The sequence below is a fragment of the Sphingobacterium sp. ML3W genome, from assembly GCF_029542085.1.
Classification (GTDB): Bacteria; Bacteroidota; Bacteroidia; order Sphingobacteriales; family Sphingobacteriaceae; genus Sphingobacterium.
On the sequence record NZ_CP107036.1, the window covers coordinates 5,074,009 to 5,189,351 of the forward strand.

The following is a 115,343-nucleotide window of genomic DNA, read 5'->3' on the forward strand; positions in this document are numbered from 1 at the left end:
GTCAGTCGCCATCTTTTGCCTAGTAAAAGAAGGGGATATTTTTTATATCATGATCATAATGATGCAAAATTAAATAATTTTGATTTTATATACAAATGAATTGATCACTGGATTTTTGTATAAGTGATTTATGACGATCTGTTTACCTTACTTTTGGTCACCATTTCTCAGGGGAATGAAACCTCACTCGAAAAGGTTTATGCTGACTTGGGCATTTCTGAGGAAAGCCGTTGGTAGACTATTTGGATTTATTGGGCGCTGAATCGCGTCAAATAGTTTATTGAATGCTCAGCTTATGGAGCATTCTCGTGGGCACTGAAGGTGTCATCATCTGGTTTGTGCCGAATATATAGCGTTTCTTTTTTTGAATTTAAGTGCGCCAGTGCTGATTGGCTGATGATCAGGATATTTTGTCCCAGGCAATACCATCTGATTTCCGTGCCAAAAAGCTTCGAAGTAACTGATTTTTCTCGCTCTGAAGCGTAGGATCTTCTTTGAATATGGCAATCACGGTGTTTCTACACTCGGTCAATAAGGCCTGGTCTGTCGCTAGATTGGCCATCTTAAGGTCAAGGACGCCAGATTGTTGTGTGCCGGAGATGTCACCGGGGCCGCGTAATTCCAAGTCAACTTCGGCGATCTCAAAGCCGTCATTGGTGCGCACCATGGTGTCCAGCCGGAGACGGCCTTCCTTGCTGAGCTTATTTCCCGACATCAGGATACAAAAGGACTGTTCGGCTCCACGGCCTACACGCCCCCGCAATTGATGGAGTTGGGAGAGGCCAAACCGTTCGGAGTTTTCAATGACCATGACAGAGGCATTAGGCACATTGACACCGACTTCAATTACGGTTGTTGCCACCATGATCTGAGTTTCATGCTTCACAAAACGCTGCATCTCAAAATCCTTATCTTTTACGGGCATCTTGCCGTGAACAATACTGATTTTATATTGCGGAAGGGGAAATTCGCGCTGTAAATTCTCCAGCCCTGCTTCTAAATAAATCAAGTCCAGTTTTTCACTTTCTTTGATCAGGGGATAGACCAGATAGACCTGTCTGCCTTTGGCGATTTCCTCGCGCATAAAACCAAACATCCGCAGACGGGAGCTTTCAAAGAAATGCACGGTTTTAATCGGTTTACGTCCGGCGGGAAGTTCGTCGATCACCGAAATATCAAGGTCACCATACATGGTCATCGCCAGCGTCCTTGGAATAGGAGTCGCTGTCATGACCAGCATATGCGGTGGAATGACATTTTTGCGCCAGAGTTTAGCCCGCTGTTCCACACCAAAACGGTGCTGTTCATCAATGACAACAAAACCAAGATTTTTAAATTGCACTTTATCCTCAATGAGTGCATGGGTGCCGATCAGGATGTCGAGTGTTCCCTCTTCAAGCGCCTGATGTATCAGCCGACGTTCTTTGGTGCCGGTTGACCCTGTGAGCAGTTTGATGCTGACGAGATCATCACCGACAAGCTGTTTGAGTCCATGATAATGCTGTGTGGCCAAGATCTCGGTAGGTGCCATCATACAGGCTTGGAAGCCGTTGTCAACTGCGAGCAGCATACTCATCAGGGCAACGACCGTTTTACCGGAACCCACATCACCTTGCACGAGACGGTTCATCTGCGCGCCAGTATTGGTGTCGATACGGATTTCTTTAACAACGCGTTTCTGTGCACCCGTCAACGGGAATGGAAGTCGTTCATTGAAAAAAGTGTTGAACTTTTCGCCTACTTTATTGAAGCGCTGGCCTCTGAATTTCTGCGTGTTCAGTTGTTTGTTGTTGAGCAGTTTGAGCTGGATGAAAAACAGCTCTTCAAATTTGATCCTTTTGATGGCCTGGTTCAATTCCTTTTGGTTGCTTGGGAAGTGAATGGACGCTAGCGCCTGCTGGTGAGAAACCAGTTGGTGTTTTGCCATTATTTCCTGGGGGATCGTTTCACCGATACTCCGAAATACCGTCTCTAATGCTGCCTGCTGCAAACGTTGGATGCCTTTGGTGTCCAAATTGAATTTTTTGAGTTTCTCCGTGGAGGAATAGACTGGCTGTAAGCTCATGTTACCCGCCTGTTTGACCTGCGGATTGTACAGGTCCATTTCAGGATGGGTGATAGAGAGCTGCCCATTAAATTCGCTGGGCTTGCCATAAATGATATAAGCCGAACCTACTTTCAGGGACTTTTGGAGCCAGGGAATGGACTGGAACCAGACAAGTTCCATGGAGCCGGTTTCGTCCTTGAATGAGCCGACGAGGCGTTTGGTTCTTTTCTCACCCACGAGCTGTAGTGAAACCAGCCGCCCCAAAACCTGTGCCGCCATCATATCGGGGTGCAGCTTCCGTATCTTGTGGAATTCTGTGCGGTCGATATAACGGAAAGGATATTGGGTCAACAGGTCCCCAATGGTAAATACCTGTAACTCTTTCTTGAGTACATCTGCCTTTTGGGGACCTACACCTTTGAGGTATTCTATTGGGGTAATTAAACTTAATTCAGCCATTCTTCTCGAATGGCTAAAATACGAAAAATTTAATTTTTACGATTTAAATACTTCTACAAATGGCTTGCCATCCCTGCATTGAACTGGCCTTGCCATATTTGGACATCCCCCCTGACAGGTTGTTTTTTCTAGGCTGAGTTTTCTTTCGGTGAGACGATTGTATAGTTGAATTTTTTCTATCATCTCATTGGACCGAATGGTTTTATGTACGGCAATTCCCTCCATGCAGCAGCCTGTTCGTAAAAAATGACTTTGCCAATCGTTTGGATTGCTGCAGACAACGTCTTTATAGAATTCTTGAAGCTCTTTATATCTTTTAGGCAATTCCACGTTGACTTCTTCGAGGGAAAGGTTATGTGCAAAGCGGAGCATTGCTTTCCCGTTGTCACAGACTTTCCCCAGGGGTGGGTCGGGGACCGGCATCGACATCAGTTGTGTTTCATAGAAAATTTTACCTTCGCGTTCAGCCGCTTTATTCCGTTCATCTTGCAAATAATCCAGTTCTTGCTGCAATTTTTCGAATTGGCTTTTCAGTGACGAATGTACTAGGTAATAGGTATAGTAGGGGCGTTGTATAATTTCAAATTCCTCAATATTTTTGCAGGGAACAGATTGGATGAGGGTGCTTATCTCCTCCGCTTTTTTACTAGCTAGCTCAGACCAATAATCATATGATTTAGAACTGTCTTTCGAACAAGCTAGAAATAGTAGAAACCCAATAATTGGGATTGTAAATATTATTTTTTTCATCAGTTTATAATTTGGTTTTTTAAAAGTTATTGAACCATCAGATTTACTTCGTGCGCTCGTATGCTCGGTTGTCTCGACTATATATTTTAAACGGTATTCAAGATGCTAATGCTTTTTGTTTGATCGATTGTGCGTTTGAATACATCTTGATGGTTTCATTTTAAGGGTTACATTGGGCTTTTGGTACTTTTAAGTTTTTAATCTGTTTAATGCTTATGTTTGGAATCAGTTTATTCGTACTTAATTGTAGCTTTCTCTTCTTTACAGATGACATCTAGTGGTTTTCGATAGGGAATGCAATTGATTCTTGGCGCCATCATGGGCTGGTATATTTCCATCAACTTATTATAATCATTGATCATGTTTTGTAAGATGGTCTTATCAACGGAACGGTGGTAGGGGATATGACTGGTGCCACATACGGTCTGGATATCTATTATTTTCCAGTCATCGGCATTGGAACATTCTTTTGGGCTGGCTAGCGCTATAATTTTACTGTATTTTTCATTTGAAAGTGTTTCCAATTCCTTTTCGGTTTTTTCTTTATAGGGGTTGTCAAGATGGGATTCGGATTTACAAACAACAAATAGCATAGTACAAGCGAGCAGGGAGGTAATACCTAGGACGGACAGATTTTTCATAATAGCGTATTTGGTTTTTTGACTGAACGGACAATTTTGTGTAGGTGCTACAGTGAGAATCGAAAATTTCTCATGGCCGTGATTTTTTAGAAACTGTGGCTTGTGCCGGACCGTAGGACGGAACGATGGGCTAGGTGCAAATAGGATCAGCGCAATATTAAAAAAGCGGCTTAATCACAAGATTAAGCCGCTTTTTTAATATTGAAGGGAATTCTTTTTAGAAATTTCCTTTCGCAACATCCCACCAAAGGCGAGTGCCGCCATTATCGGGGCCACCCAAAAGTGATATTGCGTTTTGTACTTCAGCTTTGTTGGTATTGTATTCGTTCTGTGGGAACGGCAAACGACGTATCTGTATTTTTGTGTCGATCAGTCCGCCGCTGTTATTGACAACTACTGGAAATAAACGTGGATATCCGGTACGACGGAATTCACTCCATGCCTCTTGTCCTTCCGGGAAGATTGCCAACCATTTTTGGGTAATGATACGTTCTAGTTTTTCCTCATTTGTAGCCGCATCGTTCCACTTTATGGTTAGTGCACTAGGTGAAACTGCGTTGTTTTCCGCATTGAATGGATCCTTATAGGCCGCCGCTTTGCTTGTATTGTCATTTAAGTATGCACTCAAACCGGAGCTGACACCCCACTGTGCGAATGAAGTCTCCACGCCCTTCTCATAAAGCGACTGTGCTGTTCCACCGACATTGTTCCAGCCTCTTAAAGCTGCTTCGGCCCGTAAGAAGTAAACTTCTGCAGCTGTCATTAGAATGGGGGCCGTACTGGCGGTGAAGGTTGGTGTGGTACCTTCTGTATTCAGTGCTGAAAGTTTTTGATATTTGTCTTTTTCAATACCCTCTGCACCCGTACGAATACCAATGTACTGACCTGCAACTGCTGTCAGTGTAGGATCATTTGAAACGGGGGACATGTATTTTGAGATCCGGGGATCTTTCAATCCGACCATGTAAGACGAAAGTGTTGCATTGATACGCGTATCGGCCCAGTTTTTGGCAATAAACCAAAGTGGATTGCTATAGGTTCCGTCAGTAGGTACGGTAACCTTGAAATTATCGGAATTGCTTTCCAAAACACCACCATTTGCTGGATCCAATGCTTTTTCTGCTTGTGTTTTTGCTAACTGCGGGTCAACTTTAACCAAACGCATCGCAAGACGTAAGCGCAGGGAATTGGCAATTTTCAACCAATTTTTAAATCTTACCTGATTATCTGTATTTGGAAAAACCAAATCAATCTGGTCGATTTTTGCCGCCATTGGACTATCTGCTTTATAGGCCTTCAATACCGTTACAGCTTCATCAAGTTCTTTAAAAAAGCTATCGTACACGTCCGACTGTTTGTCATAAGGGATTGTATTGGATGTACCTACCTGACTGTAGGGGATGGGACCATAGATATCCGTAACCCGGCTTGCTGCTTCCACTTTGATGACTAGCGCGGACCCCCATAATGCTGGGTATGTTTCCGCAAGACCATTTTTTTTCAATTTATCGATCGCCTTGATGACATTGAGGTATAATACTTGGAAAGGTTCGCCATTCCAGCCATTTACCATAGCATAATTGAGGTTGTTCTGTCCACTATTGAACGGTGTTGGCGACATGAAGAAGCCTGAATAAACATCCGCATTCAAATTCTGTTGTACCTGGTATGAGTTTGGATCGCCGGCACCTGAAAAATTATAAATGGACATTTGAGCGTTCCGAAGGAAAATGACAAGATCTTGTCCGTCTCCTTTTAAGTCCTCATCTGTAACGCCAATATTGTTTTTGTTGTACTCTTCAAAATTTTTGGTGCAGCTAGTCATAGAGCCTCCTAAAATTAAAAGAGCAAGAGAGAACTTGGATATATTTTTTATTGTAAATTTCATTGTATTTCTGTTAGAACGTTGCGTTTAATGTTAGACCATAGTTACGTGTTGCTGGCATCATAAAGATATCAACACCACTTAGTGCGTTGCCCGTAGACATGGTCACTTCAGGATCGAAAGGTGCCTTTTTCGAGATATAGAATAGGTTTCTTCCGACAGCATTGACACGAAGTTTTTTGAAGAAGCTATCTTTAATGTTAAAATCATAGCCAAAGGTTAGCTCGCGCAATCTCACTACAGTTCCGTCATAGATATATTGACTACTCACAGGCCCCATACCGGCAGTTGATGTGTACCATTGCTCTGCATCCACTTTTGTGACTGCTTTACCATCTGGTGTTACACCATTGACGATCACACCACCATTCGCACGCGCATCGCCAGTTACTTTCGATACACCATAACCGTCAAGTAAAGATTGTGTGACCGACATGACGTCATAGTTGAACTTGCCATCGATAAGGAAGCTTAAATTGAAGTTCTTATAGTTAAAGCTGTTGTTCCAGCCCATCTGCCAAATTGGATTGGAATTTCCAAGTTTAGTATAGACGTTGTTTTTTTGCGGAATTCCGTCCGCAGAAATTAGGATACGGCCTTGGTTATCGCGGACAAAATCCTGTCCATAGATATCACCAAAAGATCCCCCAACTTCCAATTTGGAAGCAAAGTTATTTCTACCTTCTCCGGTCAGGTTAAATTCAGGTACAGCATCCGCAAGTTCGATAATCTTGTTTTTGTTGTAGGTGAAGTTTACACTTGTGGTCCAAGTAAAATTATCATTCTTGATGGCATCCAATGAAACCAATGCTTCTACACCCTGATTTTGGATATTTCCGGCATTGATCGCATATTGTTTGTTCAGTGAAGCGTGACTTGCTGCTACCTTAAAGAACTGATTTGTTGTATTGGTTTTGTAGTAGGTCACATCGACATTCAGACGATTATTCCACATACGCCATTCTGTACCGATTTCCAATGACTTCGTCTTTTCCGGTTTTAAAGTTTTCAAAAAAGCGATATCATTAACGGTTAGTACGGCATAAGGATTTACCGTATTTGTCAATAGGGCTGTATAAGGAGGCAAGTCATTACCCACGACTGCATAAGAACCGCGGATCTTGGCCATATTGACAAATTCAGGTAGGTTCAACTTGTCATTCAGTACGATACCCAGACCTGCTGAAGGGTAGAAAAAGGATTTTGTACCAGTGAAAGCCAGTGTACTCGACCAGTCATTACGAGCCGTCAGATCCAAATAGATCCAATTATCATAGGCTAAATTTGCCGAGGCAAACACCGACTGTAATTGTCTGCGGTTGGCAGATAATGTGGAAGTGACAGGTGTAGTTGTATTTTGGATAAAGAATTGATTAGGAACCTTCAAGCCGTCTTTTCCTGTTGTGAAATCTGTTCCTTCTGTTTTCCAATCAGTGATACTTGTACCGACCAATCCTGTGATCTGCAATTTGTCGCTAACATTAAAGTTCATATTAGCAACGACATCACCATACTGCTGTGTAATGGTGGTATTTGTGTAGCTATATGCACCATTTTCGCGGGCAAGAATTTTTTGGGTTCCTGCATACGCTTTTCTATCCCAAACTTCACTCGTCCGGTCTACACTACCACGTGCCTGCACGCTGATCCATGGTGCAATTTTGTATTTTGCACTTCCGTTCAACAATAAGCGATTTCTGGTAGATCTTGTCGAATTCCGGTTTGCAATCCACCAGGGATTTTGTTGTGTAGTTTCATCATCCGAAAGTGTAAACCAATTCTGCTCATTGAGACTACGACTTGGATTAAATTTTTCGTAATTTTTATAATCTGCAATATTCAAACTGCGAGGTAAAAGATAAAGGCCGACTAAAGGACTGTAGTAGAAGCCCGAAGTAGGTGCATTATCCAATTTTTGTGTAATGTAGTTTGCACTCGCTTCAACCGTTAATTTATCATCAAAGAATGTTGCACTCTCTTTGAGGTTGAAGTTGTGGCGCATCAGGTCATTTTCTGGTAGTATTCCCTTTGCAAGGGTATTGGCATAAGAAAAGTAGGTTTGATTTTTCTCATTACCACCAGATAGCGTTAGTGAATTTGTGAAATTACTCCCCGTACGGAAGAATTCGCCAACATTATCGTAGTTAGCACCATTCGTTTTATCACCCCAACTAAATACACTCGTACCACTGTTTTTGCCTTTAGAACCTTGGCCATATTGGCTCTGGAACTTCGGTGTTGATACAGCTTGTTCGATTTGGGCACTTGATGAAAAGTTAATGGTCGTACGTCCTTGCTTTCCAGATTTGGTTGTAATCAAAATCACACCATTGGCGGCCTGACTACCATATAATGCTGCAGCTGAAGCCCCTTTTAATACGGAGATATTTTCTACATCTTCTGGATTGATAAGTGATATTGGATCTCCGCCATCGCGCTGACCACCGAAAACATTATCTGGTTGGTTGGCTAAGGTTTGGTTATTGATCGGTACACCATCGACAACATAAAGTACTTGGTTATTGCCGGAGGCAGATTTGTTACCACGTAAAACGACTTTTGCGGAACCACCTGGGCCTGAGGAGCTGGATGCTATATTAACCCCCGCTACTTTACCATTCAGGTTATTGGCCAAGTTGGTGCTTTTTACCTTGTTCAGTTCATCTCCACTAACCTGTTGTGTAGAGTAGGTCAGTGATTTCTGTGCGCGGCTGATACCCAGCGCCGTGACTACAACACTTTCAAGCTGTTGCGTCTGCTCATCTAGGCTTATTGTAACTGTTGTTTCTCCTGGACCAAGTGTAATCGTCTTATTTTCGTAGCCAATCGTGCTGATATTCAGGACACGATTTTTATCGTCTACATTGATCTGAAATGTTCCCTTACTGTCTGTGGAACTTGCTGTTGACGTTCCCAATACTTTAATGGTGGCGCCCACGAGTGGAGTTTTTGATTTTGCATCGACAACCGTTCCTTTCACTTGGCTGCTTTGCGCATGTAGTAAAGATGCTGAAAAAAGCATTGTCGGAACAATACTCAACATCTTCAGTGTAGTGTATAATTTGTTATTCATGTAGTATATGTGTTATATTCAGTTTTTTATATACATATTTTCACAACAGAAGTTATTTTCCACGGTAATGGGCTAATTCCATTTAGCATGTTGGTTAGGGGAATGGTATTGAATAGAGCTGGAGAGCAAAATAAGTGATTATTGTATGTTATTCAATATCCCAATTGATAGGAATGGGGGAAAGTGTGATTTCCTTTAATTAATACTAATTTACTACTGTTGATTAAAAATCAAAAATTTTAAGAAACAAAATTGATACAAATGTAGAGTGGATCGCGTTAACTAGTTGATTTTTAGTTTCGTGTTGTTTTGTAATTTTTTGTGCTTTGCCAAAAATGTATCTTTGTGGGGACATGTTAAATACTGAAAGGCTCCCAAATTTTATAGTTGAAGCCTTTCGTCAGTAAATGAAGTATAGTTCTAGGAAGCCTAGCCTAATTTTTTCCGATCTGCCGGAAATTGCTGCTATTGAAAAGCACTATCGCTATTAGTATAATGCCATAAGCGACATACTTGACAAAAGGGACTGGTTCCTGAAAATACGTCGCTGCCAACGTGAAGGCAATGATTGGGTTGATGTATAATAACACGCCTGTCGTTGTTGAGGAAATGCCAATTAGTGCATACATACTCAAGAAAAGTGGGATAATCGTGAATACAACAGCAATCAGTATTATGGTGCCCCAAAAGATAGGTTCGGTAGGGATGTCATGGTGATTATAGATCAGCTTGGGGATAACGAATAGTGCACATATACTCAATTGGAGGACCAATTGGTTGAGTTTGTTGAAGCCTGTCGATATACGCTGTACGATAAGGTAGAAGGCATAACAGGTCGCGATGGTCGCGGCCCATATAACATCATTCAATGAACCCTTGGCCAGTAGACAAACACTACCAAATGCAATGAGCAAAGCCAGTTTCTGCAAGGGACGCAGTTCTTCTTTTAAGATAAAATAAGCTGCTGCTGCGGTGATCAATGGGCAGGTCAGATAGGCCAATGCTGCGGATTGGATGCTGATGTGGTTGACGGCATAGATATAGGTAAACCAATTCCCGAAGATCAATAGGGACGCGAGAATAGTGAGACCGATCTGTTGAATTTTACGGTTTCGCGGGAGGTCTTTGAATTTTTGAATATCTGTACGCAGTGTCTTTCTTTGGAATAATAGGAGATAGAGCCAGAGCACTGCTAAGGCTGTTACGATCCTAAAATATAGAATGTCCTCTGCAGGATATTCCCGTATCCACCGAACGGGAATGGACATAAAGCCCCAAATAAAGGGAGCCAAAAAAGCCGCGAAAAGATATTTTCCGCGGCTTACAGTTTCGTTGTTATTTTCCACGGATTAATCTTTCCAGGCGATTACCGAAATCTCGACATTGACATTCTTCGGTAATGTCTTCACTGCCACGCACTCACGTGCAGGTTGGGCTTCCTTGAAATATTCTGCATAAACGTCATTAACAAGGCTAAAGTTGCCCATGTCGCTTAAAAAGATGGAGGCCTTGACGACATCCTGAAATGTATAACCAGCATGTGTTAAAATGGCTTCGACATTTTTCAATACCTGGTGCGCTTCATCTTTTACGCCCGATGAGATCAGCTCCATTGTTTCAGGAACAAGTGGAATCTGTCCGGAAACATAAAGGGTATTACCGGCTTTAATCGCTTGGTTGTAGGGGCCTATTGCCGCAGGAGCTTTGTCTGTATTGAAGATCTCTTTTTTTGACATGGTCGCTTGTTTAGGATGAAAAAAATATTTTATAGATCAACCCCAATAAAAAGACAATAACAGCCGTTGCATTAATGATATGCATGGCTTTAATGCTGCCATTTGTGGGGCGATCGGCGTTGCGCTTTCTGAAAAAGTACATGGAACTAAGTTACGACAGTAAATTAAAAAGTTAAAATTAAAAAGTAAAAACTTTGGGATAGCGTGAAGACAAATACTAACTTTAGTAATAGAAGCATGCTGTGTAAAATTTGCTGTTGATCATACGAGGACAGGAAAGACTGAAAGGGATATACAGATGTTACAGTGCGAATTGTTACAGCGAATTTCATATCGGAAGCTTTTCGGGAGGATTTTAAGTCAATATATTCAGCGTGAAATGTATCCCATTTGAAGTGTCGGAAAGGAAAAATATAAAAATTATTTTGATGAAGAAAACAGCATTAGTAGGCGGTAGGATCTATACCGGCAATGAAATTTTAGAGAAGAAGGCATTGCTCTTGGGTGGTGGGGTAATAGTCGGGACGGTCGATGATAAGGATATCCCAGCAGGATATCAGTCTCTTGACGTCAAAGGCGCCAATATCTGTGCTGGATTGGTCGATCTGCAGTTATATGGCGATGGTTCGGATCTTTATTCTGCTGAACTCAGCCTCGCGTCATTGGAACGGATCTCCAATGGATTGATTGATAAGGGGACAACTTCTTATATGATGACTTTGGCGACGAATACTATTCCGGTATTTAAAGAGGCCATTCGTATTGCTGAGGACTACCATCATGATGCTTTTTTGGGGCTGCATCTGGAAGGTCCGTTTTTGAATGCAAAAAAAAGAGGTGCTCATCCTGAAGAACTGATTATAACACCGACGAAAGAACGGATCGAAGATCTGCTCCAGGGAACTCACGTTGTCAAGATGATGACGATTGCTCCTGAATGTATTTCGGATGAAGTGCTGAGGTATTTGCAAACGTATCAGTTGTTGTTGAGCGCAGGGCATAGTAATGCTACTTTTGCCGAAGGGATACATGGCTACGATGCGGGAATTCCGACAAGCACACATCTGTTCAACGCCATGTCACCATTACACCATCGCGAGGTGGGTTTGGTCGGTGCTATTTTTAACCATCACAAAGCCTATGCGAGTATTATTGTAGATGGACATCACGTCAGCTTCGAAGCTGTGAAAATTGCTAAAAAGCAAATGGGCGATCGTTTATTTATGATTACTGACGCTGTTGCAGCATGCAATAAGGGGATCTATCAGCACGTGTTGAATGACGGTTATTACGCCTTGCCGGATGGTACAATTTCGGGGGCAGCAATTTCCCTATTTGAAGGAATCAGAAACTGTGTACAGCAAGTTGGGATTCCGTTGGACGAAGCGATCCGGATGTCGACAACCTATCCGGCGAATCTGCTAGGAAGAAGCGATATCGGAAACCTAAATGCGGAAAGTATGGCCAATGTCATCGTGTTTACGGATGATTTCAAGTTGGAACATGTGATCTTTAAGGGGGAACTGCGCTATTGATGATCCTATTCGAGAAGATTACGTTGTAATCTGAAATTGACTTATATGATGTGTATTTTCATCTGATAGAAATATATTTTTAAGAAGGATGAAAGAACGCTAAATTTCTTTTCTATTGAAATTTAGCTTAGTTTTGGGGGTTATTTTGAAAAAAAACACTATACTTTATCGCTTAATGAAACGTTCCTTATTATTTTTAGCTACGGCAGCCTTTCTTTTGTCTTCTTGTTCATCCAAGAAAAATAAGAAGGAAGAACCTGTTAATACGAATACCAATGTTGAAATTGTAAAAAAAGATCCACCTTCGGTTCCAAAAAGAGAGCGGATGAAAAATACAATCGAGACTAAAGAGACTAAAGAACAGCCTGCTGTTGAAAAGAAGAAGGATATCGTTGTTGAACTTCCAGCTGTGCCACGCGAGTTTCGCGCTGCCTGGGTTGCTTCTGTTGCGAATATCAACTGGCCGAGCAAAAATTACCTCAGTACTGCTGAGCAACAGCAGGAAGCGATTGGTATTTTAGATTTTTTAAAGAACAATAATTTTAATGCGGTTGTTTTTCAGGTACGCCCTTCGGCGGATGCTTTTTATAAAAGTGATCTTGAACCTTGGTCTTATTTTTTGACAGGAACTGAAGGTCAGGCGCCATCACCCTATTATGATCCACTTGAATTTTGGGTTGAACAGGCACACAAACGGGGAATCGAACTTCATGTTTGGTTAAACCCTTATCGTGCGCACCATACCGCCGGTGGTGCGGTGACTTCGGCTTCAATGGCACGCAAGATGCCTGAATCTGTTGTGAAATTAAAACAGGGCTATTACTGGTTTGATCCATCAAAACAGTCAACACAGGATCATGCTGCGCGTGTGGTCATGGATATTGTTAAGCGCTATGATATTGATGGGGTTCATTTTGATGACTATTTCTATCCTTATGCTGAATACAATGGTGGACAGGACTTTCCAGATTCGGATAGCTATAACGAGTTTAAACGTAATGGTGGTACGCTGTCGCGTGGTGATTTTAGAAGAAACAGTGTGAATACCTTTATCGAACGCATCTATAAGGATATTAAAAAGGAAAAAAACTTTGTGAAATTTGGGATCAGTCCTTTTGGGATCTGGAAGCCGGGTTATCCTGCGGGAATACAAGGGTCAAGTCAATACGATATGTTATATGCTGATGCTAAACTGTGGTTGAACAAAGGCTGGATCGATTATTTTGCACCACAGCTTTATTGGCCTATCCAGCCGGCAAAACAAAGCTATACGGCTTTGTTGAAATGGTGGGAAAGTGAAAATACAATGGGCCGTCACCTTTGGCCGGGTATCAATACTGTTGGGAGACGTGGCCCGGAATATGTACAGGAGATTGTCAATCAGGTTGTTGCGGCACGGAATATTTTGCCAGATAATCGCGATGGTGTTATCCATTGGAGCTTGGCTGGTCTAACAAAAAATCCGGCAATGACGCAGGCGCTTGTAGATGGACCTTATCAAACTAAAGCTTTGGTGCCAACAACACCATGGCTCAATGCGAACCCGTTGTTGAAACCGAGCTTATTGCTGACACCACAGGGAAATAATATTTTCTTGAAATGGCAGCATCAACAAGTTGACCAGGTGGCAAAATGGGTGTTATACCTAAACTATGGTGGTCAATGGACGTATGAGATCCTAGAACCAGGCGTAACAACGAAAGATGTGCCGACGACATTGAATAATAAAAAATTGCAATATGTTGCGGTTAAGGCGATTGACCGTTTGAGCAATGAAAGTCCTTATATTGCTGAAAAAGTAAAATAGCGACATTTTTATATGATTTCAAAGGGGGCTATCTGAAATGATTCAGATAGCCCCCTTTTCTGTTTGTGCATGGTGAAGACTTCATATTCGGATATTCATTCCATTGCATTTCGGTTGATCGGGGATGATTTGTCTTTTTTTGATCAGAAATAGTGGGATTTGCTGGAACACAGTGATTTTGTTTTGAATTTCAATCTGTCTGGGGTAAATTTAGGGATATGGAAGAGATATATAAAACCGTTAGTGATTCGGTGATCCGAATTTCACAGTTGATGTTACCATCCAATGCCAATTTTGGAGGAAAGATCCATGGAGGCTATATTTTGTCCTTGATGGATCAAATAGCCTTTGCGGTGGCCTCTAAGTTTTCAGCACATTATTGTGTGACGGCTTCTGTTGGTAAGGTTGATTTTTTGAAACCAATAGAGGTGGGAGAACTTGTGACCTTAATAGCGTCTGTTAATTACGTGGGCAATTCGTCTATGGAGGTGGGCATTCGAGTGGAGGCTATGAATATCCAAACGGGTGAAACAAAACATTGCAACTCCTCTTACTTTACCATGGTCGCTAAAGATGAAACGGGTAAACCAGCACGGGTACCTCGATTGATTTTGGAGAATGAGAAGGATGTGTTTCGATTTTATCGCTGTGTGGTAAAGATGGAGGTGGATAAAGAACGTGATCGTGCGATTCATGATCTGGAGCGGGACTCCCTAGAGCAACAGGCTTATATCAGTGCGCATTATGATGTCAAGATTGCATTAAAAAAATAGTGGGCCATCGTTGTGATAGCCCATTATTTTTTTAGATTTCTGGATCTGCAGGTGTATTCGGATTACCGATTCGTTCCTGATCCGGGTAAGGATAGAAATTCCGGTTGCGTTCTGTTGTATTTTGTGGTGGTGCAGGACGACCAAACCGTCTGCTATCTTCCAGTCGTAAGCCTGACATAAATAATTCTGCGCAACGTTGTTTATAGACTTCGAGCAGTAGATCATTTTTGTTGATGGCTCCAGTATAAGCTGGCAGCCCTGCATTGACATTGAATAGATCGCTAGCCGTTTGAGTACGAACTTCATTGATTAGATCGCGTGCCTCGGTCAACGAACCGTTGTTGCGTAATAAGGCTTCGGCTTTGATCAGTTTCATTTCGTCGGGTAAGTAAACGGGAACTTCTCCATTCTGTGTCTCGGAAAAACCTTTAAGCTGGAGTGTTGTGCCATTAAGTTTAGTGTAGAAGTCAAGACGTTTATCGCCAGTTTCAAATAGACTTGTCGGGAGGCCTAAGTTTTCCCTAACGACGTAATATTTCAAAATACTGGTTTGATTCCAAAGCGGGTTAACACTTATTGCTGTGTAGGTGAACGTACTTTTCTTCGTTAAATCAACAAGGTTAGCTTCGTTGTAGGCCTGTTGGTAATTTCCGGCCATGAGATTGAAGCGGGCATTGAAAGCGTGTAGGCAATTCAGCAAGTTAATGGTTGAGCCGGTTACCGTCGATGTAAATTCCGATGATATGGGCGTTTGTTGCACCAGGGCAATTGCCGTGTTCAAGGATTTGATTGCTTCCGCAAGAACAGCTTGTCTATCAACGAAGGTCACTTTGCCATCCTTTTGAGTCTGTGTATTAGCTTTCTCAAAACTTGTTGCCAGTGCGCCAAGTGCTATTGCTCTGTATAAGTGGGCATTTGCCAATGTGCCAGATAGTGTTCCGCCAGTTAAGGTGCTGATGGATGAAGCATTGTTCAGTACACTTTCACTCATACCAAGTAGTTTTTGCATACTGGACCATAATGTGAGAATATTTCCGTTTGCAGTGGGTAATTCGGTGCCACCGGCTTCAAGTTCTAACGTGTTGGTAAATGTGGCAACGCCTTTGAGCTCACGTGCTGTGACCGCGGGGTAAAAATAAGTTGCGGCTATCCCATTTGTCGAATAGTACATCTGTAAACCCGCGCTAATGGCAATGATCCCTTCCCGAGTTGTTGGGACAGCACTTCCACTTGGTTGATTTATATTTGGGACATCCATTTTACAGCTGTTAAGACTCATGGCCAGTGCTGCAAATAGGAATAATTTATAGTTGAAAATCTTTTTCATTGAAATATTTTTTAAGGATGATATGATACCTGCGAATAGTTTTATTCATTCAACGATCCGAGGGTATCTAAACATCCTGGTTTTCCTATATTGTTAAATTAAAATGTCAGATTAACTCCTGCAATAACCTGTCTTGGCAGTGGGACTTCGACGAAGTCAAAACCGCGAACAGCGCTGTTTTGTCCGGCTGCATTTACTTCAGGATCCCAACCGCTATAATTGTCGAAAGAGAATAAATTGCGGCCAGCTAGAGAAAAACGGATATTTTTAATCTTTGAGTTTGGACGTGCCCAATTGTAAGATGCTGACACTTCTCTTACTTTGACAAAGGATCCTTTTTCAATCCAGTTTTCCATAATGGAGAATAATGCTGCTGAAGTACCTTTAGGAACCTCACCTCTCAGTTCTGGTTCATAGCCTGCAAGGCCACCATATAGGTCACGGTCACCGACGCGTCTGGTGAAATTAAAGACATCCTGTCCGACGACGGCATCCAATTGAGCTCTAAAAGTCCATTTTGACCCAACATTGATTTCATTGATCAAGGATCCAGTCCAGTCCGGATTAGGGTCGCCAATGACCTTTTTAAGTGTGGCGCCTGTAGGGACACCATTGTTGTCTTTTCCGACTTTGGCTGTTGTCGGAAGGCCAGCCGCATTGTGATAAATGGATCCATCCGTATTGCGAGCGAAGTAAGTCGCGTAGAAGGCTCCCAAGGGGGATCCGTTGACTGCTGCAACTTGCCCGAATCCTGCAGAATACATCAATATTCCCCCTGGGACATTATTGACCACGTTTTTGTTATGGGAGTAAACAGCCGTAATATTCCATTTGAAGTTTTCTTTTAGGACAGGGACACCTCGTAATAAGAGTTCCATTCCCCGATTGGTCATTGTTCCAATGTTGGCGTATTGGGACATATAACCTGTGGAAGGTGTCAGGTTGATGTTCATAAGGAGGTCTTTGACATTTTTTCGATAATAGGAAAATTCTAGTCCTAAACGATCATGGAACATGCTGAGGTCTGTACCTACTTCGAACTCTTCCTGGCGTTCGGGTTTTACACCCTCATTGCCCATGAGGTCTGTGGGAATAATCCCATTAATACCGCCAGTGTTCAGCGGCGAATAGTTGGTGTATCTACTGAAGGGACTCAATGCGGTAAGGTTTCCAGATTGTCCATAAGAAGCCCGGATCTTGAAGCTTGAGAGAACATTATTGATGGCCGAATTCTTCCAGAATTGTTCATTGGATAAGACATAGCTTCCGCTTACCTTTGGATAGAATTGGCTACGATTCTCGCTTCCGAAAACAGAGGACATATCATAGCGAATAGCACCAGTCAAATAAAGTTTTTCCTTAATCCCAAAAGTCTGTTGGAAGAATGCACCGAAAATATTCATATCGGAGCGGAGTTCTGTCGGTACAACGACGCCATTATTCACTGTTTCACCGCCGTATCCCATTTGTGTAGCCTTCATGTTGGTCGACATATTTTTTTCAGTTTGAAAAGTTAGACCAGCACCGGAAGTCGATTCCAGCCATTCACCGATCTTTGTCTGGTAAGAGACGTTAAAATCGTTGTTCAGCATGAAGGTGCTGATGTCTGCACGCTGTGCGTAGCCCTGCTCGTAGGATGGTGTTGTGTTCCCTGGTGGGATGTAGGCTGTGCCAAGGGAATTGGCATTATCAAATCCCAAGATATAATTCAATGTTAGGCCCTCTAGCGGTTTGGCCTGTAGCGATAAATTTCCAATAAAGCGGCTTGTGCGTTGCGCAAATTTAAAGTTATTGATTGCATCCAGTGGGTTTGTCCGTTTAACAACATTGACCGGTGTTGTGGAAGGGTATTTTCCGTTTTGGTCTCTTTCGGGATTAATAAAATTATTGCTGAAGATAAACCCGGTTAATGCACCATAGGCCTCGGTCATGCCACCATTGGGCATTTCATTGGAATGACTATACACATAATTCATCCCCGCACCAAGTTTTAGCCAAGAATTGAGATCTTGATCCAGACGAGCGCGGAGTCCACCACGGGTAAAATCCGTATTCTTAATAATTCCCTGGTTATTGAGGTAAGTACCACTGATATAGTATTTTGTGCCTGCTGTACCTCCAGACATAGAGATATTATTGTCTGTACCAATGCCGGTCTGGAAGATTTTGTCCTGATAGTCGTATCTTGTAACATCAGTTTGCGTCAGATCAGTGGCCGTTGTATTGACAAATGTTTTGCCGTAGGTATTGTAAGGTAGCTTCTTTCGTAAAGAAGAAGTTTTGAGGCTTGTGCTGAAGGTAAAAGTGGGTTTTCCTTCTTTCCCCTTTTTTGTTGTAATCTGCACTACACCATTGCTGGCCCGAGATCCATAGATCGCGGCGGCAGCTGCCCCCTTAATAATCTCGATGTTTTCAATGTCAGCGGGATTGATATCGACCAATCTATTCTGACTATAGCCACCTAAATCTAGCAATTCTGCAGAGGAATTATTAACAATGACTCCATCTACGATATACAGTGGACTGCCACTCCCAACGATGGAACTAGGCCCGCGCAACTGTACGCTAATACCGCCAGCTGGGTTTCCGGAGTTTTGAGAGATTTGCGCTCCAGCTACTTTTCCCGTTAAAGCCTGGTCAATGGATGTCGCATTACTATTGGCGATATCTTTGGCATTGACGGTCGATACCGCGTTGCCTAGGACTTTACGGCTTGTTCCAACAGCGTTACCAATAACAATTACTTCATTCATCCGTACTAAATCTTCCTGAAGACTCGGAGCAAGGGTAAGGGTTGTCTGGTTTCCCAGTTCGATACTGGTCGTGGTCGGAGCATACCCTACATTGGATAACACGAGATCATACTTTCCAGGATTGATGGATGTGGTTAATGTAAACTCTCCATTGGCATTGGTGCTCACGGATTGGTTAGTCCCTTTGAGTTTGATAGTTGTTCCGGGAACGGATTGCCCGGTACGGGAATCGGTGACTTTGCCTTTGATCGTGTAATTTTTTTGCTGCGCAAATGCCATGGAGCTTGTTCCGAGCATCATTAAAAGCGCATAATAACGATAAGGCACTTTGCGGTTTAGTAAGTGTTTTATCATAAAGTCAGATTTTAAATACAATAGCTTATCTATTGTGGTTTTATTTCATATAAATATAGAGTTTTAAATAGGTTATTAGGGTTGTTTTGTATTTTTTTTTGCTATATTTTGCGTTTTTGTGTGTTTTTGATGCTTCTAAATTAGTTTTATGCGTGTCGATGTGTGCGATAGTTCGTTTATTTTTATTTCTTTTTCAAATACTTGCGCATAAACTTGCATAACTAAACTCCTTTTTATAGTATTGTATTATAATTGGTGTAAACCTCGGGCTGGAACCTCCCGTTATGATCAGTTATTAACAACTAACTAAATACCATGAATAAAAAATTGCTCTTATTCTGTTCAGGAGTGATGCTATCTACCAGTTTATGGGCTCAAACCAAAACGGTAACAGGTAAGGTAACAAATGCCTCAGATGGTGGGTCTATGGCAAATGTTACAGTAAGCATCAAAGGTAAACCTATCAATACGCAAACCAATCCAGATGGAAGTTTCACAATTAAAGCCGAGCCCGGAGATATTTTGATTTTTAGGGCTGTGGGTTCGAAAGAACGGCAGCAGCTTGTGGGATCAGATGCTACCATTAACATCGCTCTTTCGGGGAGCGAAGAAGCCTTAGAAGAGGTTGTTGTCACGGCAATGGGGATAAAAAAGGAGAAGAGAGCCTTAGGTTATGCTGTTCAGGATATCAAGTCAGATGAATTGATGAAGAATAAGACCGCCAACGTTGTTAATTCTTTAGCAGGAAAGATTGCTGGGGTTAATGTAACGCAAGCTTCTGGTTCGGCGGGTGCGGGTGCACAAATTATTTTAAGGGGTGGTACTTCATTGGAGCGAGACAATCAACCTTTATTTGTCGTAGATGGTGTAATATATGATAACTCTACAGTAATCGGTGGGAATAGTGCTTTCGATGGAGCTCAGGCTACATCTACTTCTAATAGTAATCGTGTTATGGATATTAATCCTGAAGATATCGATAATGTATCCGTATTAAAGGGTCCGGCAGCAGCGGCACTATATGGATCGAGAGCAGCAGCAGGGGCTATTATCATTACTACAAAAAAAGGGCAGGAAGGTCGCACTGAAATCGGTTTTTCAAGTAGATTTTCAAATAATTGGGTTAATCGGTTGCCGGAGCAACAAGGGAAATATAAACGTGGCTATTACAATAGTGCAGGCGTATTGGATGATTATACAACTCAATCTTGGGGTGAAAAATTTGGAAATAATGATGTCGTGTATAACAACGTGAAAGATTTTTTTCAGCATTCAACGGTATTTGATAATACGGTTAATTTATCGGGGGGAAGTAAAAATGGATCCTTCTATTTGTCTGGTTCTCGCTTTGACCAAAAAGGGATCGTTCCAAATACAAGCTTTGATAAAACCACATTCCGCTTTAATGGTGATCAAAAATTTGGTAAGTTGACTGTGGGTGCTAATGTCGGGTATTCGCTTGCGAATACAGACAAGACTTTAACCTCTGCTGGTCTATGGGGCTCTGGTGGAGCCGGTGCAATGGAATCCCTATACAGTTGGTCCCGTAGTGATAATATGAAGAAATACCTCAATGATGATGGTACAAAATATCGTATGTTCGAAGGGCGTCAACAGCTAGAAGATGACATAGAAAATCCGTATTGGACAATTAACCGAAATATTTTGGGGGATAATACGGAGCGTATTACAGGTAGTATCAATGCAATGATGCCTATTTTCGATTGGTGGAGCCTGACCTATCGTGTAGGTATGGACAGTTATCTTACAAAGAACTCAACTATTATTGGCGAAAATGGCGCTATCAAAAAACCATGGCAAAAGGGCATGATGTCAGAAAGTGATTTCAAATACAACTATTGGTCTTCCAATATCATGTCCAATTTCAATAAAAAGGTGGGTGATTTTGATCTAGGGGCTTTAGTAGGTTTTTTCTCTGAGCAAACCAAGACCACAACAAACCGCCGGATGGGCTATCATTTTGAGGTAGACAATTTTTATAGTTTCGAAAATATTGCTGCGGCGAATAAACAGTTTGCGGTGAACAATACAAAAAAACGGCTGTTTGGTCTGTATGGTGAGTTAAGGGCCTCCTATAAAAATATGTTGTTTTTGAATGTCACTGGAAGAAATGACTGGACTTCAACACTGCCAGTGGATAATAGATCTTATTTTTATCCATCTATCGGGGGTAGCTTCGTGTTTACCGAACTCATGAAAGACAGTCGTCCAGATTGGTTGGATTTTGGGAAACTGAGAGCTTCCTGGGCTCGCGTGGGTAAAGATGCAAATCCGTATGTGACCAATACCTATCTCTGGAAGCCTGTTGAATATTTAGGCGGAATTGTAGGTGCGGGAAATAACTGGCAGAAAGGTAATCCGTTTTTGAAACCTGAAACAACAGGTTCGTTTGAGGTCGGTGCTGAATTGCGTTTCTTTAAAGGGCGATTGGGTGTGGATTATGCCTACTATACTAATAATTCCTATAACCAGATTCTGTCTCCACGTTTGGGACAGTCTACAGGTTATATTTTCATCTCGGTCAACGGTGGAGATATCTACAATAAAGGAATGGAGTTGTCCTTAACTGGTAAACCGATTGTGAAGAACGACTTTGTTTGGGAGTCGACATTGAATATGTCCAAAAATAAAGGGACAGTAGATAATTTACTTGCGGGTGTCAATATTCTGTATGTCACCGATGTGCAGGTCGGAAATGCAAAAGCTGCATCCTTTAACGGAGGGAATTTTATGGGGATTTCAGGTTCGCAATGGACGCGCACAGCGGATGGAAAAGTTGTTCTGGATGCCAATACCGGTATGCCGACTAGTGATAACCAGGTAACCTATAATATTGGAAATCGTGAGCCTAAATTGACCGGTGGATTCAATAACAGTTTGACTTATAAGAATTTTAATCTGTCCTTTCTGTTTGATTTTCGTATAGGTGGCGATATCTATAACGGTACAGATTATGCGATGACGGTCGGGGGGATGAGTAAACGAACTGAGGATCGTGATCAGTTGGTGTTAAATGGTGCGATCCGTAATGGTGGAACAAATGATGCACCGGTGTACGAAGATAAAACATTTACATTTTTAGCAGATCAAATGTATGATATTAAAGGGGTGTCAACAAGTGGACGGAAGATTATTCAAGATTATTGGAGTGATTTCTATGCGCGTGAAAGTGCGAACTTTATGGTGAAGACCAACTGGTTACGCTTGCGGAATATCTCGATGTCCTATAACTTTTCGGATGGTGTCCTGAAGAATGCCGGTGTTTCCAAAGTGGTTAAAGGTCTTACAGCGACCTTGACTGGCACTAACCTCTGGTTGCTGACTAATTATAAAGGTCTCGACCCGGAAGCTTCTGCTGCGGGATCTGGCGTAACGGGATCCAGTTCGGTCGGTATTGATTACAATGGCGTACCGAGTACCGCGGGTGTTATGTTTGGTTTAAATTTTAGATTTTAAGATAGAAAAGTCATGAATAAATATAAGAGAATAGTCTCATTTCTGTTGGTTCTAACTTTATTTTCGTCCTGTAGTAAAAATTGGTTGGATATCAATATAGATCCCAATACGCCTTCAAGTACCGTTGCTTCGGTTCAAAGTCGTTTGGCTTGGATACAGCATTATTATATGTATGCACAAGGGACAGCGGGAACACGCGCGGGTTTTGTGACACAGCAACTGACATTTGTCAACAGTACTGCATCAAACAGTATGATTGCTGGCTGGAATCCTGCGGCAGGTATGTCGACCACGCCCTATCAGTTTTTCTTTGTCGGAGCAGGGGCCAATTTTAAAGATATGGAAGATAAGGCTACGGCAGACAAGGCTTATCATTATCTTGGTGCATTGCACGCTATCCGCGCAATGGGTTTTATGCTGATGACGGATTGGTATGGAGAGATGCCATATACGGAGGCCTTGGGTACCATTATAACACCAAAGTTTGATGGTGGAAAAGTAATCTTCGAAGGTTGTCTTGCTGATATTGATAAAGCCATTGAATTTTTTAATATGGCTCAGCCGGGTACTGCGGCACCTTTGTCAGCTGGTGATAGCTGGAATGGTGGTGATGTCGGTAAATGGTTGAAAATGTGTTATGGGCTAAAAGCAAGGTGGTTAAATAACTTGTCGAAAAAGAGCGCTTTATACAAGCCAGATGATGTGTTGGCAGCGTTAAGTAAGGCTGCTACTTCGGTTGGAGAAAGCACCGTAATTGCCCATATGGATGATGCTACTGATAATATCGGGGATATCCTATTTGCAGATCCTGTAAAAACATCTATCGTTTTTAATAATGCGGGTATGAATACCAATATCTTGGTTACTAAGTGGTATGAAAATTTATTGACCAATTTTGACAATAAAGGTGTGGAGGATCCGCGGGCGGACAAATTATTGCCTTGGGCAGAGTACGGTTATCCAAAAAAGATGATCCGGTCTAAGGGTGTTGATGTGCAATCGAAAATCCGAATGGAATCAGGCCCTATAGCATCATCTTTTAACGTAAAAGATGTCGAAATAGAAAGTAACGGACGTAAAGTGGCGCCGCATTCTTGGTATATAAATTCAGCAAATACAGCAAGATGGGGTGATACAGTTTATGTTTCAATTAAAAGTAGTTCTAAGGGGTACGATAAAGATAAGTCTGATATTTATAGATGGAAGGATTCTCCAGATGAAAATAGTGGAACGATAGCTGCTTCAGGTACTTTTTATTCACGTCCGGATGCGCCTACCCATCTGGTTGCCTATCCTGAAATGTGCTTTATAAAGGCAGAAGTGCTATTTAACAAAGGCGACAGAGCAGGAGCTTTTAATGCCTATAAAGATGGAATTAAAGCACATATAGATTTAATGAATATGAAGCTTAATTCTTATGGAAATATTAACGTGAGTAAATCGCCAATGGCGCAGGTCAAGATTGATAATTTCCTAAACAATGGCATTGGTACGGCTGGAAATATTACACTGGCTAAAATTATGACGCAAAAATTTATCGCACTTTCGTTCTCGCAGCAAAACTGGAATGATATGCGTCGCTACGATTTCAGCAATTCGGTATATCCGGGCTGGGCTGTTCCTTATGAGTATACAGTGACTGCTGCCGCACAGCTAAAAATACCGCAAGGAAAGCAGTTCAGAAGAGTGCGTCAAGTTTCGCATGAGATCAACTATAATTCCGATAATTTAAAAGCATCTCATCCAAATGCGTTGAATGACGATATATGGTCATTTCCGGTTTGGTGGGATACTAAAGAATAGTTTAAATTTGAAAGCCGCAATTGCGGCTTTCTTTATCTAATACTTTTTTCGATGAAATACTTTATTAAATTTTTCTTCACAGCATTTCCATTTTTTCTTTTTGCCCAATCACCCAAGATTGTTCAAAAGCCTATTACCTGGAATCAAGAGCGTGTACAGCTGTCTTTGGATTATCTGAAAAATAGACATGGGCTAAGTCAAGCTGCACCGACAATACAGCCTAAAATGGTTGTCGTGCATTGGACAGCTAACAATAGTGTAAAAGCAACATTCAACACCTTTAATCCTGTGAAATTGCCAGGCAGACCTGAGCTGACCAAGGCGAGTCCTTTGAATGTATCTTCTCAATTTGTAATCGACCGTGACGGAACAATCTATCAATTTCTGCCAGATACTATCTTTGCTAGGCATACCATTGGTCTCAATTATTGTGCAATCGGTATCGAAAATATAGGTAGCCGCCAGAATCCTTTGACTGACGCACAGTTGAACGCAAATGAAGAACTGATCCGTTATCTTAGCAAAAAATATGCTATTGAATACGTGATCGGGCATCATGAATATCAACGCTTTAAAAAGACTTCGTGGTGGAAGGAAACCGATCCTAAATACATCACTGGTAAAGATGATCCGGGGGATAAATTTATGCATGCGCTGAGAGGGCGTTTAGTTGATCTGAAGCTAAATAAAATGCCTTAGGTTATTTTTTACGTTATTAAGCCGAATAAATCCTGTTTATTCGGCTTTTTTCGTTATTGTGCGTTTTAAAACTATTTTTTGTTTTAATATATGCGTTTTTATGCTATATTTGATTAAAGAAATATATAAACCAATATTTTGCCTGATATTCATTTTGTAAATAATTGAGGATTTGAGAAATTTCGCCTTCGTTGCTACTTGCTATGTAGGGAAGTTTTAAAGTTATAAAACCTAGTTAACGAATTAAATTGTTTAAGTATGAAAAGAAGTCTGCTCTTGCTAATGAGCTTACTATGTATGTACTGTACTGCTTTTTCCCAAAAAGTCATTACAGGTAAAGTAACTGATACAAAAGGTGAAGCGTTAAAAGGCGTTACTGTTCTAGAAAAAGGAAAGAACACGCAAACTGCAACCAGTTCTATCGGTGCTTACAAAATTACGGTAAGTGACGGTGCGACATTGATTTTTCGATCTGTAGGCTATACGTCTGCTGAAGAAAATATCCAGGGTCGATCAGTAATTAATGTTGTTCTCTCTGATAACAGCGCGGCAATAGACGAGGTCATCGTGACTGCCTATGGTATCAAGAGGGATAGAAAGTCCTTAGGGTATTCAACGCCAATCGTTTCTGGTGACGATGTGTCGGATACACAGCGGGAATCCTTTTTTCAAGGCCTCCAAGGTCGTGTCCCAGGTTTATCTATTAATAGTACAAGTGGTTTGCCTGGTGCTTCCGCGCAAATTGTACTTAGAGGATTTGCATCTATATCAGGGGATAATAATGCGCTCATTGTTGTAGATGGGATACCGATAAATAATTCTACTATAAATGAGAATGATCTTGCAAGTAATGGAGCTAACCAGAGTTTGGATTATTCCAATAGAGCTATGGATATCAATCCAGATGATATCGAGACCTATACAGTTTTGAAGGGGCCTGAAGCTACAGCTCAGTTTGGTAGTCAAGGTGCTGGTGGCGCAATTTTAATTACCACAAAAAAAGGAAAAGCAGGCAAGTTCACTACGAACTATACCTTCTCGGGGCGTGTTGAAAGCGTTAATAAATTTCCTGAAAGGCAGTATGTGTATGCGCAAGGGTTGAATGGTTCCTATGATGGAACAGCGTTGACTGCACTTGGTCCGCGCTATCCTGAAGGTGTTCATATTTATGAAGATAATGTAAAAAATTTCTTTACCACTGGTTATAATCAAAAACATAGTTTGGCTTTTGAGGGTGGAACTGAAAAAGTAACTTATCGCTGGTCAAATGAATATAATAACAATACTGGTGTAGTACCCAATACCTTGTATAGACGTTTTTCAACGCGGTTAAATAGTACGGCTAAGTTTGGAGATAAATTAGAATTCAATACCTCATTGAATTATGTTTATTCAAAAAATGATAAGGTTAGAAGGGGGGCTTCTGGCTATCTAATGACATTGATGAGCTTTAATCCGATTTTTGACGTACGCGACTGGATAGATGATAAGGGCAATCGGGTGCTTCATAATTCCGATATTTTTAATGAAAGAGATAATCCTTTTTGGGATGTTTATCGGAATACAGCGTATGACCTCGTTAATCGTGTGCTCGCGACCTCCAATATCTCCTATCGTGCAAACAGCTGGTTGAGTCTGAATGGGATTATTGGTGTCGATTTTTCAAATACATTAGGACAGAGTGTGTATCATCCACAATCTTTTTCGGGTTCTGGTTCTAGTACTGCTATGAGAAATGGTTCTATCAATGAATACACTGTAAACGGACGTATTCTTTCGGGGTCGTTCATGGCAAATGTAAAAAAGAATTTATCAAAGGATTTTTCTTTTCGTGCAAATCTAGGTGCTGAATTTAAAGACTATGATTTCTTGACAAATTCACAATATGGCGAGGATTTCTATGATCCGGATTTTTATAGTATTAATAATACATTTCCAAGTTCAAGGCTCGTAAGGAGTGCTGCAGCAAATTTTCGAACAGTAGGATTTATGGCGCAGACCGGATTTGGATATTTAAACGATATGGTCTACCTGAATTTGACGGGCCGTTTGGATGCGGCCTCGCGTATGATGCCTAATAATCCATATTTTGCCTATCCTTCTGCTTCATTGGCTTTTAATTTTACTGATCTGGATTTTTTCAAGGACAAGGTTTCTTGGATGACCAATGGAAAGTATCGGATTTCAGTAGGTACTACAGGAAAAGCACCATATAAGAGTTACTATACACTCTCAAATTTTGAACCAAAGAATACGACAGGGGGTGGGTTTGCTTATGGAGTTAATGGTGGGAACCCTAATTTGAAGGCAGAAAAAACGAGGGATTTTGAAACAGGTTTAGAGCTGGCGTTGTTGGATAGGAGGTTAACCTTTGATTTTAGCTATTTTAATCGCTTAAGTACCGGCCAGATTATTATGCCTAGATTGAGTTATGGTTCTGGATTTGTACTGCGAATGATGAATGGAGGTGAGGTGAAAACTTATGGTGCGGAATTGCAGACAACGATTAATCCGATCAGAAGGGATAATCTTAATTGGGATCTAACCTTCAACTTTACACAATATAAAGGTAAGGTGCTGTCGCTTGCGGAGGATCTTCCAGAGCTTTACGAATCAGATACACAAGTATTGGGTGGCGTTCGGTCTGGAGTGGTTCCTGGATATAGTATTGGTACGTTGACGGGTACCCGATTCAAAAGAAATGATCGTGGAGATGTTTTGATCAATGCGCAGACAGGATTGCCAATAGCAGGTACGGACCGTTATTATCCTATTGGAGATCGAATCCCTGATTTTACGCTTGGAATAGTCAATAAATTGACCTATAAAGATTTTTACCTTACATTTTTGTGGGACTGGCGGAAAGGTGGAGATGTACTGAATGGTTTGGATTATAGATTGTATATCAATGGGATGTCTTCTAAAACACTAAATAGGGAGGAACCAAGGGTGATTGCGGGGGTACTGGAGGATGGTTTGCAGAATACCGAAAATCCGACTATAAATAGGATTGCTGTGACTCCTTATTCTTCTTCTGGGTATTATACGGTTAATACAGAGCCTCAGATGTTTATAGAAAAGGATATCTATACATTGCGTTTACGTGATGTTACGTTGAGGTATAATTTGCCGAAACATCTGACCCGAAAAATTGGGGCGCAAGCTGGTCTGAGTGTGTTTTTTACAGCTACTGATGTTTTTTTGTTTACAAATTATACAGGATTAGATCCTGAAAGTAATATGAATACCCCTGGCTTAGGCGGTATTGGTGGTTATGGTATCGACTTTGGGAACATGGCGAAACCTAGGGGTTTTAACTTTGGTCTTACTTTAAAATTATAGGAGGAAAAAGAGATGCGGAAACGTTTCTATATAATCGTTGTTGCAGTACTCATGGTGATGAGTGGTTGCAGAAAATACTTGGATATAAATGAAAATCCGTCTAATCCACAGTTGGTGAAAGCTGAGTTGTTATTAGCGCCTATTATAGCGCAGATGGCTAGTGGATATTCGCAAGATCAGCGTCAGATGAATAAGTTTAATCAGACTATTCTTGGCGGGAGTAGTGATGTTTCTTCCAAAATTTGGGAAAAACATGGTTTTCCGGAAAGAAGCGATGTTGGGGGTGTCATGTGGCGTATGGTATATTTTGATCTGGGTTTGAATCTGGAACGCATGATAAAAGATGCGCTGGAAAATGAAAAATATGAGTATGCGGCGATTGGTTATGCGATAAAAGCTTGGGGGTACCAATCTCTAACAGATTATCATGGGCCGGTTATCCTAGATGAGGCATTTCGCTCAAACCAACTTTCGTTCAAGTACAATGATCAGCCGGAGGTTTATGCGAAAGTAAGGCAATGGTGTGATTCAGCATTGTTATACCTCGATAAAAAGAGCCCGATAGATTATAGTGCTTCATTGAATTCTATAAAAGGAGATAATTTATATCGGGGTAATATGGAGCAGTGGCGGCGTTTTGTTTATGGTTTGAAAGCGATACAATATATTCATTTGGTCAATAAGCAGGATTTTAAAAGTAAGTATGCTGATTCTGTGGCAAAATTTGTTGACCTGTCCTTTCAATCTATCTCTGATGATGCAGGGATCAAATTTACTGGAGATAAGTCCGCGAATGCGAATGTTGTAAGTGCTTTGTTTGGGATCTATACAACTTCCTATTATAACCGTGCAGGAAAACCTATTGTCAGTTATCTTACAGGGGGGCTTCGTGGTACGCCAATTGAAAATCCAAAATCATCTACTGATCCTCGTTTGTCCCGCATGCTGATGATAAATAATGTGAGGGATAGTATTTATATCGGAGGGGAGCCAAATGTTACGAATAGTACCGTGCCAAATATTCTTGGAGAATTTGTGAACAATACCTATCAGGGGAAATTTATCTTTAGAAATACGGTCGATTTTCCCTTAATGACACATGCGCAATTGCAATTAGTGAAAGCCGAAGCCTTGTTTGTTAAAGGAGATAAATCTGGTGCATATGATGCTTATCAAAAAGGAATTGTGGCACATATGAACTTTGTGAATAAGTATATAGATAATAAAGAAGTTGCGATTTCGCTGAATGATATGAAGGCTTATCTGGAAGGAGGGGAAGTTGCAAAATCTGCCGCGGACTTGACTTTGGCTGATATTATGGGACAGAAATATATTGTTCAATGGGGGTGGGGTGGCCTGGAGCAATGGTGTGACCTTAGGAAATATCGTTACAGTCCAGACGTATTTAGACAGTATATTCCATTAAGTGGCAGTCAGCTTACTTATAATGATTATTGTTACAGGGTGAGGCCGCGTTATAATTCAGAGTATGTCTGGAATGAAAAAGAATTGGATCGTTGGGGCGCATTGGAACCTGAATATATTACTAAACCAACCTGGTTTGTTACTGCTGAGAATTGATGAAAATAGATTGAATATTATGAGATTTTTATATAAAACTATATTTTTTGGACTAGCGGCATTTGGAATGGTTGCTTGTAAAAAATCTATTCAAGACTTTGGTCAAGTAGAGTTCTTGGATAGTAGTGATGTTATCGTTAAAATAAATATGGCTTCAATTTATCCTGATGATCGCTATATGTATGTTAAATTTGATGGACAACGGGTTACTTCACTAATCAGGGGTCGAGAGCCATTTCCGGGTGGTGGTTATAATACAAGAGGGGATTCTCGGCCTGATTTTTTGAAATATAAGGCTGGTAATATTAAGGTTCAGGTGGGACTTCCCTATCGTGTGGATGATGGTAGGGACTCAATAGTTCTGTATGAAACCCAGGTGAATTTCGAAGCAGGGAAAAGGTATACATTGCATGTGACCGATACAGCTAGTAATACCAAAATGATTTTGAATGAAGAAGATTTATCCCGGCCTGACTCTACGCAGGCTCGTTATCGATTCACGAATCTGATGCCTAATGTTCCTGCGGTAGATTTGTATTATGGGGCGGCGGCAACTGCTACTGAGCCAACCCAAGATTCTTTGGTTGCAAAAAATATCAAATATCTCGAGAGTAGTCCTTATTTTGAATTGAATCGTATTGCGACGAGGACCTGGAAGATCCGACCTGCTGGTGCTCCGGTTACAAATGCCTCGGTTATTGCGTTTTATTCGAATGCTGGTGCTGTTCTTGATAGAAGGTCCTATACTGTGTATGCGTTAGGGTATAATGGATTTACGACAGCGATTATGAAGCCTTATCTGTCATTTTTCTTAGTCCGATAATTATGAAAAAGAACATATTATATTGCCGAATTAAGATGAGCTTGATGTTTGTCTTGTTTTTGATCTCTTTTGTTTCCTGTAAGAAACGGGATGATTATCCTAAATTTGATGACAAAAAAGAAGAGCTTGTGCCAGAAGATGTTATCCCTCCGGATAATAAAATTGAACAAATTACACAGCGGATTATTGATCAGGCTGATGTTGTTAAGGTCTTTCAAATGGATTCTACGATTCAATTAGCGGATGGGTTAACGCGGACTCACATTCGATTTCTCAATAAGCTCAATCAACCAACGAGCATTCAAATACTTGAAATAGATCTCAACAAAAAGATTGTGCCCTATGTGATGAGTTCGTTCGATGATCATCTGTATGTAGCACAGCCGATTTCTGATATGGCTAAATATAACGAAGTGTCGTCGGGTGGAGAGGTTCTTGCTGCAATCAATGGGGCTTCTGCTACGACCTTTTCTTATATAAAAAATGGTAGGAAAATCAATATCTCGACCACCTCAGGAAAACAAAAGACGCAACCTTTCTTTGCTGTTCAGTTCGATGGTAAACCCTATATTGGGAATTGCTTTGATACAGTTCAGTTTGAATTTGAACCTTATGATGTTAATAGATTCAAAGGTTTGATCTCAGGAACGGAGTGGTTGCAGTATAGAGGGGCTGTTATAAAATCGACATCAGCTGTAGTGCAAGCTAATACTGCTCTTGGGCTCTCGTCCAATAAATCTACCTTGTATGCTGTTGTTGTGGATGGAATAAATAGCAGTTTTTCGGTCGGTATTACTTTTAATGATTTAGCATGGGTGATGAAAGCGATTGGTGCTTATGATGCCTTTGTCGTGAATAGTGGTGGAACGAGTGTAATGACTCAGCGAAAGCTTTCGCAGGATCCAAATGGACAAACTGTATGGGATGTTGTAAATAAGCCTCCGCTAAATATGGTTAATACAATAAACGGTATTGGTTTCGTGAAAACGAAATAACGGATTTTGAAATATGTTGATATGACTAAAGTCGGAAAGGTTCCTTTCCGACTTTTTTATTGCATTAAAAATTTAATAGTGTCTAGTTTTGTGTTGCATTATTATGCTTTATTGTGAGTGTTTTTAAATTTATTTTGATTTATGGTGAGTTGTTTTAATAGATGGTATTTAAAAGTCTTTATATGTGTCTTTAGTGTATTTTTATTTGTTTTTTGTAAAAGAAATGCCTATTATTAAAATGCTTGAGGTGAACTAAATACTTAGTGGGCACTTACTTTATTTTGCGTTTTTTAACACTTTTCATTTATAAAACGAAAAAAACTACTTACTTTTATTCTGATTTTCAATTATTCATGCATAAAACTGCATTTTATGCATGGTCTAATAGTCTATTTATGATGAAATATACCTTGTTAAAATTAACCGTTGCGGTGTCTATTTTCTCCTTTATCTCTTGTGGTCATCCCTTAAGGTCGGTACAGGTGAACAAAAAGAGTGATGTGGGGTCAGTAGGAGAAATGGCCAGTGCTGTTATTACTCCGGGGGCTGACCAGTTGCCGCTGTATCTGCCGCAGTTAAAAGGTAAGAAGGTTGGGATTATGGGAAATCAGACTTCAATTGTGGGGGGTGACAAAAGACATTTAGTGGATGTTTTGCTTGAAAATAAGGTCGATCTGAAATTTGCCTTTGCTCCGGAACATGGTTTTCGAGGTAACGTCGAGCGTGGCGAGAAGTTCGGTAACGATGTCGATCAGAAAACGGGCTTACCGCTATTTACTTTATATGGTGGTAATAAAAAACAAGATTCTATTGTCAATTCCATTGATGTTATGATTTTTGACCTGCAGGATGTTGGTGCGCGTTTCTATACGTATATTACTTCTTTGCACCGTGTCATGGAATTATGTGCAAAGCATAATAAAAAACTGATTGTGTTGGATCGACCTAATCCAAATGGTGATCAAGTAGATGGGCCTGTTCGCCATGATGATAAATTTAAGTCAGATGTTTCGTGGCATAAAATTGCCATGATTCATGGATTAACCATTGGTGAACTCGCACAGATGATCAATGGAGAAAAATGGCTGGAGAACGGGCGTCAGGCTGATGTGCAGGTTGTGAAAGTGCAAAATTGGGATCATAAGAAGATGTATGATCTGCCTGTTATTCCATCGCCAAGCATACCTAATCAGCTTTCTGTGCGCTTATATCTCTCATTGTGTTTGTTTGAGGGAACAGATATTTCGGTAGGTCGCGGTACGGACTGGCCTTTTCAGGTATTGGGATATACAAATCCTGTTTATGGATCTTTTACATTTACTCCGGGTGAACGTCATGGTATGTCGAAGCATGTGGAGGGGAAAGGCGCTATGAATTATGGTGTCGACCTACGTAACCTGAATCCTGATAAACAAAAATTTACACTAAAATACTTGCTGGATTTTTATAACAAGACACCGGATAAGACTACGTTTTTTGCTAGACCAGAATTTTTTGATAAGCTAGCCGGGACAGATCAATTGCGCAAACAAATTATAGCAGGAGAGTCCGAGGGACAGATTCGGGCATCTTGGGCTGCAGACTTGAAGGTTTACAAGCAAATGCGCAAAAAGTACCTGTTGTACAGCGATTTTGAATAGCTTATTGCGAACAATACTAACGAATAAACAATACTAACTAGAATCATTTATTTTTAAAACTCTATAATCAATGAGAAAATTTGTACTATTTTCTGTTGCTCTTGGATTGAGTTTTCCTTCTGAATCCTATTCTTTCGTAAAGAAGGAAGGCGTTTTGAGCAGTGCTAACTTGAGAGGTGCTCTGCTTCGCGCTTCATCGAAGAATTCGGTTCAAAATACGGTGCAAGGTACTGTAACGGATGGAAAAGGCCCAGTCTCAGATGTAAGCATTTCTGTCGTTGGCGGAAGTGTTTCTACTAAAACCGATGCACAGGGGCATTTCAAGATTACAGCTGCTGTGGGGAGTAAATTACGTTTTTCATCCATAGGGTATATTTCACAGGATGTCACTGTGACTTCAAATACGCTTAATGTGACGTTGCTTGATGACAATCAATCCTTGGAAGAGGTTGTTGTTGTTGGTTATGGTACACAAAAGAAAGGTAATTTGACAGGGGCTGTTGCTTCTATTAATATTAAAGAAACGATGCAGGGGCGACCAATTGCTGATGCCGGTCGTGCGATGCAAGGGAGTACGCCTGGTTTGAGTGTTACTATACCTAATGGCGAGGTTGGTTCTGATCCAACAATTAAAATTCGGGGACAAATAGGGTCTATTAATGGATCTAGTAACCCATTGATCCTGTTGGATAATGTTGAAATCCCAAGTATCAATGTTGTCAATCCCGATGATATTGAGTCAATAACTGTTTTAAAAGATGCTGCCGCTTCATCTATTTATGGTGCTAAGGCGGCATTTGGTGTTGTTCTGATAACGACTAAGCAGGGGGCTAAAACGGAAAGCAATACAATCAGTTATTCCAATAATTTCTCTTTTCAGAACCCATTCAAGAAATACGAAATGGGAACGGTGGATGCGTTGAGATATTCGTTAGATGCTGGGAAGCGAGAAGGAAATAATTTTGTTGGGGCTTTCTATAAAATCAACGAAGAGAGCTATAAGAGAGCTGTCGAATGGCAGGATAAGTATGGCAGTTCTATTGGTAAAGACGATCCCACCTTATATGAGCGTGATTGGTATTTTGATCCTGCTACTGGATATAAATACGGTGTTCGGACTTATGATCCGTTTGATTATATGATTCGTGAATGGGCTCCGACGCAACAGCATAATCTTTCGTTGTCTGGAAAGACTGGTAAAACAGGTTATAATGTAGGGTTGGGCATGCTTGATCAGTCCGGTATGTTAAAAACAAATACAGATCAATTCTCGCGTTATAATGCATCAGTAAGGGTTACAAGTGAGTTGAATAAGTATATTACAGCGCGAGCGGGTGCTATCTATTCACGTACGAATAAGCAGTATCCTTATGCAACAAATTCAACTACAGCCGATCCGTGGCTTTATATGTACCGATGGAGTTCATTGTATCCATACGGAAATGATGGTGACGGCGATCCGATCCGTAGTCCGGCCTATGAGACTGGGGCGGCGAATGTTGCCAGCCAAGTGAAAAATTACATGAATTTTAATGCCGGTGCTACAGTAAACTTTATGGAAAACTGGAAGCTTGATTTTGATTATACATTGTCAAATCAAGAGATGCTATGGAACCAGCCGGGAACTCGCTTTACTGCTGGTAATTCATGGGGCGCTCCAGTGAAAAAATTAGATGCTGCTGGCAATCAGAGATATGTGGATGGTTCGGGTAACTATGTGGATGCTTCAGCTACAGGTGCTGTGCCAGCATATGATTTAGACTATTTTACATATACGGCATCCGGAGCTAATCCGGATCATTATCGCAGGGATAATTCAAATATTCTACGTCATACGATCAACGCTTTTACGACGTATAATTTAAATCTTGATGGTGGTCATGATTTTAAATTTATGTTAGGTCTAAACCGTATTGCGGAGAAAACAGAAAATTCTTGGACTCAGGTTACCAAATTACTAGATATTAAGAATCCTCAATTGACATTTGGTTCAGGAACTGTGACTGGATCGGGTGCGAAATTTTGGGAATCACAAATCGGTTTCTTCGGCCGGGTGAATTATGCTTATAAAGATAAATATCTTTTTGAGGCTAATTTGCGTAGAGATGGGTCTTCAAAATTCCCGACAAATTTAAGATGGAAGTGGTATCCATCGGTGTCCGCGGGATGGGTAGTGTCGCAAGAGTCTTTTATGGATTGGTCTAGTGATTTTATGAACCAACTGAAAATCCGGGGGTCTTGGGGTAGTATTGGTGATCAATCTGTTTCCAATGCGTTATATACAAGTTTTATGGAAAACTCGCAATCTACATGGATAGGCAATGCGGGTGATAGGAGTTGGTTTGTCGGAACGCCGGCGGCGGTTTTATCTGCTATAGGTTGGCAAGATATTGCGACATTAGATGTTGGTTTTGATGCGCGTTTCTTTAAAAATAAACTGGGTTTTGTGTTTGATTGGTATCAGCGGGATACAAAGAACATGATTGTGCCAATGGAGGGCGTAGCGCCAACATTTGGTTCTAAAGCCCCGATGGGCAATTTTGGAGCATTGCGTACTCGTGGATGGGAGTTTGCTGTCGATTATAATCATCGATTTGAGAATGGCTTAGGTATCAACTTGCGAGCTAATATTTCTGATGCGAAGTCTGTTATCACGGAATATGGAACAACAACGATTGTTACTGAAAACTATAGTGGTAAGACTTATGGCGAGATTTGGGGATATGAAACAGATCGTTTATATCAAAATAGCGATTTCGTCTATAATGGAAATGAGTTAGTTACCGCGGTTATAGATGGTAAGACAATGAATAAGTTGTCGGATCCGAATGGAGCTTACCAAAGCTGGGTGCAAAATTCCGCTACATTCCGTTTTGGCCCAGGTGATGTTAAATTCAAGGACCTGAACGGAGACGGTAAGATCGATAATGGCAAGAAAACATTGGCGGACCATGGTGATTTGAAAGTTATTGGTAATTCAACTCCGCGATATGAGTATGGTTTTAGATTGGGAGCTGATTTTAAAGGGTTTGATGTTTCGGCATTCTTTCAGGGTGTAGGTAGTAGACAGGTGTGGGGGACAGGTTTCTTAGCTCAAGCGGGCTTTAATTCTTCAGATGGAGCTATGCCTGCGGTAATGTCTTCAAACTACTGGACTAAAGATCGTACAGATGCATTTTATCCGGCTCCTTTTAATAATGCTGGAACAAACGATATCAACAATATGCAGGTTCAAAGCCGTTATTTGCTAGATATGTCTTATCTGCGGGTGAAGAATCTGACGCTCGGTTATACGGTTCCGGCAGGTACATTAAAACGAATCGGTATCAGTAACCTGAGAGTTTACACTGCGTTGGAAAATTTCTTTACCTGGGATAAGTTGAAGGGGTTACCAATCGACCCGGAGGCTGTGGACGGTGTAAATATGTTTGTTGATGTGTTAAAAAATAATTACAACGGCGGTCGCACGGGGGTTGGAACGCCAACTTTTAAATCAGCATCTGTGGGTGTTCAATTAACATTCTAATTGAAATTATCATGAAAATAAAAGCAAAATTTTTATATATATTATTAGGGGTTTCCATGGGGTTGACAGGCTGTAACAGCTTGTTGGACCGCCCGGCTCTGGATAAAATTACAGACGGACAAGGTCTTTACTGGAGGGATGAAAATGATCTCAGGCTGTTTGCGAATGGATTTTATACGCAGTATTTCAATGGTTATAATAGTTCCTATACAACGGATTACACACCTGTTAGGGGGTATACCTTTTCTGATGATTTGACTTTTAGTGGTCAGCAGACTAGTTTTGAAAACTCTATTCCAGATTCGAGATATTCTGTTGCTGAAGCTGGAGATTGGTTGAGTGGTTATGCAGGGCCAACCTGGAATTTTTCCTGGGTACGTAAGTCTAATATTTTCTTGGACCGTCTAGATAATATCGCTAAGCCTAATTTAACACCAGAGCAGTACAATCATTGGACTGCCGTGGCTCGTTTTTTCAAAGGATTTGAATATGCGCGCTTGGTTTCTGTGTTTGGTGATGTGCCTTATTTTGAGAAAGAAATACCTGCGGCTGATTTCGATACTCAGTATAAAGATCGTACGAATCGTGGCGAAGTAATGGATCATGTGTATGATGACTTTGTATTTGTGCTACAAAATATGCGTAATGATGATGGGGTAAATGTCTTGAATAAATACGTGGCAGCTTCTTTTATTTCCCGTCTTATGTTATTTGAAGGATCTTGGCAAAAATACCACGGTTTGGATCAGGCTAAAGCAAAAAAATATTTGGAATTGGCGCAAAGTGCTGCTGAGATTGTGATGAATTCTGGTAAATTTTCTTTTGGTTCAGATTTTAAAAGCTTGTTTTCTTCGCAAGACTTGAATAGTAACAAGGAGGTTATTCTTTATCGTAAGTATGATGCTTCCGTCAATGTGTTTCACGCAATCGGTTCTTATCAAAATGGTATAGAGGCACAGGCGGCAGCTCCAAACTTGAAGCTGATCAAGGAGTTTATTTGTGTTGATGCCAAGCCATATGCTTCATCTACTGTGGAAAATGCCTCAGATTTTTCCCTTGTAAATTTAGCAAAAACGCGCGATCCTCGGTTTGAGGCTTCATTTGATACTGATCTAAACTCGAAGGCCTCTACTTTTGTTTATGGAACCAAGTATGTTGCGCGAAATGGGTATAAAATTCCAAGTGCAAATCCGGATTATTCAAAATGGAATTCCAATACAAATACTTCTGATGCTCCTGTTATCCGATATGCGGAAGTCGTGTTGAACTGGTTGGAGGCGAAGCAGATTTTGGCTGAATTCTTCGGAGGAGCTGCTGTTGGCCAATCGGATATAGATAAGTCAATTAATGCGATTCGTAGCAGACCTTTGGATGAAATAGCAGTAGCAAGAGGAGTGAAGAAAACGGCAGCGCTTCAATTAGGGGCCATTGCGAATGATCCTTTGCGTGATGGAGATGTATCACCCTTGATGTGGGAGATTCGTCGTGAACGTCGCATGGAGTTTGTTTTTGAGTATTCACGTTTAATGGATCTTAGAAGATGGAAGAAGTTGAGTTATATGGATTTTTCTAAAAATACCGACTACTTTACGGGTATCTGGGTTGATGTGGCAAAACAAGCCCCAGATTTTTTGAAGGCAAATTATATTAATGTTACCAAAGTTAGAAAGGTGGATGGTACTATTGTAACGTACAATGGGTCAAATGCTGCTGAAATGGTTGGTTTTATTGTTGTACAAAATGCTTCAAACAGAAATGCGATTATGGATAAGAATTATCTGGCTCCTGTCGGCCAGGCGCAAATGGTCGAATATGAGCAGCGCGGTTATAAACTGACCCAAACAAAGGGCTGGTAATTCGATTCTTAATACTATTAAGCCTTGTCTAAGAATTAGACAAGGCTTTTTTGTAAATCCCATTGGAAAAGAAATAGGTAATATGTTTTTGTATCAAAAATATCATGCATAAAAACGCATTTATATTTTATGTTTACGCATAAAAACGCTATTTTTAAGAAAACTTTATCCATGAAACCGAAGCTTAAAGCCTTAATTATTGCATTATTGTGCATTATCAATGTGTCCTTTGCGCAGTCATTTAAATTTGCCCATGTCACGGATACACATGTCGGTGGTGCAACAGGGGAGGAAGATCTGCAACGTACTGTAAAGGATCTTAATACATTGAAAGACATCGATTTTGTTATACTCTCAGGAGATATTACTGAATTTGGGGCTGATCAGGAACTGAAATTGGCAAAGCGGATTTTGGATAGTCTGCAGTTGCCTTGGTATGTAATTCCGGGTAACCACGATGGAAACTGGTCTGAAAACGGAGCCAATACCTTTCGTACTGTTTTTGGTGGTGAGACTTTTTTCTTTAAACATAAGGGCTATGAATTTATTGGAACAAACTCTGGTCCGAATATGCGCATGAGCCCAGGGCAGATACCACGTGAAAATCTGGTGTGGATGGATTCTATCTTTGCTGCGAACCCTGACAGGCAAACACCATTAATTTATATTAACCATTATCCACAGGATTCCTCGCTGAACAATTGGTTTGATGCATTGAAGCGCGTTAAAACACGTAATGTTCAATTGGCTTTCTGTGGGCATGGACATGCTAACAAGGCCTATGACTGGGAAGGGATTCCGGGTGTGATGGGCCGATCCAACCTACGTGCAAATAAAGCTGTCGGTGGCTATAATATTGTAACCATTGGTGATGGAAAAGCGACTTATCAAGAGCGTAATCCAGGGATTGGTACACAAGAAAAACCTTGGTTAGAAGTACCTTTGTTTGACCATCGCTATGACCGCGAAACTACAACTTATCCACGGCCGAGTTATGCGGTCAATGAGAAGTATGAAGGTGCTGTCCGTGTGAACTGGACTTTTGAAGATGCAAGTGATATTGGTGCAGGGTTGACAATCTATAAAAACAAGGTTGTTACCTCTAATACCGCGGGTGATATCTTTGCCCTGGACCTTAAATCCGGCAAAAAACTGTGGTCTTTTCGGACCGGAGGGAAAGTGTACTCCACGCCAGCAGTTTGGAAGGGTATTGTTGTAGCCGGTTCTTCGGATCACTTTATATATGCTGTCAATGCGGAAAATGGAAAACTACTCTGGAAGGTACAGACAGATAAGGCAGTATTGGGTTCGCCGCTGCTGCATGATGGTGTCGCTTTTATCGGCGGTTCGGATGGTAAATTCAGAGCCTTGGATATAAAGACTGGTAAATTAAGATGGAGTTTTGATCAGGTCAAAGGGTTTGTATCGACTTTGCCAACGTATTATTTGGGCAATATCATCTTCGGTTCGTGGGGAAATGGATTTTATGCATTGGATGCCAAAACTGGAAAACTATCCTGGGAATGGAACAATGGCCACGCCAATCGGATGTTTTCGGCTGCCGCCTGCAATCCTGTTGGGGTAAATAATCGCGTATTTGTTGTTGCACCGGATCGGTTTATGACTGCATTAGACGCAAAGAATGGGACTGTGGTCTGGCGAGAAAAGAAAGACACCATACGTGTGCGGGAATCTATGGGATTGGGAGTAAATAAAAAACAGGTTTACGTGAAGACAATGGATGGCGATTTGCTGGGGATTTCTTCTTCAGGTGAGAAAATGGACGTAATTTGGAAAGCAAAACTAAAATTGCCTTATGAATTGACGCCTTCGGCGATAAAAACAAATCGTAAATTGGTGTTTGTGCCGAGTCATTCGGGTTTGCTTTCGGCTGTTGATGCAAAAACAGGCGATATAATGTGGCAATATAAAATTTCCAATGGCATGGTCAATCCTGTCGTGGTAAGCGTTAGTAATGAGGTGGTTGCAAGTACGATGGACGGTAAAATAGTTTCTTTGAGGTTTTAAACAACCGTTTGAGTTGATTTTATTAAAAATAAATGCCTTATTATGATAAAAGAATGTCTAAACTTCTTAAATTTACGTCAAGCTTTTTTGCTTGTTTTTGCATGTTTTGTTTGTAACTTTGCGGAAGCACAGCAAAATGCTTGGATTCGAATAAACCAATTAGGCTATACACCGGCAGGTAAAAAAGTCGCGGTATGGGGCGGGAAATCAATCAGGCAGCTTCGTTCTTTTGAGGTTAAAGATGCAAAGACAGGTAAATCAGTGTATGCTCATCCCGTAGGGAAAGATTATGGTGTTTACGGCCCTTTTGTGCAGAGTTTTCGATTCGATTTCTCGGCTTTACAGGATACGGGAAGTTTTTTTATCCAGGTAGGAGAAATCAAATCTCCTCATTTTAGGATAGCCCGCGATGTCTATAAGGGTGCAGCGGACTTTGTATTGCGGTATATGCGTCAACAACGGACATTATTTAATCCCTTTTTAAAGGATAGTTGTCATACGCACGATGGGTTTACATTGTATGCCGGTAAAGTCGGTGTAGCCGATAGTTCACATATTGATGCTGGGGGAGGTTGGCATGATGCTTCTGATTATTTGCAATACGCGACTACGTCGGCAAATGCAACATTCCATCTGCTGGCGGCTTATCGGGACTTTCCGAAGGTGTTTGCTGACCAAAAGCAGGCAAATGGTCTGGATGGGAAGAACGGTCGTGCCGATATATTGGATGAAGCTAAATGGGGACTGGACTGGTTGCTGAAGATGCATCCAAAGGCGAATCAGATGTATAATCAGATTGCGGATGATCGGGATCATGCAAGTATGCGTATGCCCAAGGAGGATCCTTATTATGGTCGTGGATTTGAACGCCCGGTGTATTTTATAGATGGCGAGCCGCAACAAAGGGGCAAGTTTATGAATAACACTACCGGAACAAGTTCTACAGCAGGGAAATTGAGTAGCGCTTTCCGTTTGGGATCTATGCTTTTTGGGAAGGATGATAAAAAATATGCAAGGCTGTTGTCTCAGAAAGCAGAGACAGCTTATGCGTATGCAAATATAAAGCCTGGGGTGACACAGACGGTTTCGGTCAAATCGCCCTATATCTATGCCGAAGACAATTGGGTGGATGATATGCAGCTGGCAGCGGCAATGGGACTTTCGGTAACAAAGAAAAACAAGTTTGCCGAAGAGGCTATGCAGTATGCCAGACAAGAAAAAATAACACCCTGGATGATAACAGATACTGCTGCGCACTATCAGTGGTATCCTTTTATCAATCTGGGGCATTATGAATTGGCTAAAAAAATAAAAGGACAGGATCGCGAGGAGATTGTTTCATATTATAGACAAGGTATTGAAGAGGTCAATAAACGTGCGGAGCAAAATGCATTTTTAAGAGGGGTTCCTTTTATCTGGTGCAGCAACAATCTAACAGCTTCTTTCGCAATGCAATGCCTTTGGTATAAAGAGCTGACAGGAGATAATCAGTTTGATGAACTGGAGCAGGCAAATTTCGATTGGCTCTTTGGTGCTAATCCATGGGGTACAAGTATGGTCTATGGTCTTCCATCTTGGGGCGATACACCAATTGATCCACATTCTGCTTTTACTTATTTGGGTAAACACCCGATTGATGGCGGACTAGTAGATGGTCCAATAATGGCATCTACTTACCGTAACCTGATCGGTATTAAACTGAATAACCCTGATAGCTATGCGGACTTTCAGAGTGACCTGGCTGTTTACCATGATGATTATGGTGATTACAGTACCAATGAACCCACCATGGATGGAACAGCTTCATTGATCTACTTGCTAGCGGCTAAAGAAGGAAAGGCATTGGAGGAGCCTGTTGGAAAAAAGTAATCAGGGATGTCTTCGGTGCGGTTGTCCGCGGTGATTCTACAACGAAAAAAGTGGCCTTACTTTTTACAGGGCATGATTTGTCAGAGGGAACAGCAGTGGTTTTGAAAAGTTTGAGGCGTCATCACGTGAAGGGGAATTTTTTCTTAACAGGAGATTATCTACGGAACGCAAGATTCAAGCCTTATATCCGGCAGATGTTGAAAGACGGACATTTGGTGTCGGGGCATTCAGATAAGCATCTTCTGATCAGCGATTGGGGGAGTCGGGATAAGTTGCAGGTCAGCCGGGATTCGTTCCTGCGGGATTTGAAGGCTAATCTGATTGAATTGGCACTTTCTGAGGTAGATACAAGTAAGCTACATTATTATATTCCTTCTTATGAATGGTATAATAGCCAGACGGTGGCATGGGCAAAAGAAATAGGGTTGTCTTCAATCAATTATACACCCGGAATAAGGACCGCTGCGGATTACAGCTATCCCGAAATGGGGAAACGTTATCTGTCTTCTGCAGCAATTTTGGAAGGCCTTTGGTCTCAAGAAATGAAATCCGGCCTGAATGGTTTTATGGTGTTGATCCATATGGGGACAGACGAAAGACGGAAAGATAAACTATATCATCATTTGGATTATATAATTAAGATATTAAAAAAGAAGGGGTATCAAATCGTGGATATTCCTAGTTTATTGAATTAAGAAATACAATATATATTAAGAATGGTTAATACAACGGAGAAAGATTCGAATTATCAGGATTTGGACAAGATGTCTGTACATGAATTATTGACTAATATCAATAACGAGGATAAATCTGTGCCACTAGCTGTTGAAAGCTCTATTCCTCAGATCGAAGCATTGGTTAAGGTTACGGTAGAGAAAATGAAGGCGGGTGGTCGGACATTTTATATCGGAGCTGGTACAAGTGGTCGATTGGGAGTATTGGATGCGTCTGAATTGCCTCCGACTTATGGTGTGCCATTTGAGTGGATCATTGGGTTAATTGCTGGTGGGGATACGGCGATCCGTAAGGCTGTGGAATTTGCTGAGGATGATCTGGAGCAGGCCTGGAAGGATATGGAAGCTTATGATATTGATGAGAATGATGTCGTGATCGGTATTGCTGCTTCGGGTACTACGCCTTACGTCATTGGTGGCTTGAAGACTGCAAACGAAAAAGGACTGATAACAGGTTGTATCGTTTGTAATGACGGTTCTCCGATTGCTGAAATTGCACAATATCCTGTTGAGGTCATTGTAGGGCCAGAGTTTGTGACCGGGTCTACTCGTATGAAGTCTGGTACAGCACAGAAACTTGTATTAAATATGTTCAGTACAGCAGTAATGATTCAGCTGGGCCGTGTTAAAGGAAATAAAATGGTCGATATGCAGTTGTCAAACCATAAATTGGTTGGTAGGGGGGTACGCATTATTATGGATCAGACTGGGGCAACTGAAGAGGATGCAGCAGCTTTGTTGGAACAATTTGGCAATGTAAGGCAAGCGATTGAAGCCTATCAGGCAACACATTAAAATTATCAGCATCAAAATCACCTATTAAAAACAAACTATGTCACCAGTTATATTATTATCCTTTATTGTGATCTATTTTGCGGTTTTACTCGCAGTAGCACACTTCACCTCAAAAGGATCTTCCGACAACTCTACCTTCTTTGTCGCTAACCGAAATTCGAAATGGTATATGGTTGCCTTTGGGATGATCGGTACTGCGCTTTCCGGTGTAACTTTTATTTCTGTTCCCGGTGCTGTTGGCGCTTCAGAATTTAGCTATTTTCAATTTGTGCTAGGTAATGCTGTTGGCTTTATCATCATTGCTTATGTATTGCTGCCACTTTACTACCGGATGAATCTGACCTCCATCTATACTTATCTGGAGGAACGTTTTGGGCATACAACTTATAAAACCGGTGCTGCTATTTTTCTGATTTCGCGTACCATTGGTTCAGCCTTTCGTTTATATCTGGTTGCAATTGTCCTACAGCATTTTATTTTTGATGCCTGGAATGTGCCTTTCGCGATTACAGTAGTGATCTGTCTGGTGCTTATCTGGCTATATACCAATAAGGGTGGCTTAAAGACGATTATTGTCACAGATACCCTACAGACCACCTTTTTAGTGACTGCCGTTATTCTGTCGATCTATTTTATGGCTAAGGGATTGGACTTCGGGATCGTAGATACATTCGAAGCGGTTAAAGAAAGCAGCTATTCCAAAATCTTCTTCTGGGATGATTTTGTCGGCAGTAAAGCAAACTTTTGGAAGCAATTCTTGGGTGGAATTTTTGTGACTATTGCTATGACGGGACTTGATCAGGACCTGATGCAAAAGAATCTGTCTATGGGAACGATCAAAGAAGCACAAAAGAATATGATTACATTCACAAGTGTATTTGTGGTGATCAATATTTTCTTTTTAGCGGTGGGAGCCCTGTTGTATATCTATGCGGCAAAAAATGGTATTGATGTGTCACAACTGGCGACACGCGACTACCTCTATCCGGAGATTGCGTTGAACCACTTGGCTATTGTTCCGGCGATCATCTTTATGATGGGGCTTACTGCAGCGACATTTGCAACAACCGATAGTGCACTTACAGCATTGACAACTTCGTTCTGTGTGGATTTCCTGAACTTCAATAAAAAGGAAAATCCCAATGATCCCGCTCTCATCAAACAGCGTAATTATGTTCATTTTGGTTTTTCGATTGTGATGCTATTGGTGATACTCGTATTTAAGCTGATCAATGACGACTCGGTGGTGAATGCGATATTTACTGCGGCAAGCTACACCTATGGTCCATTGCTGGGATTGTTTGTTTTTGGAATCTTCACAAAATCTGCTGTTCGGGACAAAGCGGTGCCTTATATCTGTGTGCTTTCACCAACGATATTGTATTTACTGAAAACCTATGTGATTGAGGTGTATACGCCTTATGTTATCGGGCTGGACCTGATTATCATCAATGGTTTTATCACTTTCTTGATGCTTTTGGTCAGTTCCCCTGGCAAGGCGAGTGAAAAGGCGCTTTCGCATAACTAAGCTGCGATATTTGATTTGTACGTACAAAAAAATTAAGTTAAGTTTGAGATACTTAGTTTTTTTGTACGTATGTATCATAGCATAAATGAGACTACGGAGTTTATCCGTAGAAAAATTGGAGATTTTACTCCAGAATTCGGTATCATCCTGGGTACTGGCTTAGGTAAATTGGTTGATGAGATTGAGATCGAATATCAGCTGATGTATTCCAATATTCCTAATTTCCCCATCTCTACAGTAGAATTCCATTCCGGTAAATTAATTTTTGGAAAATTAAATGGCAAGAATGTAGTTGCCATGCAAGGAAGACTCCATTATTATGAGGGGTATGATATGCAGCAGATTACTTTTCCTATTCGGATCATGAAAGTGCTGGGCGTCAAAAAGCTCTTTGTGTCAAATGCAGCGGGATCCCTGAATCCAGATGTCAGGAATGGAGATCTGGGTATTATTGAAGATCATATCAATTTATTGCCCGACAATCCATTGCGTGGGCAAAACCTGACTGAATTTGGGCCTCGTTTTCCGGATATGAGTGAACCGTATAATCGTGTAATGATTGAACAGGCACTTGAAATTGCAGCAAAGAACGGAATTACAGCACGAAAGGTTGTGTACGTCTCCTCACAGGGACCAAACCTGGAAACAAAAGCTGAATACCGCTTCATGCGAATTATAGGTGGGGATGTAGTCGGCATGAGTACGGTGCCAGAGGTGATTGTTGCCAATCATATGGCTCTTCCGGTATTTGCAATCTCTGTTGTTACGGATGAGGGCTTTCACGATGTGTTAAAACCTGTGTCTTTGCAGGAAATCGTAGCTGTCGCTGAGAAAGCGGAACCTAAGATGACATTAATTTTGAAAGAATTAATAGCTTTGCAGTAAATTTAGACTATATACAATTTTAGATGAAGTTGATCGTACGCGTTTTAGCCGCACTGTGTGTCTTACTTGTTTGTTCCATGGATGTAATTGCGCAAAGCAAGGAGGAGTGGAGCAGCGCGTTGGATTCGGCGAGAGCCAAAGAAGATGGAAAAAAAGATTCGGTTATCCTGTCTGCAAAGTATATCCGTTATGCGACATTGGATATGCTAAAAAAAGGAACTTATACAAGGCAAATAGATACGTCACACCATAATTACCAATATTATAATCCCCAAAACACACCCTGGAATCCCAGTGTGAATCTAGGGTCGTATGGTCTTGCAACTCGCGACTTATTATTCCAACCCAAAAAGACAATTGGATTTCAGTCTGGATTCACTGCTTTGGAGCGTTATTTGTTGAACCCGGATTCTGTTCAATATTTTAGGGCTCGGGCGCGTTATTCCGAACTGTCAGCAGTAGGGTTCTTTTTCAATGATCAGGTCTTTAGGGCGCGGGTAGCACAGAATATCAATTCGCAATGGAATATGAATGTTGACTTTCATTCAACGAAAACAGATGGATTTTATCTTAATCAGAATTATTCGGATCTGAAGGCATCCATTGCATCGTGGTATGAGTCTAAAAATAACCGTTATAATTTATTGATCAACGCTGTTTTCAACCGCTTGGATGCAATGGAGAATGGCTCTACTGTTGAAGACCGTCCATTTGCTCCCGAAAATAAACAGTCTCCGGATCGGTTTCCTGTCAAATTTCAGGATGCTACTAATGCGACCGTGCCGAGATCGAAATGGTGGGACAATTCGCTGTTCTTGCGTCAGTCGCTCTATGTCGGTCGGATTGATACTGTCGATAAGGGAAAGCCGACCATGCAGATCTATCCGACAAACAGTATGGCGCATAACACCCGCATAAGAAGGCAGACCTATAACTTCTTCAAGAACATGAACGACCGGGCTGCTGCAATGCCTTACAATAATAAAGCATTTGCGCTGAACAATGATAAAACAGCGATCACTAATGTTTCCAATGAGTTTGAGTATAATTTCTTTCTGCGTGGCAAATCAATTTTTAAAAATGAAGCTAAGCTGAACCTTGCTTTTCAGCATGATATGAACTGGGTGGAGCAGAGTCAGGTAGACTCATTGCGTTACTATAGCAATCAGGCCGCGTACCCTGAACCACTTAAGAAATTGCCAGATAGTACAACATTTGATCGTTTCTATCAAAATGGAATTGTCAAGGGTGAGCTAGGCTATAAATTTTCAGATCGGTTAGATTTCAGCTTAAAAGCCAATCAGATTGTTTTTGGCCATAATATAGGGGATTTCCTCTATGAAGCAAAGGCGGATATTTCCATGGGAGATAAAATCGGAAAGGTGACTCTTTCTGCCTATTCGCAGAACAAATCTCCTGAAATGATTTTTGAGAACCTGAACTATACTTATGGTAACTGGAATGATTTGGGGCTAAAAAAGACCAAAATTCAAAATGTGGCCTTTCAATATCGCAACCCTACATTGGGTTTTAATGGAAAGGTTGAGTATTTTCTGATGAATAACTATACTTATTTTGAAGAGCTGCCGAATCCGCAAAACGACCGTAGGAAGGATAAATGGATTAATCCCGCGCAACTGGGTAACGCCAATTTATTGAAAGTGAGTGTGGGTCAGAAATTTAAACTCAATCACTTTACACTTGATAACTTGGTGGTTTATCAAAAAACTGATCAACAGAGCGTATTGGCTATTCCTGAGGTTTATACTTGGCATAGTCTCTATTATAGCAATCTCTTTTATAAAGTCATTGATTATAGTATAGGTATTGATGCCAAATTTAATACTCCGTATGCCAATCCAAATTACTCGATAGGAACAGGACAGTTTTATAACGCTTATCAGCAGATAGAATTTTCTACTTATCCGATTATGGACTTATGGATTACCGCCAATATACAGCGGGTCAATATGTTTTTAAGTTATAATTTCCTAAATCAGAATTTCTACCCGAATGGTTATTATACTGTGCGACGTTATCCAATGAATACAGCCAACTTTAGATTTGGTATTTCGTGGAAGTTCTACGATTAATTGCCGTAAAAATTATGTGGGTGTTTTTTAGCTTGTTGCGGTTTTAAATGTAGAAAATCTTTGAAAATAATTTTGAGAATAGAATTTTTAAGCTATATTTGCACACGCAATTAGGGAACGGCGTTCTTTAAAAAAGTATGGAGGCTTAGCTCAGCTGGTTCAGAGCATCTGCCTTACAAGCAGAGGGTCACAGGTTCGAATCCTGTAGCCTCCACCATACAAAGTCGGAGAATTAGCTCAGCTGGTTCAGAGCATCTGCCTTACAAGCAGAGGGTCACTGGTTCGAATCCAGTATTCTCCACCAATCCAAAACGGAGGCTTAGCTCAGCTGGTTCAGAGCATCTGCCTTACAAGCAGAGGGTCACAGGTTCGAATCCTGTAGCCTCCACAAAGCATCATTAAATGGTGCTTTTTTTTCGTTAGGGGGTTTAGCTCAGCTGGTTTAGAGCACTACCTCGACAAGGTAGGGGTCACTGGTTCGAACCCAGTAATCCCCACAATAAAAAAAGCGTTCTTATGAACGCTTTTTTTATGCTGTTTAAAGGGGTTTCTATTTGCCCCATTAGTTTTTTTCTACTGTCGAAGCAGCAGACGCTTTAAATATTTATTAATTACTGCCTGGATTTCCCCGTTTTTTACCCAACTTAAAGCCATAGCCTGTTGTCCATTCGATAAAGTCTGCTTTACCACCATGAGCCTTAATGGAAACTCCTGCAAAGAAATCTTTATACACTTTATAGCGTACACCTGCTCTTAGATATACGGGTGTACTTTCACCATTGAATTTATTACGGTGTAAGTATACACCGACATTGCCATTGATATATAGTCTTGAATTTAACACGTGATCGATGTAGAAGGCTGGTCCATAGGAAAATAATGCTGAAAATTTACCTGATTTATCACCAGCAATGTTCTCGTCATTACCACTTGCTGAATAGAATGCGTCCATTCCAGCGCCAAGACGCCATTTGTATCCGAAATGTTTGCTATAATAGGCCCCTAGGGTTGATTTGAAGTATTGACCATCATGCTCTCGATCGATCTGTTTAAATCCAAAAGCATAGTTGAAATGTAGTTCCTCCGTTTCTTCCATTTTTGGGACAGCACGTTTTCTGAAATCAAATGGTTTGCTCGTCGGCGTATAAGAAACAGACAAGCTCAATGGAAGTAGGTTTATTCCTGTGTTTGGCAAAGCCAATGCACCATTGCTGAAATGGTGGAACGCTACACCGGCACCGACCTGGAATTTCTGGCTTAATCGATAGTTTGCCTGAAGCCCAAAATCGATAAATACATTGTTTTTGCTTCCAATAAGGAGGTTAAAAGGGTTTTCTTGTTCGTTGTAAGGGTTGAATCTGCCGGAAAGCCCCAATGCAATCCGGTAGTTGAAGTTCCATCGGCTGTTGACTTTCGGTTTTATAGGAATCGCTACGAATCCATAAAATGCAAAGGGCTGGCCCAGGTGTTCTTGGCCAAAAGTACTGCTATAGATGCCGACACCGTAAATGGGGTAGTTATATATTTCGTTATAAATGCTTTTTAACGAATCCTGAAATTGTGTTTGGAAGCCAATGCGGAAGTTAAGACCGCTGTAATAGGAGTCTTCCAGGGTTTGCTTTGAACGTTCGTTAAATTTGAGTTCGCCACCACTTTCATGCTCAAGTTGAAATATTAACCTTGTTTTTGCGGGAGTACGGTTGTTTGATGTGTCTTTCTGATTTTCTATTCTGGGAGTGACCTGCGCATTTGTATGAAAGGAAAGAAGCGCGAAGATCACAAAAACAAGTATGCTTGATCTCATGAAATAAAACGTTTGCGTTTTTTAAAATTTTTGCAAAAATAAGAATGATAAACCATTGTAACAATATTCATTCAGCATATGGGAAATACAGATGACAAATTGCCGTATTTCAATTACAAAGAAGAAAGTGCAGCAGTAGTGGCTTGCAATAAATTGTTTTTATATCTACCTAATTATATTGCATATCCACAGCAATTTATCTAAGTTTGAGCTGAAAAGAAAAAGGAAATATGATTAAAAATCTATTTAAAATTACTGCTGTTACGTTTGCTCTAACAACAGCGGGGGGTGCTTTGTTTGCCCAAAACGCCAAATTTGACTGGAAAGAATCTTCTGAGGGTGGGTATACCTACAAGTATGTGACCAATGACCCTACTCATTCAAGGTTTTACAAACTCAAAAATGGTCTAACCGTTATCCTAAGCCCAACCAAAAAAGAACCGCGTATCCAAACTTACATCGCGACAAAAGCCGGAAGTAAAACCGATCCAAAAGATCATACAGGTTTGGCGCACTATCTGGAACATATGCTCTTCAAGGGTACGGATAAATTTGGATCGAAAGATTGGGCGAAGGAAAAGCCTTTGCTGGATCAGATTGATGCACTTTATGAAAAGTACAACGGTACGACTGACGAGGTGCAGCGGAAAGCGATATATAAGGAAATCGACCGTGTCTCTGGTGAAGCAGCCAAATATGCGATCGCTAATGAATACGATAAACTGATGGCATCCATGGGTGCTGAAGGTACAAATGCATTTACTTCGTTTGAACAAACGGTATACCAGGAGCAGATTCCGAGCAATGTAATGGATAAGTATCTTGCTGTACAAGCCGAGCGTTTTAGAAATCCGATACTCCGTCTATTCCATACGGAGCTGGAAGCGGTGTATGAAGAAAAAAATATCGGATTGGATAAAGATAGCCGTAGGGCTATTGAAGCAATGTTTGAAGCAGCCTTCCCAAATAATAACTATGGAAAGCAAACCACTATTGGTACAGTAGAGCATCTAAAAAATCCATCATTAAAGGCTATCCGAGAATATTTTAACACCTATTATGTGCCTAACAACATGGGGGTGATCATGTCCGGTGATTTTGATCCTACAGAAGTTGTGAAGAAGGTGGATAAGAGTTTTGCTTTTATGCAGCCAAAAGAGGTGCCACCGTATACTTTTGATCCTGAGAAGCCTATTTTAAGCCCAATTGTTCGGGAGGTAAAAGGGCCGGATGCGGAATTTATGTTTATGGGATTCCGTTTTCCGGGTGCGGCAACCAAGGATGCGCAGCTATTAAATCTGATGAGTCAGATTTTGACGAACGGTTCTGCAGGTCTGATTGATCTGGATTTGGTGAAGAATCAGAAGCTATTGGGCGCGGGTGCCTTTCCGTATGTGTTGAAGGATTATTCACTATTGATTCTGCAGGGAAATCCAGGGCAAGGACAGAGCCTAGAGGAAGTACAACAGTTGCTGTTAAAAGAGCTGGATAAACTGCGGAAAGGTGAATTCTCTGATGATTTGATCGGAGCAATTGTCAATAACGCGAAAAAAGATGAGATCAAACAGAATGAAAGTTATGGCGATCGTGCAGAAGCATTGATGGATGCTTTTACATCGGGTCAGGACTGGTCGTCGGTGGTTAGTTATTCGGATGGGTTGAATAAGATTACAAAACAAGATATTGTCAATTTTGCCAATAAATATTTGAACGATAATAACTACGTTGTCGTTTATAAACGTAAAGGGGTAGACAATAATGTTGTCAAGGTAGTGAAACCGGAAATTACACCTGTCACTGTAAACCGTGACGATCAATCTGATTTCTTGAAAAAAGTGGAGGCAATGCCAGAGGATAAGATTCAGCCGGTGTGGGTAGACTACAATAAAGATGTTCAGAAAGCTACCGCAAATGGTTTGCCGGTACTCGCTGTGAAGAATAGTGACAATGAATTATTCTCCCTGTCTTATCGTTTTGATGTAGGGAAATGGAGTAATAAATTGTTATCGTTGGCGGCCGGTTATCTGGAGTTTTTGGGAACTAAAGATAAATCCAGTGAGCAATTCAGCAAAGACTTTTATCAATTGGCATCTGATTTCTCCGTCTCTGCGGGAAATGAAGAAACACTGGTCTCAATTTCGGGTTTGAATTCGAATTTTATCTCCACGCAATCTTTAATTCAGGATCTGTTGCGCAATTGTGTGGCTGACCAAGAGGCATTCAGAATGTATATTGCACGCCTTAAGAAGTCTAGAGCGAATGCAAAGGAAAACAAGGGAGCGATTATGGAAGGACTGAAATCTTATGCAAAATACGGTGCTAAAAACCCATTCAATAATGTTTTTACAGATGCGGAACTGGATGCATTGAAAGCGGAAGATCTTGTAAAAGCATTACATGATCTGGCGAATATGAAACATACATTACTTTATTTTGGACCATTGAGCGCCAGTGAATTTGTAGCGAAGGCAAAACCATTAAAACAAGGTTCGGGTGACTATGTGCAAGGTGGAAAAAGCTTGGTGTTTGCGGAGCAGCCAACCAATAAAAATCAGGTATTGTTTGCTAATTTTGATATGAAACAAGCGGAAGTATTCTGGTATAGAACATCTGACGCTTATTCCAATCCACTTACACCAACAGTGTCATTGTTCAACAATTATTTTGGTGGTGGTATGGGAAGTATTGTATTCCAAACTATTCGTGAATCGAAAGCGTTGGCTTACTCTACTTATGCATTCTATGGCCAGCCTTATAAAAAAGAAAATCATTATACAGTGGGTGCTTATGTCGGTACACAGGCCGATAAATTCAATGAGGCAATCAAGGGTATGAATGAATTATTGGATGTACTTCCTGAAAGTACAAAAGGTTTGGATATTGCGAAAGTCAGTTTGCAGAAATCTATTGCAAGTGAGCGTGTACAGAATGCTTCTATTCTAGGTAGCTATTTAAGTGCACAACGTATGGGTAACACAACAGATATTCGTAAAGTTGTTTATGAGCAAGCTCCCAAGTTGACTTATGTTGATTTGAATATGTTCCATAAGAAAGAGATGAGTCAAAAGCCTTATGTATACTGTATCGTAGCGAAGGAAGATAGCCTCAAGCCAGAAGATCTTGCTAAATTGGGCGAGGTGAAAAAACTGGATTTAAAGGAAATATTTGGCTATTAGTTTTTTTAGATATTAGTATCAGGATAAGAGATTTGAGACAATAGTTTTTAGGACTTTGGTTGATAAACTATTGTCTCCTTTCTTGATTCTCTACTTTAACTAAAAACGGGGCTGCCCAATTGGGCAGCCCCGTTTTTATGTTCTTTTATTTGGTATCCCCGATAGTCTCTTTTCAAATAGTTGATTCTCAGCGGGTACTTTTATTTTTGGGGACAGTCTTTCCACTGGTTATCTAATTGTTGTCTGTATTCTTAAAATTGCCGATAAGCTAGCTTCTTGCTTATCAAAAACGTATGATCATCTCTTCCAAAATGGAAGGGATGATCTACTTAATTATGGTTGATCTTCGTCATGAGGGCTTAAAACCGGATGATCTCCTCAATCTGTTCGTTGATAAACTGTAAGGTATCTTCTTTAAATAATTCACCGTTTTCGTTCAGTTCCTGCTGTACATTGGGAAGAAATATCTTGAGGGGGAGTACATGCATTCTGAGGTAGTGGCATATTCCCGTGAGATGATCTATCCCGCGTAGGTTGCCATATCTTCCAGAAGATAATCCAACCAATGCAACTTTTTTGTGGTAAAAACTAATTGGAAAAGTGCAGCAGTCAATAAAAAGCTTGAGTGCGCCAGGGATGCTTCCATTGTATTCGGGCGCTACGAAAATAAACATATCGGCCTGACTAACCTTTTGCTGAATCGGTTCAAAGGCGGTACTTCTTTTTCCGTAAAGATCTGTTTCTAAAATATTTGAGGGGAGATCTGATAGCGAAAAGATCTCACTCTCAATGGATTTACGATTAAGAAGCTGTTGGTAGCATTTTGCTATTTTTAACGTCTTACTATTGGGACGGTTTGTTCCGGATATTATTAAAATCATTGTGTTGTTGATACTTATAAAAAGCACTATTTCAAAGTGGATACATATCTTGATTTTTTGTATCTTAGCATCCTGAGGATATGTGCCTTTGATCAATCAAAAGTACAAAATATGCTGAATTTGTTAGGCTAATTTAAATTTAGCGTAAATATTTGGTCAAATTGATCTTCGGGAAAGTGAAATGTAGTGTAAAATGACATTTTAATTAAGAAAGGTTTTCATTCAAGATGGGAAAAATAATCGCAATCGCAAACCAAAAGGGTGGGGTTGGAAAAACCACAACGTCAATTAACTTGGCGGCTAGTTTGGCGGTTTTAGAATATAAAACATTGTTGGTGGATGCGGATCCACAAGCAAACTCTACTTCTGGGATTGGTTTTGACCCTCGTACGATCAATGAAAGTATATACGAATGTTTGGTCAATGATTTGAGTCCAAGAGACGCTATTCAGTCAACTGAAACGCCAAATCTTGATCTTTTACCTGCTCATATCGACTTGGTGGGTGCTGAGATTGAAATGATCAATATGCACGAACGGGAGTATAAGATGAAAAAAATCTTGGATCAGGTGAAAAATGATTATGATTTTATTATCATTGACTGCTCTCCTTCCTTGGGTTTGATCACCATTAATGCCCTGTCAGCATCTGATTCGGTCATCATACCTGTTCAATGTGAATATTTTGCATTGGAAGGACTTGGTAAATTACTGAACACAATTAAAATCGTTCAAAACCGTTTAAATACTAGCTTGGAGATTGAGGGTATTTTATTGACGATGTATGATGTTCGTTTAAGACTCTCTAATCAGGTTGTAGAAGAGGTGAAAACGCATTTTACAGATTTAGTTTTTGATACCATCATTCAACGTAATACCCGTTTAAGTGAAGCTCCTAGCTTCGGTATTTCTGTTATCATGCACGATGCTTCTTGTAAAGGAGCGATCAACTACTTGAATTTAGCGCGTGAGATATTGCAGAAAAACGGGCATCTTAATGAAATGAATACAACAGTAACCGCATAATATGGCAGCACATCAGCGTAAAACAGGACTGGGAAGAGGTTTAGGTGCGCTATTAAACGATAGTGTAGAAGCTCCTGCTAAAAGTAATCAGCAAGTTGAGGAGTCACCGCTTGTGACTTCTTCTACAGTACATACAAACAAAGAAAATGGCAGCATCAGCCATGTCCGGGTGGAAGAAATATCGGTGAATCCATTTCAACCTCGTACCGAATTTGATCCGGTTGCCCTACAAGAATTATCCGAATCCATTATTTTGCAGGGTTTAATCCAACCGATTACAGTACGTAAGATTTCGGATGGCAACTATCAGTTGATCTCAGGGGAGCGACGTCTTCGTGCTTCAAGATTGGCGGGAATCACAGAAATTCCAGCTTATATCCGTACTGCTAATGATCAGCAAATGCTGGAAATGGCATTGATCGAGAATATCCAACGCGAAAACTTAAACGCCATTGAGGTTGCTTTGAGCTTTCAGCGTATGATCGAAGAATGTAATCTAAAGCAAGAGGAACTTGGTGAACGTGTCAGTAAAAACCGTTCTACAGTGACAAACTACCTCCGCCTATTGAAACTTCCACCTGTCATTCAGGCGGCGATACGGGATGGCGCCTTGACCATGGGCCACGCTCGTGCACTGATCAATATTCCAGAAGTAGATAAACAGTTATATATCTTTAAATTGATTATCGATCAAGGCTTGTCTGTTAGAAAGGCCGAGGAGCTAGTTCGCGAACTCCAAAAAGGTGGGAAGAAAAAAGCTGGCAAAGATAAAACTGCGATGTCATTTCAGCTGCAAAAAATTGAAGATGATTTGGCATCGAAATTTTCGTCGAGAGTCAAATTGAATTTGAAGAGTACCAAAGGTAAGGGGGCGATTGAGATTCCTTTTGAATCGGAGGATGATCTGAGCCGTATTCTTGAACTTTTAGATTGGTAATATGACCAAATTAATAAGTCTGCTTTTTGCCGTATTTGCTGTACTGATCGTACAAGCGCAGACTGTCGATACAATTCCAAAAAAACAGGTTCAAACTGTTAAAGCAGAAAGTTTGAAACCAAAATCAGCACAGGACACTGTTAAAAAGGAATCCCGGAAAGAGCGTAAAAAGCGTGAAAAGGAGGAGGCCAAAGCGAAGGAGAAGGTCGTTTTTAAAGATTCAACCCGCTTAGCTATTGAAGCAAAGAATAAACAGGCCTGGAAACGTTCTTTGGTACTCCCTGGCTGGGGTCAGTATACCAACGGTGGTGTATGGTGGATTAAAGTGCCTGTGATCTATGGTGGATTGGCAACTACAGTGCTCGTTTTTGATTTCAATAATAAATATTACAAAGAACTTTTGGGTGTATTACAAGATAGGGCGGAAGGTCGACCAGTAGATCCTTTTTATGAAAGAATCCCAGATCAGTCAATTATACGGGCAAAGGACAATGCAAGACGAAACAGGGATCTGATGGTACTGCTAACGCTCGGCGTCTATGGATTGAACGTTGCCGAAGCGTATATTGATTCTATGCTAAAATATCGCTGGAGTATCGGTGATGACAAACCCAAAAAGACAGCTTTTTCTATCGGACCTACATTAATGGATGCAAGTCTCGCATCTGGATCGTTTACTTTTAAACCTACAGTCGGATTAAAGTTGTCCATGAAATTCAATTAAAAACCTCTCGCGGAAGCTTGCAGCAAGTGCAATGTCCGACGACATAGGGTTCTTATTGGTCTTTGAATACGGACACTTTCAATAAAAAATCGTTGTTAATCACGGTTTTGTGTCTGTTTTTCAATGGAATTTTTTAATTTTAAAAATAAACTATACTTTATTTTCTAGATATATGAACATCATTCTCTTGGGATATGGCAAAATGGGGCAGATTATCGAAAGGTATGCACTGAAAAGGGGCCATCAGATTTTTTTAATTGTGGATGAAAATAATCGTCCCGGCCTGACAGTTGATGATATCAAGGGAGCTGATGTAGCTATTGATTTTAGTGTGCCATCTGCTGCTTTGGATAATATGAACCTCTGTTTGGAAGCAGGTGTACCAATTGTAGTGGGGACAACAGGCTGGTATGATCAATTGGAAAGTATCAGGGAAAAATGTCTGGACTCAGATGGAACAATTTTATATGGTTCAAATTATTCGATTGGTGTGAATGTATTTTTTCATATCAACCGTATGTTGGCGGAAGCCCTACAACCTTATAAACAATATGATGTTCAAGTGGAAGAAATCCACCATATCCACAAATTAGATGCCCCTAGTGGTACTGCGATTACCATTGCAGAGGGTATCTTGGATCACAGTGATGTGAAAACAAACTGGGTCAATACTGTTGTGGGCGAGCAAGATGAAATTATTCCTAAACCACAAGAACTTCTCATCGAGAGCCATCGGATTGAGGAAGTTCCGGGTACACATACCGTGCTGTACAGTTCTGAAGTGGATCAAATAGAATTTAAACATACTGCGCATAGTCGTGATGGCTTTGCGTTGGGCGCTGTCGTAGCCGCCGAATGGTTGAATGGTAAGAAAGGATTCTATCAAGTAACTGAAATTTTTGATTTTAATAAATAGTACTAATTAATAGATTATGTGGTTAATTATCTTTGCGGTTTTAACGGCAATAGCGGGATATGGATTGTGGCAATTGTTTGTTAAAGCTGGCAGAAAAGGCTGGGAAGCAATCGTACCTTTTTATAGTCAATATATACAGGCTAAATTAACAGGAAGACCAACCTGGTGGGTGATCTTATTGTTGATTCCAATAGTCAATATTTTTGTCTTCTATAACCTTTACCTCGACTTTATCCATTGTTTTGGCAAGCGTCGCTTTTGGGAGAATGCTGCTGCTGTTTTGGTGCCATTTATCGTGTTGCCCATGTGGGCAAAAGATACTAACGTGCGTTTCTTGAATGGTTTGTATGCTAAAAACCTGAAGACCGCTGCACAGGAAGGTGTGGAATTGACCGAAGAGAAGCTTGCGGAAATCGAACAAGCCTCCTATAAGGAATATAAAATCAAATATCCTTATAAGAAATCTATGGTGCGTGAATGGGCTGATGCAATCGTATTTGCAACTGTTGCGGCATCACTTATCCGCGGATTTTTAATCGAGGCGTATATGATCCCGACAGGATCAATGGAACGTACCTTATTGATTGGGGATTTCTTATTTGTGAGTAAATTGAATTATGGCCCTCGTGTGCCTAATACGCCAATTGCTTTTCCTTTTGCGCATCATACGATGCCAATAACAGGTGGAAAGGCTTACTCTGAGTTGATTGAGTTGCCTTACAAACGATTGCCGGGCTTTCAAAAGATAGAACGAAATGATGTCGTTGTCTTTAATTTCCCTGCAGGTGATACAGTAGCCTTGGAAAACCAGAATGCAAGTTACTATGACCTGGTCAGAGCCTATGGCTGGCAGACCGTTAATTCGCAGTTTACCATTCAGGCCCGGCCAATAGATAAACGTGAAAATTATATCAAGCGGTGCGTCGGATTGCCCGGAGATAAGATTTCAATGAAGGATGCTAAGCTCTTTATCAATGATCAACCGGGATTTGATCCGCCTGAAAGCCAGTTGAATTATTATGTGTTGACAGATGGTACGCCATTGGATATGGAACGTCTACGTGAATTACGTATCGAAGGTGGTGGATCTGATCAGCAACCAGGTGTATATGAGCTGTATATGACAGATGATGAGGTCGCACTTGTGAAGTCATGGTCAAATGTAAAGGAAATCAGAAGAAGTCCAGCTGGTGAGGGTGCTTATCCGTACGATCCTCAGTATAAGTGGGATTTTGATAACTTTGGACCTATCTTGATTCCGAAAAAAGGCTGGACTGTTGCTTTGAATGCTCAGACCTTACCAATCTATGAGCGCGCCATTCGCGTTTATGAAAATAACAAATTGGAGAAACGTACCGATGGTATCTACATCAACGATGTTAAAGCGGATAACTATACCTTTAAAATGGACTATTTCTGGATGATGGGAGATAACCGTCACAATTCCCTGGATTCAAGAGGATGGGGATTTGTGCCTGAAGACCATATTGTAGGTAAAGCATTGTTCACCTGGATGAGCTGGGATGAAATAGGTTCGGGACTGACTAAAATCCGTTGGAACCGTATATTTAAAGGAATTCACTAATAGTCACTATAACGAAGAAATCATTTTCTTTTTATAGCGGACGTGAGTCAAAAAAAGGGCTTTCCCACAGGAAAGCCTTTTTTATTTGCAATATTTATTGTTTAAGGCATCAAGCCTTCGTCGTATCGTTTATTTTAGACAGGTCAAATAACGTTTGATTGTTTCCTCAAGTCCAAGGTATAGGGCATCTGAAATCAAGGCATGTCCAATGCTCACTTCCAGTAATTCAGGTATATGTTGATTGAAATACTGGAGATTGTTTAAATCTAGGTCATGGCCTGCATTTAAACCTAAGCCAACCTCGCGTGCTTTTAATGCGGCTTTGAAGTAAGGTCTGATGGCGGCTTCTTTATCAAAGCCATATTCGCTGGCAAAACCTTCGGTATATAACTCTATCCGATCTGTCCCCGTTTCTGCTGCCGCTTCGACCATTTCCTCCACGGGATCTACAAAGATTGATACACGGATGCCAGCATCTTTGAACAATTGGCACATATCCTGTAGATAGGCTTTGTTTTTGATGGTGTCCCAGCCGTGATTGGAAGTCAGCTGGCCTTCGGTATCAGGAACCAAGGTTACCTGAGCAGGTTTGTTGGCCAGTACAAGGTCAATAAATTTCTGCTCCTGGCAATTACCCTCGATATTGAGTTCGGTCTGAATTTCGGCTTTTAAGTCAAATACATCCTGATAGCGGATATGCCTTTCGTCTGGCCTTGGGTGTACAGTGATGCCTTGTGCCCCAAAACGTTCACAGGCTAATGCAGCAGCTACGAGATTGGGGTTATTACCCCCTCTGGAGTTTCTGAGCGTTGCAATTTTATTGATATTTACTGAAAGTCTAGTCATTTTCCTGTATGTTATACGGTAAAAATACGAATAATATCTATTTTTTTTTAACTTGCATATATGGATGGAATCGATTATAGCTTGTTTAGTGGCTTTCGCCTATTGGACGTTATCGATATTATATTGGTGGCGATTATTATCTACTATATCTATAGTCTGATTCGGGGTACCATTGCCGTGAATATCTTGATCGGCGTTGCCTTGTTTTATGGGGTCTATATCGTTGTCAAACAGATGCACATGCGTCTATTGACCGAAATATTTGGTGGATTTATATCTGTAGGATCCATTGCGCTTATTGTGGTATTCCAACAGGAAATCAGACGCTTTTTGCTTCATGTGGGTAAGAATATATCGATGAAGCGAAAAAAGGTTTTCTGGTCCTTTTTAGGGAATAAGAAAGCTATACAGAAGGACCTGACGGAGGATTTAAGGCCGGTTGTGGAAGCCTGCAGAAGTATGTCGCGTACACGAACCGGGGCACTTTTGGTTTTCTCAAAATATTTTGATGAGGAATATTATCAGAGCAGTGGTGAGTATATCGATGCACATATTTCAAAACGTCTTATTGAGAGTATATTTCATAAAAATAGCCCCCTGCATGATGGGGCGGTCGTGATTGTCGATTTCAAGATTATGACGGCTTCCTGTGTACTGCCATTGTCAGATAGTGAGGATTTACCACTACAATTTGGCTTGCGGCACCGTGCGGCAATTGGGGTGACCGAAATCTCCGATGCCATAGCGGTCATTGTCTCCGAGGAAACTGGGGAAATCTCTTTCGCAAAGGACGGTAATGTGAACATGAATGTTTCGCCCGAAGAACTAGAACAACTGCTAAAAGATGAGTTATAAAAATGAAGTTGGGCAAAAGTAAATAGGAGGGTCTGCGCATTGGATATTCGAAAAGAGCGGGGAGAGGCATAGGAAAGAAATTAACAAAAAATGGGGGTATCCAAAAAGTCGGATACCCCCATTTTCGTTATAGAGTTTTCAATGCGTTATTTTTTTGCAGCATTGATTATTTGTGTATTCAATTTGATGTATTCGCTATTTTTACCTTCAGTAGCGACCTCAACTCCTTTCGTCGCGGTTTCTATAGCGCCTTTTTTATCGCCGGCTTTTAATTGTGCTTTTGCTTTCCAGTATAATACGTGGGCAGCCTTAGGCTGTGCTTTGGCCGCTTCGTCAAACCAGGTTAATGCTTTATTTTGATCCAGATTGTTGTTGAAATAATATTGGGCAGCGGCGAAATAAGGTTTTTTCTCACCTTTCATGGCTTCATCAATGGAAGCGATAATTTTTGCCTGTTGATTGACTTTAAGATCAACTTTTATTGCTGTTTTCTCCCATGCAAGAGTTAATACGGCATCTGTCGGTGTAACGTTGTCGAAAGAGATCGTAAATGTTTCGACCGGAGAGCTCAAGTTTTGCGGTTTCACATTGAAACGAAATGCATCTTCAGATTGATTGTAGGTGTAGGCACCCCATTGCTTGGTATTCTTGCTAATAATAACAGTCCATTCATTCTTATTAGGAATGGTAAATAATGCATAGGTTCCCGCAGTGAGTTTGTGTCCATTTAGGCTAACATCGCCTTCAAATGTTAAGGTTGTGTTGGTATTGGCACCTGTACGCCATACTTCATTGTAAGGTACGAGTTCACCAAAAATCTTACGGCCGTTCATGCTTGGACGACTATAGTTTAGAGTTACATTTTCAATCCCTAATCCCTGTGTGATTGTTTGAGCACTACTTGCTGCAGGTAGTTTTAACTGAGCAAAGGATTCATTTGCAGTAAACATCAGGGCTGCTGCAAAGGCAATGGCAAAGAATTTCTTTTTCATTTGTTCGATAATTACATTGTGAGCTTGTTTGCTCGATTATTTATGAATATAGAATTTTGCGAATTAATGGTTGAGGCTCATTTATTTCGGATGAGGCACTCTACATCATGGCATGTGGAATGAACCCTGTTACAATCGAACGAAGATTCATCACTTAAAAATAGGAAGAATTTCACAAAAAAGGGCATCTATTTTTTAGATGCCCTTTCGTTATACCAATATTTCGTTTTGATATTAATTTTCTTTTCCGATTTTGTGTCCTTTCGTAGCAAAGAACAAGATATATAAGTACGCTGGAACCATTGCAAAGAGAAATGCATGTTGAAAATCAACATGTAAGGTGTCTTTCAGATAACCATAAATCAAAGGCCATATTGCTCCTCCGGCAATACCCATAATCATAATACCAGATCCTGTTTTTGTAAATCGTCCCAGTCCTTTAATTCCTAGTGGGAAAATAGCTGGCCACATCAATGCATTTGCGATACCTAATAAGGCAACAAAGATATAGGACGTAAGACCTGTAGAAAATGCAGAAATTGCAGTGAATGTAATTCCGACAATTGTACAAATACGCAAAGCTGTCTGTTGCGATACAAATTTTGGAATAGAAATAATACCAATAAAATAACCAACAAGCATGCAGACAAGCGTGAAAGTTGTACCATATTTAACAAAAAATGGGGGTAATGACAATAATCGTCCATAAGTTCCGATGATGTCACCCGCCATCACTTCCACTGCTACACAGAAGAAAATAGCGAGAAATCCTAAAAATAGATGTGGAAATTGGAATATACTTGTCTTTTTTGTGATTGTTACAGCAGCTTCATCTGTTGTTTCTTCTTCCTTATTAACATCCACCTCTGGCATTTTTACGGCGAATACGACAATAGCTAGAATCGCAACACCAATGGCTACACCAATATAGGGACCGTGAAGTCTCTCCGATAATTCAGCTAGTAAAGCATCGTGCTCTGCACCAGCTTTAAGTTCTTTGATTTTGCTGGAAATATTGTCGTAATCTTTTAATAGAATGCTTCCCAAAACCACTGGTACAATCATACCTGCTGTTTTATTGAAAATCCCTACAATAGAGATCCGTTGGGCTGCACTTTCTATTGGTCCGATGATACTGAGGTATGGATTGATCGCGGTCTGCAATAGTGCCATACCTGAAGCTTGAACAAAGATTGCAACAAGGAAGAGCTGATAGCTTAGGTTTGATGCGGCCGGAATAATAATAAGCGCACCAATAATAATTAAGACCAAACTCGCAACAAGGCCATTTTTAAAACCTATTTTACCTAAAATCCATGAACTCGGCAATGCAAGGAAAAAATAGGCGATATACGATGCAAAAAGGATTAAAAACGCTTGCGTATCTGTCTCCAAATTAAATGCCAATCGTACAAATGGAATCAATGCCCCATTGGCCCAGGTGATATACCCCAGAATAAAAAATAATGCACAGCAAATAAGCATAGGGACTATCGCTGTTTTACCCGAATTAGGATTAGTGGTCATTTTTTTAATTATATTTAGTTAAGTTATCGTTCACGGATTGGAAACCAGTCAAAAAAACAGCTTTAGACAAACGATTGCATGCTATTTTTGTTGATTTTTAAAATATCCATCTTACAAGACTACTTAATTTTCTTGAATATCGGAAATAAATAAAGGGGTATTTTGATAATTATTTGGCAAAAAAAAGAAGAATAAATTGTGAAAATTATCCTTCTTTAGTTGCAAATATTGTTGATTTCGAATTACATGGGATTGATAAATCGAGTTAGCAGACTGCGGTTTACTTTGGTACAATAGCTACTGTAAGTCTTGAGATACAATTCAATTTATTGAAGCGATCGTACATTTTTATCTCCCAGATGTGGGTTGACCGACCAATATGTATCGGGCTACATTTTGCTGTGATAACTCCACTACTTACCGGGCGGATGTGATTTGCGTTCACTTCGAGTCCTACCCCCCGGTATTTGTCGGGGTCAACCACCAAATTGGACGCAATACTCCCTAAAGATTCTGCCAGGACTACTGAGGCGCCACCATGCAGAATGCCATGGGGTTGTTTCACATTATCTGTGACCGGCATGGTTGCTGTAATACTGTTATCATCTATTTCGGTTGCCTTGATTTCCAATAAACCCGAGAGGTATTTATTGAAAAAGACATTTATTTCCTCAATGTTGTAAGGCTGAAACCAAATTTTTGACATCGTCTGAATTTAAATAACGTTCTTGAATGATAATGCGGTGATGATTGAGGTGCCCGGCAATCACATACAATAATGCTTTGACACTCGTGAGCCGCTCTGAGGCCATGCCCTTGCGTTCTAATTCTGCGTCGTTAAAGCTGTTGAACAACATTAAGTTGGCTTTGCGTAGGTAAGTAAATTCCTTACTTAGACTTTCCAAAGTACGGTCATTGTAACGGGAATATTGAATAAGGTAGTCCTGGTCATACCCTGCGAGCTCTTTGAGATCGTTGCGCGAAAAACGTAAAGCACGGTAGGCCATGATACGCTCATTGTCGATAACATGTCCGACGACCTCTTTGATTGTCCATTTATCTTCGGCATATTTGAAATTGCCTCTTTCTTCTGGAATAGCATCCAGAAATGCAGGAAAGGAGAGCGTCTGTTCTTCCAATGCATCTAATACGTTATCGACTACAGTCTCAATATAGGGCGCGTATACTGCCGGATATTCGTCAGATTTGAGTGGCTTCATATTTTAAGTTGCTTTTTAAGATTATTCGAAATGTTGTTCCTTTACCTATTTCAGATTCTTTAACAAAGATTTGTCCTTGATGATATCGTACCATTCGTTTGGTTAGGCTCAGGCCAAGTCCCCAACCTCTTTTGCGTGTTGTAAAACCTGGCTGGAAGACAGATTCAAAATTTAACCTTGGAATTCCTTTGCCCGTATCACTAATGTCTATAAAAATTTCTTCTTTCGCAATATTTTCTGAAATATTAACAGTTATCTTTCCCTCTGTACCAATAGCATTTACCCCGTTTTTTAATAAATTTTCAATGATCCAATCGAAGAGTGGAATATTAAGTTTGGCCTCCACATGTGTATCTCCATGTAATTCGAATATGATCTTGTTGCTGGTCCGTATTCGGAAATAATCCATGTAATTTTTGATGACCTTATAGAGGTTGTGATTGGTTAAGACGGGGGTTGACCCTATTTTCGAAAAACGATCAGCCACGATTTCTAATCTTTTAATATCGTTTTCCATTTCATTGAGCGTATCGTCTTCTTCGGCGTCAAATTTGATCCGAATAAGCTCCAGCCAGCCCATTAATGAAGATATCGGGGTGCCCAGCTGATGGGCGGCTTCTTTTGTCAGTCCCACCCAGACTAGATTCTGCTCGGATTTTCGAATAGAATTGAAAACTGTATAAGCAATAATAAGGAAGAGGGCGATCAGCGATAGTTGGACATAGGGGAATACACGCAATTGTTGCAAAAACCAGGAATCTTTGTAGTAAACATGCCATTTTTGACCATTTTCCAATTCCAAGGTAATGGGGGGATGACTCTTCTTCATAAAGGCAAGCTGTTTCTGGAAATAAGCGGGGTCATAATCCAGGTTGTTTGTAACACTGTCGTCATGGATCGGCTTAATATTGGTCTTGGTGGAATCCAGATTGCGCCAGAAAATAATATCGTTTTTATCGTCTGTAATAATTGCCGGCAAATTTAAGCTATCCCTGACAGCATAGATGAATGTAATGAATTCATCGTCGACATCTGGCATGGTCATAATATTTTTGGTGCTCATGGCCCATACTTCGGCTTTTGAACGTTCGGCGTGGGCAAGATTTCGGACAAGGTAATTGGTGTAAACCAATGATGCGATGGCAATGATTGCCGCAAAGATGAGTAAAATAAATTTCCAGCGTTGTTGGCTTATCTGAGAGGGTTTCATGATTCCTTATTTGTGTACTCTATTGCAAATTAATGAATAAATGTCTGTTTTCTGCACTTTTATTTCACCTTAGAAGTTATCCTGTTATCCAAATCAAAAATTTTGTGGTAATTTTGCGGCATGAGTTCAGAAAGAAGAGTAAGAGTGCGATTTGCACCGAGTCCTACTGGTGGTCTGCACCTTGGAGGCGTACGTACAGCTTTGTTTAATTTTCTCTATGCACGTCAGCATCAGGGAGATTTTATTTTACGTGTCGAGGATACGGATCAAACTCGTTTTGTCCCAGGAGCCGAGGAGTATATCAACGAATGTTTAGCTTGGTGTGGCCTGACTCCAGATGAAAGTCCGTTGCAAGGTGGTCAATATGGCCCTTACCGTCAAAGTGAACGAAAACCGTCTTACCGCAAATATGCTGAACAGTTGATCGCGAATGGTTACGCTTATTATGCGTTTGATACAGCAGAGGAATTGGAAGAGCAACGGAAGCTACAACCTAACTTCCGCTATAGCCATGAAAATAGGTTGAAATTGCGTAATTCTTTGAGCCTGAGTGAGACCGAAACTCAACAATTATTGGAGGCGGGAACACCGCATACAATCCGAATAAAGATTCCAACGGATGAAACGTTGTCTTTCACAGATATGATCCGTGGGAAAGTCGCTTTTGATACCAATCTTGTCGATGATAAGGTTTTGCTTAAAGCAGATGGAATGCCAACATATCACTTAGCCGTGGTTGTGGATGATAAGGCGATGGAGATCTCGCATGTTTTCCGTGGTGAAGAATGGTTGCCTTCTGCGCCGATTCATATTCTATTGTGGGAATACCTGGGATGGGCGGATAGTATGCCACAATGGGCACATCTCCCGTTAATCCTTAAGCCTGATGGTAATGGAAAATTAAGTAAACGTGATGGAGACCGTCTAGGATTCCCTGTATATGCCATGAATTGGACGGATGCCAAGTCTGGCGATACAACCAAAGGGTTCCGTGAGATGGGATTCTTGCCAGAAGCTTTTGTCAATATGCTTGGTGTATTGGGCTGGAATGATGGTACAGAACAAGAACTATTCTCTTTGGAGGAGTTAACCCAGAAATTCAGTGTCGATCGCATCAGCAAAGCTGGAGCAAAATTTGATTTTGAGAAGGCAAAATGGTTCAATCACGAATGGATTAAACGTTCTTCAAGCGATTCTTTATTGCCTCAGATCAAGGATGTATTGACTCACCATCAGGTAGCAGCTGAGGAGAGTTATGTAAACCGTGTCCTGACAGCCGTCAAAGAGCGTTTAACCTTTGTTGAGGATTTCTGGACCCAAGCTTCTTTCTTTTTTGTACAACCCGTTGAATACGACCTGAATGCGGTAAAACCAAAATGGTCTGTTGAAAAGACAGTATTCTTTGAAAATATGATGACATCATTTGAAAGATTTACGGAATGGAAAGCGGCGGAGCTTGAGTCATTCTTTAAAGAAGCAATTCAAAATTCGGGAATGAAGATGGGGGAATTGATGATGCCATTCCGGATTATGCTGGTAGGCGGTAAATTTGGCCCTGATGTATTCCAAATTGTTGAGTTACTTGGTCAAGGCGAAGTCATTGAACGTATAAAGAAAGCACTTCAAGAATTTGACGCTTAAACACTAATATATAAGAAAAAAAGCTGTTGCAATAGGTTGCAACAGCTTTTTTTATAGGTATGGAATCCTCAATCGCATGAACAGTGCTTTAGCCGGGGCAAATAGAAAAATGATCAGCGTGATGAATGCCCCCAATATCCCTAGATAGGTAAATATCTCCATATTACTGATCAGAGATGCCTGTTGACTAAGTGTTGCATGTAGACTTTTGCTGGCGAGATTAGTTGCCAATTGATCACTGGATGTCCCCACGTATTTTTCGACCAAAGCACTCCAATAGGCGACTGTGATCGGATTCTCCGTATTTAAGTGCTGTTCGATCTGGATGAAATGTTTTTGATTTAAGGTGTAAGTGATGTTCTGAATCAGCGCAAAACCAATATTGGTACTCCAGAATCTAACGGACGTGCCCATTAAACCTGCATTGCCCGCATGATGTGGAGCAACCCCTGTTATAATATAGATCACAAGTGGCGTAAAGAGCCAGCCTTGTCCGATTCCCTGAATAAATAGTGGTAGGCCAATAACCCAAACTGTGGTATCGGGATAGAACGTGGGGACAAACAAAAAGCAGGATGTTGTCAACAGCAGGAACCCCAGTCCGAAAATGTATTTCGGTGATACATCGCGCAATAACAGTATGCCTGAGCCACCTACTCCCACTATGGTCCCCAATACATTAATGTATTGGATGTCGATAATGTAATGCCAGGGCCACCGCCAAACATTGGACATGACAGTGTAGACATTATTGAGACTGCTCCGGATCAGATAAAATAGAAAAAATAGGATAACGCCAAAAATAACGTTCTTATAACTCAAAATTTCAAAATGAAACAGTGGTCGTCTTACGAGATATTGTTTGATCACAAAAAGCGCCCCGAAAATTAGGAAAAGTGCGAGATTAATTGTGATTGTGTTATGTTCGAACCAATAATATTTACGGCCATAGATCAATACATATGCACCACAGCTTAACGAAAGCAGTAGAAAGAGACAGCTGGCCAGATCCAATTGATAAAGTGGAAATTTTCGGCTTAATCTGTTATTATTCAAGAGAAGCAAAGCAATCGCAACGACCATCAAATGCCAATAGAGCACAACATGGATCATATCTTCCCAACCATAATCCATAATACTTTCTTTTAAGAGGGATGTTGTTATTGTTCCGCCTGTTAGCATAAAAGTATACAAGAAGAAATAGGCAATGGTACGGCTTTTGGAATGTCTGATCTGCATCATCAGCAAGGGAAGAAAACAGGCGCCTTCAAGTACACAGAAAATACCCTCAATCACTCGGAGCACGGCAATGAGGAAGGAATCTCTGGTCATAGAAATGGCTAATAAAATAAGGATGGATACTGTACAGGTCAGCAGGATATATGTCCTTACCCGAAAGAAGGCAAATAGCCGTTGAAATATCAATAGCGCTACGACAATAGCACCATACATCAACGAAAGAAAATACTGAATATCTTCTATTTCGATCGCTAATGTGGAAGCTGTAAAAGCTGTATTGGAATGAAAAAGGGACATTAACATAAGATGCGGAAACATGGCCAAAATCATCATAGGAAGTTTAATCCATTCGGGCACCCACTTATAATATAAAGATGTGTTTGAACTCATGAATAATTAAGATTGGTGGGCTGCATGAACCACAACATTCATTCCAGCACGTAGTTTTGTTAGATCCTGCTGTGGAGAGAATATAATTTTGATCGGTATGCGCTGTTCGATTTTAACGAAGTTTCCGGTTGCGTTATCCTGAGGTATGGCCGAAAATTTAGACCCCGAGGCTGGAGAAAAAGAATGAATGATGCCTTTGAGATGTAAATTTGGAAAGGCATCTACTTGTATATTCACCTCGGTACCTTCGGCGAGATTCGCTAGTTGGGTCTCTCTAAAATTCGCATTTATCCATTTCTCTTCGCTGACAACATTGACTAAAGTTTGTCCTTCTTTAACAAATTGTCCGGGTTGGATTGTTCTTTTCCCAACAAAACCGTCGTAAGGTGCAGTCACTATCGTATAGGAAAGGATGACCTCAGCATTGTTTTTTGCAGCTTTTTTGATATCAATATTTGCTCTGGCAGGTAGCTCGTTGGCTTTTTCTTTGCTTGTATTTAATTGTGCAGCGTTGTATTCTTCCTGTATGGCATTGAGTTGCGCCAAAGAAATTTCATATACAGCCTTGGCGTTATCGTATTGTTGTTTGGCCACAGCATCTGCTTCAAACAAATTTTTAAATCGTCTATAATCTTGTTCCGTTTGCCATACACTCACTTTGGCAGCTTCTAATTTTGCTTTTTGGACAGAAATACTATTGGCGGTGACATTTGTGCTTTTGACAAACACTTCGGCATTCCGCTGACTACTTCGAAGTTCGGCATTCGCCATATCTACTTTGGTCTGATACTCGCTGGCATCGATGAGCAATAAGGTGTCACCACGATGTACATATTGATTTTCTTCAAATCTGACTTCTTTCACAAAGCCCGCTATTCGACTTGCAACTGGTGTAACATACTGATCTATCTGTGCATCGTTTGTCGTTACGTGCTGACTAGTAAATAGTAGATGTCTACCCAAAATGCCGATCCCTACAAGCAGTAAGATCGCGGCAAATACAACTAAAACTTTATTAAATCCCTTTGTTTTATCTTTATTTTCTTCTTTACCCATTATTGTTTTTATGAATATTTAATTGCTTTTTCATCCATTCTCCAGATGATCTACCCGTTAAGGTATGGGTGATTTGCATCTAAGGTTTCAACCAGCAATTTCCAAAATAAGATGACAAATTGTTCTTGAATCGAGACTGCCCTGATGCGCTCTATAGGATACTTCTCGTAAGCAAGGAGTGAAACTGTGTACAAAGATACTGCTGTAGATGGGAGTTAGTTTTGTATAGTCGGACGGATATTTGTTCATTTGCGCCAGATTGCAAAAAAATGTAATTTTAAATTATGGAGCAGGAACAACTAGGGGCTATTGATGACGATCAATACGACTTTTATGTGTGTCATACACATGTAGATCGGATTGATTCCCGTGAATATATACATCGGAAAGCACGTTTACTTTATGCGGATGGTGGTATCATACATATATTTACTGCCACGAAACATTGGTATTTGCCGGGGCGGTTTTACATGTGGATTCCCGCCAATACTGCATATCATCTGGAAAGTTCCAGTTCTCATATTCACTTGTATAGCTTTTACTTTAAAGAACAGGAGGGAGTTCACCCGGTTCTGTTGGATCCCAATATATTTTTAAGCAATGACCTGATGCGTGAGATGTTTTTGTTTGCGAAGAATTGGGAAGGGGGGATCAGTAGAAAGACCAGCTATTCAAGGTATTGTTTACTCAGGGCGATGATGGCTATTATTCCGGAGATGAGTCGGCCGATAGATGCATTTCCTATGCAACATCCTTATCCTAAAAGCGAAAAGCTTCGGCGTATCGCTCGATATTTAAACATGCATATTGATCAAGCCTTTACTATCGAACAAGTGGCGGCGCAGTTTGGAATGAGCAGTAGATCCCTTTCACGACTTTTTAAGGAAGACATGGGCATCAGCTATATCCGGTTTTTAAGAGCTATACGCATTGCAAAAGCTTTGGAGCTGATGGCTGAAAATACCTATTCTATCCTAGAAATCGCTATGCGGATTGGCTACAACGAATTATCATCTTTCAGTAACATCTTTACGCGTGTAACGGGTATTCGTCCTTCGGTTTATATGTCGAAAATTAATGAATACAAGAATTGATTGCTTTAGATTATGCCAAAAGCTCGTGCAAATCTTCCTGAGAAAGTGATTTTATAAAACTTTCTTCTGTTGTAATGAGGCTTTGTGCAATGGATTTCTTGCGGTTCTGTAGCGCCAATATTTTCTCCTCTACGGTGTCCTTACTGATAAATTTATAGATAAATACATTCCGTGTCTGTCCAATACGATGTGAACGGTCAACGGCTTGTTGTTCTACCGCAGGATTCCACCATGGATCTAGTATAAAGACATAATCCGCTTCAATCAGGTTGAGCCCTACACCACCAGCTTTGATCGATATTAAGAACAATTTGGTGTTATTGTTTTTGCGGAATTGACTCACCGCTTCATCGCGGTTTTTGGTGCCTCCATCCAGGTAGGCATAGTTTGTCCCTTTCTTATCAAAATATTGCCTGAAGATATTGAGCTGTTTGACAAACTGGGAGAAAATAAGAACCTTATTTCCTCGTTGCATCACCATTTCAAGGGTCTCAATGACGGCGTCAAATTTTCCCGAATCACCCAAAAAGTCCTCGTCGACCATTCTAGGGTGATTGGCGAGCTGGCGAAGTTTGGTCAGTCCCTGTAATAGTGCAATCTGCGTTGATTTTGGTTTGTTGTCTAATTGTCCATCAAGAATGGCATTGCGATACTCAGATTTGACCTTCTCATAAAGTTCCGATTGTTTATCGGTCATTTCACAATAGAGCACTTGTTCTGTTTTGGGCGGCAGTTCCTTTGCGACCTGATCTTTTGTACGTCTTAGAATGAAAGGTTTGACAATCGCCTGAAGGCGTTGCGCTTTTTCTTCATCCTTTTTCTTTTCAATGGGCTGTACAAACTCTTTTTGAAAGTAGGTGTAACTTCCCAATAAACCGGGATTGGTAAAGTGCATTTGTGCCCAAAGATCAGAAACAGAGTTTTCTACGGGTGTTCCGCTTAAAGCCAGTTTATTTTTGCTCTTCAGACTTTTTATGGCCTTAAAGGATTTTGATGTCGGATTTTTAATATTCTGGCTTTCATCCAAGATGATATAATTAAAATAGAAGCTATTCAATATATCTTCATCAATACGTGCAATGCCGTAGGTGGTGATAATTAGATCGTATTTGGAGAACAGTGAGGCATCTTTGATGCGATTGTTTCCCGTGTGCAGATGGATTTTGAGCTGGGGAGCAAATTGATGTGCTTCTTTCTGCCAGTTGTAAACAAGTGAGGTCGGCAATACCAGGAGTGATGTATGTATTTCCTGCTGATCGACAATCTGTTCTTTTTGTTGTTGCAATAAGGCTAAGGTTTGTATGGTTTTACCCAATCCCATGTCATCTGCGAGACAGCCCCCAAATTTATATTGTTTCAGAAAGTTGAACCAGTTATATCCTGCTTTCTGATAAGGCCGGAGATTACCTTTGAAGTGCTTTGGCTCCGGAATATCTTCAATTTCTTCGAATGTAGCAAGATTTTGCAATTTACGATTGAAAACCAATTTGGTGTGTTCGCTGATCTCAAAGAGAAGGCCGATATGAACTTTGTTTAATTTAAGCTCATGTCTGTCGGCAGAAAACTGAAAGAGGTGATTGTATTGTGCAAACCATTCTTCGGGGATCATGGCGATTTCACCATTTGGCAGGGTAAATTCTTTGATATTGTTTAGAATATGATTTCTTAACTGAATAAAAGGAATTTCGTAGGGGCCGAATTTAGCGATAGCGCTGATATCGAACCAGTCATTATCCTCATCAATAGCGATGTCCAATGAGGTATGTCCGATGAAAAAGCGTTTTTGTTCACTGTTTTGTATAATTTGAAATCCCAGGGTCTTTATTTGTTCCTGATGATTATTTATCCAATCAAATATTGAAATGCGTTTTCCGGATTGAATAGATGGCGCTAGTAATCCAAGTTGGCGATCCAGATCCTCAAGGCCCAGGGCTTTAAGATTCTCCTGCTGTTGTTCCTCCCATTGTAAAGATCGTTTGACCCGATGGAAGATATACTGGTCCTTCTCCTCATTATACTCCATTCGGACGGTCACTTTATTTTCCGCCCCTGCGGTGAATGTGTGGGGACCATATTTGAATTGCAGCTGTAATTGCGAAGCTCCATCTTCAACGTAGATCAAATGAAGTAAAGGGATTGCTTGGTGTTGATGTGTCTGTATTTCAAAACCCTCGGCATAAACATGGTAGCGTTCGATCAATCCACAGACAAAAGTTTCAAAATATTTTTTTTCGGTACTTCTTCCAACAGAAATGTATCGTTTATTGAGAAAGGGACTCAATTTTTTTCCTTCCAGGGCCTGATCAAAATAGTATAGTGTATTGTTTAAAATTAGCCATGCCTGTGCATTGGTTAATACAATGGCATTTTTAAACATAAACTCCAAGCGCTGGTTTTCGTACTTTATAGTTGGGAAGTAACGTGTTTCTTCTTCGGTTCGGCGAAAGTGAAATAAGATAGAGGCCGCTGATGTTGCGCGTTTAATTTCCTGATCTGCTGGATAACCATCTTTACTCATCATGAAAAGAGGTTTATCTCCGATAGACTCAAAGAATTGAATCATCTTTTCATCAATCTTTGGGCGTAACAGGTCATAGAGTTTTTTGTCAAAAACTTTAGAGAAAAAGTCTACAGGTCTAATTGCTTTTTTATAGTACTTTTTGATGAGGTTGGTCTGTTCGATATCGTCGAGCAGTCGAATGAGCTTGTAGTCTACCTCATCCAATTCTGCAGCATAGGCATCTACAGTATTGCTAAATATACGTTGATATCGTAATGAGTAAGTCCCATTGGGATTGAGTTTGACCATGTGTGGCTCAATGAGATAGCCAAGATAGGGATGCTCACAGATAGAATAAACGATTTTATATACTGGAAATGACTTTGACTGTTGCATTAAAAATAGCGGACCTTGTAAATAAAGGTATCTAATATACAATAAAATATACCATTAATCACAATTTGCCGGACGAAAATTAAAAAAATATAGCTAGCTGAAGTTGTGTATAAAAGTTCAGGTAAATATAGAGAGCCTATTTATACACTTGAACGTATCAATGGGCAATATCTCTATCTAATGATTAAAAAATGCCTTCAAAAACAAATTGTGCTGGGCCTTTGAGGAAGACATCTGTAAAATTGTGTCCGTCTTTATGAAAGGAGACATAGAGTTGGCCGCCCAATACGCGAATTGGAATATTGATATCGCCTTGAAGATCTGCTTGTAGCGCCACAGCCATCGCTGCTGCAGTAGCACCTGTGCCACAGGCATAAGTTTCGTCTTCTACACCACGCTCAAATGTGCGGAGGAAATAACCATCTTCTTCTTTTTCTATAAAATTGACGTTGATACCTTCTTTGGCATAGGTCGCATTGTTGCGGATCGAAAAGCCGTCCTGGAAAACATTTTTCTCTTTCAGGTTTGTAACGAAGGAAACATAATGGGGGGAGCCGGTCTGCAAGATGTAAGCATCGTCGTCGCGACCAAATTCGCTGACATCAATCATTTGTAGATTGACGAGCTCGGGTGATAAGGAAGCATGATGTATACCGTCTACTGCCAAAAAGGCAGTTTTGTCAGTGATAATCCCTAAGTCATGTGCAAATGCCACGATACAACGTCCGCCATTGCCACACATGCTGCCCTCGCGTCCATCTGCATTGTAATAGATCATCTCAAAGTCGTAATTTTCTTTGTTTTGGAGCAGCATAAGCCCATCTGCACCAATACCAAATCTGCGGTCACAAAGGCTTTTGACCAGTGCTTCATCTGCACGGTTAAATGAATTGTTGCGATTGTCCACTAAAATGAAATCATTTCCCGCTCCTTGATATTTTGAAAATCTTACTTTCGATGCCATTATGTTGATTTGTAGTAACAAAAATACGTTTTTTTGTTACAAAAATCCGGCAGAAAGTTAAGATTTGTTAAAATTATTGCATTTGTCTAGCAATTAACATTTTTTAACGTGTCGGATTTTCCGAAGGCCTTGAAATGGTATTACATTTGAACATATCCGAATAAAATCGGTAATTTTAAGAGCAAAAATTATCAGCTTATATTAAGACAATTTAAAATATAGATAAGTTTATGAATAAGGTCGGTTTAACGCTATTAACAGCTGTTTTCGGTGGAGCAGTAGCATTAGGTGGTTACAAGCTTATTGAGAATAAGAAATTAGATGGCATGTCTTTCGAAGAGAAACAGAAAGTTTATTTTGCCAATAATCCTACAGGTGTGATGTCTTCCACAGGTAATCCTGATTTTACACAAGCTTCTGCTGCGGTAGCTCCAGGTGTGGTACATATTAAGACAACATATAGTAGAAAGGGTTCCCAACAATCGCAGGGATCTCCTTTTGATATGTTTGAAGAATTTTTCGGTATGCCGCAGGGTGGTGGACGCCGTCAGATGCAGGCACAACCAGTTCAGGCATCGGGATCAGGTGTTATTATTTCGGATGACGGTTACATCGTTACCAATAACCACGTGGTGGAGGATGCGGATAAGATCGAGGTGGTACTGACAGACAAACGTACATTTGAAGCAAAATTGATCGGACGTGATCCCAATACGGATATTGCATTATTGAAAGTTGCAGGCAAAGGTCTTCCGGTTGTAAAAATGGGTAATTCGGATAATGTCAATGTTGGTGAATGGGTATTGGCGTTTGGTTACCCCCTTGGTTTACAGTCTACAGTGACGGCGGGTATTGTCAGTGCAACAGGTCGCGATATTGGTATCTTAAGAGAGGGGCAACAGCAACGCGGTAATCCTTTTGGAGGTGGTGCGGAGCAACCACTTGCGAGCTCGGCTATCGAATCTTTTATACAGACAGATGCCGTTATCAACAAAGGGAACAGTGGAGGAGCGTTAACAAATGCTTCGGGCGAATTAATAGGTATCAACTCAGCGATTGCGTCACCAACTGGAGTGTATGCCGGTTACGGATTTGCGATTCCGGTTAATTTGGTGAAAAAAATTGCGGATGATTTTGTTGAATTTGGTAATGTAAAACGTGGTTATATTGGTGTTAGTTATGTGCCTATAACCTCAGAATTGGCCAAAGAAAAAGGTATTACAGAGATTAATGGTTTATATGTGGAGGATGCGGTCACTGGTGGAGCCGCTGAAGCTGCAGGTATTAAAAAAGGGGACATCTTAACGAAGGTCAATGGTAAGGTGATTACGGGTTCCCCTGTACTAAGTGAAACTATCGGTCGCTTACGTCCGGGTGATAAAGTGAATATTACCTACAAGCGTGAGGGTAAGGAAAAACAAGTTTCCTTGACATTGAAAGGTGAAGAATCGCTTAAATCAGCTTCTGGTGCGAGTGGAAAAGCTTCGAAAAGCGCAACTGAAATCTACAACAAATTAGGAGCAAGCTTTATTCCTGCCTCTGCAGCGAAGAAAAAAGAATTGGGTGTAAACTCCGGTGTTGTGGTGACACAAGTAAACCGCGGTGGTATATTTGATTACTTCGGTGTCGAAAGAGGTTTAGTAATTACAGAAATTAATGGAAAAGCTGTCAATAGTGTTGATGATGTAGAATCTGCATTGGGTGCCACTCAGCGTAATATTGTACGCTTAAAAGGTGTGTCTCCGCAAGGTGGTGCAGTTCAACTCAGCTTCCCAGTAGAATATTAAAAATTGAATTAAGAATTGGTTGATTAATATAGTTTAGGTGGTTCTAACCGTAAGGTTAGGCCACCTTTTTTATTAGAGGGTATCGTTTGTCTTAGGGCCCAGCAAGATCTTTAAATATTTGATGCATTTGTCACGGGAAAATACTGCCCACAAGGATATGGTCACGGAGATTTTGGTACATGATATCATCGCCTATTGTGCGCACTGTCATAAACCTTTGTGTGAATGCTTGAATGCATGAAAATTTAATTGAAAATACCAGGATCTTGGGAATCGTCCGGATGCTCCGATTGTAACCGGAAAGTACGATTTCATCAGGGTTGTTTCTTTAATAGTTTAAGTTTAGTTATTTTGTGCAATAATGTTGAGAGAAACTGGTCCCGCTTGGAAAAATGAGCTGGAACATGTTTATGATTTATAGTTACATATGTATGCTCATGGAAGTTTAAAGGGCTTTTCGGCGGGCAATTAAAATGCGATCTGTCCGAACGTTGATAGCAATGGAGATATTCCTTATCTATTGCTCTTTATGGTTACATAGCTTTTAAAAAAAGTATTTCGATGAAAATTTTAATGGTCTGTTTGGGAAATATCTGTCGTTCGCCATTGGCACATGGGATATTGAAGCAAAAAGTAAAAGATAAACAATTAAACTGGGTTGTAGAATCTGCAGGCACAGGTGACTGGCATATTGGTGAGGCGCCCGACCGAAGGGCAATTGCGATTGCAAAGAAATATGGGGTCGATATCTCCGGACAACGGGCAAGACACTTCCATCCTGCATTTTTTAATGAATATGATCTTATTTTTGTCATGGACCGTCAGAATTTTGCGGATGTCTGTGCACAGGCGGAAAACAAAGATGATTTGGAGAAGGTACAATTGTTTTTAGATGATGATATCGTTCCTGATCCGTATTTTGATGACAATTTGTTTGACCCCGTTTTTCAGATGATTGACAAGCGTTGTACGGAGGTGATCGCAAAGGTATCCCTATCCTCGTAAATGACATTGATATTATCTGAATATCGTGAATTAATTCCTAATTTTCGATGGTCAAAAATTCCAAAGGAGAGGAAGGCTTTGGAGATCTCGGTGAATAATGTTTAAAAAAAGGATAATAAGATAAGCAACACAGGTGAACTTGTCTTTTTTGTTTAAAGAAAAAAAATGAAAGCAGCAGAAGTAAACAAGAAGTGGAGCACCTTGCAGGGTGAAATAGCTTCTTTATTTGATATGGAAAAACCTGACATCAAGGTGTGTTTATTCCTTATTGGTGTGCAGGAATTGGGGAAAGGTCCACAGACTTTCTCAAAGCGACAAAAAGAGGAGTTGATGCATATCGCAACATGTCGTTTGTTCAGTGCAATGGGATTCTATACCCTAAAGGGGCTGGATGAAGAAGGATGGCCGCACTGGGAACTAATAAAACCCATTCCTAACTACACCTTATTGGAGCAGGAACTTATTATGAAGTCCTTGATTATTGATTATTTTGAAGAGTTAAACGTCATCTAAAGTATGAGATTTTTAAAAGTTTGTTTAGTAACAGTATTTTGTTTTTTGCAGATAATGGCATTTGCAGCTAAACCGGAGTATAAATATGTTCAGATTGTTACCGACAAGGGAACCTGTATATTACGCTTGTATAATGCAACAGCAAAATATCGGGATAACTTTGTGAAATTAGCAAAAAGCAAATATTATGATGCTACCCTGTTCCATCGGGTTATTCAGAATTTTATGATACAGGGTGGTGACCCAGATTCAAGAAACGCGGTTGGTGGAGCTCAGCTAGGCAATGGAGGTCCCGGTTATACCATTCCTTCGGAAATCCAGGATGGACTATTCCACAAGAAGGGGACAATAGGTGCCGCCCGGGACAATAATCCTGCGAAAGCATCTTCTGGCTCTCAATTCTACCTTGTTCAGGGCAAAGTATTCACCCCCGAAGATCTCAGCCGCTTAGAACAGACACGGATGAACGGCAAGAAATTTTCTGAAGCGCAACGTCAGGCCTATACAACAGTAGGTGGAGCTCCACATCTAGACTGGAACTATACGGTATTTGGTGAATTGGTTCAGGGAATAGAAATTATCGACCAGATTGCGGCGGTGAAGACCGACAAACATGATCGGCCGGAAGTAGATCAAAAAATGAGCATGCACGTGTTGACCAGGCGTGAAGCACTTAATCTGGAACGTGAGCTGAAAGGGCTGAAGCCTCAAACAGGTTTCTTTACCAAGATAGGTGATTTATTCTCATCTAAAGATTATTAAAAGGTGTAAAGTTTCAAATCTAATATCTCAATACTCATATCTAAACAAATGAAAATAGTAACCTATAATGTGAATGGTTTGCGGGCCGCTTTAAAGAAAGATTGGTTAGGCTGGTTGAAAAATGTGAATGCAGATATCATATGTCTTCAAGAGATTAAAGCCACTCCTGATCAAATTCCGGAAGTTGCCTTGCTGGAAGAAATGGGTTATGAGCATTACTGGTATCCGGCACAGAAAAAGGGGTATAGTGGAGTGGCCATCTTCAGCAAAATTACTCCTACACATGTCGAATATGGTTGTGGTCATGAAGACTATGATTTTGAAGGGCGTATCATTCGTGCTGATTTTGATAAAGTGTCGGTGATGAGTACTTATTTCCCTTCCGGAACAACAGGAGATGTTCGGCAGGATTTTAAATATCGTTTTTTGGATGATTTCCAGTTATATAGCAATAAGTTGTTGATTGAAAAACCTAATTTGGTTGTATGTGGTGACTATAATATCTGTCATCGCGCTATTGATATCCATAATCCTAAATCGAATGCAAACTCTTCGGGATTTCTGCCGGAAGAACGCGAATGGATGGAAAACTTTATCAACTCGGGATACATTGACTCTTTCCGTCATTTGAATTCAGAACCGCATAACTATACTTGGTGGAGCTATCGTGCCGGTGCACGTACCCGAAATCTGGGTTGGCGTATCGATTATAATATGGTGTCAAAACCGTTAGAGACGCAGATCAGATCTTCACAGATTTTAGCAAATGCGGTTCATTCGGACCATTGTCCGGTTCTGTTAGAACTGGATGTGTAGATAAGAGTGATCTCGTGAAAAAATATGCTGTCTAAAAAATAAAAGAGAAACCCCTAAGTATTGGATATTTGAAAATCGGTGGCAGGGGATATGAATGAATTTAAAGAAAAACAGGGGTATCCGAACATTTTTGGATACCCCTGTTTTTATGGAAATGGTATGTTGATCAATCCATTTAAATGCAGTTCGACTGTTTAGTCGATCCGGTGTCTCAATAGCTGTTATATTTAAACCCGACTATGGATGATGGAGAGTTGTTGCGCAACCTTCTCCGCAATCGTCAGAAATGATTTTGTTACAGGATCTTCTTGATCTATTGCGACAGGGAAACCATTGTCTCCAGCATCAGAAATCCCTTTAAGCAATGGTATTTCACCAAGGAATGGTACTTTATATTCTTCGGCTAAACGTTTTCCACCATCTTTGCCAAAGATATAATATTTGTTATCAGGCAGTTCTGCCGGTGTAAAATAAGCCATGTTTTCAACAACTCCCAAGAGTGGAATATTGATACTGTCCATTAAAAACATGCCGATTCCTTTGACAGCATCGGCTAGCGCTACCTGCTGCGGTGTGGTGACAATAACTGCTCCGGCGATTGGAAAAGTCTGTGATACCGTGATATGGATGTCACCGGTTCCCGGTGGCATATCGACAACAAGATAATCCAGTTCACCCCAATTGGCATCATTAAAAAGTTGTTTGATGGCCGAGGTGGTCATAGGACCACGCCATGGAATAGGTTGATTAGGATCCGTAAAAAAACCTATTGAAAGTAATTTTAGACCAAATTTTTCAAGTGGTTCAATTTTAACCTGACCGTCTGGCATCTCAACAGATCCGGGTTTGGCTCCTTCCAAACCGAACATAATCGGTAGTGATGGGCCATAGATATCTGCGTCCAATAGACCTGTTTTTGCTCCCTTGGCATGAAGTGCAAGGGCCAAGTTCGCAGCGACTGTTGATTTTCCAACACCGCCCTTACCTGATGAAACCAGAATGATGTTTTTAATCCCTGAAACCTGAGCGCCCTGTTTACCGACTACATTGGAAGTCATGTTGATCTGAACATCAAGATTTTTATCAATAAAATGTGCTATGGCGTTGCGGCAAGCATGCTCTATATGGTCTTTTAGTGGACAGGCGGGGGTAGTCAATATGACATCGAAGGCAATTTTTTGGTCTTCGATCTGAATATTTTGAATCATATTCAATGTTACAAGATCCTTTTTTAAATCGGGCTCTTCAACATAGGATAATGCATTTAATATTTGTTCTTTGGTAACCATCTATTATTCATTTGAAATCATGGAATACAAAACTACTCATTGCCGATCAATTTCATGTCATTTGTTTGTTTTTAATGGAATTTAGATCGTTGTAACTGTTCCCTGTTTATGATGTAAGGATTGTCCAAAAACACTGAACAAATCCTTGAAGACTCTATAGCGTGGTATAGTGAATGCGCTGGGATAACTTTTGAAGGAGACTGTTTTTCTATTGTTCAGAAAATCGCTTGATAATCTTGTCTTCATTCTAATCGGAGTTTTAGATAAGCTGTGCTTCGGAGGGTTTCCGGGTAATTATAATTGTATATAAAGGCAAATTTATCTAAGTTTGACTATTGATATGCATGGATTTGCATGAAATTGTAATTATGTCCAATCGATTTATAACATCACTGAAGTCCCGCAAGTGGCGATGGCTTTATATTACTTTGGCTGTTTTCTTGATTTTGGTAATCGCAGCAGGTACTTATGCTTACCAAAAGAGAGACGGGATGCTCATGGGGGCGATCAATAAAGCAAAAGCTAAGCTGTTGGAAAAGTATGATATGGATTTGAAAATTCAATATTATGCTTTTCAGGGAATTAATGCAGTGCAGTTTAAAAATATACAGTTGTTACCTAAAAATAGGGAGCCGCTGGCACAGATTAATGATCTGACAGTATCTGTTAAATTATGGCCCCTTTTATTCGGTGATGTAAAGCTTGGGGAGGTTGTTCTGGACAACGCAACAGTGTCTTTGGTCAAGAAGGATTCCATTAGCAACTACGATTTCCTGTTTAAGAAACAAAAGAAGGATACAGTCGAGAACGATAATCCGAAGCAGAATTTGGCTGCGTTGGCGGATCGTCTACTAAAGAATGTATTCTTTAAAATCCCAAATGATCTAGATCTTAAAGATCTTGAGCTTTCTTATAAGGACGACAGTACTTCACAGCGTATTGTCATACCTTCTGCTGTCATTGACGGTGGCGATATGGAATCTAAGTTTTTGCTAAATGATCATGAGGCTGCCTGGAACCTAGCAGGGACAATAGATTCGGATAATCAAGAATGTGATCTGCGTCTTTTTTCGGATAAGAAGGAGGTGAATCTCCCACTATTGCAGCGCAAATTCGGTCTGGCTGTTAGTTTTGATGAGATATCCTTTCGATTGGACAAGGCCAACCGACGTAATAAGGAGTTGTTGGAATTACACGGGCAATGGGGTTTTAAAAACCTGAAGGTAAATCATTGGCGTATCTCCAGTAAAGACGTTATTTTCCCCGAAGCGACCATGCAGGGAGCACTCAATATCGGAGCTTCTTCCATTGAAGTCAGTAAGGAGAGTACAGTACAGGTAAAAGATTTTGTTTTTTCTCCATACATAAAATATGTACATAAACCTGAAAAAGAGTTTTTTTTGGCTATTCACACAGATAAAATCAAGGCACAAGACTTTTTTGATGCGATGCCAGTTGGCTTGTTTCCAGGGCTGGACGGAATTCAGGTTGAGGGGCATATTCAATACGATCTAAATTTCGCTTTAGAATTAAAAAGACCGGATAAGCTTCTCTTTTCGTCCAAAATGGATGATAAAGATCTGCATGTCGTGAAATGGGGCGAGGCTAACATTGGGATGCTAAATGCACCTTTTACCTATACAGCTTATGAGGATGGTAAACCGATGCGTGAGATTGTGGTTGGTCCGCAAAATCCGAATTTTACACCATTGGATCAAATCTCCCGTTACATGCAGATTAGTCTGATCAACACCGAAGATCCTTTTTTCTTTAAGCATAAGGGCTTTGAAGAAAAGGCGTTCAAACTCTCTATTGTCACGAATATCAAAGAAAAAGGCTTTAAGCGGGGTGCAAGTACCATATCGATGCAATTGGTGAAGAATGTATTTCTAAACCGTAATAAGACTGTCGTTCGGAAACTTGAGGAGATCCTATTGGTCTGGCTAATGGAGCGTTCGCAGCAGGTAAATAAAAAGCGGATGTATGAGGTTTATCTCAATGTTATCGAGTGGGGTAATAATGTCTATGGGATCACCGAAGCGGCCCGCTATTATTTTGGAAAAACTCCTGCACAACTCGGACTTGGAGAAAGTATATTTTTGTCCAGTATCGTACCGCGTCCGAAGAAAGGACTTAACTTTTTTGACTGGACTGGACATCTTAAGGGAAATATGTTGCGCTATTTTAATATCTATGGCCATATCATGACTAAAACAGGGCAGATAGGTGTTGATTCGACCACATCAGCTTATGGTTTCTATGAGGTACTATTGCAGCCACATCTGCGTGCTGCTAGACCTGCAGTTGTAGATTCGATAGACACATTGGATATGGGGGATGATCCATTGTTATTTGATGATCTGGGGAGCGGTGGAGCAACTGATAATCTGGAAGACGTTTCCCTTCCTAAAACCATAAAAAAGATGTCTCATCCTGAAAAACAGGACGAGGAAACAGCTGAACCGGAAAAACATAAGCGATCTATTTTCGATAAAATCCTGGGTCGTAACAAGGAAGAAAAGGAAAAAACGGAGGACGAGGCGAACAAGAACCCTAAAAAAGTACAGAAGTAGCCTGATAAAGTAGATTTATAAATTAGTAGTTTTCATATTGAAAAAGCTTTTGATTTGTTAACATCAGGGGTGGATTCAAAAATTTAGCGTGCTCAATACCTTGGAAAATCTGTCTGGAAAAAGGAAATGATACCGATAAAAATAATATAGTGGAATGAAAAAAATAGAAATTGACGGATTGCTTTTTGAACCCCTTTTTGAAGAAGAACAGATTCAGAAAAGGGTACGTTTGATGGGGATAGACATTAGTCTACGATATGAACATAAGCAGCCTGTTTTTATAGGTGTTTTGAACGGTTGTTTTATGTTTATGGCGGATTTGCTTAAACAAATTGAAGTTCCCTGTGAGATGTCTTTTATTAAATTGGCCTCTTATATCGGTACTGGTCAATCTGAATTGAACGAGCTTTTAGGATTGGGTATCGATCTGGAAGGGCGTGATGTGATTATCGTGGAAGATATCGTAGACTCCGGACATTCGCTGAAACATACGTTGGATGCTGTGAAGCGGTTAAATCCGGCCAGCGTCATCGCCTGTGCACTTCTGGTTAAGCCAGAAGCACTGCAATATCATTTTGAAGAGCTGACCTATGTTGGTTTTGAGATTAGCAAAGAGTTTGTTGTGGGGTATGGAATGGATTTTAATGGTCTATGCCGCAACTTACCTGATATTTATAAGAATGTTCCTGTTTAGATTATAGTCTTGGTGCTTGAGAGTTTTGAAGATTAAAATTTTGGTCTGTTAAGATCTTGGCTGTTGGAAATAGATCAAGGACTAAGGATAGAAAGATCCTTCAGCGAGGTCGTCCGTTTTTATCTTTGTTCCTTGATCCTATAGCAATGTAGCTTAATATTTAAAAGTACAAGTTTCAATATGATCATTGACCATACCCACAGCTTGCATGTAAGCATAGCAAATCGTGGAACCAAAAAACTTGAAACCTCTTTTCTTCATGTCTTTTGCTATTTTATCGGAAATCTCGGTCGTTGCTGGAACATGCTGCAAACTCGACCAATGGTTGATCAACGGTTGCTGTTCCGGTAAAAACGTATACAGGTAGTTGTAAAAACTGCCATATTCCAGTTGCACATTTTTGAACAGCTGTGCATTTGTAATAGTCGATTCGATCTTATTTCGATGTTTAATAATACCGGAATCTTTCAGGAGTGCTTCGACGTGATCTGCAGTATAAATCGCGACTTTGCTGACATCAAAATTGGCAAAGGCTTCCTGATAGGCTGTTCTTCGGCGGAGGATCGTAATCCAGCTCAAACCAGCCTGAGCCGACTCTAGCACTAAAAATTCAAATAAGGTTTTATCGTCCTTGACTTGTCGTCCCCATTCTTTATCGTGATAGTTGACATACTGTTCATCAGATCCGCACCATTGGCATCGTATAATTTCTTTTGGCATGTTCTGTAAAGATTTTTTGAATGCAATATAACTTTTTATCCTAACTTTACGACCATAAAAAAGTTTCGAATTTAAAAGGTCTATGATTTCTTCATCGCCGTTAAGGAACAGTTTATTTCAATGAAAGTTAACATCTTTAAATATTTTATTGTCTTTGTAATCCTCTTTGTGTTTTCGGTTGTACAGTTGAGCGCACAGCGACGGACATTGCGACATGTAGTCCAAGATAGCCTATCCCTACCCGATAGTACACATATTTTAAGAGATTCTATTCTGTCGCCTAACCAGGAGGTTCTGGCATCCTTAAATCCAGCACTGCAGAAACAATATCGGATTGTCACTGTAGAAACGGAGGGATTGGTGGTTCACAATATGTATAACTATGATGTGAAACAGTATTTTAAAGGTGAGCAGCATAATAATGTTTTGGCACGACAATATGGAAGCCCTAAGCCGCACCGGGAGAACTGGATATTATTTACTGTGCTCTTTCTGATATTTGGGGTTGGGTTAATTCGTATATTTTTTCCTTCAGATATAAAATTGGTCTTTCAGGGTTATTTTGATGACCGGGTGTTGTTGTCGGTTAGTAAGGAAGATACGATCCTAACCTCTTGGCCGTTCATTTTTCTGTTTGTATTGTTTTCGGGAGCAATGGCGCTATTTGTTAGTTTATTTTATGCTTATGAATTGAACCGCTTTGATTTTATTACCTTTCCCAATTATATTAAAACAGTAGGTATGGTCGGTGGACTATTTGCCTTAAAAATTGGCTTTATCCGATTTTTATCTTTTGTTTTTGAAATTAGGAAGCTGGTAAAAGAATATGTGACGGTGTTATATCTGATTTATTTTAACACACTCTTTTTGATGCTTCCAGTGTTATTAATACTGAGTCTTGTCCCATTAAGCGCTGTTGGCGTCGTTTTACATTTGGCTATTGTTGGAGCAATCCTATTATTCTTATATAGATTTCTTAAGACAGCGGCACATATTATGTCGATGTATAAATTTTCAATTTCCTATTTAATTTTGTACCTTTGTTGCCTAGAAATAGCACCAATATTAATACTGTTAAGATTATTGAGCTAAAACTGGTTAATATGCAAACTTCAGACGTAGAAAGAGCAAAGAAGGTAAAAAGTGTACTGGTGACTTTACCAAAACCTGAAAACGATAAGTCCCCTTATTATGATTTAGCAAAGAAATACGGGTTAAAATTAGACTTTCGAGGTTTTATACACGTAGAAGGAGTTCCTGCCAAAGATGTGCGTAGGGATAAAGTTAATTTAGCAGATCACACTGCGGTAATATTTACAAGTAGAAATGCTGTAGATCATTATTTTAGGATCTGTGAAGAGATGCGGTTTGAAGTGTCGGCAGAAATGAAATATTTCTGCATTTCAGAGACGATCGCCCTTTATCTTCAAAAATATATTCAATATAGAAAACGAAAAATTTTCTTTGGTAAACAAACGGCTAAAGATCTGGAAGAAGTTTTGAAAAAACATAAGGCTGAAAACTTCCTGTTTCCTTGTTCGGATGTTGCTAATGAAGAAACAAGCAATTGGTTACAACAAAATGGCTATAAGTTTACCCCGGCAGTTCTTTTTAGAACTGTGGTAAGTGATCTGAGTGATCTTAAGGATGTATTTTATGATGTAATTGTATTCTTTAGTCCTTCTAGTGTTCAGTCGCTATATGACAACTTCCCGGACTTTAAGCAAAACAATACCCGTATCGCTGCGTTTGGAGCTTCAACACAACAGGCTCTCTTAGAACATGGATTGATATTGGATATTCCTGCTCCTACACCAAAAGCACCTAGTATGACGATGGCTGTAGAAGAATACATTAAAAAAGTGAATAAATAATAACCTATCTTAGGTTGATGATATAAAGGGGTTTTTTAAACCCTTTTTTTGTTGGATTTGGTTATTCTGTGGGATTCAATGTATTATGATTGCATTGAGTTTGCCCGTCTAGCACAATCACAATAAAAATAGTCGCTTAGTTTTCATGCGGTTGATAAAGAAACCTGCTAGGAACTTGATCAAGGCATACAGTTTGTAGATAATTGAGTTGTTATAACAGGTGACTCATTTGGTTTGTTAAAATAAGGTTCTATATGATGGAACTGGATTGTGGTAAGATGAAATGTAATAAAAGTGACAGATGTCACTGAGATTTTAATTATATTTCTATTAAATTGTATTGGGGTTATTTATTCCAATTAAAATAACGTGTAGACGTTATTTTTAAAATTTGGTAGAGATATTTTTTTTATGTTTGTAATTAAGCAAAATTAGTCAGTCGTGAAGTTAAAGCAAGTTGATAAAATTTCGGGCATTCGATCAGAAGACTTTTTAAAAAACTATCTGAAACCAGGGTTTCCGGTGGTCATTACAGATTTTATTAGTGCTGATAGTCCAGCATTGAAGAAATGGAGTTATGATTACTTTAAGGAAATAGCCGGGGATATTAAGATTGATGTCTATGGAAAAGAAGAAGATTCAATGGACCGTGCTGCCAGTGCTCCTGTGGGGCAAATGACATTTGCGGAATATTTGGATCTGATTACCAAGGAACCTACCGAGTTGCGATTATTTCTGTTCAATCTGCTCAAAATACGTCCTGAATTAAAGCAGGATGTTATTTATAATGATGTGACCGGAGGAAAAGTGTTGCAGTGGCTACCATTTATGTTTTTCGGAGGAGAGGGGTCTAGCACCCGCAATCACTTTGATATTGATATGTCCCATGTATTCATTTCACAATTTCAGGGACTAAAACGGATCTGGCTTTTCCCGAATGATCAATCGGATCTGATGTATAAGTTGCCGTACAACTTTCATAGTATCGCTAATCCGAAGTATAGCAATGTGGAGGAATTTCCGGGAATAGAATATCTGGAAGGATATGAAGCTGTGATCCATCCCGGAGAAACACTATACATGCCCGCTGGATGGTGGCACTATATACAATATGAGACTGAAGGATATTCGATTTCGGTAAGAGCATTGGCTAATTCGATCAGCGAGAAATTACAAGGGGCACGAAATCTTTTTATAACAAGACATTTTGATAATACGATGCGGAAGATCTTTAAGGATCATTGGTTTCATTACAAAATAAATACAGCCAAGCGTCGCGCAAATAATGCCATTAAGAGAAATAAACGATAAAAATAAAGGGGGTATCAATTGATATTCCCTTTATTTTTATCGTCTAGACCTGTTTGATCTACAGGGTATGATTTTTCTTAGACCGATTCTTCATTTTCTGCCCATTTGCTTGCTTCTCTGTAGAACAGCGTATAAGGATCGCTGGGGTAGATGGTCGCATCTGGATTATGTCTAAATGGAATTTCAGGATTAAAAATCTCACTGAGTATATTGCTTAGGAACTCCACGAAGTTCTCTTTTTGAAAGGCGAGAAAGTCGGCGGTCAATACACCTTCTTTGCCATTAAACAAAGTTCCTTCTTCACGCATTTTTCGGGCGACATATAGATGTGGCTCCAGTTGCTTCCGACCTGTTTTTTGCTCAAATACATAGGCATAGAAAAGTGTTTGTATCAGTGCTTTATTTTCGGTGTTTGGTGCAAACACTTGATCGATCTCTCTAAATATAACTGAGTCACCTCCTGTCTTGTAATCGACAATCCGGCTGATGATACGATCATCATGTGTGACGACTTCGTCGACACGGTCGATGATACCGTATAAAGTAACCTGTTCTTCTTTACCATTTACAGAAATAGGGAATGGAAGTGTGTAATCTGTGTCGTTTTCAAGTTCTATAATACGGAAAGCCTTATAATTGGCGATATCATATTCGAGATACATTTTGATATATTCAGAGGCGATCTTTAGCATGATCCGCTGTAGGCTATTTAAATCGCTCGTAGAATTTAATTCAACCTGATATTGAAAGCCTATTTCCCGGACAACAAAAGATTCGATCTGATTGAAGTGCTGCTGCAGGATATTCGTTGGTACAAAGTCTTTCTGATCTTTGAAGGGTAGGAATATTTTCTCCATGACATTGTGGATAACTGTCCCCAACTTGTTCATTTCAAATTCCTGTGAAATGGAAGGTGGTTCTTTGATATTCGCAATATGTTTGAGGAAAAATTGCAATGGCGATTGCAGGTAGGTTGTGAATGCTGTTGCTGATATTCTCTTTTGGTCGACAATAAAGTCCTCATACATCTTTTCCCATACTTCGCCCTGTTTTTCGATGATAATCTCTTTTGTTTTGTCGGCGAATTGGATCGTTTGTTGTTGAATCTTGCGTTCAAAATTAAACTTGCTCTCGAACTCAAGCTGTTTGATAAATCTACTTTCCTCTCCTGTTGAACTTTCGTCTACAAGTCCATTGTAAAAAATATGGATACCCTCACTATATTGAAAGTGTCTATAAAACAAATAGGCTGACAGTGCATCTTGATTTTCTAATATTGGCAGCCCATAGGCTCTTCTCAGGCTGTTGGGGATAAAGGTTGGGGAATTTGATGTTTTGGGTAGGATACCTTCATTTGCACCTAAAATATATACATTATCAAAATTTAAACAACGGCTTTCCAGAAGTCCCATAATCTGGATACCCTCCAGTGGATTTCCTTCTATCGCAGAATTTATCGGCGATATGGCTTTCTTGATCAGACCAATCTGGAAGCTGATACTTAAAGGCGCCACTGTCTCAAATCCCAAGAGTAATTGGTTGAGTGTCTTTTTGGTTTCTATCAACAGGTTGTTGTCAATCTGACGGATGCGTTCATGTGCGGAAATACTATGTAGCAGATCGTCAACAATTGTGATGAGCGAAGGGATCAATTGCGCCGCGTGTACAATCGGAACGAAAAATTGAGGTAGTGCGCTTTTGAAATGGAGTTCTTCCAGTGCGATTTCAAATAATTGCTTATCAGCGATTTCTTTCTGAATTTGCAGCTTGTCTTCCAAGGAAACCTGTGTTAAAGGATGATTTATGAATGTCTCAATGGTCTGATAAGAGATCTTGTTCCTCTTTAACTGCGAAATTTCTAAATGCACTTCCATCCATAAATCCAATATACCATAAATAGGGGATTGGGTTAAGGGGTAGCCAGTAGTAATATTGGGATTAACATCAGGAAGACTTTGCAATAGAGGAACCAATAGGTTCTCATCAGCTAATAAAATGGCTGAGGTTTGCTCCTTGTTATTTTGTTTTTCAAGAATGTCATATAGTAATTTTGTCTGACTTATTTTTCCTGTGCTTGCATATAAGTTTACCGTTGAGGTTCTGTTACCTATAATATTGGGGCTGCTGCCGAGTGCGTTAACAAGTCCGGTCTGAAAGATATTCCGACGAATGAACAGACCCGCTTCTTGCATATTGTCTTCTAGATAATAGGCATCTGCATCGAAGTAAAATAGTGCCTTTCCTTCTTCTTGCCATTGACGGAATAATTTAGCTTCGGCTCTATTTAGGGCATTGAATCCGACGAACAGAATCTGTTTAAAGGATGATGTAAAGTCCTGAAGTGTAGCTTTGCTCTCGACCAGATCACGATAAATCGTCGGATAATTAGTCTGACCACCAGCTTTAAGTGTTTCTTTAAACCTTGTGTATAAAACTGGCAGTCTTTTCCATAATTGTAGAAATCGCTCTTGTACACCACTATGACCAGCAATGGAAAAGGATTGCCAAAACTGACGGATAAACCCTTGTTGTTCTTGCGTAAGGTGTTGAAAAGCAATATCGATTTTGGTATTATCATAAAGCTCCATATAGATCTGATCTATGGGAACCAGGTCATAATCCAGTTGTCCAAAGTCACTCAATATAATCTCGGCGATAGGGTAAAATTCTTCTAATGTTTCTGGTTCTTTGCCTTCTGTGGCCAAAAGTTGGTTATGGATTTTAAACAGATGAAAGAACTGTCCCAAGGGGCTCGCCTCGGCGTCATTGGTCGATAATTTGAAGAATTCCTGTATAGTAAAAAACTGGGGAGACCAGATTGCCTGTCCATAGACATCGGCAAGATTTTTTTTAAGATATGTAATCGGACGTTTATTGTTAAACACGATGGCAATCTCACTCAAATCGTTTCCAAAACGTTGTTGAATATCCGCCGCTACTAATTTTAAAAAGGCTGTTTGCATCGTGATCGTTTATTTTACTTCAATTAATTGATTTGATTTAGCATAGTAGAGGTAGGCTTTAACATTGTTGTAGCCTAGGTTCTCTAAGTTTTGCTTATAGTTGTCAACCTGATATTTATGTCCGATATAATCGGTTTGTGTAAATTTAAAGTCGAGGACAATTGTTTCTTCCTCAGATGTGAAGACTTTATCGGGGCGGATGGTTTCTCCTTTAGCGGTAATGATACTGGCTTCATTCCAGATTTTATATTTCCCAGTAAGCCACTGATTGATGATGGGATGGTTCCAGATCCGATTGATTTCTTGCATCAGGTGGGGCTCTTCCTCTTTTGAGAGTATACCTTCCTGAATGAGCTGACGGACTAATCTGGAAATATCTTTTTCTTTGGCGATCTGGGACATAATTTCATGGGCCAATATCCCATATTGCGCCGCTTTTTCCAGCATCATAATATCGTTGATCGTGCGTGTGCTGGATTTCTCCAGGGCCATCTCCAATTCTTTGGAAATCGGGTAGTGGCTGAGAGCAATGATATTGTCTTCTTGACTTTGATGGGCAACTCGTTCGATGGTCTGATCGACCTTTATATGGGCATCTTCTAATGTAAATGGAGCAACAGATGAATCCAAGACTTGATAGAGTATATCGCTTATATATTCATCCTTGATATCATATCCCGTAATTTCGCCGGTCTTTTTGTCTACAGATTCTTTAAATGATGGAGCAGTAATATAGAGGTGTTCAACGGCACGTGTTGTAGCTACGTAAAACGTATTTAGCGCGTCCATATAATTGAATAACATTTCCTCAAAATACTGTTTGAAAAACACAGACTTTCCAACTGTCGTGGTATATTTTATGGGAATTTTCCCCAACTGGGCAAATGGTGTATCGTAAGTGTCGATCCAGAAATCTCCATTAATCATCCCGTCCAGATCCCAGGAACAGAAAGGGAGCATGACAACATCATAAGCAAGCCCTTTTGATTTATGGATTGTTGTTACCTCAATTGCGTTTATATCACCATTAGAGGGGAGTACTATACGATTGCCATCTTCTTCCCAGAATTCTAGAAACTGAATAATTCCACGCTCACCATTGGTCGAGAAGGCCGAAATCATATCCTTGAAAGCCAATAGGTAAGGAAGGTGAATGTTCTGTTCCGTTGTGAAGCCATAGATTTCGATAAGTTTTTCTATTAAATGAACCAAAGGCTGTTTTTGCCAAATTTCCCAGGAATCGATCAATGCGTGGGGAAGAAAATCTTTCAGCGCACGGATGTCGTTTGAAGCAAAGGTTAACCAAGCGGTTTGATTGACCGTATTTTTCTGGATGGTCTGATAGAGATAGACCATTTTTGCTTTATGAATGCTATGTTTATCCGAATTATATACGAGCGCTTTTAATGTTTCTATCAACAAGAGTACAGCGTCGTTGCTGGCTAATGATAGCGCATCTCCGGAGATAACCTCAAAACTAAGATTCTCTTCTTTTTTGAAATCCATCAATTTTTGGATAACCAATTTCGCTTGTGCATTACTACGTACAAGGATGCCTATTTGTTTGGCATGGTATCGGCCGGTATGAAACCATTCACCTATCTTCTTGCATAAAAGATGAAGAGATTCTTCGATGACCTGGTTTCTCCTGTAGCGTCCATCTGACACAGAGATATACGAAATCTCGATGGATCCCAATTTGTCGAGATCCCCCTTTTTGTGTGCAGGGATTTCCTGTTGACTATGTTCATAGGCTTTAACAAGCATATTATCATTGCCTGAGGCTGCCCACCAACGTTTCCCCTCTTCGTCTAAGTTTTCGTCTACTTTTTCATTGAGAACACGCTGCAGATGTTGGGGGATACTGCTAAAAAGATAGTTGTTTAGCAGTATGATATTTGGGAGACTTCTAAAATTTGTGTCAAGACTACCATTTTCAATAAAGCTGGTTTTGGCACTCTCATCCAAGTGGAACGCATGACCAATTTGCTGTTCGACCTGTTGGAGCAATATGCGCCAATCTCCGTTTCGCCAACGGTATATACTCTGTTTGACATCACCAACAATTAGATGCTCACTCAGTGTGCCATTGGCATCGGCAAGTGCATTGATCAATAGGGGACTGTAGTTTTTCCATTGAATACGAGAGGTGTCCTGAAATTCGTCGAATAAAAAATAATTGAAGCGATTGCCGATCTTTTCCCAGATGAATGTAGGATCGCTGTTCTCGTCGATCCCAAGTTTATTTAACAGGATCTGTGAATCGGAGATTAATTGAGCGCCGTTTTCCTTACGCCATTGGGTTAGTAAGTCGCTCATTTCTTTGAGCAAACGTAGGTAATAGAGATTGTTTTGTACAGCCTGATAAGCAATGTACGCTGCCAGATTCTCCTGTAGTGTCCGAAAAGACTGTAAGATGGGAGCAAGCGCTGATTGGAGATCGTAACGTATATTTTTGTCACTATCTGTAAATGCGTCCTCATTGTCAATTAATTGAACATATTTGTCTAATATCTTGGCAATTTCGGAAGAACTTAACTTGTCTGTCTTTTTACTGGTCTTGCTAGCCGAGATAATCTTATTGCGTGATTTTCCCTTGAGCTCATTTTCACTGATGTTGAATCTTTTGAACGTATCATTGAAAGTTTCGATGGTCAGTGAAAGTGCTTCTGTAAAGGCGTTTATTTTTTGTTCGATTTCTTGATTCAGGAGATTGAAGACTTCCCTTGGGTTAGCTGAATTAATATAGCTGTCAAACTCCTGGAAATTTTCAGAGAAAATAAGGTTAGCCAGGCCCATCAATTGTTGTCGATAGTTCCAGTTTTCATTTTTGGCTATTTTTTTCTCCGCATAGGTGATGATCCAATCGAGGAGGTCGGGGCGCTCATCAAGCAGCTGATTGAGCATGACTGTCAACTCATTTTTGACTTTATTGACATTCATTTCTATCTTGTAGGCTGCGTCGAGGTTGAGCTCATAGGTGAAAGCACGGATAACTTTTTGAGAAAAACCATCAATTGTACTGATGGTAAAATGACTGTAATCGTGTAAGATTCGACGGTAGACACGATAGGATTTCTCCTGGATCAAATAGCTTGTCCAATCGGGTTGTTGCTGCAGCAATAATTTTCTGAAATCTTCGATTTTGGGACTGAGGTCGCCAATAGCTAGGCCGTGGAGCACGGAGAGTATGCGCTCTTTCATTTCTGCGGTGGCCTTGTTGGTAAACGTTACCGCCAATATCTCCTTATAGCTGTTTTCATTGGACAGCAATAATGTTAGATAATGTAGTGTCAGACTAAAGGTTTTTCCGGAACCGGCCGAAGCTTTAAGTATTTTTAATGGCGCAACAGATTTCATGGAATGAAGGTAGAAAGTAAAATGTGAATTGGCAAAAATGCCGAAGATTATTTTAACTGAAAAAAATAGGCTTAATTTGTATCTAATTTAGTCCAAAAATTTGGAAAATGCTTTTTTCTCTACCTCGGTTCAGGGGAAGACCAATCAGGAAATGCCGCCAGATTGGGCAAAGAAAACGCCTGTAAAAATTACCTTGGACGCTAGTGGCAAACCTACGGCAATGAATTACGTTGTTAAAGGGGATTTTGAAGGAGTTAAGGATGTCATTTTCAGCGAATTTTTATTAAATTATGTCTATGAATAAAAAAAAATAACTATCTTTGCATCCCCTCTAGTATGAAGCTCGGGGGATATGTTGAATACATAAAATAAAATTAAGAAATGGCAACTAAAATCAGATTGCAAAGACATGGTAAAAAAGGACGTCCTTTTTACCACGTAGTCGTAGCGGATTCTCGCGCTCCACGTGATGGTAAATTCATCGAACGTATCGGTTCTTACAACCCAAACACAAATCCTGCAACTATCGTTTTGGATTTTGAAAAAGCTTTGGATTGGATGAATAAAGGTGCTCAACCTACTGACACAGCTCGTGCTATCCTTTCTTACAAAGGTGTTCTTTACAAAAAACACTTACAAGGTGGTGTGAAAAAAGGTGCTTTTGATGAAACTGCTGCTGAAGCTAAATTCACTGCTTGGACTGAAGCTAACGAAGCTAGAATCTCTGGTAAAAAAGATGGTTTAGCTCAATCTAAAGCTGATGCTAAGAAAGCTGCTTTAGCTGCTGAAGCGAAGAAAAAAGAAGAAAAAGCTGCTGCTGTAGCTGCTAAAAATGCTCCTGTAGCAGAAGAACCTGCTGCTGAAGAGACTGAAGCTCCTGCATCAGAAGAAACTGAAGGTTAATTCTTTCATAAAGTATTCGAGAAAGCCGACTCAATCTTGAGCCGGCTTTTTTAATAAAATAGTTTATGTGTTAAAATGTGATGCTGATTGCTCTAATTTAAAATAGGAGCAGCTATACCATCATACCGCTATACAAGAAAATGAAAATTAAATAGATGCTGAATTTACAGTGGAAGCTGGAAAGAAAAGCATCTCAATACTAATATCCCAATACGCAATACTACAAAATGACTATTGATCAAAGTTTTTATATAGGCTATATCAGCAAAACACGAGGTCTAAAAGGCGAGATGCAACTGTTTTTCGAATTTGAAGACTATGAGAGTTTGGATATAGATGTCGTTTTTTTGGAGGTCAACAAAAAGCTTGTACCTTATTTTATCGATGCTATAAAACTGCAGAAAAATAGTACCGCCTACGTGACATTTGAAGATGTCGATCATATCGACAAGGCACAGGTGCTCGTTCACAAAAAGGTTTATCTACCCAATGATAAAATGCCAGAACGGGATCCCGATGATTTTAGATATACGGATTTGATCGGCTTTTTGGTGATTGATGAAACTCATGGTGAACTGGGGGAAATTACAGATGTACAGGAATTTCCACAACAATTCGTCGCGACAGTTGATATGGACGGTAAAGAATTGATGTTCCCACTATCCGATGACTTAATCGTTGGCATAAATGGAGAAGAAGAGATTATTGAAGTGGAATTGCCTGAAGGGTTAGTTGATCTTTATAAAGAATAAAAGTGGACGTCTTGTAAATTAATCCTTGATTACAAATCGGAATTTACTTTGGAGGGTCCGTCTTGATTCCCATAAATTTGAATCGAAAAAGGTCTAAGTTCGTAAAGGAATTTAGACCTTTTTCGATTCATTAAGTTGAGGTTTTAAATCGTATTTTGCTTCCTCTGACAAAATTTTTGTCTTGGGACAGTCAGGGATCTCTTACTCTGATGGATTTTGTTTAAATTGGTACTGAATAATCAATATATTGACCATTATAAACGATCTGTCTTGAAACTATTACTGCTAATTATTTCAACGATATTCTTATCCTCTTGCGCTTTCTTTGGGAAGAAAAAAGAATTTCCGATCGGAAATTATCAAGTTATCTGCGGTTATACCAATGACGGCTACCTAGAGGCCAAAACTAAGGATCCACTAAATATTGAACCTGATACATATTGTGATCATCCACTTCATCATCGTTCCTTTCTCTCCCTTCAGAATAAAGGACAATTTGTCCTCGCGATAGGTGATATCTTGATCTATGGCAAATATCGATTTGAAGGGGATAAAATTGAATTGGTGGATGATAAAAAGGGAACCCTCTCTTTGGATATAATTCAAGTAAAAAAGAATTTCGTACAATTGAAAGGTGATTTCTCCCAATTCAATTCAGCCCATTTGCCAAATACGGAACGGTTGTTTCTCAATTTTGAATTGGACAAAACACCCATTCGCGAGCAACCTAGTAAATTTGATAGTGTAGTCAATCTTTGGCGTAATATTCCGACAAGTGCTGAAAATGATCAAGAGGTAAAGGCCCGGGCATTAAACTTTTTAGATTATTCTATTGCATACTTTCAGCACATCTCAAATTCTGGCGTCCATAGTGATTATAAGATAGATGGGATTGAATCTCCAATTACTTATGCGCAAAATGGCATTGTACTGAAACAATGGGAAGACGTTCCTGTTTCATGGAAAGAGCTATTTTACAACGAGGAGAATGCATTGGTTGCCTATAAATATTTAATGGATGGGTTTAAGTACGGAGAGAAGGAGAAATATAGTGTCTCAGGTCTGCTGCTAATCACATTCTATTTAAAGAATCTACGTAATTCTCTTTCAACTTTGAAATAATTTGCATGGTAAAATCTGGGAAAAAGACAGCTTTGTTGCTATAATTTATAGCTTTTCGAAAAAATATTTTTGTTGTTTGGTTTTTTAAGACGATATTAGCAACGCTTATAGAGAAAGGCCGAGGGACTAGACCCAGTGAAGCCTTAGCAACCTGTATTGTTCAAGGTGCTAAATTCTACCCTGCTCCATGTGGGAAAGATAAGTTACATGCAGATAGACATATCCTCGACTTGTGCGTTTCGATGTAAGCCAACCCAAACTTAAAACAGTTTTTTAATGAAGATTATCGACCATATCCAGAATGCTAAAGGAAAAACATTGTTTTCTTTTGAGCTATTACCTCCTGCAAAGGGACAGGGCATCCAAAGTATTTTTAAAACAATGGATGAACTGATGGAATTTAAACCTCCCTTTATTGATGTAACCTATCATCGGGAAGATTATATCTATAAGGAACATGCAAGTGGGCTGTTGGAACGTGTATCTTATCGCAAGCGACCAGGAACAGTGGCGATATGTGCTGCGATCATGAATAAGTATAAAGTGGACGCAGTACCCCATCTGATATGTGGTGGCTTTACCAAAGAGGAAACTGAAAATGCTCTGATCGACTTAAATTTCTTGGGTATCGATAACGTATTGGTATTACGAGGTGATGCACGTAAAGGAGATGCTGATTTTATTCCAAGTGAAGGCGGACACGCTTTTGCAACGGATTTATTGGAACAGGTAACGGATATGAATAAAGGGAAGTACCTCCACGAAGATATTATCACATCTGAAAAAACCGATTTTTGTATTGGTGTCGCAGGATACCCTGAGAAACACTTTGAATCCCCTAATTTCAATACTGATTTTAAATATCTGAAGCAAAAAGTGGATATGGGTGCTGAGTTTATTGTAACTCAGATGTTCTTTAACGTGGAGAAATATAAGGAATTCGTAACCAAATGCCGTGACAATGGAATCCATGTGCCTATCATTCCAGGCCTAAAACCATTGACGACCAAAAAACAATTGGTTACTTTGCCAAGAATTTTCCACCTGGATATTCCTGAGGAATTGAGTGATGCAGTTGCAGCATGTAAAACTAATGCTGATGTAAGGCAAGTAGGCGAAGAATGGCTTGTGCAGCAATGTCAGGAACTGATTAAATTTGGTGCGCCAGTATTGCACTTTTATACCATGAGTAATCCAGGACCAACGAAAAAGATTGTCGAGAAGTTAGCCTAAAAAATATAAGAGAAGCGAGGGATTTTCCCTCGCTTTTTTATTGAACCTATAGCGGATATACCGTTTTGGACCTGTGAAATGAATCGCATTTACTCCATGGCCAATGTAGCTTATGGGATGAAGTATGCCATTATTCCTGCTTTCAAAATCAGCATTTCTCTTTTCACTATAGAAGCGGTCTTTTTCAAAAAATATTTTTAGTTAGACAGTAGTGTTAAATAGTGTTAATTAACATTTTTAAATCGAGATAACTATTTAATTTAAAGCACTAAAAAAATAAGATATACACCAATTGTCCTTATGATGTATAATAAATTAAACTCACGATTTGGTTTGGCCTGTGGCCTCATTGCTACTTTTGTCTACATTGTTACTGTCGAAAAGACCGTGAGCTGGTGGGATTGTGGTGAATTTATCGCCTGTGCGTATAAACTTGAGGTGGCACATCAACCTGGCGCTCCGCTATTTTTACTTATTCAGAATGTTTTTTCCAATCTGGCTTTCGGTAATACAGGGCAGGTCGCCTACTGGATGAATATTGGTTCGGCAGTCTGTAGCGGTCTGACGGTGACATTTTTATTTTGGACAATCACAGCGATTGCTCGGAAGGTTGTAAAGAAGCCACAGCAATCTTCTTTTTCTTACTCTTTACAGATCTTTGGAGCGGGTACAGTGGGGGCTATGGCCTTTAGTTTCAGTGATACCTTCTGGTATTCGGCCGTAGAATCCGAAGTGTATGCGATGTCCTCACTTTGTACAGCCGTGGTTTTCTGGGCGATTTTTAAATGGGAAGTGCGTGCGGATCAGAATGGAAGTGACCGCTGGCTGATTTTTATCGCTTTCGTCATGGGGCTTTCGATCGGAGTCCACCTGTTAAATCTTTTGGCTATTCCGGCCATAGCCATGGTGGTGTATTTTAAAAGGACTTCAGAAATTAATTTTAAAGGTATTATAAAGGCATTTTTATTAGGGATATTGGTTCTTGCAGCAATCCTTTGGGGCGTTATTCAGTGGCTGATCGGTTTTGCTTCCAAAATAGATCTAGTGTTTGTGAATTCTTTTGGACTGGGATTTGGTACAGGAATTCTTTTGTTATGTCTACTTTTCGCTGGCTCAATTGTATATGGTCTTTTTTATTCCCATAGAAAACGCATGTATACGTTAAATACAGCTTTATTGGTATTTTGCTTTATTCTGTTTGGTTATAGTTCTTATACCATGGTGCTGATCCGTGGAAAGGCAAATCCATCCTTAAATAACAATGCGCCTGATAATGTCTTTTCGTTTTTGGGTTACTTAGGGCGGGAGCAGTATACGCGAGAGCCTCTGGTCAAAGGTCCATATTATGATTCAAGGGCTGTGGATGTCCAAAGCAAGACCAGTTATCGGAAAGATGAATCCAATTATACGGCATTTACACAGGTTGATAAGTATACATTTGATCGCGAAACATTTTTTCCACGTATCTATAGCCAGGATGCAAATCATCAAGCCTACTATAGAAGTTATCTCAAGTTGAAAGAGGGCGAAAGACCACAGTTCTCCGATAACTTTGAGTTTTTCTTTAATTTTCAATTGGGAGAAATGTATGCCCGTTACTTCTTATGGAATTTTGTTGGCCGGCAGAATGACAAGCAAGGCTATGGATCCTACACGGAGGGCAATTGGCTCTCAGGAGTGAAAACGCTAGATAATTGGCGCCTTGGTGGGCAACATGATCTTTCGGAGTCACAGCAACATGATCCCAGCCGAAATACATACTTTTTCTTGCCTTTGTTATTGGGGATAGCTGGAGCGATCTGGTTGTATAAAAACAATAAACCCTACACTTTGGTGTTGACTTTGCTGTTTGTTTTTACGGGTGTAGCGATTGTTGTATATCTCAATCAGACACCACTGCAACCCCGTGAACGTGATTATGCTTATGCAGGATCTTTCTATGCTTTTGCGATCTGGATCGGACTGGGTACAATTGCACTGATGCGCTTTTTAAAACGTTTTCTCAATAACCGCTATGCCATGGCTACGGGATTATCTTTTGCGCTGTTGGGTGGACCAATTATTCTGGCACATCAAAATTGGGATGATCATAATCGTTCCGAGAAATCCTTGGCTCGGGATGTGGCCCGTAATTACCTTGAAACCTGTGCACCAAATTCAATCTTGTTTACCTATGGCGATCACGATACTTTTCCATTATGGTATCTGCAGGAAGTGGAAGGAGTTCGTCCCGATGTACGAATTGTTGTGCTAAGTTACTTAACTGGAGATTGGTATATGCAACAGGCCAAGAAAGCAACGTATAAAGCAGCAGGACTTCCGATTGCGATCCCAGCCGAAAAGACAAAAAAGGGTATCCGCGATTATATCCCTTTTGTGGATAGACAGTTGGATGAAGCCGTGGATATTCAGCAGTTATTGCAGTTTGTCACTTCCGATGATCCAGATTATAAAGTACAGCTGAATTCGGGAAATCTGGAGAATTATTTTCCGACTAAGAAGGTTAAATTGGCTATTAACAAAGCCGAGATCTTGAAAAAGAATGCCGTGCCAGCTTATTTTCACGATGCGGTCGTTTCAACAATGGAATGGGAAATCCCAGCTGACCACTTATCCCGATCGGATCTGACCTTGTTGTCCCTCCTTGAAAATAATCATTGGGATCGACCAATCTATTTTTCGAATATGCTCCCCAGTGATATTAAGTTGGGGTTGGACAAATACCTTGTCAACGAGGGATTCGCTTCAAGGTTAATGCCAGTTGCTGTGACCAATGAAAAGCAGGCGACTGCTGGCGAGATGTCAGCTTTGGTTAACGTGGAAGCCTTATATAATAATATCATGCATAAATATAATTGGGGAAATACCAAGAATGCAAAATATTTAGATACGGATTCCTTTCGCTTCTCGAGTATGTATGCGCGGGATATTTTTGGAAAGACAGCACGGTTGCTGTTGGAAAAGGGACAGGTTAAACAAGCTGGTGAAGTGGCCAAGAAAGCATACGACCAATTGCCTGATCGTGTATATGCGATGTCGGATGCGATTAATTATGTAGATATCATTGATAGCCTATATCGTTCTGGACAGGGACATCTAGCTGGAAACGTAGTCGATCGAAATTTGGACTATGTTTCACAAAATATGGAATACCTGCATCAGCTGGTATTGGATAAGAAAAATCTAGGCTTTGAATGGAACGATATGCAGACGGCACTAGACTCGGTCGATCGTTATAGAGATATCTTATTGGCAGCCAATGATAGCAAGCGACTGGCACGTGTTGAGGGGCTTAAGAAGCAGTATCAGCAATGGTATGGCATAGAATAGAAATTCAGAAGCACCTTTTGAACGATCAGAAGGTGCCTCATTTTATATAGGGAGCTTAAAGAAATGCTAGAACTTCATGCCAAACCCAACCCCCAAAAGAAAGGGGTTGATATCAACGTTTGCCGGTATTGATAAGTTTGGAGCCAAGTTGGAAGCATCCACTTGAACATCCGTCTTCAAAAGGATATACTTAGCATCTAAATTCAGGAAATATTTTTCTGAAAGTCTGACATCAATACCAAGTTGTGTGGCAAATCCAAACGCATTATCATACTTTACGTTCTTGACCGTGGGGCCTTCATTTGCACTATAGAAAATTGTGTAGTTTACCCCTGCACCTACATAGGGTCTGAGGTTTCCATCCGGAAGAAAATGATATTGCGCTGTCAAGGTCGGCGGCAGGAGCCATACACTACCTAAATCTACATTTGCTGAGGTGTTACCACCAATGGCACTTAAGTCGGAACCAACGGTATTGACCTTGTGTTTCGTTGTTCCTAAAATCAACTCCGCGGCGATATTTTTGGTAAAGAAATAAGTGAAATCTAGTTCTGGGATAAATTTTGTGTTGATCGCAATGTCGCCACCAATAGCGCTGATATTGGCCGATTCGTTGGGCATTACCGCGACTCCTCTAAGGCGCATCTGCCAGCGTTGCTCGGGAATATTCTGTGCCTGTAAATTTAAAGCGCCAAATGTAAGTGCGAGAGCAAGAAATAGTAACTTTTTCATATCGTTAATGGTATTTGTTTGCAGTAAAACTATTTGTTTTATGGCATTGAGTGAATGACGATAATCAAGTTAAAAACTGAATGAAATAATTTATTGGTTAACAGAAAAGATGTACCTTTATCATTTGCTGTTCCTCAAAATATGGACAAGCCGTGTTGTCTATGTATGTTTAGAAAGAGAGAGTCGGCTGATTTAAAAGGAACGTTATTTTACGATATAAAAAACAAAAGGTCGGAAACAATTCCGACCTTTTGTTTTTTATGTAATCGTTTACTTATCCATTTTTCTTCACTTCTTTCCCCCAAGAATCTTTTAACGTAACTGTACGGTTAAAGACCGGGTGTTCTGGAGTGGAATGTGTGTCTAATGTAAAATAGCCTAAACGTATGAATTGATACCCTTTTCCAGGTGTAGCAGTAGCCAGATCGGGCTCGATATACGCATGTTCAATCACACGTAAACTTTCAGGATTGATAGAATCTTTGAAATTTTCAGCTGCTGCAGGGTTTTCATCATTGAACAACCTGTCGTATAATCTTACTTCAGCTTCCTTTGCATGAGGAACAGAAATCCAATGGATTGTTCCTTTTACTTTTAATCCGGATGTATCTTCACCTGATTTAGAATTAGGTACGTAGGTACAATGTACTTCTGTTACCTTTCCATTTTCATCTTTGACAAAATCGTTACAGGTAACAATATAAGCGTGTTTTAGACGAACCGAAAGCCCTGGACCGAGACGGAAGAATTTTTTTGGAGCATCTTCCATAAAATCTTCACGTTCTATCCAAAGTTCTTTGGAAAAAGGTATAATCCGAGTACCTTCACCGCCTTCCACTTCAGGGTTATTCTCACCGACTAAATCTTCCACTTGACCATCCGGATAGTTTGTGATCACTAATTTGATCGGATCAAGGACAGCCATTCTACGCCAAGCAGTTTTGTTGAGATCCTCCCGGATACAGAACTCCAACAGACTGACGTCTATCATATTTTCACGTTTTTGAACTCCGATCTTATCGCAGAAGTTGCGAATACTTGCCGGTGTATATCCTCTTCTTCTCAAACCGGAGATCGTTGGCATACGAGGGTCATCCCAGCTTTCAACAAATTTATCATTGACCAATTGCAATAATTTTCGTTTGCTCATGACCGTGTAAGTCATGTTTAAGCGTGCAAATTCATATTGTTTGGACGGGAAAATTTCCAGTTTATCGATACACCAATCATAAAGAGGACGGTGTGGGATAAATTCAAGGGTACAGATCGAATGTGTGATTTTCTCAATTGAATCCGATTGACCATGTGCAAAATCATACATTGGGTAGATGCACCATTGATTGCCTGTCCGGTGATGGTGGGCATGTTTGATGCGATATAACAAAGGATCACGCAGGTGCATATTTGGACTAGCCAAATCTATTTTTGCACGGAGAACTTTCTCCCCATCCTTATATTTCCCAGCTCGCATATCTGCGAATAGGGTCAGATTTTCGTCTATAGATCGGGCGCGATAAGGTGTCGGAACGCCCGGTTCTGTGGGCGTACCTTTTGCTGCAGCAATTTCTTCCGCTGTGCTATCGTCCACGTACGCTAAACCTTTTTTTATGAGCTCAACAGCGTAGCTGTAAAGTGTTTCAAAATAATCCGAAGTATATAATTCTTCCGCCCACTGGAATCCTAGCCATTGAATATCTTTTTTAATGCTTTCAACATACTCGGTATCCTCAGTGACAGGGTTAGTGTCATCAAAACGTAGATTAGTCTTGCCGTTATACTGCTGTGCTAATCCAAAATTTAAGCAGATGGATTTGGCGTGACCAATGTGGAGGTAACCATTTGGCTCAGGAGGAAAACGTGTCAATACACGCCCGCCATGTTTTCCTGTACGAAGATCTTCTTCGACAATTTCCTCGATAAAATTTAATGATTTTTCTTCACTCATAATACAAAGTTAATTATTAGAAGCGAGATATTAGCTAGGAGATGATAGATATTCAGCTTAGTCTGAGCCGGTAATCAACCGAAAAATACCTACTTTAGTTGTGATTGAGGGGGTAGTGATAACTTGAAATAAAAAAGGGACGAAGATCCGTCCCTTTTTACCGATTTGTTACTATTTGAAAGCGAACACCTTTCCAAGGGATTCATTGCTTGTAAATGTACAACTTTGATCAATCAATTGACCTGTTCCGATATTGATTACCATACCATGCACAGCTAGTGCCTGACCATTTTTCCATGCATTTTGAATGATGGAAGTAGAACAAAGATTAAAAACCTGTTCTTTGACATTGAGTTCAACTAAGCGGTCTACTTTCTTTTCGTTATCTTCGATGCTATCTATCTCTTCGCTATGCAAACGGTATACATCTTTGATGTGACCTAACCAGTTATCAATGATACCATATTGATTGCGACTTAAAGATGCAGCAACCCCACCACAACCATAATGTCCAGCTACAATGACCTGTTGTACTTTTAATACATTGACGGCATAATCTAGGACACTTAATAAACTCATGTCTGAGTGGATAACCATATTGGCGATATTACGGTGTACAAAGACCTCACCTGGTTTTGTACCGGTCAACTCGTTGGCTGGTACACGGCTGTCTGCACAGCCGATCCAAAGAATTTCAGGATTTTGACCTTTTGCAAGTTGTTGGAAACGTCCTGTCGTGTCATTCTTCACAAAATCCATCCATTCCTGATTTCCCTTAATAATATTGTCAAATCCTGTTTTTAAATCTTTATTTTCCATATTCCTTTTTTAATATCACTTTGCCCTAGAGCTCTTTTTTTGATAAAATAATACAAATTTCTTAGTTTATTGTTTACTGGAAACAACTTTATTTTTTATAAACGACCTGTAAAAGTTCGATCTCCTTGCCTTTACTTTTTGCGTTCTGTTCAAAGTCTTTAATGACTTCGATAACATCCTTGTCGATAAATTTACTGAATGTCCCATCGATACGGATCTTACTGACCGATTTTGGTAAACTATATAGTTTCTGCTGGATAGGAACCTTGTTCAAAAATGAAACTTCCTCTGCTAATACAATGACAGCCTTATCCTCTTCGTTGTCCTTTTCAATATTATATTTAAAAGCATTTTTCATATTTGCTCTTAGAATATAGAATGTCGCCACAACGATTCCAATTCCAACACCCATTAATAAGTCGGTAAATACGATAGCGACAATAGTCACGAAAAACGGAATGAATTGATCCAGACCTTTTCGATACATTGAGGTAAATAAGCTTGGTTTAGCTAATTTATACCCTGTATGTAAAAGTATTGCGGCAAGACATGCTAGCGGAATCATATTTAACATTGTTGGAATAGCCAACATGGCAACGAGCAGCCAGATACCGTGTAAGATTGCAGACTGTCTGGTCTTTCCACCAGCATTGACATTGGCTGATGACCGTACGATAACTGAGGTTAATGGCAGTCCACCTAAGAGTCCACTTGTCATATTACCGATTCCCTGAGCAACCAGTTCGCGGTTGGTTGGTGTATTGCGTTTATATGGATCAATCTTGTCTACTGCTTCAATACTCAATAAGGTCTCCAAACTGGCAATAATGGCAATGGTAAATGCTGCGATCCAAACATCCTTATTGACGATCTGGGTGAAGTCAGGTAATGTGAATAAACCTGTAAACTCTGCAAACGACCCTACAATTGGCACAAGTACAAATTGTTTATCGTGTAATTGAAAAAAGGAGCCATTAAAAAGATAAGCCAAAGCGACCCCGACAATAACGACTACCAGCGGAGCAGGCACTTTATTCAATTTAGGGATTGCTGGCCAAAAGATCAGAATGGCTAACGATAGGGCACAGATAATCAATGCACCAAAATTGATGGCTGAGGCAACGGTGTCAAAATATGCACCTATGCCGTGCCCATTGTCCAGCTCAAAAGCGTGTGTCTCGATCAATCCCAAGGCCAAAGGGATTTGTTTCATGATAATGGTAATACCGATCGCGGCCAACATGCCGACGATGACTGCGGAAGGGAAATAATTTCCGATCATACCCGCTTTTAGAATACCGAGAATTACTTGTACAACACCTGCGATGACAACCGCAAGGAGAAAGGTTTCATAGGCGCCTAGGCTCTGGATAGCTCCTAGAACGATAACTGTGAGGCCAGCAGCTGGCCCACTGACACTGAGTGGTGATTTACTGATTGAAGCAACAACGATTCCACCAATTACACCAGTCAATAATCCTGCAAACAATGGCGCACCTGAGGCCATTGCAATTCCCAAACATAATGGAAGTGCCACCAAAAACACCACAACACTAGCAGGGAAATCATATTTTAAGTCTCTTTTCGAAAGTTTCAGAAAAGCCGACGTACGAGTTCCAAACATAAAATTTGTGTTTATCTGTATAATAAATCTTCCTGAAGCCACCTGCAACAACAGCAATAGATACCAAATTGAAGGGTATTAGATGCTAAGGAGCGTTGTACTTTCAGAAGAAATCAATAAGAAACCGCATACTGGGATTCAGTATGGGGACAATTTGAATACATCCATAAAGGGATGCCTTTATTAACAGTTAGGAGGCGGCGTTGGAACCGTAGGATGGAAAGCTAAAATGCTTTTCTCGTTTTTAAGGTAATTCTTTTGTTTTCCTTGGTTCTCAACAATGGTAGTCTCGAATACAATGGGTTCGTCTGTTTTTGTATTGAAAAATTTTGAGGCAGTTTCAAGCGTATCAGTGCTTGCGCCATTATTGTTCTCGATTTCTATTTGTAAAACAATTTGTAAAATGGTATTCTGGTCTAAGCTGTTGGAAAAAATAGGCGATATAGAGATGGCCATCTTTGTGAAAAAGATGATCGCACATAAGAATGCTGCCACAAATCTAAATCTCTTATTTAACATTTTTTAGTACCTTTAATAGTGTTGTTTTACATGGTAAAAATAGCAATTCTATGTTAATTTCAAATTAAAAGTGCATAAAAAATGAATTTTGGCACGAAATTGTGACGAAAAGATTATTTTTTGTAGAGTTTTCAATAGCATTTATGAACTATAAATATTAAGCCTTTTCTATGGCAAATAAAGAACAATTTATCGAGAAGGTTCAGTCTTCTTATAACCCCAAGGGGGCTTTTATATATTTGGGAGCGGGTATTTTGAATGGTGAAATTTTAGCGGATGCAAAGGTCAATCTGGCACTGAAAATGATGAATCGCCACGGGCTGATTGCCGGTGCTACAGGGACAGGTAAAACCAGGACGCTACAATTGATTGCTGAGCAATTATCAGACGCATCTGTGTCGGTATTTATGTTGGATGTAAAAGGTGATCTATCTGGTCTTGCTGTGCCAGGAATGACCAATCAGGCACTGTTGGATCGTGGAAATGCGGTAGGAGTACCCTTCCAACCAGCGAGTTTTCCTGTTGAGCTCTATTCCTTGTCAGGAAACAAGGGGATTCCGATGCGCATTACGATCGATGATTTTGGACCTGTCTTGTTGGGAAGGATCCTGGAATTGAATGAAACTCAGACCGGGGTTTTGGCAGCGATGTTTAAATATGCGCAAGATCATCAGATGCCATTAATAGACTTTACAGATACCAAAAAGTTGTTAACTTATCTTTCTGACGGTCCCGGAAGCGAGGAAATCAAAAATGACTACGGTAAGATCAGTTCCGCAAGTTCAGGAACGATTTTGCGTAAGATCGTCGCCCTAGAGCAACAGGGATTGGCACATATCTTTGGAGAAAAGGAGTTCGATATCAATGACTTATTTCAGAAAGTTGACGGAAAGGGTATAATCAGTTTACTGAACATTTCGGACGTACAGGATCAACCAGTGCTCTATTCTACATTTTTGTTGAGTCTGCTCGCCCAGCTATTTAAGAATATGCCCGAAGTGGGGGATTTGGATCAGCCGAAACTGGTATTTTTCTTTGACGAAGCACATCTTCTTTTTAACGGAGCTTCCAAAGCCTTTTTAACCCAGGTGGATCAGATTATCCGTCTTATCCGCTCCAAAGGAATCGGCGTATTTTTCTGTACACAGTCTCCGACAGATGTTCCGGAATCGGTATTGGCCCAATTGGGAAATAGGGTACAACATGCTTTGCGAGCCTTTACACCGAATGATGCTGAAAATCTAAAAAAAACAGTGAAAACCTACCCTAAATCGGACTTCTATGAGATTGATCAGATTTTGACTTCTTTGGGTACCGGTCAAGCCTTAATTACGGTACTGAATGATAAAGGTATTCCTACAGAAGTGGTGGCAACCCATCTGGTACCAGCCCGTGCTGTAATGGGCCCCGCAGACGATGCGACAATCAATCAAATTATTAATCAATCTGACTTAAAGGCAAAATATCAGGAAAGACAGGAAAATCGGTCTGCCGCTGAGATGATCGATGAGAAAATGCAGGTTGTACAGCAGGAAGAACAGCGTGCAGCTGCGGAAAAAGAAGCTGCCAAAGCTGATCGACCTACATCCAGAAGACAGACGCCATTAGAAGCTGCGCAGCGTACCGCGACAACGACACTCGCAAGAGAAGGGGTCAAACTTTTAGGGAAATTGGCGACCGGTCTATTGAATGCATTCTTAAAAAAGAAATAACACAAATTTATTGATGATTTTCGTCCCGATACACTATTTTTAGACGTTGATCAGCACTTAGCTAAATTTGCTTTTAAGGGCAATTTTAGCTAAGTTTGCGGACGAAAAGAAAGTTCTATTAATACAATTTAAATATGAGTAAACCAACCCTTTTGATTTTGGCAGCAGGAATGGCTAGCCGGTATGGTTCTTTAAAACAAGTAGATGGTTTTGGCCCACACGGCGAGACAATTATTGACTATTCAATCTATGATGCCATCCGCGCAGGATTTGGAAAAGTTGTATTCATTATTCGGGAAGAATTCCTGGAGAAAATGAAAGAAGTTTTTGATAAAAAATTGGAAGGTAAAATAGAAGTTGACTACGCTTTTCAAAATTTTGATTTAACGAAATTTGGCGTGAATCACGTCATCGAAAGAACGAAACCTTGGGGTACAGCACATGCTGTCATGAGCGCTAAGGATAAAGTAAATGAACCATTCTGCGTAATCAATGCAGACGATTTCTATGGTTCAGATTCCTTTGACAAAATGGCGAAGTTTTTAACCACTGAGGTATCAGATCAACAAATGTCATTGATGGGCTTTCAGGTCGGTAATACAATGTCTGATTATGGCTATGTATCACGTGGTGTCTGTGAAGTTAGTCCAACAGGACAAATGGACAGTGTCACAGAGCGTACAAATATTTATTACAAAGGTGAGGGTGATGATCGTAAAATTGTTTATGAAGAAAACGGCGTTGAAAACGATTTAGATCCAGAAACGCGTGTATCGATGAATTTTTGGGGCTTTACGCCAAAAATCTTCGAAGTAGCACAAGCGATGTTTCCAGCTTTTGTTGAAGAAAACAAAGAGAATTTGAAAGCGGAATTCTTTATTCCTTCGGTTCCGGATTATATGGTGAAACATAAAATGGCGGATTTCAAAGTAATCCCGACATCATCGAAATGGTTTGGTGTAACCTATAAAGAAGATAAACCTATCGTTCAAGAATCAATTTCTAAATTGGTTGCCGATGGTGTATATCCTGAAAAGTTATTTTAAGAGCTAAGAGAAATAGCTTATATTGAACCTGTGTTGTTTGACAATACAGGTTTTTTTGTGCTTAACAATGCAGATGCTGTGGATGGGTTGCTGTGCTGTTTTAGGAGAAGGAGTATTGGGAACAGCTAAGATTAAACCGATACATTAGATTATGATAGAAAAATGAATTATTGTAAATGAAAAAAATACTTAAGGTGTTAGGGTATATTATTTTAGGAATTATTGGGTTTTGCATTTTATATATTGTTGGCGAGTATAGCCTGTCGCGACTCTCAGCATCAGGTAAAGCGTCCTCCACAGATCAGACGATTCAGGTATTTGTCAAATCCAATGGTGTCCATACAGATATTGTTTTGCCAGTCATCGTGAAAGAGGTGGATTGGTCCAACGTATTTCCTTATGCCAACACCGTTGGTAAAAAAAACGGTTATCAGTATATGGGTATAGGTTGGGGAGACAAAGGCTTTTATTTGGATACACCGGAATGGAAAGATCTCAAAGCATCAACAGCTTTTGTAGCGGCCTTTGGATTGGGACAGTCTGCAATACATGTGACCTACTATAATTCCATTCGGGAGAATGACCTATGTTTTGGGTATAAAATAAATGAGGAACAGTATCGCGCACTGGTAAAGTATATCTATGATTCTTTGGATTTGCATGAAGGTAAACCTATATTGGTAGAGACGGATGCACAATACGATGATGCAGATGCCTTTTATGAAGCCAAAGGAGCTTATAGCATGTTCTATTCCTGTAATACCTGGACAAACAACGCTTTGAAGAAGGCAAATATGCCAGCAGGAGTCTGGGCGACCTTGGATAAAGGAATATTGAGCCATTATCGGAAATAGCTGTGGCTTATTGAATTCTTTTGCACAATATAGATAAACAGCTCTTTCGCTTTTCAAAGTGTTAAAAAGAGGATGTTCTTATAATAAAAAAAGCTCCGGGAATACATCCCCGGAGCTTTTTATTTATCAGCAGGAGTGATTATTTCACTTCTTCGTAGTCTACGTCAGTTACGTCATCACCACCTTGGTTTCCACCTTGTGCTTGACCAGCGTCTCCTTGAGGTTGTTGTGCACCACCTTGAGAAGCAGCGTACATTTCTTCAGAAGCAGCATTCCAAGCATTTTGTAATTCTTCAGAAGCCGAATCAATATCTGCGAAGTTTTTCGCTTCGTATGCAGCTTTTAATTTCGTTAAGCCAGCTTCAATAGGAGCTTTCTTATCTGCAGAAATTTTGTCACCATATTCTTTCAATTGTTTTTCAGTTGAGAAGATCAAGGCATCCGCTGCATTTACTTTGTCAGCTTCTTCTTTCATTTTTTTATCAGCATCAGCATTTGCTTCAGCTTCTTCTTTCATACGTTTGATTTCATCATCAGATAAACCTGAAGATGCTTCAATACGGATGTTTTGCTCTTTACCAGTTGCTTTATCTTTTGCTGATACTTTGATGATACCGTTGGCATCAATATCAAAAGTAACTTCAATTTGAGGCACACCACGAGGCGCTGGTGGAATATCGTTCAAATGGAAGCGGCCGATTGTACGGTTTTGGCTCGCCATAGGACGCTCACCTTGTAAGATGTGGATCTCTACCGATGGTTGATTGTCAGAAGCAGTAGAGAATGTTTCCGATTTTTTAGTCGGAATAGTTGTATTCGCTTCAATCAATTTAGTCATTACACCACCCATTGTTTCGATACCCAATGAAAGTGGAGTTACATCCAATAATAATACATCTTTTACTTCACCAGTTAATACACCTCCTTGGATTGCAGCACCTAAAGCAACAACTTCGTCAGGGTTTACACCTTTGGAAGGTTCTTTTCCGAAGAAAGCTTTTACAGCATCAACAATTGCAGGGATACGAGTAGAACCACCTACTAAGATAATTTCGTCGATATCTGATTTGCTGAAACCAGCGTTTTTCAATGCAGACTCACAAGGAGCAATTGTTCTCTTGATCAAGTCAGCTGCCAAAGCTTCAAATTTAGCACGTGATAATGAACGAACTAAGTGTTTTGGGCCAGTAGCATCTGCTGTGATATATGGCAAGTTGATTTCAGTAGAAGTCGCACTTGATAATTCAATTTTAGCTTTTTCAGCAGCTTCTTTCAAACGTTGCAATGCCATTGGATCTTTTTTCAGATCAAAACCATTGTTTTCATTCTTGAATTCTTCATTCAACCAGTTGATAATTACGTTATCGAAGTCATCACCACCTAAGTGAGTATCACCGTCAGTAGATTTTACTTCAAATACACCATCACCTAATTCCAATACGGAAACGTCATGTGTACCACCACCACAGTCAAACACAACGATCTTCATATCTTTGTGTGCTTTGTCCAAACCGTAAGCTAAAGCAGCAGCAGTAGGTTCGTTGATGATACGTTTAACAGATAAACCAGCGATTTCACCAGCTTCTTTAGTTGCTTGACGTTGTGCGTCGTTGAAGTATGCAGGTACTGTGATGACAGCTTCAGTTACTTCTTGACCTAAGAAGTCTTCAGCAGTCTTCTTCATTTTTTGAAGAATCATCGCAGAGATTTCTTGTGGAGTATATTTGCGGTCGTCGATTTCTACGCGTGGTGTATTGTTATCACCTTTAACGATGTTATAAGGTACGTGTTCAGCTTCTTTTATTGCCTCATCATATGAAAGTCCCATAAAACGTTTAATAGAATAAATAGTTTTATGTGGATTAGTAATTGCTTGACGTTTAGCTGGGTCACCCACTTTACGCTCACCACCTTCTACGAAAGCTACAATGGAAGGAGTGGTACGTTTACCTTCGTTGTTCGTAATTACTACAGGCTCGTTACCTTCCATTACGGCAACACATGAGTTTGTAGTACCTAAGTCAATTCCTATAATTTTAGACATATCTTGTATTTTAATTTTTTTACTTAAATAAATTCTATCACTCTATTATCAACCCTTATGCCAATCCGAAAGTTTTGTAAAAAAATCACTATTTGTCATCAATTTGTCGTTAGGTACTGCCAAACTGACATTTTCAATAGACAAGTTGCTCCAAGATCCGTTTTTTTGCTGACTCATTTTGGCGATTGCGTGGCATATATCTGCCAAAGAGCGCTGTAAATTCTTCCAGTTTCATCTGTTTTGATTTTTTTTCCCGCCAATCTGTGGGAACGAGATTATTGGTATAGGCGATATTTGTTGCCCAGTATTGGATATGCATCTCAGGTATGACCAGCCCCAATATCATGCCCGGAAGACCATGGCTCAAAGCCGGTCCTGCTGACACTGGTATTTCTTCGGCATAATAAGCAATCAGGTAGAGGGAATCTTTGGTCGCCCCATTCACCCTTCGGCAGTTGATGCCGGCGATATTGCGAAATTCCTCCGTAAAGCGCCAAGTGATACTATCCAACGTTTCAGAAAGCAAATATTTCTCATCGATATCGAGCTGGATATCAGCCTTGCCTGCTTTTAAATCCTGGTAAAGCACCTTTCCATTTTTGCCGGCTCCACCTCTGGGCATGCCACGTTGGTTTCCACCCCCTCCGCCTCGCGAGCCGCCTTGATTTCTACCACCTCGGGCACCTGAAGTAATACTTGCTGCACGCATTTTACCTTCTCCCTTCTGTTTTTCGGTACTTGTGCTTTCTTCTGGCATAAGCACAGTCGCATTTTCATCAAAGTATAAGTTCAGTCGATCTGTATGTGAGTCCGGCATTTTATCTAGGTGCTCCATGAAGTCTATTCCCCGACCCATCATTTTTGAGTTCATGTCATTGGACATTTGTCGCATGCGGGCTTTTGTATACGTCACCTTGTCAAAACTAATGGTACCCCTATTACCAAAATAGGCGTATTGTGCCTGCAGAGATAATCCGGTTAGACAAAATATAATAATGGTCAAATATGTTCTAATCATTGCTTTTTCCTAAATATTTATTGAAATCCCATTTGACACCAACTAAAAAATATTGCGTTAATACCTGTTGGGTGGATTCCGAGTAATTGGTATCACTGCCATTCCGACGTGTATTATTAAACGTATTAAAGAGGTCAAAGGCTTTCAGGCTGACAGTCAGACTTTCATCTTTCAACACCTTTTTCTCCAACTCCAAATTGGTATAAAATTGATTAATTGATTTCTTGTAGA

83 protein-coding genes, 4 tRNA genes and 1 riboswitch (1 of these 88 running past the window's edge) are annotated in these 115,343 nt (G+C 40.3%); of the genes, 52 read left to right on the plus strand and 35 right to left on the minus strand.

The window, feature by feature from the left end; translation table 11 throughout:
* Positions 1–400: 400 nt before the first annotated feature.
* From recG to OGI71_RS27125, 8 genes are all read right to left on the minus strand, one after another.
* Positions 401–2,506 carry an ATP-dependent DNA helicase RecG gene (gene recG / locus OGI71_RS21435; RefSeq protein WP_282251799.1) on the minus strand — a complete coding sequence of 702 codons (2,106 nt, stop codon included), beginning with the start codon at positions 2,504–2,506 and terminating at the stop codon, positions 401–403.
* A gap of 36 nt (positions 2,507–2,542) precedes the next feature.
* On the minus strand, positions 2,543–3,256 hold the full coding sequence (locus tag OGI71_RS21440; RefSeq protein WP_282251800.1) for a hypothetical protein: 714 nt from the start codon (positions 3,254–3,256) through the stop codon (positions 2,543–2,545).
* Positions 3,257–3,486: 230 nt separating this feature from the next.
* Positions 3,487–3,897: a hypothetical protein gene (locus OGI71_RS21445; protein ID WP_282251802.1), complete on the minus strand. Its 411-nt coding sequence runs from the start codon at positions 3,895–3,897 to the stop codon at positions 3,487–3,489.
* Between the two features lie 217 nt (positions 3,898–4,114).
* Complete coding sequence (locus OGI71_RS21450; protein ID WP_282251804.1) at positions 4,115–5,785, minus strand: RagB/SusD family nutrient uptake outer membrane protein; 1,671 nt, start codon at positions 5,783–5,785, stop codon at positions 4,115–4,117.
* A 10-nt stretch (positions 5,786–5,795) separates the two neighbouring features.
* On the minus strand, positions 5,796–8,855 hold the full coding sequence (locus OGI71_RS21455) for a SusC/RagA family TonB-linked outer membrane protein (protein ID WP_282251806.1): 3,060 nt from the start codon (positions 8,853–8,855) through the stop codon (positions 5,796–5,798).
* Between the two features lie 434 nt (positions 8,856–9,289).
* Positions 9,290–10,201 carry an EamA family transporter gene (locus OGI71_RS21460; protein WP_282251808.1) on the minus strand — a complete coding sequence of 304 codons (912 nt, stop codon included), beginning with the start codon at positions 10,199–10,201 and terminating at the stop codon, positions 9,290–9,292.
* Between the two features lie 3 nt (positions 10,202–10,204).
* The gene (locus tag OGI71_RS21465) at positions 10,205–10,591 is read right to left on the minus strand and encodes a RidA family protein (protein WP_165309308.1); all 387 of its coding nucleotides are present in this window, start codon (positions 10,589–10,591) and stop codon (positions 10,205–10,207) included.
* 10 nt (positions 10,592–10,601) lie between these two features.
* Positions 10,602–10,733, minus strand: a complete 132-nt coding sequence (locus tag OGI71_RS27125; protein ID WP_317125717.1) for a DUF6728 family protein — start codon at positions 10,731–10,733, stop codon at positions 10,602–10,604.
* A 286-nt stretch (positions 10,734–11,019) separates the two neighbouring features.
* Between OGI71_RS27125 and nagA the strand changes: the two genes are divergently transcribed.
* The 3 genes from nagA (at position 11,020) to OGI71_RS21480 (ending at position 14,706) form a co-directional block, all read left to right on the plus strand.
* The gene (nagA, locus tag OGI71_RS21470) at positions 11,020–12,126 is read left to right on the plus strand and encodes an N-acetylglucosamine-6-phosphate deacetylase (protein ID WP_282251812.1); all 1,107 of its coding nucleotides are present in this window, start codon (positions 11,020–11,022) and stop codon (positions 12,124–12,126) included.
* Between the two features lie 175 nt (positions 12,127–12,301).
* On the plus strand, positions 12,302–13,933 hold the full coding sequence (locus OGI71_RS21475; RefSeq protein WP_282251814.1) for a family 10 glycosylhydrolase: 1,632 nt from the start codon (positions 12,302–12,304) through the stop codon (positions 13,931–13,933).
* Between the two features lie 218 nt (positions 13,934–14,151).
* Positions 14,152–14,706 carry an acyl-CoA thioesterase gene (locus tag OGI71_RS21480; RefSeq protein ID WP_282251815.1) on the plus strand — a complete coding sequence of 185 codons (555 nt, stop codon included), beginning with the start codon at positions 14,152–14,154 and terminating at the stop codon, positions 14,704–14,706.
* 31 nt (positions 14,707–14,737) lie between these two features.
* On the opposite strand, the gene OGI71_RS21485 is transcribed toward OGI71_RS21480, so the two are convergent.
* Positions 14,738–16,033: a RagB/SusD family nutrient uptake outer membrane protein gene (locus OGI71_RS21485; protein WP_282251816.1), complete on the minus strand. Its 1,296-nt coding sequence runs from the start codon at positions 16,031–16,033 to the stop codon at positions 14,738–14,740.
* A gap of 98 nt (positions 16,034–16,131) precedes the next feature.
* On the minus strand, positions 16,132–19,140 hold the full coding sequence (locus OGI71_RS21490; RefSeq protein WP_282251817.1) for a SusC/RagA family TonB-linked outer membrane protein: 3,009 nt from the start codon (positions 19,138–19,140) through the stop codon (positions 16,132–16,134).
* A 315-nt stretch (positions 19,141–19,455) separates the two neighbouring features.
* Between OGI71_RS21490 and OGI71_RS21495 the strand changes: the two genes are divergently transcribed.
* The 21 genes from OGI71_RS21495 to OGI71_RS21595 all read left to right on the plus strand — a co-directional run bounded on the left by OGI71_RS21495 (position 19,456) and on the right by OGI71_RS21595 (position 49,311).
* Complete coding sequence (locus OGI71_RS21495; protein WP_282251818.1) at positions 19,456–22,617, plus strand: SusC/RagA family TonB-linked outer membrane protein; 3,162 nt, start codon at positions 19,456–19,458, stop codon at positions 22,615–22,617.
* Positions 22,618–22,629: 12 nt separating this feature from the next.
* Positions 22,630–24,420, plus strand: a complete 1,791-nt coding sequence (locus OGI71_RS21500; protein ID WP_282251820.1) for a SusD/RagB family nutrient-binding outer membrane lipoprotein — start codon at positions 22,630–22,632, stop codon at positions 24,418–24,420.
* Positions 24,421–24,471: 51 nt separating this feature from the next.
* Positions 24,472–25,119 (plus strand): peptidoglycan recognition family protein, encoded by a 648-nt coding sequence (locus OGI71_RS21505; RefSeq protein ID WP_282251821.1) that lies wholly within the window; start codon positions 24,472–24,474, stop codon positions 25,117–25,119.
* A 258-nt stretch (positions 25,120–25,377) separates the two neighbouring features.
* Positions 25,378–28,461, plus strand: coding sequence for a SusC/RagA family TonB-linked outer membrane protein (locus OGI71_RS21510; RefSeq protein WP_282251822.1), 3,084 nt, complete (start codon positions 25,378–25,380; stop codon positions 28,459–28,461).
* 12 nt (positions 28,462–28,473) lie between these two features.
* Complete coding sequence (locus OGI71_RS21515) at positions 28,474–30,042, plus strand: SusD/RagB family nutrient-binding outer membrane lipoprotein (protein WP_282251823.1); 1,569 nt, start codon at positions 28,474–28,476, stop codon at positions 30,040–30,042.
* 19 nt (positions 30,043–30,061) lie between these two features.
* Positions 30,062–30,865: a DUF4397 domain-containing protein gene (locus OGI71_RS21520; protein WP_282251824.1), complete on the plus strand. Its 804-nt coding sequence runs from the start codon at positions 30,062–30,064 to the stop codon at positions 30,863–30,865.
* Positions 30,866–30,867: 2 nt separating this feature from the next.
* Positions 30,868–31,860: a phosphodiester glycosidase family protein gene (locus OGI71_RS21525; RefSeq protein ID WP_282251825.1), complete on the plus strand. Its 993-nt coding sequence runs from the start codon at positions 30,868–30,870 to the stop codon at positions 31,858–31,860.
* Positions 31,861–32,255: 395 nt separating this feature from the next.
* Entirely contained in the window at positions 32,256–33,500 is a 1,245-nt protein-coding gene (locus OGI71_RS21530; protein ID WP_282251826.1) for a DUF1343 domain-containing protein, read from the plus strand.
* Between the two features lie 70 nt (positions 33,501–33,570).
* Positions 33,571–37,026: a TonB-dependent receptor gene (locus tag OGI71_RS21535; RefSeq protein ID WP_282251827.1), complete on the plus strand. Its 3,456-nt coding sequence runs from the start codon at positions 33,571–33,573 to the stop codon at positions 37,024–37,026.
* Positions 37,027–37,037: 11 nt separating this feature from the next.
* Positions 37,038–38,882 carry a RagB/SusD family nutrient uptake outer membrane protein gene (locus OGI71_RS21540; RefSeq protein WP_282251828.1) on the plus strand — a complete coding sequence of 615 codons (1,845 nt, stop codon included), beginning with the start codon at positions 37,038–37,040 and terminating at the stop codon, positions 38,880–38,882.
* A gap of 171 nt (positions 38,883–39,053) precedes the next feature.
* Positions 39,054–40,910: a PQQ-binding-like beta-propeller repeat protein gene (locus OGI71_RS21545; protein ID WP_282251829.1), complete on the plus strand. Its 1,857-nt coding sequence runs from the start codon at positions 39,054–39,056 to the stop codon at positions 40,908–40,910.
* Positions 40,911–40,952: 42 nt separating this feature from the next.
* Positions 40,953–42,779 (plus strand): glycoside hydrolase family 9 protein, encoded by a 1,827-nt coding sequence (locus OGI71_RS21550; protein WP_282251830.1) that lies wholly within the window; start codon positions 40,953–40,955, stop codon positions 42,777–42,779.
* A 50-nt stretch (positions 42,780–42,829) separates the two neighbouring features.
* Complete coding sequence (locus OGI71_RS21555; RefSeq protein ID WP_282251832.1) at positions 42,830–43,474, plus strand: polysaccharide deacetylase family protein; 645 nt, start codon at positions 42,830–42,832, stop codon at positions 43,472–43,474.
* 21 nt (positions 43,475–43,495) lie between these two features.
* Positions 43,496–44,308 (plus strand): N-acetylmuramic acid 6-phosphate etherase, encoded by an 813-nt coding sequence (murQ, locus tag OGI71_RS21560; protein WP_282251833.1) that lies wholly within the window; start codon positions 43,496–43,498, stop codon positions 44,306–44,308.
* Between the two features lie 37 nt (positions 44,309–44,345).
* The gene (locus OGI71_RS21565; protein ID WP_223581595.1) at positions 44,346–45,836 is read left to right on the plus strand and encodes a sodium:solute symporter; all 1,491 of its coding nucleotides are present in this window, start codon (positions 44,346–44,348) and stop codon (positions 45,834–45,836) included.
* Between the two features lie 69 nt (positions 45,837–45,905).
* A complete protein-coding gene (locus tag OGI71_RS21570; protein ID WP_282251839.1) occupies positions 45,906–46,721 on the plus strand; it encodes a purine-nucleoside phosphorylase in 816 nt (271 codons plus the stop codon).
* A gap of 23 nt (positions 46,722–46,744) precedes the next feature.
* The gene (locus tag OGI71_RS21575; protein ID WP_282251841.1) at positions 46,745–48,814 is read left to right on the plus strand and encodes a putative porin; all 2,070 of its coding nucleotides are present in this window, start codon (positions 46,745–46,747) and stop codon (positions 48,812–48,814) included.
* Positions 48,815–48,953: 139 nt separating this feature from the next.
* A tRNA-Val gene (locus OGI71_RS21580) sits at positions 48,954–49,031 on the plus strand.
* A gap of 9 nt (positions 49,032–49,040) precedes the next feature.
* Positions 49,041–49,118: transfer RNA gene (locus OGI71_RS21585), tRNA-Val, on the plus strand.
* 9 nt (positions 49,119–49,127) lie between these two features.
* Positions 49,128–49,202 (plus strand) — tRNA-Val (locus tag OGI71_RS21590).
* A 34-nt stretch (positions 49,203–49,236) separates the two neighbouring features.
* A tRNA-Val gene (locus OGI71_RS21595) sits at positions 49,237–49,311 on the plus strand.
* 110 nt (positions 49,312–49,421) lie between these two features.
* Here OGI71_RS21595 and OGI71_RS21600 read toward each other — a convergent pair.
* Positions 49,422–50,618, minus strand: coding sequence for an acyloxyacyl hydrolase (locus OGI71_RS21600; RefSeq protein ID WP_282251842.1), 1,197 nt, complete (start codon positions 50,616–50,618; stop codon positions 49,422–49,424).
* A gap of 230 nt (positions 50,619–50,848) precedes the next feature.
* On the opposite strand from OGI71_RS21600, the gene OGI71_RS21605 reads away from it, so the two are divergent.
* Entirely contained in the window at positions 50,849–53,794 is a 2,946-nt protein-coding gene (locus OGI71_RS21605; RefSeq protein ID WP_282251844.1) for a M16 family metallopeptidase, read from the plus strand.
* Positions 53,795–54,153: 359 nt separating this feature from the next.
* Here OGI71_RS21605 and OGI71_RS21610 read toward each other — a convergent pair whose 3' ends face one another.
* Positions 54,154–54,675, minus strand: coding sequence for an NAD(P)H-dependent oxidoreductase (locus tag OGI71_RS21610; protein WP_282251845.1), 522 nt, complete (start codon positions 54,673–54,675; stop codon positions 54,154–54,156).
* A 227-nt stretch (positions 54,676–54,902) separates the two neighbouring features.
* Between OGI71_RS21610 and OGI71_RS21615 the strand changes: the two genes are divergently transcribed.
* From OGI71_RS21615 to lepB, 5 genes are all read left to right on the plus strand, one after another.
* Entirely contained in the window at positions 54,903–55,700 is a 798-nt protein-coding gene (locus OGI71_RS21615) for an AAA family ATPase (protein WP_223581606.1), read from the plus strand.
* Position 55,701: 1 nt separating this feature from the next.
* A complete protein-coding gene (locus OGI71_RS21620) occupies positions 55,702–56,637 on the plus strand; it encodes a ParB/RepB/Spo0J family partition protein (protein ID WP_282251846.1) in 936 nt (311 codons plus the stop codon).
* Between the two features lies 1 nt (position 56,638).
* Positions 56,639–57,361 (plus strand): DUF5683 domain-containing protein, encoded by a 723-nt coding sequence (locus OGI71_RS21625; RefSeq protein ID WP_282251847.1) that lies wholly within the window; start codon positions 56,639–56,641, stop codon positions 57,359–57,361.
* 172 nt (positions 57,362–57,533) lie between these two features.
* Positions 57,534–58,277 (plus strand): 4-hydroxy-tetrahydrodipicolinate reductase, encoded by a 744-nt coding sequence (dapB, locus tag OGI71_RS21630; protein WP_259179809.1) that lies wholly within the window; start codon positions 57,534–57,536, stop codon positions 58,275–58,277.
* 16 nt (positions 58,278–58,293) lie between these two features.
* Positions 58,294–59,862 carry a signal peptidase I gene (lepB, locus tag OGI71_RS21635; RefSeq protein ID WP_282251850.1) on the plus strand — a complete coding sequence of 523 codons (1,569 nt, stop codon included), beginning with the start codon at positions 58,294–58,296 and terminating at the stop codon, positions 59,860–59,862.
* 129 nt (positions 59,863–59,991) lie between these two features.
* Here the strand turns inward: lepB and OGI71_RS21640 are convergent, their stop codons facing one another.
* Positions 59,992–60,708, minus strand: a complete 717-nt coding sequence (locus OGI71_RS21640; RefSeq protein ID WP_282251851.1) for a pyridoxine 5'-phosphate synthase — start codon at positions 60,706–60,708, stop codon at positions 59,992–59,994.
* Positions 60,709–60,768: 60 nt separating this feature from the next.
* Here OGI71_RS21640 and cdaA point away from each other — a divergent pair, with 60 nt between their 5' ends.
* Positions 60,769–61,563, plus strand: a complete 795-nt coding sequence (gene cdaA, locus OGI71_RS21645; protein WP_181390572.1) for a diadenylate cyclase CdaA — start codon at positions 60,769–60,771, stop codon at positions 61,561–61,563.
* A gap of 146 nt (positions 61,564–61,709) precedes the next feature.
* Here cdaA and OGI71_RS21650 read toward each other — a convergent pair whose 3' ends face one another.
* The 5 genes from OGI71_RS21650 to OGI71_RS21670 all read right to left on the minus strand — a co-directional run bounded on the left by OGI71_RS21650 (position 61,710) and on the right by OGI71_RS21670 (position 66,512).
* Positions 61,710–62,555 carry a DUF2911 domain-containing protein gene (locus tag OGI71_RS21650; protein ID WP_282251852.1) on the minus strand — a complete coding sequence of 282 codons (846 nt, stop codon included), beginning with the start codon at positions 62,553–62,555 and terminating at the stop codon, positions 61,710–61,712.
* A gap of 234 nt (positions 62,556–62,789) precedes the next feature.
* Positions 62,790–64,082, minus strand: a complete 1,293-nt coding sequence (gluP, locus tag OGI71_RS21655) for a glucose/galactose MFS transporter (RefSeq protein ID WP_282251854.1) — start codon at positions 64,080–64,082, stop codon at positions 62,790–62,792.
* A 280-nt stretch (positions 64,083–64,362) separates the two neighbouring features.
* Entirely contained in the window at positions 64,363–64,788 is a 426-nt protein-coding gene (locus tag OGI71_RS21660; protein WP_282251855.1) for a hotdog fold thioesterase, read from the minus strand.
* Positions 64,754–65,302, minus strand: a complete 549-nt coding sequence (locus OGI71_RS21665; RefSeq protein ID WP_120260317.1) for a DinB family protein — start codon at positions 65,300–65,302, stop codon at positions 64,754–64,756. The genes OGI71_RS21660 and OGI71_RS21665 overlap by 35 nt, the downstream gene beginning before the upstream one ends.
* The gene (locus tag OGI71_RS21670; RefSeq protein ID WP_282251859.1) at positions 65,283–66,512 is read right to left on the minus strand and encodes a HAMP domain-containing sensor histidine kinase; all 1,230 of its coding nucleotides are present in this window, start codon (positions 66,510–66,512) and stop codon (positions 65,283–65,285) included. The genes OGI71_RS21665 and OGI71_RS21670 overlap by 20 nt, the downstream gene beginning before the upstream one ends.
* A gap of 120 nt (positions 66,513–66,632) precedes the next feature.
* Here OGI71_RS21670 and gltX point away from each other — a divergent pair, with 120 nt between their 5' ends.
* A complete protein-coding gene (gene gltX / locus OGI71_RS21675) occupies positions 66,633–68,153 on the plus strand; it encodes a glutamate--tRNA ligase (protein ID WP_282251861.1) in 1,521 nt (506 codons plus the stop codon).
* 51 nt (positions 68,154–68,204) lie between these two features.
* Here gltX and OGI71_RS21680 read toward each other — a convergent pair whose 3' ends face one another.
* Both OGI71_RS21680 and OGI71_RS21685 read right to left on the minus strand, forming a co-directional pair.
* Positions 68,205–69,782: an MFS transporter gene (locus OGI71_RS21680; RefSeq protein WP_282251863.1), complete on the minus strand. Its 1,578-nt coding sequence runs from the start codon at positions 69,780–69,782 to the stop codon at positions 68,205–68,207.
* Between the two features lie 6 nt (positions 69,783–69,788).
* Positions 69,789–70,838 carry an HlyD family secretion protein gene (locus tag OGI71_RS21685; protein WP_282251865.1) on the minus strand — a complete coding sequence of 350 codons (1,050 nt, stop codon included), beginning with the start codon at positions 70,836–70,838 and terminating at the stop codon, positions 69,789–69,791.
* Between the two features lie 284 nt (positions 70,839–71,122).
* Between OGI71_RS21685 and OGI71_RS21690 the strand changes: the two genes are divergently transcribed.
* The gene (locus tag OGI71_RS21690) at positions 71,123–71,932 is read left to right on the plus strand and encodes an AraC family transcriptional regulator (RefSeq protein WP_282251867.1); all 810 of its coding nucleotides are present in this window, start codon (positions 71,123–71,125) and stop codon (positions 71,930–71,932) included.
* Between the two features lie 10 nt (positions 71,933–71,942).
* Here the strand turns inward: OGI71_RS21690 and OGI71_RS21695 are convergent, their stop codons facing one another.
* Both OGI71_RS21695 and dapF read right to left on the minus strand, forming a co-directional pair.
* A complete protein-coding gene (locus tag OGI71_RS21695) occupies positions 71,943–74,828 on the minus strand; it encodes a DEAD/DEAH box helicase (protein WP_282251869.1) in 2,886 nt (961 codons plus the stop codon).
* A gap of 184 nt (positions 74,829–75,012) precedes the next feature.
* Positions 75,013–75,792, minus strand: a complete 780-nt coding sequence (gene dapF, locus OGI71_RS21700; RefSeq protein WP_282251871.1) for a diaminopimelate epimerase — start codon at positions 75,790–75,792, stop codon at positions 75,013–75,015.
* A gap of 230 nt (positions 75,793–76,022) precedes the next feature.
* Between dapF and OGI71_RS21705 the strand changes: the two genes are divergently transcribed.
* The 5 genes from OGI71_RS21705 (at position 76,023) to OGI71_RS21725 (ending at position 80,675) form a co-directional block, all read left to right on the plus strand.
* Positions 76,023–77,579 (plus strand): Do family serine endopeptidase, encoded by a 1,557-nt coding sequence (locus OGI71_RS21705; protein ID WP_282251873.1) that lies wholly within the window; start codon positions 76,023–76,025, stop codon positions 77,577–77,579.
* Positions 77,580–78,140: 561 nt separating this feature from the next.
* On the plus strand, positions 78,141–78,584 hold the full coding sequence (locus OGI71_RS21710; protein ID WP_282251876.1) for a low molecular weight protein-tyrosine-phosphatase: 444 nt from the start codon (positions 78,141–78,143) through the stop codon (positions 78,582–78,584).
* 165 nt (positions 78,585–78,749) lie between these two features.
* Positions 78,750–79,097 carry a hypothetical protein gene (locus tag OGI71_RS21715; protein ID WP_282251878.1) on the plus strand — a complete coding sequence of 116 codons (348 nt, stop codon included), beginning with the start codon at positions 78,750–78,752 and terminating at the stop codon, positions 79,095–79,097.
* A 54-nt stretch (positions 79,098–79,151) separates the two neighbouring features.
* The gene (locus OGI71_RS21720; protein WP_282251879.1) at positions 79,152–79,859 is read left to right on the plus strand and encodes a peptidylprolyl isomerase; all 708 of its coding nucleotides are present in this window, start codon (positions 79,152–79,154) and stop codon (positions 79,857–79,859) included.
* 48 nt (positions 79,860–79,907) lie between these two features.
* The gene (locus OGI71_RS21725) at positions 79,908–80,675 is read left to right on the plus strand and encodes an exodeoxyribonuclease III (RefSeq protein ID WP_282251880.1); all 768 of its coding nucleotides are present in this window, start codon (positions 79,908–79,910) and stop codon (positions 80,673–80,675) included.
* 227 nt (positions 80,676–80,902) lie between these two features.
* Here the strand turns inward: OGI71_RS21725 and OGI71_RS21730 are convergent, their stop codons facing one another.
* Together OGI71_RS21730 and OGI71_RS21735 are read right to left on the minus strand one after the other, a co-directional pair.
* Positions 80,903–81,964 (minus strand): Mrp/NBP35 family ATP-binding protein, encoded by a 1,062-nt coding sequence (locus OGI71_RS21730; protein ID WP_282251881.1) that lies wholly within the window; start codon positions 81,962–81,964, stop codon positions 80,903–80,905.
* Positions 81,965–82,045: 81 nt separating this feature from the next.
* Positions 82,046–82,210: a hypothetical protein gene (locus tag OGI71_RS21735; RefSeq protein WP_282251883.1), complete on the minus strand. Its 165-nt coding sequence runs from the start codon at positions 82,208–82,210 to the stop codon at positions 82,046–82,048.
* 122 nt (positions 82,211–82,332) lie between these two features.
* Between OGI71_RS21735 and OGI71_RS21740 the strand changes: the two genes are divergently transcribed.
* Together OGI71_RS21740 and OGI71_RS21745 are read left to right on the plus strand one after the other, a co-directional pair.
* Positions 82,333–84,537, plus strand: a complete 2,205-nt coding sequence (locus OGI71_RS21740; RefSeq protein WP_282251886.1) for a biosynthetic peptidoglycan transglycosylase — start codon at positions 82,333–82,335, stop codon at positions 84,535–84,537.
* Between the two features lie 154 nt (positions 84,538–84,691).
* Positions 84,692–85,231 (plus strand): phosphoribosyltransferase family protein, encoded by a 540-nt coding sequence (locus tag OGI71_RS21745; RefSeq protein WP_121120772.1) that lies wholly within the window; start codon positions 84,692–84,694, stop codon positions 85,229–85,231.
* 153 nt (positions 85,232–85,384) lie between these two features.
* Here the strand turns inward: OGI71_RS21745 and OGI71_RS21750 are convergent, their stop codons facing one another.
* Positions 85,385–85,951 carry a DNA-3-methyladenine glycosylase I gene (locus OGI71_RS21750; protein WP_282251889.1) on the minus strand — a complete coding sequence of 189 codons (567 nt, stop codon included), beginning with the start codon at positions 85,949–85,951 and terminating at the stop codon, positions 85,385–85,387.
* A 120-nt stretch (positions 85,952–86,071) separates the two neighbouring features.
* Between OGI71_RS21750 and OGI71_RS21755 the strand changes: the two genes are divergently transcribed.
* From OGI71_RS21755 to OGI71_RS21765, 3 genes are all read left to right on the plus strand, one after another.
* Positions 86,072–87,043, plus strand: coding sequence for a DUF4271 domain-containing protein (locus tag OGI71_RS21755; protein ID WP_282251890.1), 972 nt, complete (start codon positions 86,072–86,074; stop codon positions 87,041–87,043).
* Between the two features lie 11 nt (positions 87,044–87,054).
* On the plus strand, positions 87,055–87,825 hold the full coding sequence (locus OGI71_RS21760; protein WP_077437140.1) for a uroporphyrinogen-III synthase: 771 nt from the start codon (positions 87,055–87,057) through the stop codon (positions 87,823–87,825).
* 441 nt (positions 87,826–88,266) lie between these two features.
* On the plus strand, positions 88,267–89,136 hold the full coding sequence (locus tag OGI71_RS21765) for a cupin-like domain-containing protein (protein WP_282251893.1): 870 nt from the start codon (positions 88,267–88,269) through the stop codon (positions 89,134–89,136).
* 77 nt (positions 89,137–89,213) lie between these two features.
* On the opposite strand, the gene OGI71_RS21770 is transcribed toward OGI71_RS21765, so the two are convergent.
* Positions 89,214–92,099, minus strand: coding sequence for a PD-(D/E)XK nuclease family protein (locus tag OGI71_RS21770; protein WP_282251895.1), 2,886 nt, complete (start codon positions 92,097–92,099; stop codon positions 89,214–89,216).
* Positions 92,100–92,108: 9 nt separating this feature from the next.
* The gene (locus OGI71_RS21775) at positions 92,109–95,459 is read right to left on the minus strand and encodes a UvrD-helicase domain-containing protein (RefSeq protein WP_282251897.1); all 3,351 of its coding nucleotides are present in this window, start codon (positions 95,457–95,459) and stop codon (positions 92,109–92,111) included.
* A gap of 100 nt (positions 95,460–95,559) precedes the next feature.
* On the opposite strand from OGI71_RS21775, the gene OGI71_RS21780 reads away from it, so the two are divergent.
* The 6 genes from OGI71_RS21780 (at position 95,560) to OGI71_RS21805 (ending at position 102,799) form a co-directional block, all read left to right on the plus strand.
* The gene (locus OGI71_RS21780) at positions 95,560–95,763 is read left to right on the plus strand and encodes a hypothetical protein (RefSeq protein ID WP_282251898.1); all 204 of its coding nucleotides are present in this window, start codon (positions 95,560–95,562) and stop codon (positions 95,761–95,763) included.
* 77 nt (positions 95,764–95,840) lie between these two features.
* Positions 95,841–96,362 carry a 30S ribosomal protein S16 gene (locus OGI71_RS21785; RefSeq protein WP_108634790.1) on the plus strand — a complete coding sequence of 174 codons (522 nt, stop codon included), beginning with the start codon at positions 95,841–95,843 and terminating at the stop codon, positions 96,360–96,362.
* 227 nt (positions 96,363–96,589) lie between these two features.
* Positions 96,590–97,114 (plus strand): ribosome maturation factor RimM, encoded by a 525-nt coding sequence (rimM, locus tag OGI71_RS21790; protein WP_282251902.1) that lies wholly within the window; start codon positions 96,590–96,592, stop codon positions 97,112–97,114.
* 270 nt (positions 97,115–97,384) lie between these two features.
* On the plus strand, positions 97,385–98,236 hold the full coding sequence (locus OGI71_RS21795; protein ID WP_282251903.1) for a hypothetical protein: 852 nt from the start codon (positions 97,385–97,387) through the stop codon (positions 98,234–98,236).
* 102 nt (positions 98,237–98,338) lie between these two features.
* Positions 98,339–98,441, plus strand: a riboswitch (SAM riboswitch).
* A 71-nt stretch (positions 98,442–98,512) separates the two neighbouring features.
* Positions 98,513–99,469, plus strand: coding sequence for a methylenetetrahydrofolate reductase (locus OGI71_RS21800; RefSeq protein ID WP_120260295.1), 957 nt, complete (start codon positions 98,513–98,515; stop codon positions 99,467–99,469).
* Between the two features lie 300 nt (positions 99,470–99,769).
* Positions 99,770–102,799 (plus strand): DUF2723 domain-containing protein, encoded by a 3,030-nt coding sequence (locus OGI71_RS21805; protein WP_282251904.1) that lies wholly within the window; start codon positions 99,770–99,772, stop codon positions 102,797–102,799.
* 66 nt (positions 102,800–102,865) lie between these two features.
* On the opposite strand, the gene OGI71_RS21810 is transcribed toward OGI71_RS21805, so the two are convergent.
* The 5 genes from OGI71_RS21810 to OGI71_RS21830 all read right to left on the minus strand — a co-directional run bounded on the left by OGI71_RS21810 (position 102,866) and on the right by OGI71_RS21830 (position 108,414).
* Complete coding sequence (locus OGI71_RS21810; RefSeq protein ID WP_282251905.1) at positions 102,866–103,531, minus strand: OmpW family outer membrane protein; 666 nt, start codon at positions 103,529–103,531, stop codon at positions 102,866–102,868.
* Between the two features lie 274 nt (positions 103,532–103,805).
* A complete protein-coding gene (locus OGI71_RS21815; RefSeq protein WP_282251906.1) occupies positions 103,806–105,476 on the minus strand; it encodes a glutamine--tRNA ligase/YqeY domain fusion protein in 1,671 nt (556 codons plus the stop codon).
* Between the two features lie 171 nt (positions 105,477–105,647).
* The gene (locus tag OGI71_RS21820; protein WP_223581656.1) at positions 105,648–106,295 is read right to left on the minus strand and encodes a carbonic anhydrase; all 648 of its coding nucleotides are present in this window, start codon (positions 106,293–106,295) and stop codon (positions 105,648–105,650) included.
* Between the two features lie 88 nt (positions 106,296–106,383).
* Positions 106,384–107,919, minus strand: a complete 1,536-nt coding sequence (locus tag OGI71_RS21825; protein ID WP_282251912.1) for a SulP family inorganic anion transporter — start codon at positions 107,917–107,919, stop codon at positions 106,384–106,386.
* A 183-nt stretch (positions 107,920–108,102) separates the two neighbouring features.
* A complete protein-coding gene (locus OGI71_RS21830) occupies positions 108,103–108,414 on the minus strand; it encodes a hypothetical protein (protein ID WP_282251914.1) in 312 nt (103 codons plus the stop codon).
* Between the two features lie 194 nt (positions 108,415–108,608).
* Between OGI71_RS21830 and OGI71_RS21835 the strand changes: the two genes are divergently transcribed.
* The 3 genes from OGI71_RS21835 (at position 108,609) to OGI71_RS21845 (ending at position 112,050) form a co-directional block, all read left to right on the plus strand.
* Complete coding sequence (locus OGI71_RS21835) at positions 108,609–110,150, plus strand: helicase HerA-like domain-containing protein (RefSeq protein WP_282251916.1); 1,542 nt, start codon at positions 108,609–108,611, stop codon at positions 110,148–110,150.
* Positions 110,151–110,284: 134 nt separating this feature from the next.
* Complete coding sequence (locus OGI71_RS21840) at positions 110,285–111,196, plus strand: sugar phosphate nucleotidyltransferase (RefSeq protein ID WP_282251917.1); 912 nt, start codon at positions 110,285–110,287, stop codon at positions 111,194–111,196.
* Between the two features lie 176 nt (positions 111,197–111,372).
* Positions 111,373–112,050 carry a TIGR02117 family protein gene (locus OGI71_RS21845; RefSeq protein WP_282251921.1) on the plus strand — a complete coding sequence of 226 codons (678 nt, stop codon included), beginning with the start codon at positions 111,373–111,375 and terminating at the stop codon, positions 112,048–112,050.
* 139 nt (positions 112,051–112,189) lie between these two features.
* Here OGI71_RS21845 and dnaK read toward each other — a convergent pair whose 3' ends face one another.
* The 3 genes from dnaK to OGI71_RS21860 form a co-directional block, all read right to left on the minus strand.
* Entirely contained in the window at positions 112,190–114,094 is a 1,905-nt protein-coding gene (gene dnaK, locus OGI71_RS21850; RefSeq protein WP_120260287.1) for a molecular chaperone DnaK, read from the minus strand.
* A 133-nt stretch (positions 114,095–114,227) separates the two neighbouring features.
* Positions 114,228–115,112, minus strand: coding sequence for a GLPGLI family protein (locus OGI71_RS21855; protein ID WP_282251923.1), 885 nt, complete (start codon positions 115,110–115,112; stop codon positions 114,228–114,230).
* Positions 115,105–115,343, minus strand: partial view of an outer membrane beta-barrel protein gene (locus tag OGI71_RS21860; RefSeq protein WP_282251924.1) — the 3' end only. 2,446 nt of this gene lie beyond the right edge of the window; only the last 239 of its 2,685 coding nucleotides appear in the window; the start codon falls outside the window, past its right edge; the stop codon is at positions 115,105–115,107. Before OGI71_RS21860 ends, OGI71_RS21855 begins: the two co-directional genes overlap by 8 nt.

Excerpts from the sequence above, each read along its gene's own strand:
- recG (WP_282251799.1), bottom strand. The coding sequence starts at position 2,506 with ATGGCTGAATTAAGTTTAATTACCCCAATAGAATACCTCAAAGGTGTA.
- OGI71_RS21440 (WP_282251800.1), bottom strand. The coding sequence starts at position 3,256 with ATGAAAAAAATAATATTTACAATCCCAATTATTGGGTTTCTACTATTT.
- OGI71_RS21445 (WP_282251802.1), bottom strand. The coding sequence starts at position 3,897 with ATGAAAAATCTGTCCGTCCTAGGTATTACCTCCCTGCTCGCTTGTACT.
- OGI71_RS21450 (WP_282251804.1), bottom strand. The coding sequence starts at position 5,785 with ATGAAATTTACAATAAAAAATATATCCAAGTTCTCTCTTGCTCTTTTA.
- OGI71_RS21455 (WP_282251806.1), bottom strand. The coding sequence starts at position 8,855 with ATGAATAACAAATTATACACTACACTGAAGATGTTGAGTATTGTTCCG.
- OGI71_RS21465 (WP_165309308.1), bottom strand. The coding sequence starts at position 10,591 with ATGTCAAAAAAAGAGATCTTCAATACAGACAAAGCTCCTGCGGCAATA.
- OGI71_RS27125 (WP_317125717.1), bottom strand. The coding sequence starts at position 10,733 with ATGTACTTTTTCAGAAAGCGCAACGCCGATCGCCCCACAAATGGCAGC.
- nagA (WP_282251812.1), top strand. The coding sequence starts at position 11,020 with ATGAAGAAAACAGCATTAGTAGGCGGTAGGATCTATACCGGCAATGAA.
- OGI71_RS21475 (WP_282251814.1), top strand. The coding sequence starts at position 12,302 with ATGAAACGTTCCTTATTATTTTTAGCTACGGCAGCCTTTCTTTTGTCT.
- OGI71_RS21480 (WP_282251815.1), top strand. The coding sequence starts at position 14,152 with ATGGAAGAGATATATAAAACCGTTAGTGATTCGGTGATCCGAATTTCA.
- OGI71_RS21485 (WP_282251816.1), bottom strand. The coding sequence starts at position 16,033 with ATGAAAAAGATTTTCAACTATAAATTATTCCTATTTGCAGCACTGGCC.
- OGI71_RS21490 (WP_282251817.1), bottom strand. The coding sequence starts at position 19,140 with ATGATAAAACACTTACTAAACCGCAAAGTGCCTTATCGTTATTATGCG.
- OGI71_RS21495 (WP_282251818.1), top strand. The coding sequence starts at position 19,456 with ATGAATAAAAAATTGCTCTTATTCTGTTCAGGAGTGATGCTATCTACC.
- OGI71_RS21500 (WP_282251820.1), top strand. The coding sequence starts at position 22,630 with ATGAATAAATATAAGAGAATAGTCTCATTTCTGTTGGTTCTAACTTTA.
- OGI71_RS21505 (WP_282251821.1), top strand. The coding sequence starts at position 24,472 with ATGAAATACTTTATTAAATTTTTCTTCACAGCATTTCCATTTTTTCTT.
- OGI71_RS21510 (WP_282251822.1), top strand. The coding sequence starts at position 25,378 with ATGAAAAGAAGTCTGCTCTTGCTAATGAGCTTACTATGTATGTACTGT.
- OGI71_RS21515 (WP_282251823.1), top strand. The coding sequence starts at position 28,474 with ATGCGGAAACGTTTCTATATAATCGTTGTTGCAGTACTCATGGTGATG.
- OGI71_RS21520 (WP_282251824.1), top strand. The coding sequence starts at position 30,062 with ATGAGATTTTTATATAAAACTATATTTTTTGGACTAGCGGCATTTGGA.
- OGI71_RS21525 (WP_282251825.1), top strand. The coding sequence starts at position 30,868 with ATGAAAAAGAACATATTATATTGCCGAATTAAGATGAGCTTGATGTTT.
- OGI71_RS21530 (WP_282251826.1), top strand. The coding sequence starts at position 32,256 with ATGATGAAATATACCTTGTTAAAATTAACCGTTGCGGTGTCTATTTTC.
- OGI71_RS21535 (WP_282251827.1), top strand. The coding sequence starts at position 33,571 with ATGAGAAAATTTGTACTATTTTCTGTTGCTCTTGGATTGAGTTTTCCT.
- OGI71_RS21540 (WP_282251828.1), top strand. The coding sequence starts at position 37,038 with ATGAAAATAAAAGCAAAATTTTTATATATATTATTAGGGGTTTCCATG.
- OGI71_RS21545 (WP_282251829.1), top strand. The coding sequence starts at position 39,054 with ATGAAACCGAAGCTTAAAGCCTTAATTATTGCATTATTGTGCATTATC.
- OGI71_RS21550 (WP_282251830.1), top strand. The coding sequence starts at position 40,953 with ATGATAAAAGAATGTCTAAACTTCTTAAATTTACGTCAAGCTTTTTTG.
- murQ (WP_282251833.1), top strand. The coding sequence starts at position 43,496 with ATGGTTAATACAACGGAGAAAGATTCGAATTATCAGGATTTGGACAAG.
- OGI71_RS21565 (WP_223581595.1), top strand. The coding sequence starts at position 44,346 with ATGTCACCAGTTATATTATTATCCTTTATTGTGATCTATTTTGCGGTT.
- OGI71_RS21570 (WP_282251839.1), top strand. The coding sequence starts at position 45,906 with ATGTATCATAGCATAAATGAGACTACGGAGTTTATCCGTAGAAAAATT.
- OGI71_RS21575 (WP_282251841.1), top strand. The coding sequence starts at position 46,745 with ATGAAGTTGATCGTACGCGTTTTAGCCGCACTGTGTGTCTTACTTGTT.
- OGI71_RS21600 (WP_282251842.1), bottom strand. The coding sequence starts at position 50,618 with ATGAGATCAAGCATACTTGTTTTTGTGATCTTCGCGCTTCTTTCCTTT.
- OGI71_RS21605 (WP_282251844.1), top strand. The coding sequence starts at position 50,849 with ATGATTAAAAATCTATTTAAAATTACTGCTGTTACGTTTGCTCTAACA.
- OGI71_RS21610 (WP_282251845.1), bottom strand. The coding sequence starts at position 54,675 with ATGATTTTAATAATATCCGGAACAAACCGTCCCAATAGTAAGACGTTA.
- OGI71_RS21615 (WP_223581606.1), top strand. The coding sequence starts at position 54,903 with ATGGGAAAAATAATCGCAATCGCAAACCAAAAGGGTGGGGTTGGAAAA.
- OGI71_RS21620 (WP_282251846.1), top strand. The coding sequence starts at position 55,702 with ATGGCAGCACATCAGCGTAAAACAGGACTGGGAAGAGGTTTAGGTGCG.
- OGI71_RS21625 (WP_282251847.1), top strand. The coding sequence starts at position 56,639 with ATGACCAAATTAATAAGTCTGCTTTTTGCCGTATTTGCTGTACTGATC.
- dapB (WP_259179809.1), top strand. The coding sequence starts at position 57,534 with ATGAACATCATTCTCTTGGGATATGGCAAAATGGGGCAGATTATCGAA.
- lepB (WP_282251850.1), top strand. The coding sequence starts at position 58,294 with ATGTGGTTAATTATCTTTGCGGTTTTAACGGCAATAGCGGGATATGGA.
- OGI71_RS21640 (WP_282251851.1), bottom strand. The coding sequence starts at position 60,708 with ATGACTAGACTTTCAGTAAATATCAATAAAATTGCAACGCTCAGAAAC.
- cdaA (WP_181390572.1), top strand. The coding sequence starts at position 60,769 with ATGGATGGAATCGATTATAGCTTGTTTAGTGGCTTTCGCCTATTGGAC.
- OGI71_RS21650 (WP_282251852.1), bottom strand. The coding sequence starts at position 62,555 with ATGAAAAAGAAATTCTTTGCCATTGCCTTTGCAGCAGCCCTGATGTTT.
- gluP (WP_282251854.1), bottom strand. The coding sequence starts at position 64,082 with ATGACCACTAATCCTAATTCGGGTAAAACAGCGATAGTCCCTATGCTT.
- OGI71_RS21660 (WP_282251855.1), bottom strand. The coding sequence starts at position 64,788 with ATGTCAAAAATTTGGTTTCAGCCTTACAACATTGAGGAAATAAATGTC.
- OGI71_RS21665 (WP_120260317.1), bottom strand. The coding sequence starts at position 65,302 with ATGAAGCCACTCAAATCTGACGAATATCCGGCAGTATACGCGCCCTAT.
- OGI71_RS21670 (WP_282251859.1), bottom strand. The coding sequence starts at position 66,512 with ATGAAACCCTCTCAGATAAGCCAACAACGCTGGAAATTTATTTTACTC.
- gltX (WP_282251861.1), top strand. The coding sequence starts at position 66,633 with ATGAGTTCAGAAAGAAGAGTAAGAGTGCGATTTGCACCGAGTCCTACT.
- OGI71_RS21680 (WP_282251863.1), bottom strand. The coding sequence starts at position 69,782 with ATGAGTTCAAACACATCTTTATATTATAAGTGGGTGCCCGAATGGATT.
- OGI71_RS21685 (WP_282251865.1), bottom strand. The coding sequence starts at position 70,838 with ATGGGTAAAGAAGAAAATAAAGATAAAACAAAGGGATTTAATAAAGTT.
- OGI71_RS21690 (WP_282251867.1), top strand. The coding sequence starts at position 71,123 with ATGGAGCAGGAACAACTAGGGGCTATTGATGACGATCAATACGACTTT.
- OGI71_RS21695 (WP_282251869.1), bottom strand. The coding sequence starts at position 74,828 with ATGCAACAGTCAAAGTCATTTCCAGTATATAAAATCGTTTATTCTATC.
- dapF (WP_282251871.1), bottom strand. The coding sequence starts at position 75,792 with ATGGCATCGAAAGTAAGATTTTCAAAATATCAAGGAGCGGGAAATGAT.
- OGI71_RS21705 (WP_282251873.1), top strand. The coding sequence starts at position 76,023 with ATGAATAAGGTCGGTTTAACGCTATTAACAGCTGTTTTCGGTGGAGCA.
- OGI71_RS21710 (WP_282251876.1), top strand. The coding sequence starts at position 78,141 with ATGAAAATTTTAATGGTCTGTTTGGGAAATATCTGTCGTTCGCCATTG.
- OGI71_RS21715 (WP_282251878.1), top strand. The coding sequence starts at position 78,750 with ATGAAAGCAGCAGAAGTAAACAAGAAGTGGAGCACCTTGCAGGGTGAA.
- OGI71_RS21720 (WP_282251879.1), top strand. The coding sequence starts at position 79,152 with ATGGCATTTGCAGCTAAACCGGAGTATAAATATGTTCAGATTGTTACC.
- OGI71_RS21725 (WP_282251880.1), top strand. The coding sequence starts at position 79,908 with ATGAAAATAGTAACCTATAATGTGAATGGTTTGCGGGCCGCTTTAAAG.
- OGI71_RS21730 (WP_282251881.1), bottom strand. The coding sequence starts at position 81,964 with ATGGTTACCAAAGAACAAATATTAAATGCATTATCCTATGTTGAAGAG.
- OGI71_RS21735 (WP_282251883.1), bottom strand. The coding sequence starts at position 82,210 with ATGAAGACAAGATTATCAAGCGATTTTCTGAACAATAGAAAAACAGTC.
- OGI71_RS21740 (WP_282251886.1), top strand. The coding sequence starts at position 82,333 with ATGTCCAATCGATTTATAACATCACTGAAGTCCCGCAAGTGGCGATGG.
- OGI71_RS21745 (WP_121120772.1), top strand. The coding sequence starts at position 84,692 with ATGAAAAAAATAGAAATTGACGGATTGCTTTTTGAACCCCTTTTTGAA.
- OGI71_RS21750 (WP_282251889.1), bottom strand. The coding sequence starts at position 85,951 with ATGCCAAAAGAAATTATACGATGCCAATGGTGCGGATCTGATGAACAG.
- OGI71_RS21755 (WP_282251890.1), top strand. The coding sequence starts at position 86,072 with ATGAAAGTTAACATCTTTAAATATTTTATTGTCTTTGTAATCCTCTTT.
- OGI71_RS21760 (WP_077437140.1), top strand. The coding sequence starts at position 87,055 with ATGCAAACTTCAGACGTAGAAAGAGCAAAGAAGGTAAAAAGTGTACTG.
- OGI71_RS21770 (WP_282251895.1), bottom strand. The coding sequence starts at position 92,099 with ATGCAAACAGCCTTTTTAAAATTAGTAGCGGCGGATATTCAACAACGT.
- OGI71_RS21775 (WP_282251897.1), bottom strand. The coding sequence starts at position 95,459 with ATGAAATCTGTTGCGCCATTAAAAATACTTAAAGCTTCGGCCGGTTCC.
- OGI71_RS21785 (WP_108634790.1), top strand. The coding sequence starts at position 95,841 with ATGGCAACTAAAATCAGATTGCAAAGACATGGTAAAAAAGGACGTCCT.
- rimM (WP_282251902.1), top strand. The coding sequence starts at position 96,590 with ATGACTATTGATCAAAGTTTTTATATAGGCTATATCAGCAAAACACGA.
- OGI71_RS21800 (WP_120260295.1), top strand. The coding sequence starts at position 98,513 with ATGAAGATTATCGACCATATCCAGAATGCTAAAGGAAAAACATTGTTT.
- OGI71_RS21805 (WP_282251904.1), top strand. The coding sequence starts at position 99,770 with ATGATGTATAATAAATTAAACTCACGATTTGGTTTGGCCTGTGGCCTC.
- OGI71_RS21810 (WP_282251905.1), bottom strand. The coding sequence starts at position 103,531 with ATGAAAAAGTTACTATTTCTTGCTCTCGCACTTACATTTGGCGCTTTA.
- OGI71_RS21815 (WP_282251906.1), bottom strand. The coding sequence starts at position 105,476 with ATGAGTGAAGAAAAATCATTAAATTTTATCGAGGAAATTGTCGAAGAA.
- OGI71_RS21820 (WP_223581656.1), bottom strand. The coding sequence starts at position 106,295 with ATGGAAAATAAAGATTTAAAAACAGGATTTGACAATATTATTAAGGGA.
- OGI71_RS21825 (WP_282251912.1), bottom strand. The coding sequence starts at position 107,919 with ATGTTTGGAACTCGTACGTCGGCTTTTCTGAAACTTTCGAAAAGAGAC.
- OGI71_RS21835 (WP_282251916.1), top strand. The coding sequence starts at position 108,609 with ATGGCAAATAAAGAACAATTTATCGAGAAGGTTCAGTCTTCTTATAAC.
- OGI71_RS21840 (WP_282251917.1), top strand. The coding sequence starts at position 110,285 with ATGAGTAAACCAACCCTTTTGATTTTGGCAGCAGGAATGGCTAGCCGG.
- OGI71_RS21845 (WP_282251921.1), top strand. The coding sequence starts at position 111,373 with ATGAAAAAAATACTTAAGGTGTTAGGGTATATTATTTTAGGAATTATT.
- dnaK (WP_120260287.1), bottom strand. The coding sequence starts at position 114,094 with ATGTCTAAAATTATAGGAATTGACTTAGGTACTACAAACTCATGTGTT.
- OGI71_RS21855 (WP_282251923.1), bottom strand. The coding sequence starts at position 115,112 with ATGATTAGAACATATTTGACCATTATTATATTTTGTCTAACCGGATTA.